Origin of the sequence: Rhizobium leguminosarum (assembly GCF_019798305.1) — a bacterium.
Classification (GTDB): Bacteria; Pseudomonadota; Alphaproteobacteria; order Rhizobiales; family Rhizobiaceae; genus Rhizobium; species Rhizobium leguminosarum_U.
Window position 1 is genome coordinate 56,183 of the sequence record NZ_JAAXDD010000001.1, and the last position, 115,343, is coordinate 171,525.

The window sequence follows — 115,343 nt, forward strand, 5'->3', positions numbered from 1 at the left end:
TTGCCATCCAGTTCCGCCTTCCGCCTCAGCACGAGTTTTGATGCCTCGGCAGGTGCCGGCCAATTCAGAAAAAATGTAAGCGCCTGATGGACGTCAGGGAAAGCCTGGGCATAAGCGAATGCCTTCTCCTCCGCCTCCAGATCGTCGAAATCCGGCAGTCGCTTGAGGAAGGCGCGGAGATGCTGGTCATGCAGCGACTGCTCGAAGCATGTCCATCTATAGGTCTGCGCCTCCTCTCGCCGCCCCAGGGCCTCGAGCGTCTCGACGCGTGCGAGCTGCCATTCGAATGGCATGCCGGCCTGGTCTGTCGCATCGACCTTATTCAACGCCGCAAGCGCTTCTTCCGCCCGGCCCGCCGAGACCAGACGATTGGCGATGTCGGCCGCAGTCATCGGCATCTTGCGCATTTTCTCGGGGTGCTGGGCGATGTAGGCATCAACATCGCCCTCAGCGTCGGCAATTTCCTGCAAGGCTATGCGCACCATCAGATCCCGCTGAGTGCCGTAGATCTCATCTTCGTAAAGGGGACCTGCGCTGCCCCAGCCGATGATCTCGCGTCTACCCTTCGCCGGCTTGTCTTTCGGCTCCTTGGACCATTGGACGAAGAGGGCTTTCAAGCGATCGAGACCATCCTTGCCGAGAGCTGGCGCCATTGCCGCAATCAGCTTGTCGTACTGGCCGTAGCCATCGTCTTGCACGGCTTTGAACACCTTGTCTGCCAGGACATCGGAGGCGATCTTGGCGGACGCGGCGATTGCGGCAGCATCCTCGCAAGCCTGATGAAAACTTTCGATGAGAGAACCGCTGCTGTCGCTGGATCTTTCAAAGATCGGATTCGCCAGTGCGAGGAACTGCCACATCAGTTCGAAAGCCTCCTGGGGATCCGCGGCGGCAAGGGTCTCTGCAATGGTCTTGCGCTGGGTTTCCAGATCGCTCTTCAGCGCCTTCACTTTGTGCCAGTTGATGACAGTGCGGGCGCGGGCAATGCTGGAAAGCCGCTTTCGCACTTCACGCGCCACCTCGGCGCTACCGTGATTGCCGGCAAGTTCCATTCGAAGCCGTCGCTTATGGGCAGCACTGCCCATACTGATCTCGATCAGCAGCTCGGCAAGGCGCTGGGCACCAAGGGATTCGAGATTCTTCGCATTGAGTGTGGTCTTGGCTGCCATCGGTCATCGCTGTCGTTTCTGTGGATGACCCTATCCTGCAGATGGTACGAGGCCAAGGTCCGGGAATGTGTGCCCCGAATAATCCCTCGGCACCTCGGATTAGCTAAAAACTAACGCTGCCTCGTAACGACTCCTAAAGCCGGTTTTGGCACCTTGTTGCCTGTCGAATATTGCTTCCAAATTTCTCGCTGGGGTTGATTATGAGTCATAATAGAGACGCCTGGGTTAGCCAGCGCGCTTATTCACTATGGGAATTGGAAGGCAGGCCGGACGGGCGTGGGGAAAGCCATTGGGCGCAGGCGCTGAGGGAGTTCGAGCAGCTGGAGCTGACGAGGGCTTCGCCTGATGGAAACGATCTCATCGAGAAACTGAAGGCAGCCGGGCGGCTGATGCGGATCTATGACGGGGCGGCTCCCGCCGTCGAGAACGACCGGGAGATCAAAGCGGCTCGGTAGACCGTATTGCCAAATTCCCGAGCTGCCGAAATATTCAGGCGCATTCCAGGCGGACCACCGGCCTTGCGGGCAGGCGTCTTGCCACTTCAACGAAACCCGCATCCAGAAACATCGAGAGCGTCCCCGGATAAAGCCCGACTCCGCTCGAAGCACGGGCAGCCTGGTCGACGGGGTACGCTTCGAGACATTCGGCGCCGTTTGCCCGCGCAAATTCGACCGCCTGTTTCAGCAATAATCGCGAAAATCCCTGCCGCCGGAACGGCTTGCGGACGATGAAGCAATTGATCGACCAGACCGGTCTGTCATCGACCGGCGCAAAGGGCTTTGAACGGCGCAGCCGGTCGAACACGACGCGCGGCGCGACGCCGCACCATCCGGCCGGCTCATTTTCCTGATAACCGAGAATGCCGGGCGGGCGCGGTTCGGCGAGCAGGCTTCGGAACCAGTTGCGATTCCCCTCGCCCCATCCTGCCTTGTAGTCGGCATTCGGACGATACCAGTAGGCGCAGCGACAATTCCGGCCGTCGGCGCAATCGTCGAAGACCGCTTCTATATCGGTCAGGCGGTCGGTGGTGGCGGGGAAGAAAGACAAGCGATCCTGCATTCGGCCAAATTATGGCGCAGGCGAACGATCGGCAAGCGGTCGACCGTGCCGGCCGATCACGCGCGGCTTCCCTCCAGCTTGAAAGCTCGTTCTTCAGCCGCCGACATCGTTTTGCTGTCGCCGCCGATCCTCGTTCGAGGGCGATCGTTCTGGCGCTACTGGCGTGCGGCCCAGCTCAGGCCCCGCCGCAGGATGAGGGGCATATAGGGATGGTCGAATTCGGCCGGGACATGGCCGAGGGCGGAATAGAAGATCCGGCCGGCACCGAAATGGCGCTTGAAGACGACGGGCATCACGACATTGCGGGCTGCCGGATCGTAGGCGCCGGTGAAGGTGGTGGTCGCAAGGATTTCGACTGTGGGATCATAGTGGAGATAGTATTGCTCCGATCGATAGTCGAAGTCCGGAATGCCCTCCATGACGGGATCGTCCTGGCGGGCGACGGCGACACGGAAGTCGATGATATTGCCGGGATGGGCGACCCAGGTGACGCCGGAGACATAGCGGAAAGGCGCGCTTTCCTTGAAGGACGTGGCGAGTGCGCCGTGATGGCCGGCAAGCCCGAGCCCGGCGCGTACCGCTTCGACCAGGGCAGCCGCATGAGGCTTTTCGAGCGTTTCGCCGGTGATGATGGGCACCAGCAGATCGGCCTTCGCCAGCGTCGGAGATCCGAACACGCCGAGATCGCCGGTCACCTCGACCGTAAAATCGTCCTCGCGCAGGAGATCGGCGACGATATGAGCGCATCGCTCCGGTTCGTGGCCTTGCCAGCCGCCCCAAACGACCAATGCCTTCTTCATTCGCGCTCTCCCTGCCTGATGGCCGCAGACCGTTGATTATCACATGGTGATGCAAGCCCCTTAGATCGGCCGGCAATGCAAATCACGCGAATAATTTATGTTTCTTCCCGATCCGGTACAATTTGCGCGAGTGGCGGATTGCACCCGATCAAGCCTGTCTTCGGCATTTGACGTATTGTCCGTTGACGCCGATCGCAGTTCCTTCTTTTTATTGACGTGTATCTCGTCTAGGTTTCTCCCATCTCTCGTGAACAATAAGGGTGGTGCATGGCAGGTGAAACGGTTCTTGTCGTCGGCGGCGCCGGCTATATCGGCTCGCATACGTGCCTCGACCTGGCGAACAAGGGCTATACGCCTGTCGTCTTTGATAATTTTTCGAACGGCCATCGCGAGTTCGTCAGATGGGGGCCGGCCGAAGAGGGCGATATTCGTGATCGCGCCCGGCTGGACGAGGTGCTGGCCAAACACCAACCGGCGGCGATCCTGCATTTCGCGGCGCTGATCGAGGTCGGCGAATCGGTCAAGGATCCGGTTTCCTTCTACGAGAACAATGTGATCGGCACTTTGACGCTGCTTTCGGCGGCACAGGCGGCCGGCATCAATGCCTTCGTCTTCTCCTCCACCTGCGCGACCTACGGCCTGCCGCAGAGCGTGCCGCTCGACGAGACGCACCGGCAGGTGCCGATCAATCCCTACGGGCGGACGAAATATATCGTCGAACAGGCGCTCGCCGACTACGATCAGTACAGGAGCCTGCGCTCGGTGGTGCTGCGCTATTTCAATGCGGCCGGCGCCGATTTCGAGGGCCGCATCGGCGAATGGCACCAGCCGGAAACGCATGCGATACCCCTCGCGATCGACGCGGCGCTCGGCCGCCGCCAGGGTTTCAAGGTGTTCGGCAGCGATTACGAGACACGCGACGGCACCTGCGTGCGCGACTATATCCATGTGCTGGATCTCGCCGATGCGCATGTGCGCGCTGTCGAATATCTGCTGAAGGGCGGCGATTCCGTCGCGCTCAACCTCGGCACCGGCACCGGCACGACAGTCAAGGAATTGCTCGGCGCCATTGAGGATGTGTCGAACCGGCCTTTCCCGGTCGAATATATCGGGCGTCGCGAAGGCGATTCGCATACGCTGGTCGCCAATAACGACAAGGCGCGCGACGTGCTCGGTTGGGTGCCGCAGTATGATCTGTCTCAGATCATCCGCTCCGCCTGGGACTGGCATGCAAAATCCAACCAGCATTGAGCCAACCAGCATTGAGAAAGCGCGCCGGCCGAACGTCCTGCTGATCACGGCGGATCAGTGGCGCGGCGATTGCCTGTCGGCTGTCGGTCATGCCTGCGTAAAGACGCCTGGTGTCGATGCGCTGGCGCGGGAAGGCACGCTCTTCCGGCGGCACTATGCCGGGGCGGCACCCTGCTCACCGGCGCGGGCCACACTCTATACCGGTCTCTATCAAATGAACCACCGGGTCTGCCGCAACGGTTCGCCGCTCGATGCCCGCTTCGACAATCTGGCGCTGGCGGCCCGGCGGGCGGGATACGACCCGACGCTGTTCGGCTACACCGATACGGCGCCCGATCCGCGCGGGATGGATGCCGGCGACCCGCATCTGACGAGTTATGAAGGCGTGCTGCCGGGCTTTACCGCCCGCCAGCTTCTGCCTGAGCATGAAAGACAATGGCTCTCCTGGCTCAGGTCCCGTGGCCACGCGGATGCCGTCAGCCGCGATATCCATATTCCGGTCGGTGCTGGAGCTGGAGACATTTCCGATGCGTCACCGGCCTATTCGCGCGAGGAGACCCAGACGGCTTTTCTGGCCGGCGAGTTCATCCGCTGGATGGGCGAACAGGACAGGCCGTGGTTTGCGCATGTCTCTTTCTTACGACCGCATCCGCCATTCTCCGTGCCGGAGCCGTTCAACCGAATGTTCATGCTGGGCGAGGGACCGGCTTTTGCGCGCGCGGCAAACCGCGAAGCGGAACAGAACAGTCACCCCTATCTCGCCTATGCCATGCCACGCTCCGACAAGGGCAACTTTATCCACGGTGCAACGGGGCCGCTCAGCGGCTGGAGCGCCGAAAATTTTGCCGCGATCCGGGCGACCTATTACGGCATGATATCAGAGGTCGATGCACAGCTCGGCCGCATCTGGCAGGCCATCAAGGATGCGGGCGCCTGGGACGACACGCTTCTTGTCTTCACCTCGGATCACGCCGAAATGGCGGGCGATCACTGGACGCTCGGCAAGGGCGGCTTCTTCGACGGCAGCTACCATATTCCGCTTGTCATTCGCGATCCCGCAAGCAGTGTTGCGGGTGGGGTCGTCGACAAATTCACCAGCGCTGCGGATATCTTTCCGACACTTTGCCAAAGGCTCGGCGTCGACGCGAAGAACGGGCTCGATGGCCGGTCGCTCCTGCCGTTTGTCAGGGGTGGGAGCGGACAGGGCTGGCGGGATGCGGCATTTTGGGAATTCGATTTTCGCGACATTGCGCATGGCGAGGCCGAGCAGCATTTTCGGCTGCGGTCCAACGAATGCAATCTCGCGGTGATCCGCGACGCGCGGTTCAAATATGTGCATTTCACCGCATTGCCGCCGCTGCTCTTCAATCTTGCCGACGATCCGATGGAGCTCGACAATGTTGCGGCGGATCCGGCCTATGCGGCGATACGGCTCGACTATGCCGAGAAGCTGCTGTCGCTCCGAGCGCGCCATCTCGATCAGACGCTCGCCTATACCGAGCTGACGGAAAGAGGGCCGGTGACGCACCGGCCCTGATGCTTATTTAGCCGAGATAATCGCGCTTGCCGATCGGAGCACCCTGGTTGCGCAGGATGGCGTGGGCCGTCGCGACGTGGAAATAGAAGTTCGGCAGGGCGAAGGTGGCGATATATTCGTCACCTGGCATTATGATACCGCTCTTTCCCGGCAGGGTGATCTGGCGGGTTTCTGTGCCTTCCAATGCTTCCGCCGAGAAGCCACCGAGATAGGCTTCGGTTTTTGCCAGGCGCTCGCGCAGGTCGTCGAACGTCGTTTCGTTATCCTCGAACTTCGGGGCGTCGGTCGCCGTCAGGCGGGCGAGCGCGAATTTGGCGGTGTCGCTGGCGCGCTGATACTGGCCGGAGAGCGGCAGCATGTCGGGCGCAAGGCGAGCGGCGATCAATATGGCAGGATCGATATTCTTTTCCTTCGCATAGGCTTCGGCCTTGTCGAGGTAGGTTTTCATGCTGGCGAGGCCGCGCTGGAACATCGGAACGGTGAGGCGATACATCGAAATAGACATTTGTCCTGTCTCCAAAATCTTCAAATAATCGGGTCGCGGCGAGAGGTCGAAGGCGCCTGCGGCCGTGAGCCTGTCTTCGACCCATCCCATAGATGGATGCTCGCCTGGTCTTTCACAACACAGGAATGCGGTGTCAGTCGTGAAGCCCACATAGCATTGCGCCTCTGTCCGTATCTCGTCGCCGTTAAAGATACTTGACGCCGTTCTCAGAAAATGGAATGAATATTCCGCAGAACAGATTTAACGGTTTGTTTGTTCCGTTTTGCGGAGCGCCGCGGGAGAGGTGGCGCAGGGGAATTGCGGCTTCAGAGCAAATGCCTGGAGCTCCGGCGTGAGGAGGGTGCAGCCGGGCACCGCTTTGTGGAGGAAGTGAAAATGAAAAAGTTTATCCTGGGCACTGCGATGGCGCTCGTCATGTCGACGGCCGCTCACGCAGAAACGGTCGGCGTCTCTATGGCGAAATTCGACGACAATTTCCTGACGGTTCTGCGCAACGGCATGACCGATTATGCAAAGACACTGAGCGGCGTGACGCTGCAGGTCGAAGACGCACAGAACGACGTTTCCAAGCAACAGAGCCAGATCCAGAATTTCATCGCCTCCAAGGTGGATGCAATCATCGTCAACCCTGTCGATACCGATGCGACCACGGCAATGTCGAAGCTCGCGGCCGATGCCGGCATTCCGCTGGTTTACGTCAACCGTCAGCCCGTCAACGTCGACACGCTGCCGGACAAGCAAGCCTTCGTCGCTTCCAACGAGCAGGAATCCGGCACGCTGGAAACCAAGGAAATCTGCCGCATTCTCGGCGGCAAGGGCAAAGCCGTCGTCATCATGGGCGAGCTCTCCAACCAGGCTGCGCGCATGCGCACCCAGGACGTTCACGACGTCATCAAGTCGGATGAATGCAAGGGCCTGGAAATCGTCGAGGAGCAGACGGCCAACTGGGACCGCACCCAAGGCGCCGACCTGATGACCAACTGGCTCTCCAGCGGCATCGAATTCGATGCCGTGATCGCCAACAACGACGAAATGGCCATCGGCGCCCTCCAGGCGCTGAAGGCAGCCGGCAAGGATATGAGCAAGGTTGTCGTCGGCGGTGTCGACGCCACGCAGGACGCGCTTGCCGCCATGCAGGCCGGTGATCTCGATGTCACGGTGTTTCAGGATGCCGCCGGTCAGGGCAAGGGCTCGCTCGATGCGGCGCTCAAGCTCGCCAAGGGCGAAAAGATCGACAAGAAGGTCTACATTCCCTTCCAGCTCGTGACGCCTGCCAACGTCAAGGACTTCGTCACCAAGAACTGAGGCGAATGCCACACAGGATGCGGGCTTTGCCCGCATCCCTTTCGTTTACCCCTATCCGGAGGAGATGATATGGCCGTCAGCCCGACAACCATGGCCGCCGTGCGCGCGAGCGGTGCAGTTCCGAATGCGGAATATCTCTTGAGCGCCGAGGGTGTCCGCAAGGAATTTCCTGGCGTCGTCGCACTTGACGACGTGCAGTTCCGGCTGAAGCGCGCCTCCGTGCATGCGTTGATGGGCGAAAACGGCGCCGGTAAATCGACGTTGATGAAGATCCTTGCCGGCATCTACACGCCCGACAAGGGCGATATTCGCCTGAAAGGGATCGAGATCCAGCTGAAATCTCCGCTCGACGCACTGGAAAACGGGATTGCCATGATCCATCAGGAACTCAACCTGATGCCATTCATGACGGTCGCCGAAAATATCTGGATTCGCCGCGAACCGAAGAACCGCTTCGGCTTCATCGATCACGGCGTAATGCACCGCATGACCGAGGAATTGTTTACTCGGCTCAATATATCAATCGATCCCGATATCGAGGTCCGGTTCCTATCGGTCGCCAACCGGCAGATGGTCGAGATCGCCAAAGCGGTTTCCTATAATTCCGACGTGCTGATCATGGACGAGCCGACTTCGGCGCTGACGGAGCGCGAGGTCGAGCATCTTTTCCGTATCATCCGCGATCTCAGGGCCCAGGGCATCGGCATCGTCTACATCACCCACAAGATGAACGAGCTTTTCGAGATCGCCGACGAGTTCTCCGTCTTCCGCGACGGCCGATATATCGGCACGCATGCCTCGACCGACGTCACCCGCGACGACATCATCCGCATGATGGTCGGGCGCGAGATCACCCAGATGTTTCCCAAGGAAGAGGTGCCGATCGGCGAGGTTGTGCTCTCCGTCAAGGATCTTTGTCTCAAGGGCGTCTTCACCAACGTCTCCTTCGAAGTGAGAGCCGGCGAAATCCTCGGCGTGGCCGGCCTCGTCGGATCCGGCCGGTCGAATGTCGCCGAAACGCTGTTCGGGGTTACACCGGCAAGCTCCGGCTCGATCGAGCTCTACGGCAAGCCGGTGACCATTTCTTCGCCGACCGAGGCCATCCGCAATCGGATGGCGTTCCTGACCGAAGACCGGAAAGATACCGGCTGCCTGCTGATCCTCGATATTCTCGAGAACATGCAGATCGCCGTTCTCCAGGACAAATACGTCAAGGGCGGCTTCGTGCAGCAGGGCGCAGTCGAGGCAACCTGCGAAGACATGGCAAAAAAGCTGCGCGTGAAAACGCCCAATCTTTACGAACGGGTAGAAAATCTTTCGGGCGGCAATCAGCAGAAGGTGCTGATCGGGCGCTGGCTGCTCACCGATCCGCGCATCCTCATTCTCGACGAGCCGACGCGCGGCATTGATGTCGGCGCCAAGGCGGAAATCCACCGGCTGGTCACGGAGATGGCGCGAAACGGCGTGGCGGTGGTGATGATCTCGTCCGAGATGCCCGAGGTTCTCGGGATGAGCGACCGCATCATGGTCATGCACGAGGGACGCGTGACCGGTTTCCTCAATCGCGACGAAGCAACACAGATCAAGGTGATGGAGCTGGCAGCGCAGTAATGCGTTGACGGCGATTGCCCAAGGGAGGTTTGACATGACTAGCAAGGCAGCAGAGGGCGCGGCTCCGCTCGCAACCCGGCAAAGGCGGCGGCGCATCCCGACGGAACTCAGCATTTTCCTCGTGCTCGTCGGCATCGCGCTTATCTACGAAGTGCTCGGCTGGATGTTCATCGGCCAAAGCTTCCTGATGAATTCGCAGCGTTTGACGATCATGATCCTGCAGGTCTCCGTCATCGGCATCATCGCCGTCGGCGTCACGCAGGTCATCATCACCGGCGGCATCGATCTTTCGTCGGGTTCGGTCGTCGGCATGACGGCGATGATCGCAACAAGCTTCGCGCAGTCGTCGACCTGGGGACGGGCCGTCTTTCCCTCGCTGACCGACCTGCCGGCTTTCGTGCCTATCGTCGTCGGTTTGCTGATCGGGGCGGCCGCCGGCCTCGCGAACGGCGCCCTCATCGCCTACACGAAGATCCCGCCGTTCATTGCAACGCTTGGCATGTTCGTTTCGGCCAGAGGCGTGGCGAAGTGGTATACGAAGGGTCAGCCGGTTTCCGGGGTCACCGAGCAGTTTCATTTCATCGGAACGAAAGCCTGGCCGGTTGTCGTCTTCCTGGTCGTCGCGCTGATCTTTCATATTGCGTTGCGCTATACCCGTTATGGAAAATTCACCTATGCCATCGGCGCGAACCCGCAGGCTGCGCGTGTCTCCGGCATCAACATCGAGGCGCATCTCGTCAAGGTCTATGTCATTGCCGGATTGCTTGCCGGCCTTGCCGGTATTGTCACGGCGGCGCGTGCGGAAACCGCACAGGCCAGCATGGGTGTCGGATATGAACTCGACGCGATCGCCGCGACCGTCATCGGCGGCACCTCGCTCACCGGCGGCGTCGGGCGCATCACCGGCACCGTCATCGGCACCATCATTCTCGGCGTCATGACCTCCGGCTTCACGTTCCTCAGGATCGACGCCTATTACCAGGAGATCGTCAAGGGTCTCATCATCATCGCGGCTGTTGTCATCGACGTCTACAGACAGAAGAAACGCCGCAAGCACTGATCTCTGGCATGCGATGGTTTTCTTGCGGGGGCTTCGGCCCCCGTTTCGTTTTCAGTGTTGACGAAATTCTAAAAAAGAACTGGCGAATTCCGTCAGCTTTTCTATTCTGCCGCTTCATTCGCCCTCCAATCGATTCCGATTTAAGGAATTGGGCAGTGGGGCAGCGCAGGAAGACAGATGCAATTCGTATTTGACGGTCACAACGACGTTCTCCTTCGACTCTGGACACATTCAAAAGACGGCAGTGACCCGATCGCGGAATTCGTAGACGGCACGACGGTCGGCCATATCGATGCGCGTCGGGCCAGAGAGGGCGGTCTTTCGGGCGGTCTTTGCGCCATCTACATTCCCTCAGGCGATCTCGTCTTCGCCGATCCGGATGCCAGCGGTCGCTATATCACGCCGATGGCGGCCCCTCTTGATTCGCTGCCGTCCCTTGCCATCGCCAATGAAATGGCGGCGATCGCGCTGCGGCTCGACCGCGCTGGCGCCTGGCGGCTTTGCCGGACGGTGAAGGATATCCGCGGTGCCATGGCGGATAACATTTTCGCCGCCGTCATGCATATGGAAGGCTGCGAGGCGATCGGCGCCGATCTTTCGGCGCTCGAGGTATTCTATGCGGCGGGGCTGCGGTCGCTCGGTCCGGTCTGGAGCCGGCACAATGTCTTCGGTCACGGCGTGCCCTTTGCCTTCCCAATGTCACCGGATACGGCGCCCGGCCTCACCGATGCCGGCTTCGCGCTGGTCAAGGAATGCAATCGCCTCGGCGTTCTGATCGACCTGGCCCATATCACCGAGAAGGGTTTCTGGGACGTGGCGAAGACGACGGACCAGCCGCTGGTCGCCAGCCATTCCAATGCCCACGCCCTGACGCCGGTCGCGCGCAACCTGACGGACAGGCAGCTTGATGCGATCCGCGAAAGCCGCGGGCTCGTCGGTATCAATTATGCGACCGCCATGCTGCGTGCCGACGGCCGCTCGGATAGCGACACGCCGCTCGCCGACATGGTCCGCCATATCGACTATCTCCTGAACCGCATCGGCATCGACTGCGTGGCGCTCGGATCGGACTTTGACGGGGCCACCATTCCTGAAGAAATCGGTGATGCCGCGGGCAATCAGAAGCTGATTGCCGCTCTCAGGGAGGTTGGTTATGCTGACGCCGACTTGGCAAAACTTGCCCGTGAAAACTGGCTTCGCATTCTGGCCCAAGCTTGGCGGGAGGACCACGCCTAAGCCTTTCGTATCCAAACAAAAAACAAGGGAACAGACCATGATGATGACCAAACTCAGCCGCAATTTTCGCATGCTTTCTGGGGGAGCCGCTCTTTCGCTCCTGATGATGGCGGCACCCTCCGCCTTCGCCGAGACGCCGAAGGATACGCTGGTCGAAGGAATTGCCATCGACGATATCATCACGATGGATCCGGGCGAGGCTTTCGAGCTTTCGACGGCTGAAATCACCACCAACAGCTACAGCCTGCTTGTTCGTCTCGACATGGACGATACGTCGAAGGTAAAGGGCGATCTGGCCGAGAGCTGGAGCGTTTCCGATGATGGTCTCACCTATACGTTCAAGCTGAAGTCAGGCCTGAAATTCGCCTCCGGCAACCCGGTCACCGCCGAAGACGTCGCCTGGTCGTTCGAGCGCGCCGTCAAGCTCGACAAGAGCCCGGCCTTCATCCTCACCCAGTTCGGCCTGACCGGCGACAACGTCACGGAAAAAGCCAAGGCGGCCGATGCCGGCACCTTCGTCTTCACGGTCGACAAGGCCTATGCGCCGAGCTTCGTGCTCAACTGCCTGACAGCAACTGTCGCTTCCGTTGTCGACAAGAAGCTGGTGCTGGAGCATGTGAAGGCGGTGACGCCGGATGCCGAGCACAAATACGACAACGACTTCGGCAATGAATGGCTGAAGACCGGCTATGCCGGCTCCGGCGCCTATAAGATGCGCGAATGGCGCGCCAACGAAGTCGTCGTGCTGGAGCGCAACGACAATTATTATGGCGACAAGGCAAAGCTCAACCGCGTCATCTACCGCTACATGAAGGAAAGTTCGGCCCAGCGGCTGGCGCTCGAAGCCGGCGATATCGATATCGCCCGCAACCTCGAGCCGGGTGACCTCGATGCCATTTCGAAGAATGCCGATCTGGCGACAACGAGTGCACCGAAGAGCACGATCTATTATGTCAGCCTGAACAACAAGAACGAGAACCTGAAGAAGCCGGAAGTCCAGGAAGCCTTCAAATACCTGGTCGACTACGATGCGATCGGCGCAACGCTGATCAAGGGGATTGGCGAAATCCACCAGACCTTCCTGCCGAAGGGCCAACTCGGGGAACTCGACGAGAATCCCTACAAGCTCGATGTCGCCAAGGCCAAGGAACTGCTCGCCAAGGCCGGTGTACCCGATGGTTTCTCGATCACCATGGATGTGCGCAACACGCAGCCGGTGACGGGTATTGCCGAATCCATGCAGCAGACGCTGGCCCAGGCCGGGGTGAAGATGGAAATCATCCCCGGCGACGGCAAGCAGACGTTGACCAAGTACCGCGCCCGTACCCACGACATGTATATCGGCAACTGGGGCTCCGATTATTTCGACCCGAATTCCAATGCCGATACATTTACCGGCAATCCTGACAATTCCGATGCCGGCACGGTGAAGACGCTCGCATGGCGCAACACCTGGGAAGCGCCGGAGCTCGACAAGCAAGCCAAGGCCGCTCTTCTGGAACGCGACGCCGCCAAGCGCGCCGCCATGTACCAGGATATCCAGAAGAAGTACCTGGCAAACAGCCCCTTCGTCTTCATCTTCCAGCAGATCGAGGTGGCCGGCTACCGCAAGAACCTGAAGGACTTCAAACTGGGTCCGAGCTTCGACACCAATTTCGTCGGTCCGATCGCCAAGGAATAGTCCGGCAGGATTGGTCGCTTGAGCACCGTCGAAACAATGCAGGAGGCGCGGCCCCGAAAGGGCCGTGCCAGGGCCTTCGTAAAGGCGTTAGGGCGATTTCTGTTTGCCGCCGTCACCACCTATCTCGGCCTGCTGGCCGTCACCTTCTTCATCGGCCGCGTCGTGCCGATCGATCCCGTGCTCGCCATTCTCGGCGATCGCGCGCCTCATCATGTCGTCGAGCGCGTTCGCCAGGAAATGGGCTTCAACCTGCCGCTCTACCAGCAGTTCTTCATCTATATCAAAGGCATCCTCTCCGGCGATTTCGGCAATTCGGTGCTGACGACCAATCCCGTAATGGTTGATATTCGCCGCGCTCTGCCGGCGACGGTCGAGCTGGCAACGCTTGGAACGATCATCGGCGCCGTGGTCGGCGTGCCGCTTGGCGTTCTCGCCGCGGTGCGCCGCGGCAGTATCGTTGACCAGGTCGTGCGCGTCATCGGCCTTGTCGGTTATTCGGTACCGATCTTCTGGTTGGCGCTGATCTCGCTCGTCATCTTCTATGCGCAACTGCGCTGGGTGGCCTTTCCAGGCCGGATCGACATCGTCTTCGAATACACGTTCACGCCGATCACCGGCTTGTACCTCTTCGACAGCGCCTGGCAGGGGCAGTGGGATGTCTTCTACGACGTGTTCCGCCACATTATCTTGCCTGCATCCCTGCTCGGCTATTTCTCGCTCGCCTATATCAGCCGGATGACGCGCAGCTTCATGCTGAACGAGCTTTCCCAGGAATATATCGTCGCCGTGCGCGCCAAGGGGCTTTCGGAAACACGGGTGATCTGGGGCCACGCGCTGCGCAATGCCGCCGTGCCGCTCGTTACCGTGATTGCTCTTTCCTATGCCGGCCTGCTCGAAGGATCGGTGCTGACCGAGACGGTCTTTTCCTGGCCGGGCATCGGGCTCTACATCACCAATTCGCTGCAGAATGCCGACATGAACGCCGTTCTTGGCGGCACGATCGTCATCGGTACGATCTTCATCGGTATCAACCTTCTGTCCGATCTTCTCTACCGGACGCTCGACCCGAGGACGCGAAACCGATGACGGCCAATGCCAGCCCATCTCCTTCGATGAGCCGCCGCGAATGGCTGCTTTCCGACCGGCCGCAGTCGCGCCTGCAGGCCCGCCTCGGCCGGGCCTATGTCACATGGCGGCAGTTCACGGCCAACAGGCTCGCCGTCGTCGGCCTGCTGATCATCGTGGCGCTGCTTTTCATCGCCGCCTTTGCCGATGTGCTCGCAACGCATAATCCGGTGGTCGGCGATCTGCGCAATGCCCGCCTGCTGCCGCCCGGCACGGGGGAATTCTGGCTCGGCTCGGATGACCAGGGCCGTGATATCTATTCCCGGCTGATCTACGGATCGCGATTGACGCTGCTCGTCGTCGCGCTCGTCGCCGTCATCTCGGCGCCGATCGGGCTGATCGTCGGCACGGTCTCCGGTTATGCCGGAGGCTGGGTGGATGCGACGCTGATGCGGATTACCGATATCTTCCTCGCCTTTCCGAAGCTGGTGCTGGCGCTCGCCTTCGTCGCGGCGCTCGGGCCTGGCATCCAGAATGCGATCATCGCAATTGCGATCACGTCCTGGCCGCCCTATGCCCGTATCGCGCGCGCCGAGACGCTGACGGTCCGGCGTTCCGACTATATTTCGGCGGTGAAGCTGATGGGAGCCTCGCCGCTTCGCATTGTCGTGCGCCATGTCATGCCGCTCTGTATTTCCTCGCTGATCGTGCGTGTGACGCTCGACATGGCGGGCATCATCCTGACGGCAGCCGGTCTCGGTTTCCTCGGTCTGGGGGCGCAGCCGCCGCTACCGGAATGGGGTGCGATGATCGCCTCGGGACGGCGTTTCATCCTCGATCAATGGTGGGTCGCGGCGATGCCCGGCATCGCCATCCTCATCGTCAGCCTCGGCTTCAATCTCCTCGGCGACGGCCTGCGCGACGCGCTCGACCCCAAGGAGAGCGGCCAATGACAACACTTCTGACGGTGGACAAGCTCAAGGTCAGCTACCCCACGCGCACCGGCGTGATCGAGGCCGTGCGCGGCGTCTCCTTCACGCTCGGCAAGGAAAGACTCGGCATCGTCGGTGAATCCGGTTCCGGCAAGTCGCAGACCGGCCGGGCAATCATGGGCCTGACGCCGAAACACGGCATCGTCACGGCCGACAGGCTTAATTTCAACGGCATCGATCTGATCAATGCGTCTGCCGGCGAAAGGCGCAGGCTGCGCGGCAAGCGCATCGCCATGATCCTGCAGGATCCGAAGTACTCGCTCGACCCCGTCATGTCGATCGGACGGCAGATCTGCGAAACGCTGCGCACGCATGAGAAGGTCGGCAAGGCGGAGGCGCGCGAGCGCGCGCTCGCCATGCTGGAAGCGGTGCAGATCCGCGACCCGAAACGTGTCTTCGACCTGCATCCGCACGAGGTTTCGGGCGGCATGGGGCAGCGTGCGATGATCGCCATGATGCTGATTGCCGGGCCTGAGCTGCTGATTGCCGACGAGCCGACCTCGGCGCTCGACGTGACGGTGCAGCTCGACGTGCTGCGGATCATGGACAAGCTGGTGTCCGAGCGCGGCATGGGGCTGATCTTCGTCTCCCACGATCTGAGGCTGGTTTCCTCCTTCTGCGACCGCGTCATCGTCATGTATGCCGGAAAGATCGTCGAGGAGCTGGCGGCCGCCGATCTCAAACATGCGCGGCATCCCTATACGCAGGGGCTGCTGAACTGCATGCCCGAGATCGGCGCGAACCGCCACCCGCTGCCGGTGCTCGACCGCAAGCCGGAGTGGGCGGCATGACTGCAGCTCTCGAGATCGACAATCTGAGCGTCGTCTACGACCATTTTCATGCGTTGAAGGATGTCAGCATCGCCGTCGAACGCGGCGAATCCTTTGGTCTTGTCGGCGAATCCGGCTCGGGAAAATCGACCTTGTTGCGGGCCGTTGCCGGACTTGCGCCGGTGAGCGGCGGCGCGATCAACATCGACGGTGAGGCGTTGAAAGGTTCGAAGCGAAGCAAAATCTTCTACCGGCGCGTACAAATGGTCTTCCAGGATCCCTATGGTTCGCTGCATCCGCGCCAGACGATCGACCGGCTTCTGCTCGAACCGCTTGCCATCCACGGCATCGCCGACGGCGAGAAGCGCATCGCCCGGGCGCTCGACGAGGTTGGCCTCGGCAATGGTTTCCGTTTCCGCTACCCGCACCAGCTCTCCGGCGGCCAGCGACAGCGCGTGGCGATCGCCCGGGCGCTGATCGTCGAACCGTCGATCCTGCTGCTCGACGAGCCGACATCGGCGCTCGACGCCTCGGTGCAGGCCGAGGTGCTGAACCTGCTGGAAGAGATCCGACGCGACCGCAAGCTCACCTTCGTGATGGTGAGCCATGATCTTGGTGTCGTCACCCATATGTGCGAACGGCTCGCGGTGATGCGCAACGGCGCCGTCGTCGAGCGGCTAAGCTCGCAAGAGCTGGCTGGAGGTGCGGTTCATGAGGACTATACGAGAAATTTGATGATCGCGAGCAAGGGTTTCGTCAAGGCCTGAAAGCCAACCTTTTCAAACCTTTGAAAAGAAAGATCGGCGGCAGCGTTAAGGATAATGCTTTCCTAAAAGACGACCATTCGACTAGACTATTGACAGCCGCCTTGCTTCTGTCATGATCCTGTTAACGTTTGTTAGCTTTCGTGATCGATGGAGGTTGAAGCATGTTCTTTCTCGGTGGGATGACCATGGGCTACCTTGATCCTCCCCTGAAAACCGATCGCCGGGAACAGATTTCGGTATCCCTTCCCTCGGAAAAGGACCGTCGGCTGATCGAGACGTCCTCCAACCCGCCTGAGAATGAGAGTGCCGTCGAGCGCTCGTTGATCTGGGCATGGCGCACGCTCTGCTAAAAGGGCTGGTTGAATTTTCTCTTCCGTTCGCTCTGGACGGAAATTTATCTCTACCTACTTGATAGAGAAAATACGAATATAAGCGCGAGCCGCACAACCGGCCGCACGAGAACAACGGAGGCGACATATGGCAGATCTGGGTATTTCGCATGCTCACGTGAACCAGTATGGTTCCGTACCGACCAAGAAGCCGCTCACGACGCGCCACAGGCTTCAGACGGTGCTCCATGGCGCGATCTTCACCGCGGCGTTCCTGTTCGTCGTCGCCATGGTTTGCGGCGTCGTCGGGTAATCCGGCGGATGAAGCGTCGGCCGATGCCGACGCTGCGGCGGTTTCCGCCTCTATTGAATTCCGGACCATTCAATTTGTCTCGGCATTCTCCCGGCACTCGAATGTCAAAAGGAGAGTGGTCACGAGAGGCCTTTTATTATGGTTGATCGGCATTCCGATCCCCATCATCATTCTTCTCTATTTTTTCACGCCATCTGAAGCGTCCCGCGGAGGCCTTGATCTCGAGCGCAAACGGCGTGGGCCGCCGGCCGCCCAAACTGCCGCCAGGCGGATGGTCAGGCAATCATGCGTCTTTCGTTTTTCCGAAATCGAACAGCTCTTGCATTGCCGGAACCAGGTGCCGGCATTTTCGTCATTTCCCACCGCCCAGACAAGCTCGCCGGGCGGCGGCGCATGCCTCCCGACTTGAATTTTCCCAAGGATGTCCAAATTTTCGACATGGCTTTCCCGGAGAGGTTATCGATGGTCTCGATCACCCGGCGAGCCGCGTCCTGACCAGGGCTTAGCCCGTTTGCATCGCTTGCCAAGTGTCGTTCACCCCGGCTTCATCGATCTTTGAAGAATAGGGCTCCGTTCATGTAGCAGTCATGATAAGCAGTGCAAAAGGCTGAGCAAAACAGCCATAACTTCGTTTGGATCCAGAACCGAACCCATGTCTATTTCAAATCTTTCTCCGAGCCTTTCGCGCGAACCCGAAACGAAGCAGATCGATCATAACGATTCGATCCGCTCGACCTATCTTTCTATCGAGGACATCAAGGCGATGGGCGATGCGGTCGCCCGCAACGGCGTCGACAAGCTGCCGGCTTTCGCCCCCTTCGATTTCTTTGCGCGTCATAAGGAAAACGAGAAGGAAATCCTGCGCGTCTACCGGACCACGGCGACCGATGTCGAGGCCGGCGATACCATCACGCCGGCGGCAGAATGGCTGCTGGATAATCACTATATCGTCGAAGAGGCGATCCAGGAGGTGCGGCGCGACTTCCCCCGCCGCTTCTATCGCGAATTGCCGACCATGGTCGTCGGCGGCGTCGAAGTACCGCGCACCCTCGTGCTTGCTTGGCTCTATGTCGCCCATACCCACAGCACGATCTCGCAGGAAAGTCTGACGGCGCTGGTCGATGGCTTCCAGGCCAGCGAGACGCTCAGGATAGGCGAACTCTGGGCGTTGCCCTCCCTCGTGCGCTACGTGCTCGTGGAAAACCTTCGCCGTATTTCGAGCCGCGTCGAAGCCAGCCGCCGCCTGCGCCGCCGCGCCAACGAGGCGGCCGACGAATTGGTGCGCCTGACCGACCCAGCCGGGGCGGCCGCCTATCTGAAGACGCTGGAACCGCTTGCCGAGGACAATACCTTCTCGACGCAGTTCCTCTATCGCCTGCGCGACGGCTCGCAGACGTCGAGCCTGGCGATCACCTGGCTCGACGAGCGGCTGGAAGAGCTCGGCCGCAACACCGAAGAGGCGACGACGGCCGAACACAGCCGGCTCTCTTCCGGCAACGTGACGATGGGCAACATCATCCGAAGCCTTCGCGAGATCGATGATGCCGAATGGTCGGTCTGGGTCGAGCAGGTCAGCCATGTCGACAAGCTCCTCTGGGAGCATTCGGATTACGGCATTCTCGATTCCGGCTCGCGCAACAAATATCGCAAACAGATCGAGAAGCTGGCCAAGCGCTCGCCGCTGTCGGAAATGGAAATCGCCCAGCTGGCGCTCGACATGACCGCTGCCGCCAAGGCCTCCGGCGAGCCACAGCCGCATGAACCGAATGTTGGTGGCTTCCTGTCGGGCGCGCAGCGGCCGAAACTCGAGGCGCGGGCGAACTATCGCCCGACGGTCATCCAGCATTTCGTGCGTGCCGTTCGTCGGTTCAACTGGCTGGCGATTGCCGTGCCCGTCATGCTGCTGACGGTCATCGCCATGGCGATCGTCGGCAAATTCATGGCGAATGCCGGAATGGGTGCGATCGAAATCGCCCTGCTGCTGATCATGTTCTCAGTGCCGGCATCGGAGGGGGCGACAGGTCTCTTCAACACCTTGCTGTCCTTCTTCGTGACGCCGGCGCGCCTCGTCGGCTACGAGTTCAAGGAAGGCATTCCGGAGGATGCGCGCACGCTGCTCGTCGTGCCCTGCCTGATCTCGAACCGCGACAGCGTCGACGACCACGTGCGCAATCTCGAGGTTCATTATCTCGCCAATCCGCGCGGCGAGATCTATTTCGCGATGCTCAGCGACTGGCCGGATAGCGAGGCCGAGGAAACGCCCGCCGATCTCGAGGTTCTCGATTATGCCAGGCGCGAGATCGCCAATCTCTCCGCCCGCTATGCCTATGATGGCAAGACGCGTTTCTATCTGTTGCATCGCCGCCGCCTCTATAATCCCTCGGAAGGCGTCTGGATGGGCTGGGAGCGCAAGCGCGGCAAGCTGCACGAGCTGAACATGCTTCTGCGCGGCGACCGCGACACGACCTATCTGCCGGGCGCCAATGCCGTGCCGGCCAATGTGCAATATGTCATGACGCTCGATGCCGATACGCGCCTGATGCGCGATGCCGTCACCAAGCTCGTCGGCAAGCTCTATCATCCGATCAACCGCCCGGTCATCAACCCGAAAACCGGCCGCGTCGAAAGCGGCTATGGCGTACTGCAGCCGCGGGTCACGCCGTCGCTGACGACGGGCAAGGACGCGTCGGTCTTCCAGCGCGTCTTTTCGATCAACCGCGGCCTCGATCCTTATGTCTTCACCGTTTCCGACGTCTATCAGGATCTCGCCGGCGAAGGCACATTCACCGGCAAGGGCCTTTATCATGTCGATGCCTTCGAAGCGTCGCTGAAGGGCCGGATCGACGAGAACTCCGTGCTCAGCCACGATCTTCTCGAAGGCTCGATGGCGCGTTGCGCGCTCGTCACCGATCTCGAGCTGGTGGAGGATTTCCCGATCCGCTACGAGGTGGAAACCTCGCGCCAGCATCGCTGGGCGCGCGGCGACTGGCAGCTTCTCCCCTACATGTTCAATCCGACATACGGCGTCACGGCACTCGGCCGCTGGAAGATGTTCGACAATCTGCGCCGTTCGCTGACGCCGATCGCCTGGTTCTTCGCCTCCGTGCTCGGCTGGTATTTCATGGGTCCGCTCGGCGCGCTTATCTGGCAGATTCTGCTGATCTTCTGCCTCTTCGTTGCGCCGACGCTGTCGCTCATCAACGGCATCATCCCGCGCACCAGCGATATCATCGCCCGCGCCCATCTCTATACGGTCTGGTCCGATATCACGGCCGCCAATGCGCAGGTTGCGTTGCGCGTCGTCTTCATCGCCGATTCGGCTTGCATGATGGCGGATGCGATCGGCCGTTCGCTCTATCGCCTGTTCGTCAGCCGCAAGCTAATGCTGCAGTGGCGGACTGCCGCCAGCGTTCAGGCCGGCGGCCAGGGCACGTTGGTTTCCTACTACAAGGCGATGTGGCATGCGCCGGCGTTGGCGCTGCTGGCGCTCGGTTTTGCAGCCCTTCCCGGCGACAACGCCTTCCTCGTCGGCATTCCCTTCGCGCTGCTGTGGATGTTCTCGCCGGTGGTGGCCTGGTATGTCAGCCAGTCGGCAGAAACCGAGGATCGGCTCGAGGTTGCCGATTCGGTGTCGAGCGAACTGCGCAAGATCGCCCGGCGCACCTGGCGCTATTTCGAAACCTTCACGACGGCCGAGCAGAATTATCTGCCGCCGGACAACATCCAGGAAACGCCGCATGTGATCGTTGCGGCGCGCACCTCGCCGACCAATATCGGCGTCTATCTGCTTTCCGTCGTATCCGGCCGGCATTTCGGCTGGTTCTCCTTCGAGGAGACGCTCGAGCGGCTGGAGCAGACGATCGCGACGATCGACAGAATGGAGAAATTCCGCGGCCATTTGTTCAACTGGTATCACACCGATACGCTGCAGACGCTTGGGCCCCGTTATGTCTCGGCCGTCGACAGCGGCAATCTCGCCGGTCATCTGATCGCGATTTCGTCGGCCTGTCGCAACTGGGCGGAGGCGCCGTCCGCCCATATGCAGGGCAATCTCGACGGCGTCGGCGACACGGCCGGCATCCTCGGCGAAGTGCTGGCGGACCTGCCCGATGACCGCAAGACCGTGCGCCCGCTGCGCCGGCGCCTGGAGGAGCGCATCGTCGGCTTCCAGAACGCGCTTGCCGCCGTCAAGCGCGAGCACGAATTCGCCTCGATCCGCATCATCAACCTCGCCGTTCTCGCGCGCGACATCGAGAAGCTCGCCGCAAATCTCGACCATGAGGTCAAGTCGAAGCAGAGCGAAGAGGTCACCCTGTGGGCGGCATCGCTGGTGAAGGTCTGCGAGGCGCATATTTCCGACAGCACCTTCGATCTTTCCAAAGTCGATGCGCTGAGGCCGCGGCTGGTGGCGCTGCGCGACAAGGCCCGCGATCTTGCCTTCTCGATGGATTTCGGCTTCCTGTTCCGGCCGGAGCGGCGCCTGCTGTCGATCGGCTACCGGGTCGAAAGCGGCGAACTCGACCAGGCCTGCTACGACCTTCTCGCCTCGGAATGCCGCTTGACCAGCCTCTTCGGCATCGCCAAGGGTGATCTGCCGACGGAACACTGGTATCGCCTTGGCCGCCAGGTCGTACCTGTGGGGTCGCGCGGTGCGCTGGTCTCCTGGTCCGGCTCGATGTTCGAATATCTGATGCCGCCGCTCGTCATGCAGGAGCGCGGCGGGGGTATTCTCAACCAGACCAACAATCTGGTCGTCATCGAACAGATGAACTATGCCCGCAAGCTTGGCATTCCCTGGGGCATTTCGGAAGCGGCCTTCAATGCCCGCGACCACAACCTCAATTATCAGTACACGAATTTCGGCGTGCCGACGCTCGGCCTGAAGCGCGGCCTCGGCCACAATGCCGTCATCGCGCCTTACGCATCGTTGCTTGCCAGCCAGTACGACCCGCCGGCCGCGCTCGAAAACCTGCAGAGGCTGCGCAAGGTCGGGGCGCTCGGCAAGTTCGGCTTCCACGACGCCGTCGACTTCACGCCGACGCGCGTGCCGGAAGGCAAGAAATGCGCGGTGGTTTACAACTATTATGCCCACCACCACGGCATGTCGATCGCGGCGGTCGCCAACGTCGCCTTCAACGGTCATCTGCGCGAGCTCTTCCACTCCGATCCCGTCATCGAGGCAGCGGAGCTGCTGCTGCAGGAAAAGGCGCCGCGCGACATTCCCGTCATGAGCGGCAAGCATGAATCCGACACGCCGGCCAGCATCCAGGACGATCTCCTGCGGCCGGAGCTCAGGAAGATCAGCGATCCGGCTTCGCGCGACCGCGAGCTCGTGTTCCTGTCGAACGGTCATTATTCGCTGATGCTGACGGCGACGGGTGCTGGTTATTCCCGCTGGAACGGCCTTTCCGTTTCTCGCTGGAAAGCCGATCCGACCGAAGACCGCTGGGGCAGCTTCATCTTCCTGCGCGATACCGCCACCAACGAATGGTGGTCGACGACATCAGAGCCGAAGGGTGTCGAAGGCGAAAAAATCAAGGTCGAATTCGCCGATGAGAAGGCGCAGTTCACCAAGACGGTCGGTGACCTCACAAGCGAGGTGGAATGCATCATCGCGACCGAGCATGATGCCGAGGCCCGACGCGTCACCCTGCTCAACATGGGCACGGAGGACCGTTTCATCGAGGTCACCTCCTATCTCGAACCGGTGATAACCACCGACGATACCGACAACGCGCATCCGGCGTTCGCCCGCATGTTCGTCAAAACCGAGATCGGCAAGCGCGGCGACGTCATCCGCGCCGAACGCAACAAGCGCGACCCGAACGAGCCGAACATCAGCATCGCACATCTGATCGTCGACAATGCCGGCGACACCCGCCATACCGAATTCGAGACCGACCGGCGCAAGTTCATCGGCCGTGGCCGCAGCCTTGCCGATGCGGCGGCCTTCGATCCGGGCGCTACGCTTTCCGGCAGCGACGGTTTCATGCTCGATGCCGTCATGTCGCTGCGTCGCACCGTCCGCGTGCCGGCCGGCAAGAAAGTCAGCGTGATCTTCTGGACGATTGCGGCGCCGAGCCGCGACGAAGTCGACAAGGCAGTCAATCGCTACCGTCATCCCGACGCCTTCACCCACGAACTCGTTCAGGCCTGGACACGCACGCAGGTGCAGATGCGCCATGTCGGCGTCACCTCGCAGCAGGCGGCGGCCTTCCAGCATCTCGGACGCTATCTCGTCTATCCCGATATGCAACTGCGCAAGGACGAGGCGACCGTCGAGGCCGGCTTGCAGTCGCAATCGGCACTCTGGCCGCTGGCAATCTCCGGCGACTTCCCGATCTTCACGCTGCGCATCAACGACGACATGGATCTCGAGATCGCCCGCGAGGCGCTGCTGGCGCAGGAATATCTGCGCTCGCGCGGCGTCACCGCCGATCTCGTCATCATGAACGAACGCGCCTCTTCCTATGCGCAGGACATGCAGCATGCAGTCGACGCCATGTGCGAGAACGTCCGTCGCATGGGCCAGGCCGACGGATTGCGCCAGCATATCTTTGCGGTTCGCAAGGACTTGATGGAGGAGAGCACCTATCACGCGCTGATCGCGGCTTCGCGTGTCACGCTGCATACCAAGAACGGCAAGGTGGTCGACCAGATCAACCGCGCCGTGGCGCTGTTTGCACCCTCCAAGGAGGAACTGCAGGAGATCGAACGGGCCGAGCGCAACAAGCCGCCCGTCAAGCGTGTTGCACCTGTGCCACCGCCTGTCGTGCCCGCTGTCGTCATCGAGGAGGAAGGCGATCTCGACTTCTGGAACGGCATCGGCGGCTTTGCCCGCGATGGGCGTGAATATGTCGTTCGCCTGCCCGGAGGTCAAGCGACGCCGCAGCCCTGGATCAATGTCATTTCCAACGACAGCTTCGGCTTCCACGTGTCGGCCGAGGGCTCGGGTTTCACCTGGAGCGTCAATTCGCGCGACTATCAACTGACCTCCTGGTCGAACGATGCGGTAGTCAACCGTTCGGGCGAGGCGTTCTATCTCACCGATCTGGACAGCGGTGCCGTCATGACGCCGTTCGCAGCGCTTTCCGGCCGGCCGGACATCCGTTTCGAAGCCCGCCACGGGCTCGGCTATTCCGTCTTTTCCAGCGTTCAGCACGAGATCGCACTCGAGTTGACGCAGACGGTCGATCGCGAAAAGCCGGTGAAGCTGCAGCGCCTGCGCCTGCGCAATACCGGTTCGGCCAGCCGTAAGCTGCGTCTCTATGGTTATGTGGAATGGGTCCTCGGCAGCAATCCTGCACGCACGGTGCCTTTCATCCTGTCGCAGCATGACGAGGAGACGGGGGCGCTGTTTGCCACCAATCCGTACAGCATCGACTTTTCCAACCGCACCGCCTTCTTCGCGGCGAGCGAGACGCTTTCGAGCTTCTCGGCAAGCCGGCGCGAATTCATCGGCAAGGCGGGGACGATTCAGGCACCGCAGACCGTCACCTCCGCCGCCGCCCTTTCCGGCTCGACGGAACTCGATGGTGATCCGGCCGCGGCGCTTGCAATCGACATCGAGCTCGGCACCGGCGAGGAGCGCGACTTCACCTTCTTCCTCGGCGATACGCCGACGGAAGAAGACGCGCGCACTGTTATCGCCGATATCCGCAAGGCTTCGTTCGACGAGACCGTCGAGGCAAACCGCGCCTTCTGGCGAGACTTCACCGGCAGGCTGCAGATATCGACTCCGGATCGCGGGATGAACAATCTCGTCAATACCTGGCTGCCCTACCAGAGCCTCGGTTGCCGTATCATGGCCCGCACCGCCTTCTACCAGGCAAGCGGCGCCTTCGGCTTCCGCGACCAGTTGCAGGACACGCTGGCCTTCGTGCTGCACGAGCCCTCGCTTGCCCGCCGCCAGATCTTGAATGCCGCCTCGCGGCAATTCGGCGAAGGCGATGTGCAACATTGGTGGCTGCCGGGAACGGGTGCGGGCGTGCGCACGCTGATCTCGGACGACGTGGTCTGGCTCGCTTACGCGATCCATCACTATTGCAACGTCACCGGCGACAAAAACGTCCTCGACGAGGAGATCGCCTTCCTGGAAGGGCCGGCACTGCTCGAAGGCCAGCACGACTCGTTCTACAGGCCGGAGATTTCCGAGGACAAGGCGAGCGTCTACGAACACGCGGCATTGGCGCTCGATCTCGCCATCGCTCGCAAGGGGGCTAACGGCCTGCCGCTATTTCTTGGCGGCGACTGGAACGACGGCATGAACCGCGTCGGCATCGGTGGGCGCGGCACCAGCGTCTGGCTCGGCTGGTTCCTGGCGGGCGCATTGCGCTCCTTCATTCCCTATGCCGAAGAGCGCGGCGACACGGTCCGGGCAGAGCGCTGGTCGGCGCATCTCACCGAGCTGAAGAAGGCGCTCGAAACAGCTGCCTGGGATGGCGGCTACTATCGCCGCGGCACGTTCGACGACGGTGCACTGCTCGGCTCCAGGGAAAGTCCGGAATGCCGGATCGATTCGATCGCGCAGTCCTGGAGCGTGCTGTCGGGCGAGGGCGATCCGGCCCGCGCCGTTACGGCGATGGAAGCCGTGCTCGATCAGCTGGTCGACGAGGATGCCCGGATCATCCGGCTGTTCACGCCACCTTTCATCAATTCCGCCAGGGATCCCGGCTATATAAAGGCCTATCCGCCGGGTGTGCGCGAAAACGGTGGGCAATATACCCATGCCGCGACCTGGGTGGTGATGGCGCTGGCGGAGCTGAAGCGGGGCGACGATGCCTTCCGCTGCTTCCAGATCCTCAACCCGATCACCCATGCGCTCGACAAGGCTTCAGCGGAGCAATACCGCGTCGAACCCTATGTCGTGGCGGCCGACGTCTACGGAAACGAGCCTTATACGTCGCGCGGCGGCTGGACCTGGTATACCGGGTCAGCCGGCTGGCTCTACCGCGCCGCCGTCGAGGGCATCCTCGGTATCCGACTGAAAGACGGTCGGCTCTACGTGCGCCCGTCGCTCCCTTCGGAATGGGACGGTTTTGCGGCAGAGGTGGAGCAAGGCGGCGGCAAATACCGCATTTCGGTCTCAAAAGCGTCCAATGACAGCGGCTACACTCTGTCGATAAACGGCTGCGAAGTCACCGATCCCGAAGAGGGATATCCGCTCGGATAACAGCGTTCTCCACGCTGAAAAACACGGCGATTCGCGACGGCCAAAAGGGAACCCTTTTGGCCGTCGTCGCGTTTGCAAATCGGATAATTAGGAGAGACCAATGGCAAGCACGCCGACCCAAGCTATCGTCACGGGGCGCAGTTCCCTATCCGCAGCTGCGCCAGTGCGCGATACAAGGCTCGATGTCTTGCGCGGCGTGGCGCTGATCATGATCTTCATCAATCATGTTCCCGGACAGATCTTCGAATATGTGACGACGAAGAATTTCGGCTTCTCCGATGCCGCCGAGGCCTTCGTGCTGATCTCGGGCATTGCCGTCGGCCTTGCCTATGGGGGCCGCTTCCAGCCGGGCAACCGGCTCACGGTGGCGATCAAGGCGGCAAAGCGCGCCTTCACGCTCTATCTCGCCCATATGATCACCACCTTCATGACGCTGGCGCTCTTCATCTGCGGTGCCTGGCTCTTCCATCGGCCAGGATTGCTGGTCGAAATCAATATCCTGGCGGTTCTGATGAACCTGAAGGAAGGCATTCCGGCGCTGCTCTTGCTCGGCCACCAGATCGGCTACAACAATATCCTGCCGATGTACGGGGCGCTGATGCTGATGGTGCCGATCATCCTGCTGTTGAATGCGCGCAGCCCATGGCTGGCGCTCGGCGTCTCGGGCACGGTCTGGCTGCTTGCGGGCATCTACGAAGTGGCGCCGCACAACATGCTGATCGAGGGCTACTGGTTCCTCAGTCCGCTCTCCTGGCAGTTCCTGTTTTCGATCGGCATCGTCTCGATGCTGCATATCAGGCGCGGCGGCACGATCCCGCAGCATCCGCTGCTGCTGACGGCCGCTGCCGGTTACGTCATCTTGTCCTTCGTCTGGGTGACCGGCCATCTCTGGATTTTCGGCAACTCGCTGGCAGCCCTTGGCCTGCCGCCTGTCATCACAGGTTTCGACAAGACCTTCCTGTCGCTGCCGCGGCTGCTGCATGTGCTGGCGCTGACCTATCTCGTTATCAGCATCCCGGCACTCTCGCGTATCCTGCGCCGTCCTGCGGACCATCCGCTGACGATCCTCGGCCGCCATTCGCTGAACATTTTCGTTGCCGGCACCATCCTTGCCATGATCGGCCAGGTGGTGCTCTACATCACCAACAAGGACCAACTGGTCGGTCCGCTCTTCGTGATCGCTGGAGTCGCGACACAATTCGCCTATGCCTATTATCTCGAGCGCAAGCGCCAGCAGGGAAAGGTCAAGGGGAAACTTGTCGCCGAAACCATCCCCGTTCCCGTCCGCATTGGAGGGACGGCAAATGCCTATCGCCGGAACGATGGGAAATAGGGCCCGGATTTGCCCAACAGAAATGAGCCGGCGGCCGATGGCCGCCGGCTGCTTGCCGAAGGGATCTCGGACGTAAAAGCGTCTGACGCCCCAAGGCTCGTCGGTCGGGCCGTACTCGATCGGGAAGCCTGAGGCCGCCATTGCCTCGAAGGCGGCATCGAGGTCGTCGACCTCGATCGAGAGGGCGGGCACCTCAGTTCCCGAACCGCCTTGACTGGCGATACTCAGCTGAACGTTCATCGAGCGCGCGGCGCCGAACGTCGTGATCCAGCCGTGATCCATGATGACGTCAAGACCGAGGATATCCTGATAGAAGCGCCGGGCCGGGGTGATATCCGGTGCCTGGATATTAGCGACGATGCGCAGGACCTTCATGGCTTCGCTCCCCGTTGCTCTTTGACTAGGTTAGGGAGGATCGGCGATGTAATCAATCGTCCAAGTCCTGCGGAGAGATACCCCTCGGCCATGCCGGGCATCTCCCCAACGGCCCTGATACATAGCCGGCAGATGTTCGCAGACATGCCTGACACTTCCGTGATGATTTCTCGGGAGGTCGGCATGGTCTGGTCTGGCGGAGATATGCCCGGCAGGTATGACATTGTCTGTAGATTTTCGGGTAGGGTTTGAGGGTATGACCGCCTCAGCCTCCATCTTCGCGATCGTTGCGCGCAAGGCATTGCTGTCATAGGCTTTATAGCCCAGAACGGCCTGACCTGTCTGGTCATGAAGAAGAGCGGGAGCTTGCGTGATGTCGCCGACCTGGCCGGCCGTCACGATAAAGCGCAAGGGACGCCCGAGCGCATCGGCCGGCATATGGATCTTGGTCGTCAGTCCACCTCTGGAACGCCCCAGCGCCTGATCCTTGGCCCCCCTTTTCCGCTTGGGCACGCACGATGGTGCTGTCGATCATCAGGTACTGATTGTCCCGGTCAGCAGTGAGGGCATCAAAGACCCGCTCCCATACGCCGGCATGGCACCAGCGACTGAACCGGCGGTGGACCGTCTTCCACTTGCCGTAGCGCTCCGGCAGGTCCTGCCAGTGTGCGCCCGAGCGCAGTATCCACAAACACCCGTTCACAAACAACCGGTTATCTACCCCCGTCCGACCTGGATCGCCGGCCTTGCCTGGCAACAAAGGCGCAATTCTCGACCATTGCGCCTCGTTCAACTCGTATCGCTTCACTCCCATCAAAGGCCTCCGTGCTGTACACGATACCCCATGAATCAGTGATCAGCCGATTTGGGTATCCTGAATGTCGATTGGTCCTCAGTCCCAGAGCAAACAAAAAAGGCCGGAAGGAGTTACCTTCCGGCCTTTATCTTGAAACCCGAACCGATCAGGCGGCTTCGGTGGTGTGGGACTTCCGGACCTCTTCGTCCGTCAGGATGCCGCTGGCGCGCAGCAGGGCGGCGAAGCGGCCGTTGCTGTGGCTGAGTTCGTCGAAACTGCCCTGTTCGACGACGCGGCCGTCATCCAGGAAGAGCACCATATCGGCTTCGCGGACCGTCGACAGGCGGTGGGCGATGATGAAGGTGGTGCGATTCTCACGCAGATTGTCGATCGCGGCCTTGACGCGGGCTTCGGTTTCGACGTCGAGCGCCGAGGTCGCCTCGTCGAGCACCAGGATCGGCGCGTCCTTGAGGATGGCGCGGGCGATCGCGATGCGCTGGCGCTCGCCGCCGGAGAGCTTGTTGCCGCGTTCACCGACATGCGTATCGTAGCGATCCTCACGCGTCTCGATGAAATCGGCAGCGGCGGCGGCTTCGGCCGCACGGCGCATTTCCTCTTCACTGGCGCCTTCGCGGCCAAGGCGGATATTGTCGCTGATCGAACGGTTCAGCAGGCCCGCATCCTGGAAGACGGTGGCGATGTGGCGACGCAGCGACTTGCGGGTCACCTTGGTGATATCGGTGCCATCGACGAGGATCTTACCGCCCTGGGCATCGTAGACACGCTGCAGCAGGTTGACGAGCGTCGTCTTGCCGGCGCCGGTCGGGCCGACGATCGCGACCGTCTGGCCTGCCTTCACCGAGAAGGAGACATTGTGCAGGCCCTGTGAGCTGTTGCCGAAGCCGAAGGAGACGTCGCGGAATTCGATCGCACCCTTGACGTCCTTGATCTCGCCGTTGCCGGCAGGCTCTTCACGTTCACGCACCGAGTCTTCCAGCGTATAGAATTCCTCGAGTTTGGAACGGGCCTCGAAAATCTGCGTCGCGAACTGGCGCATCAGGTCGAGACGGCCGATCAGCAGGTTGGCAAAGCCGATGAAGGCGATGACGTCGCCGACGCGCAACTGGCCGGCCTGGACGAGCATGGTGCCGATGATCAGGACCACCATCATCGCGATGGTCGACGCCATGCGGTTCAGTGCGCTGGCGATCGCCCACCAGTCGAGCACCGGATACTGGGCTTCGAGCAGACGGTCGGCAAAGGATTTCAGCGCCCTGGTTTCGGCCTCGATGCGGTTATAGCTGTGCAGGACCGAAACGTTGCTGATCGAGTCGCTGACATGCGAGAAGACGGTATGATAATGGTTCTCGACCGAAGCCTGGCCGTCCTTGGTGCGGCTCATGACGACGCGGCCGATCAGCCAGTAGGCGATGGCGAGCACCATGAGCACGGCGGAAAGGCGCAGGTCCATCGACATCGCTGTCGGCACCAGAAGCGTAAGCGCGATGACCGTCGACAGGTGGTTGCGCATGAATTCCAGCCAGAGGCCGAACAGCGTTTCGCAGGCGCGCAGCAATGTATGCAGCGCGTTGGAGGTGCCGCGCTGATGGTGCCAGCCAAGCGGCATGGAAATGATGCGGCCAAAGGCTTCCGTCAACAGCGTCGCCCGCCGGCCATGGGCCAGCCGGTCGGCCTCGCGGGCCACCAGGACGAAGGCAATAGTGTTGAAGACGGCGAAAGTCGCCCACATGAAGAGGATGGGCTTGACCTCGCCCTTGCCCGAAATCGCATCGATAATGCGACCGAACAGGATCGGCTCCGCGATGGTGATCGTCGCAAGAACAATGTTTGCGACAACGACCAGGGATACGCGCAGCTTGTAGGCGCCAAGATAGCGCAGAGCCCTTGCATAGACCTTAAATAGCGTCACGTCGAACCTCTTGTGCATCTGCGAAAACGGGATGATGCGATGCTACAAAAGGCTACCTGAACGGGCGATTAACGGAGTATTCAGGGATCAATCGATGTGATGACTGACACGATGGTACTGTCGCAGCACACGACGGGATGGCCGTGGCGTCGAAATTGCTATCGGGCTACATCTCGCAACAATTTGCACTTGCATTTTATTCAATGTTTTAGCACAGCATTAAATTACAGACTGCATTTATTGAAGACCGTTTCGCGACCAGTTTGACCAGCCGCCGACGGCCTCAGGCGGGCATCAGGCCCGGGCAAGGGGCATTTTTGTGAATATTAATTTGTTAATTCAATTACTTGTAATTCTGGAAGAATGCCCAAACCCTGAAGCTGTCGTCACCGAAGTGGAGCAGATCCTCCACGGTTGCGGCTTCGAATATTACGGTCTTCTGCGCCATGTGCCGCGGAATCCGGTGCAGCACGATCCAGAGCTCTGGGCCGTGGCGCTTGCGGGCCGCTGGCCGGAACAATGGCCGGAGATATATGCCGCGAAAAAATATGCCCTCATCGATCCGATGGTGCGCTATCTCGCTCATGCGCAGCGGCCTTTCCGCTGGCGCGAGGCGATGGTGGCCTTCCACAAGGATGCGCATCAGCGCCGCATGGAGCAGATGATGGTCGATGCCTTCGGGCATGGAATGGAGGATGGCTACATCTTTCCGATCCACGGACGCAACGGCATTCTCGCTAGCCTCAGTCTCGCCGGCAAGCCGATCGAGTTGTCGCCGGTGGAGATAGCACTGTTGGAGGCGGTGGCGCGCAAAGCCTTCTGGCGGTTGCTCGATCTGAAAGGCGAGGCGCCGGCGCTGGAAACCGTGGTGCCGGCCGATACGCCGCTGACGCGGCGCGAGATGGAAATCCTGCATTATCTCGCCGAAGGCATGACGTCGATGGAGATCAGCAAGCTGCTGAAGATCTCAAACCACACCGTCGACTGGTATATGAACGGTCTGCAAGGCAAGCTAAAGGCGAAAAACAGGCAGCAGGCGGTGGCGCTTGCCTTCCGTCATCGACTGATAAGTTAGAACAATTCCGCTTCTCATCGAAGCGGAATTGCTCTGGTTTTTTATTTTGATGCAACTCCGGACGGAAAACCGCTTCGCACTTTTTCTGGAGTTGTTCCGGAATGTCGAAAAATTGCATTTCGCAGTCGCAAGATAAATTGAACTTTCTGTGACAAGAAGTTAAGAATTTCCTTCGCGGGTGCAGCATGCCCGCGTCTGAACGTCTGAGGAGACCGTTTTGCCCATTTCCAAGATTCTCGTTGCCAATCGCTCTGAAATTGCCATTCGCGTGTTCCGTGCGGCTAACGAACTTGGAATAAAGACGGTGGCGATCTGGGCGGAAGAGGACAAGCTGGCGCTGCACCGCTTCAAGGCGGACGAGAGCTACCAGGTCGGCCGCGGCCCGCATCTTTCCAAGGACATGGGTCCGATCGAGAGCTATCTGTCGATCGAGGAGGTGATCCGCGTTGCGAAACTCTCCGGCGCCGATGCCATTCATCCCGGCTATGGCCTGCTGTCGGAAAGCCCCGAATTCGTCGATGCCTGCGACAAGGCGGGTATCATCTTCATCGGCCCAAGGGCTGATACGATGCGCCAACTCGGCAACAAGGTCGCGGCGCGCAACTTGGCGATCTCGGTCGGCGTTCCTGTGGTGCCGGCCACCGGGCCTTTGCCGGAGGACATGGCCGAAGTGGCGAAGATGGCGGAAGGCATCGGTTATCCCGTCATGCTGAAGGCCTCGTGGGGCGGCGGCGGGCGCGGCATGCGCGCGATCCGCGATCCGAAGGATCTCGCCCGCGAGGTGACGGAAGCCAAACGCGAGGCGATGGCCGCCTTCGGCAAGGACGAGGTTTATCTGGAAAAGCTCGTCGAGCGTGCCCGCCATGTCGAAAGCCAGGTTCTCGGCGATACGCACGGCAATGTCGTGCATCTCTTCGAGCGTGACTGCTCGATCCAGCGCCGCAACCAGAAGGTCGTCGAGCGCGCCCCGGCGCCCTATCTCTCGGAGGCGCAGCGCCAGGAACTTGCCGCCTATTCGCTAAAGATCGCGGCTGCGACCAATTATATCGGCGCCGGTACCGTCGAATATCTGATGGATGCCGATACCGGAAAATTCTACTTCATCGAGGTCAATCCGCGCATCCAGGTCGAGCATACGGTGACCGAAGTCGTCACCGGCATCGATATCGTCAAGGCGCAGATCCACATCCTCGACGGCTTTGCGATCGGCACGCCGGAATCGGGCGTGCCGCGTCAGGAAGATATCCGCCTCAACGGCCATGCGCTGCAATGCCGCATCACCACGGAAGATCCGGAGCATAACTTCATTCCGGATTACGGCCGTATCACTGCCTATCGCTCAGCGTCCGGTTTCGGTATCCGCCTCGATGGCGGCACTTCCTATTCGGGCGCCATCATCACCCGCTTTTATGATCCGCTTCTCGTCAAGGTCACGGCATGGGCGCCCAATCCCTCCGAAGCGATCGCCCGCATGGACCGGGCGCTGCGCGAATTCCGTATTCGCGGCGTGGCAACCAACCTGACCTTCCTCGAAGCGATCATCGGCCATCCAAAGTTCAGGGACAACAGCTACACGACACGCTTCATCGACACGACGCCGGAACTCTTCCAGCAGGTGAAGCGCCAGGATCGCGCCACGAAGCTCCTGACCTATCTCGCCGACGTCACCGTCAATGGTCACCCCGAAGCCAAGGACAGGCCGAGGCCGCTTGATAACGCGGCCGAGCCGGTGGTTCCCTATGCCAACGGCAACACGGTCAAGGACGGCACGAAGCAGCTCCTCGACACGCTCGGCCCGAAGAAATTCGGCGAATGGATGCGCAACGAGAAGCGCGTGCTTTTGACCGACACGACGATGCGTGACGGCCACCAGTCGCTGCTCGCCACCCGCATGCGCACCTATGACATCGCCCGCATCGCCGGAACCTATGCGCATGCGCTGCCGAACCTGCTGTCGCTCGAATGCTGGGGCGGCGCGACCTTCGACGTCTCCATGCGCTTTCTGACCGAGGACCCGTGGGAGCGCCTGGCGCTGATCCGCGAGGGTGCGCCGAACCTTCTGCTGCAGATGCTGCTGCGCGGCGCCAACGGCGTCGGCTACACCAATTATCCCGACAATGTCGTCAAATATTTCGTCCGCCAGGCGGCCAGGGGCGGCATCGATCTCTTCCGGGTGTTCGATTGTCTGAACTGGGTCGAGAACATGCGCGTCTCAATGGATGCCATTGCCGAGGAGAACAAGCTCTGCGAGGCGGCGATCTGCTATACCGGCGACATCCTGAACTCGGCCCGTCCGAAATACGATCTGAAATACTATACCGAGCTTGCGGTCGAGCTCGAGAAGGCCGGCGCGCATATCATCGCGCTCAAGGATATGGCAGGCCTCCTCAAGCCTGCGGCTGCGAAGGTTCTGTTCAAGGCATTGCGCGAGGCGACCAGTCTGCCGATCCATTTCCACACGCATGATACCTCAGGGATTGCGGCCGCGACCGTTCTTGCCGCTGTCGATGCCGGCGTCGATGCCGTCGATGCCGCCATGGATGCGCTTTCCGGCAATACCTCGCAACCCTGTCTCGGTTCGATCGTCGAGGCGTTGCGCGGTACGGAGCGCGATCCTGGCCTCGATCCGCAATGGATCCGCCGCGTTTCCTTCTATTGGGAAGCGGTGCGCAATCAGTATGCCGCCTTCGAAAGCGATCTGAAGGGTCCGGCATCCGAAGTCTATCTGCATGAAATGCCGGGCGGCCAGTTCACCAACCTCAAGGAACAGGCCCGTTCGCTCGGCCTCGAGACCCGCTGGCATCAGGTGGCGCAGGCCTATGCCGACGCCAACCAGATGTTCGGCGATATCGTCAAGGTGACACCGTCTTCCAAGGTCGTCGGCGACATGGCGCTGATGATGGTGTCCCAGGACTTGACGGTTGCCGATGTCGTCAGCCCCGACAAGGAAGTCTCCTTGCCGGAATCGGTGGTCTCGATGCTGAAAGGCGATCTCGGCCAGCCGCCGTCAGGATGGCCTGAAGCGCTGCAGAAGAAGGCGCTGAAGGGCGACAAGCCCTATACCGTGCGTCCCGGCTCGCTGCTCAAGGAGGCCGATCTCGATGCGGAGCGTAAGGTCATCGAGACGAAGCTCGAGCGCGAGATCAGCGACTTCGAATTCGCGTCCTACCTGATGTATCCGAAGGTCTTCACCGACTTCGCGCTCGCCTCCGATACCTACGGCCCGGTCTCGGTGCTGCCGACACCCGCCTATTTCTACGGTCTCAAGGACGGCGAGGAACTGTTTGCCGACATCGAGCGCGGCAAGACGCTCGTCATCGTCAACCAGGCGATGAGCGCGACCGATAGCCAGGGCATGGTGACTATCTTCTTCGAGCTCAACGGCCAGCCGCGCCGCATCAAGGTGCCGGACCGGGCCCATGGGGCGACAGGGGCCGCCGTCCGCCGCAAGGCCGAACCGGGCAATGCCGTTCACGTCGGTGCGCCGATGCCGGGTGTCATCAGCCGCGTCTTCGTCTCGCCCGGCCAGGCCGTCAATGCCGGCGACGTGCTCGTCTCCATCGAAGCGATGAAGATGGAAACGGCGCTGCATGCGGAAAAGGACGGCACGATTTCCGAAGTGCTGGTGCGGGCCGGCGATCAGATCGATGCCAAGGACCTGCTCGTCGTCTACGCAGGTTGAACAGCAAGTGTCCGTCGTTGAACAGCGCCCTTGAGCGCCTTTGCGAACCGGCTTCATTCACCCGATCGTGTACGATCCGCCTGTTAAAAAGCTGATAGCTAGCAGCCTTCGCGCCTTGCCCGGCGCGGAGGCTTTCTCATAGACTTGGCCATCCGCCCCTAAGACCAATCCAGGAAACAATATCCATGAGCAAGTTGAAGATTGCCGTCATCGTCGGCAGCACGCGTATCGGCCGTTTTGCCGAGCATCCGGCCAAGTGGATTGCCTCTATCGCCGCCGAGCGGCAGGACATCGAGGTCGAGGTTCTCGACCTGCTCGACTACCCCATGCATTTTTTCGGTGAGCAGCGCGCGACGACCGCTGAAAGCGAGACGGCGGAGCGCTGGAAAAAGAAGCTGCGTGAATTCGATGGCTTCATTTTCACCGTCGCCGAGTACAATCACGGTCCGACGGCGGTTCTGAAGAACGCCATCGATCTCGGTGAGTTCATCCAGAAGCCGGTCGGTTTCGTCGGTTACGGCGGCGTCGGCGGCGCACGTGCGGTCGAGCATCTTCGCCTGATCTTCGTGGAAATGGGGGCGGCCTCGGTGAAAACCGGCGTGCATATCGCGCTTGGCGAATATCTCGGCGTCCTCAAGGAAGGAAAGAGTCTCAGCGATTACGCGCATCTCAACGAAGCGGCGAAGAACCAGCTCGACCAGCTCACCTGGTGGGGCAATGCGCTGAAGGCGGCGCGGGCCGTCGTCACCGCCTCCTGATTGGAATTCCAGCAATGCCGGGATGTTCGCATCCCGGCATTAGATCCGGATGATTTGAGGCGAGGTCAAAGCATGATGTCGTCCGAAAACCGCTCACACTTTTCGGCATCATGCTCTAGCTCAGATATCGTAAGTATGGGCGGCGTTGATCGTCGAGATGAAACGTTTGGTGCGCTCGCGCTCCGGCGCACTGAAGATCGCCTTGGCGCTGCCCGTTTCCACCACGCTGCCGGCTTCCAGGAAAACCACGTCATTGGCGATCTTGGAGGCGAGCCGGAGATCGTGGGTCGCCATCACCATCGTCGTGCCTTCGCTGGCAAGTCGGCCCAGCACATCGACCACTTCGGCCGAAAGCTCGGGATCGAGGGCGGATGTTGGCTCGTCACAGAGAAGCACGCGCGGCGACGGCGCCAGTGCGCGGGCGATCGCGACGCGCTGCTGCTGGCCGCCCGACAGCGTCGAAGGCCAGGCATCGGCCTTGTGCGTCATACCAACCTTAGTCAGCAATTCCATCGCACGCTCGCGGGCCTTTTCCCTCGGCCATCTCAACACCGTCACCAGGCCTTCCATGACGTTCTCGATCGCGGTCTGATGCGGGAATAGCTGGAAGTTCTGGAAGACCATGCCGGTCTGGCGGCGGATCTTCTGGATCGCCTGCCAGCTCGTTCGTTTGCCTGGCGCAAAGGTCAGCTTCTCCTCTCCGAGACGGATCGAGCCGGCGGTCGGAATTTCGAGCAGGTTGATGCAGCGCAGCAGCGTGCTCTTGCCGCCGCCGGAAGGCCCGACCAGCGCGGTGACGCTGCCTTCGGGGATGCGGATACTGATATCCTTGAGGATGATGGCGTCGCCGAAGCGCTTTTCAATGTTGGAAAGCTCGATCATGCATTTGCCTCCAGCATGCCGCCATAACGCGCGAAGCGGCGTTCCAGCCGCACCTGCAGCTGCGAGAGAACGGAGCTCAGGACGAGATAGATCAGCGCCGCCTCGATATAGAGGATCAGTGGCTCATAGGTGGTGGCGACGATGCGCTGCGCCGCCTGGAATAGCTCGGGCACGGTGATGGCCGCGGCAAGCGAGGTATCTTTGACCAGGGAGATGAAGGTGTTCGACAAAGGCGGCACGGCGACGCGAGCGGCCTGCGGCAGGATGGTGCGGCTCATCGCCTGGCGCCAGCTCATGCCGATCGAATAGGCGGCCTCCCATTGGCCCTTCGGCACCGAGGAAATGACAGCACGGATGATCTCGGAGCTGTAGGCGCCGATATTCAGCGTGAAGCCGATGAGGGCGGCCGGGAAGGCATCGAGCAGGATGCCGAGGCTCGGCAGGCCGTAGAAGATGACGAAGAGCTGTACAAGCAGCGGCGTGCCGCGGATGGCCCAGACATAGAAGCGCGCGATGGCGGAGAGCGGCATCGGCCCGAAGAGCCGGGCGATTGCGGTGGCGAGCCCGAGGGCCAGGCCGAAGACGAAGGATAGCAGGGTCAGCGGAATGGTGAAGATCAGCCCCGCCCACAGGAGCGAGGGCAGCGATTCCGCCATCAGTTGCAGCCAGTGCGCCAAGGGGGTTCTCTCTCGTCGGTTGGGTCGTGATACTCGAAATACCCCTCCGCAACCCCTCCCCACAAGGGGGAGGGACTTATCTAAGTCCCGCCTCGCAAGAAATAACGACCGAGCGGCAGGCCGAAACGATTATCTGGAGATGAGGCGGTCCGCCGGCTAAGCCCCTCCCTCCTGTGGGGAGGGGTAGGGACTTTTCTTCAGTTGAACTTACTTTGAAACGTCCTGGCCGAAATACTTGTCGGCGATCTTCTTGTAAGTGCCGTCAGCCTTGATGTCGGCAAGCGCCTTGTTGATTTCTGCGAGAAGCTCCGGCTCGTTCTTGCGGATGATGATGCCGGAGTAATCGGCGTTTTCCTGCTCGGCGGCGATCTTCACCGGCGCGTCCGGCTTGTGCTTCTTGAAATCGAGGAAGGAAAGGCTGTCGTTGATCGTGGCGTCGGCGCGTTTGGTGAGCACGAGCTGGATCGACTGATCGAAACCGTCAGTGCCGACGAGCTCGGCGCCGGCTTCGGTTGCGAGCTTGCCGAAATTGCTGGTCAGCGACTGGGCGGCCTTCTTGCCCTTCAGGTCGGCGAAGGTCTTGATGCTGTCGTCGCCGTCGCGGGCGATCAACACGGCCTTGGAGGCGATATAGGGCTCGGAGAAATCATACTTCTGCTTGCGGGCTTCGGTGATGCCGACCTGGTTGATGACCGTGTCGTAGCGCTTGGCGTCGAGACCGGCGATCAGGCCATCCCACTTGCCTTCGACGAATTCGGCCTTCACGCCGAGCTTGGCGGCGATCGCTTCGCCGATCTCGACATCGAAGCCGACGAGCTTGCCGCTTTCGTCATGATAGGTGAAGGGCGCATAGGTGCCTTCGGTGCCGATCTTGAAGACGCCGGCCGATTTGATGGCGGCGAGGTTTTCACCGGCATGGGCAGGCAGGAGAGCCGCAGCCTGAATGAGGGCAGCGGCGGCGACGGTTTTCAACCAGTTCATTGTTTTATCCATCCTTGGGAGGTTGTCATCGGGTGAGGATAATTTGCAGAAAATTAGGACGCTGGAAGCGTAGAAAACTGCGAATAAAAGCAGCAACTGCAAATATTTTTCTCAAAAGGCCGCTCGAACCATGAATCCTGTTGAAACAGGCATCAGGCCGCGATGCGGCGGCGCAGCTTCTCGCTGAGGATGATGATCAATCCGGCGCCGAGGATCATGGCTGCGCCGACGACCACATTCTGTGTCGGGATGCCAGCCCAGATCAGATAACCCAGGAGGAAAGCCCAGACGAGAGAGCTATATTCGAATGGCGCAAGTACGGAGCGGGCGCCGACGTATGCCTTCGAAAAATCGGAATGACCCAATCGATTTTCCCGCCTCGGTCATAGGGCATGTTCGCTCTTTTAGTGCAGCTTTGTTTCCGAACGTCAGAAAACGTGTGATCGTGCATATTGCCTGCATGATCATAAGCGTTTATGCACGTTCTTGGTTTATAAAGATTTCGATCCGGTAGGAACATGCAGGATTTTCTATTGCGAGAGCGCCAAGGCGTGATTTCCGAGAGGCTGCGGCTGAATGGCCGCGTGCTCGCGACGGAGCTTGCGCTCGAATTCGGTGTCTCCGAGGACACTGTACGGCGGGACCTGCGCGAGATGGCGGCAGCAGGGCTCTGCGAGCGGGTATATGGCGGCGCATTGCCGATCTCACCGGCGCATGGAAGCCTGTCGCAGCGCATCGGCTTTGCGCCTGACCGGAAACAGGCGCTGGGGCGCGCTGCGGCAAATCAGATTACCGCCGGCTCGACAGTGTTCTTCGACGCGGGCAGCACCAATCTGGCGATTGCCAATGCGTTGCCGGCCGACCTAGCACTGACGGCTGCGACGAATGCGCCGGCGATTGCCACGGCGCTGATCGACAAGCCGGCCGTCAACGTCATCCTGATCGGCGGAATGGTCGACCGGCAGACGGGCGGTTCGCTCGGCGCCAAGGCCTTGCGGGATATGGAGCAGATCTCGCCCGATCTCTGCATTCTCGGCGCCTGCGGCGTCGATCTCGAGGCCGGCATCACGGTGTTCGGCTTCGAGGATGCGGAGTTCAAGCGGTTTGCGACATCCAGGAGCAAAAGGGTGCTGGTGGCCGCAACCTCGGAGAAATTCAGCACGGCTGCCCCCCATAGCATCCTGCCGGTTGCGCATTGCGAATGCCTGGTCGTCGAGCACGATGCCGATCCGGCCGTTCTCGTCGGTTACCGCGAGCGCGGATGCAGGACTGTTCTCGCCGAGAAAGCGAACTGAGGCGCCGTCACAGAGTTTTGGGAAACCGGGCCAAGCAAGCCCGGCAATGAGGAAAGACCGGAAATGGATAGTCACGTGAGTACGCCGGGAGCCCGGAGCGGCTTCATTACCAGGAGCAGGGCGGCGGTTTCCCTGCTCTTTCTCATGAACGGTTTTGTCGTCGGCTGCTGGGCGCCGAAGATCCCGGATTTTGCCGAGCGTCTGGCGCTGACCAAGTTCGAGCTTGGGCTGATGATCCTCGTTTTCGGCGTCGGCTCGCTGGTCATGATGCCGATCGCCGGTGCGCAGATCGCCAAACACGGCTCGCGTGTCGTCGTTCAGGTATTGGCCGTCTGTCTGCTGCCGTTGCTGCTGGCATTGACACTCGTGCCAAATGTGCTGACCGGGGCAATTTCGCTCTTCCTGTTCGGCGGCTTCATCGGCGCAATGGATGTGGCGATGAATGCCAATGCGGTCTCGGTCGAGAAATCCATGCGCCGCGCCATCATGTCGTCCTGCCACGCTTTCTGGAGCCTTGGCGGACTTATCGGCTCCGGTCTCGGCGGCATCGTGATCTCCAGATTCGGCATTCTCGGCCATGCGCAACTAGCGACCGTGCTGGCGGCAATCTTCCTTGCTCTGGCATGGCCGATGATCCTTGCGGATTCGCCGCATCCCGACACCAAGAAGGAAAAGACGAAGCTGCCGATGGTGCCACTGCCGTGGCTGCTCGGATTGATGGCGCTGTTCTCGATGGTGCCGGAAGGTGCGGTGCTCGACTGGGGCGCGCTCTATCTCCGGCAGGAAATGGATGCATCCGTGGCACTATCCGGTCTTGGCTTCGCGGCCTTTTCGGCGACCATGGCTATCATGCGCTTTGGCGGCGACCTGGTGCGCGACCGTCTCGGCGGCGTCAAGACGTTGCGCATCTGTACGCTGTTTGCCATTGTCGGTATGCTGCTTGCAGGCTTGGCGCCCAATGCCGAGCTTGCCATCCTGGGCTTTGCCTGTTGCGGTATCGGCATTTCCAACATGGTGCCGATCGCCTTCTCGGCGGCGGGCAACATACCCGGCCTCAAGCCTGGCATCGCCATCTCGGTGGTCACGACCATAGGCTATTCCGGCATGCTGGTTGCGCCATCGTTGATCGGCTTCGTCGCCGAGCATATCGGCTTTGCCGTCGTTTTCATGGCGCTGCCGGTGCTGCTCATCGTCGTTCTCCTGCTCTCCAAGCTAGCCCATTATGCCGATGGCACGACTGGAGGCGGTCACTGAGCCGCCTCCCAACAAAAGTGATATCAGGGGCGGTTGACAAGAAAGCGGTCATGATCCACCTGAAAGGCACTGTTTCTAGAGCGCGTCGCAATCTTTCAGATTTGCTCCTCGCGCTTTAGGTCTTTATTTTTCGCATGTCGTTATCGCAAAACCGCTGCACACTTTTGCGCGACATGCTTTAGGGGTGCAAGAACTCTTCATGTTGTCAGCCGCCGATTTTGATCCGAAACCACGCCGCGCTTCCGTTGCCGTCGATGTCGGCGGCGTCATCGTCGGCGGCGGCGCGCCGGTCGTCGTGCAATCCATGACGAACACCGATACGGCCGACGTCGATTCGACCGTCGCGCAGGTCGCCGCTCTCCACCGGGCGGGTTCGGAGCTGGTGCGCATCACCGTCGACCGCGACGAGAGTGCGGCCGCCGTGCCGAAGATCCGCGAGCGGCTGCTGCGCCTCGGCCTGGACGTCCCTTTGATTGGCGACTTCCATTATATCGGCCACAAGCTGCTCGCCGATCATCCTGATTGTGCCGCGGCGCTGGCGAAGTACCGCATCAACCCCGGCAATGTCGGCTTCAAGGACAAGAAGGACAAACAGTTCGCCGAGATCATCGAGATGGCGATCCGCTATGACAAGCCGGTGCGCATCGGCGTCAACTGGGGCTCGCTCGATCAGGATCTGCTGACGGCGCTGATGGACCAGAATGCCGAAGCTGGATCGCCGCTTTCGGCCCGGCAGGTGACGCGCGAGGCGATCGTGCAGTCGGCGCTGCTTTCGGCGGCCCTTGCCGAAGAGATCGGCCTGCCGCGCAACCGAATCATCCTGTCGGCCAAGGTCAGCCAGGTGCAGGACCTGATCGCCGTCAATTCCATGCTCGCCGCACGCTCCAATCATGCGCTGCATCTCGGTCTGACGGAAGCCGGCATGGGCACCAAGGGCATCGTCGCCTCGTCGGCGGCGATGGGCTTCGTGCTGCAGCACGGCATCGGCGATACGATCCGCGTGTCGCTGACGCCGGAGCCGAACGGCGACCGCACGCGCGAAGTCCAGGTGGCGCAGGAAATCCTGCAGGTCATGGGCTTCCGCCAGTTCATACCCGTCGTTGCGGCCTGTCCGGGCTGCGGACGTACGACGTCGACGGTGTTCCAGGAGCTTGCCCAGAACATCCAGAACGACATCCGCAAGAACATGCCGGTCTGGCGCGAGAAATATCCCGGCGTCGAGGCACTGAACGTCGCGGTCATGGGCTGTATCGTCAACGGGCCGGGCGAAAGCAAACATGCCGATATCGGCATTTCGCTTCCGGGCACCGGCGAGACGCCGGCTGCCCCCGTCTTCATCGACGGCCGGAAGGCGCTGACGCTGCGCGGTCCCAATATCGCCGCCGACTTCGAAGCGCTTGTCGTCGACTATATCGAGAAGCGTTTCGGCCAGCGGACGGCGGCGGAATGAGCGCCCGCACGTTCGCATGAGCCGGTTCTGGTCGCCCATCGTCAGCAAGCTTCGGCCCTATGTCGCGGGCGAGCAGCCGCGTATCGCGAACATGGTCAAGCTCAATACCAACGAGAGCCCCTACGGGCCGTCTCCGAAGGCGCTCGAGGCGATCAGGGAAGCGGCGGACGATCGTCTGCGGCTCTATCCCGACCCCACTGCTACGGAATTGCGCGAGACGATCGCGGCCCGTTTCGGGCTGACGGCGGAAGAAGTATTCGTCGGCAACGGCTCCGACGAGGTTCTTGCGCATGCGTTCCAGGCGCTGCTGAAACATGAGCGGCCGCTTCTCTATCCCGATGTGACCTACGCCTTCTACTCGACCTATAGCCTGCTATACGGCGTCGAAGCCATCGAGGTACCTGTTGATGATGGGTTCCGGATCCGGCTGAAAGATTACAACAGATCATGCGGCGCGATCATCATCCCCAATCCGAATGCACCGACTGGCATCGGCCTGCCGCTTGCCGGCATCGAAGCACTTCTTGCCGCCCATCCGGATGCAGTCGTCGTCATAGACGAGGCCTATATCGATTTCGGCGGCGAAAGCGCCATCCCGCTGATATCCACGCATCCCAATCTGCTGGTAATCCAGACCCTGTCGAAATCCCGTTCGCTTGCAGGTCTGCGCGTCGGCTTCGCGTTAGGACAGCGGCCGCTGATCGAGGCGCTGGAGCGGGTCAAGGACAGTTTCAATTCCTATCCGCTCGATCGTCTGGCGCAGCTTGCTGCGACGGCGGCGATCAAGGACGAGGCGTGGTTCGAGACATGCCGTGGGAAAATCATCGCCAGCCGGGAAAGCCTCGGTTCTGAACTTGAAGCTTTGGGTTTCGAGGTCTTGCCGTCGCAGGCCAATTTCATTTTCGCAAGGCACCAAAGCCGTTCGGGGGCAGCGCTTCAAGCCGCCCTGCGGGAGCGCGGCATTCTCGTCCGGCATTTTGTCAAGCCGCGTATTTCGGACTTCCTGCGTATCAGCATCGGCACGGACGAGGAGTGTGCCCGTCTGGTTTCCGCCCTCGAGGAGATATTAGCCGCCTGACCTGCGGGTTCAGTTCTTCCGGTCGGCGATGAACTGCGCCGCAGCGGTGAGGATCGAGGCGCGGGCACCATAGGGTGCCAGCAGCGCCTCTGCATCGCGGACATGCTCACGGAGCTGGGCCTCGGCCCATTCCAGGCCGCGCAGGGCCACAAGCGTTCCCTTGCCGCGGGCCGCATCCTTGCCGGTTGCCTTGCCCATGGTCGCCGCATCCGAGGTCAGGTCGAGAATGTCGTCGGCCAACTGGAAGGCAAGGCCGATCTTTTCGCCGAAGGTGCGCAGGCGGCGGCGATCTTCCGGCGGGCTTGCCGAGATGACGGCGCCGGCTTCGCAGGCGAAGCGGATCAGCGCGCCTGTTTTCATCGCCTGCAGGCGGATGATGCCGGCCTCGCCAGGGACCTGCCTTTCCGCCGCGAGATCGAGCGCCTGGCCGCCGGCCATACCGCCGAGACCGGCTGCGCGGGCAAGGGCCAGCACCAGCGATGCCTTGCTCGAATCGGGAAGGGTCGTTTCCGGCGCGGCAATGATATCGAAGGCATAGGTCAGCAGGCTGTCACCCGCGAGGATTGCCGTCGCTTCGTCGAACTTTATGTGCACCGTCGGTTTACCGCGGCGCAGGTCGTCATCGTCCATGGCCGGCAAGTCGTCATGCACGAGAGAATAGCAGTGGACACATTCGAGTGCGGCGCCGACGCGAAGTGCCGCCTCAGCGTCGCCGCCGAGAAGGGCTGCACTTTCGACGACGAGAAACGGGCGCAGCCGCTTGCCGCCGTTCAGCACGGCATAGTGCATGGCATCGCGCAGCGTCTCGGGCCTGGCGATTTCATCGGAAAGAGCATTTGGTGAAAGCAATACGTCGAGCAGCGCCTCGATCTCGCGGGCGTTGTTCTTCAGCCTCGTCTCGAAAGTGTCCCGGTTCGCGTCCATGAGCGCTGTTTGGCATGAGCGCCCCCGGGCTTGCAACGGAATTGTCGATGGCGGCAGCAAGATTTGCCACGCACTCTGGCATAAGCCCTGCACAGGCGTTATGAGAACGATAGGAGCGAAATCGGACTGGGGACATTGGATATAGCGCCGGAGAGAGAGGACAGCGTCGAGATGCCGGCTCGTCGGCGATGGTTCGAAGACCGGCGTGTGTTGAAACGCATTGTTGTTGTCGTGCTGATCGTGCTGATCCTTCCCTATGCGCTGATCTTTTTCTATCTGCTGCCCTTCATTCACCCCGTCTCGACGCTGATGCTGCGCGATCTCGTGTTGTTGCGTGGTTACGACAGGCAATGGGTGTCGCTTGATAACATCGCCCCGGTTGTGGTCCAGTCGGTGATGATGTCGGAGGACGGGCAGTATTGCTTTCACGGCGGCGTCGACTGGGCGGAAATGCGCATGCTGGTCGAGGATACGCTGAAAGGTCAGGCGACGCGCGGCGGCAGTACCATCCCGATGCAGACGGCGAAGAACCTCTTCCTCTGGAACGGCCGCTCCTTCGTGCGCAAGGGGCTGGAACTTCCGCTCGCGGTGACCACGGATTTCGTCTTGTCGAAACGGCGGCTGATGGAAATCTATCTCAACATTGCCGAATGGGGTCCCGGCATCTACGGCATCGAGGCGGCGGCCCAGCATCATTTCAAGGTGCCCGCCTCGAAGCTGACGCGGCGCCAGGCAGCGCTGCTTGCCGTCTCGCTGCCAAACCCAATCGACCGCAATGCCGGCAAGCCCGGACGAGGCCTTCGCCGGCTCGCGGGCGTCATCGAGAGACGCGCGCAAGGTTCGGGCGATTACATCAGATGCATCTATGATTGACATCAGTACTTGTCGTTGGAAGCGGCAAGTGTCATCTGACATTCTTGGTTCTGCCATATGGGCGAATGCAGTCCAACCAGAGCCCGAGTCGCCCATGACCATCACGACATTTTCGTCCGAACTTCTCTCCTATTCGAAGACGCATAATCCGACTCCGCCCACCCATCTCGGCAGCCGCTATGGCAAGGTCGGCGGCTTTCTGCCGGAAGCCGGCAACACTATCGTCTGCCATCTCGAGAAGGGCTCGCAGACGCAGACGGCGCTGATCGAGGCGCGTCAGAAATATCTGGCGATGCCCGAGGCCCGGCAGTTCCTATTCACGCCGATATCAAGCATTCACATGACGCTTTTCGAAGGTGTCATCGAGACCCGGCGCCGGCAGGATTGCTGGCCGGGCGATCTCCCTCTCGATACGCCGATCGAAGACATGACCGAGCTGATGGCGGCTCGGCTCGAAGGTTTCTCGGTGTTCGATCCCTTCAAGGTCGCCATCGTCGAAGCACGTCCGTCGGGCCTGCTCGTCGACGGGGCGACGGCGAACGACCGCAAGGTCATGCGCGCCTGGCGCAGCGCACTGGCCGATCTTCTCGGCTATCGCCAGCCGAACCATGAGGACTATAAGTTCCACATAACCTTCGCCTATGCGATCGAACGGCTGGAGGACGAAGCCTTGCCGCACTGGCAGGCGATGCTCGATGACGTGGCCGACGATATCCGCCGCAAGGCCGCTGTTTTCGAGCTGACACCGCCGGCATTCTGCGTATTCGAGGATATGAACCATTTCCACGAATTGCTGATCTTCGATTTCGAAGCTTGAACGGGAGAGGCCCATGGACAAACCGACGCTTTACATCGCCAACAAGAACTATTCCTCCTGGTCGTTCCGGCCGTGGATGGCGCTGACGGCTGCCGGAATCGATTTCGAGGAAGTCCTGATCCCCTTCGACGATGCGGGTGGCAATCCCAATATCAAGGCGGTTTCGCCGACCGGGCGGGTACCGCTTCTCAAGCACGGCGCATTGAAGATCTGGGAATCGCTGGCGATCATCGAATATGTCGCCGAACTTTATCCGGACGCTGGCCTTCTGCCGAGGGATCGGGCCGAGCGGGCGCTCGCCCGTTCGGTTTCGATGGAAATGCTCTCGAGCTTCCGGGCGCTGCGCAGCGCCTGCCCGATGAATATCCGCCGGCCGCAGGGCAAGATCGCGTTGCCAGATGGTGTCGACGCCGACATCATCCGCATCGAGACGATCTGGCGCGACCTCCTGCAGCAATCCGGCGGACCGTTTCTGTTTGGCGCGTTCAGCGGGGCGGATGCGATGTTTGCACCTGTCGTCAACCGGTTCGACATCTATGATCTCGTCAGCCGAAACGACATCCTGGCCTATATGGAGACCATGAAGGCGCATCCGGCCTGGCGAAAATGGGAAGAGGCGGCCCGCGCCGAGCCGTGGATCGTACCGGAGGACGAAGTCTGAGCCCGGAATCATCGGCTTCGCAAAAAATACGCATGGGGACTGGTCAACGCCACCCCTTGCATGTATAAGCGCGCCAAATTCCGAAATCGCGACATGTCCGTTTCGGCCGCCAGTCTGGCCGTGGGAATGTTTTGCCCGCAAGTGGAGTAAGAGAAATGGCTGTACCGAAGAGAAAAACAAGCCCGTCCAAGCGCGGTATGCGCCGTTCGGCAGACGCCCTGAAGGCTCCGACCTACGTCGAAGACAAGAACTCCGGCGAACTGCGTCGCCCGCATCATATCGACCTGAAGACCGGTATGTATCGCGGCCGCCAGGTTCTGACGCCGAAGGAAAGCGCATAATTTCCCGATCCGGCTTGTCCGATCGAAGTTTCAAGGCCGGCGTCACGCCGGCCTTTTGCAAATCGACGATATAATATTTGCAATGACTTGCAGTCAGGCAACGGTTTGCGGCAGTATTCTTCCACGATGCGCTGGGAGATTGCAGATGATAGCCGTCATGCCCCTAATGATTATCCCGTTTATTCTTTACAATCTTGCGATGCTGGGCCTGATGGGCGATGGCGGCATTCCGGCACTGCAACATGATATCATCGTGCTGTCGATGATCTCGGGCGCCATCTGGAGCATGGCGCTCGGCGATCTTTTCATCGTCATCGCACTTGTCGTGCTGTTCTTCGAAATCCTCAAAGCCACCAGAACCGGTCCCGGCAATCTCGTCAACCACATGCTGTCGATGCTGGTGTTCATCGCCTTCCTGGTTGAGTTTTTGCTCGTCCGGGATGCTGCGACGCAGGTGTTCTTCATTTTGATGACGATCGCTCTGATCGATGTCATCGGCGGTTTTGCCGTGTCGATCCGGAGCGCCGGGCGGGATGTCTCGATCGGATTATAGGTTGTCGAGCTTGTTCTGAAGAGCGCGGAGCTGTTCCTTCAGCTCGTCGATATCCTTGGCCTCGGCCTTGCGGCTTTCCTTGGCGGGCGGCGTCATGAAGGGCGAGAACATCTGCATCGCCTGCTGAAACAGCTCGGTGTTGCGGCGAACATGGTCCTCGACCATCTGCATCGGCAACTGCAGGTTCTTGCCGAGCGGCGTTTCGCCGAAGGCGCGGGTCACCTGCTCGCGCATCTGGGCCTGCTGTTCGGTGAAGGAGCGCATCGAATGTTCGAGAAAGCTCGGCACGACCATCTGCATCTGGTCGCCGTAATAGGTGATGAGCTGGCGCAGGAAGGAGATCGGGAGCAACGTGTTGCCGGTCTTCGATTCCTGTTCAAAGATGATCTGGGTCAGCACCGAGTGGGTGATGTCATCTCCGCTTTTTGCATCCTGTACGGTAAATTCTTCGCCCTTCTTCACCATCTCCGCCAGGTCTTCCAGCGTCACGTAGGTGCTGGTGCCCGTGTTGTATAGGCGGCGATTGGCGTATTTCTTGATAACGATCTGACCCTCATGCTTCGCCATATCAGTCTCCCGAACCCCCGTCTGATTTATGGATAGTCCTCCATTTGAGACTGTAAACGCAAAAGAAGGCCGGTGACAATCTCTTTGTGCGATGCGGCAAACCTTTCACAGAGCAGATGAATCGGGCTTTGACGGGCTTTGCCTAAAAATGACGGCGGCCGGTCTTCGCGTTTGACTTGTGCTCCAAGCTTTGCCAGTTTCCACTTATGTAAGTGAGACGAAAACGAGGAGCGTCCCCATGAGCAATCCATCCATCGTCATCGCCAGCGCAGGGCGAACAGCAGTCGGCGCCTTCAACGGCGCTTTCGCGACGGTCGTCGCGCATGAGCTCGGGGCGGCCGTCGTCAAGGGCGCTCTCGAGCGCGCCGGCGTCGATCCCGGCGAGGTAGATGAGGTGATCCTCGGCCAAGTGCTTGCCGCCGGCGAGGGTCAGAACCCGGCCCGCCAGGCGGCGATGAAGGCCGGCATTCCGCAGGAAGCGACGGCCTGGGGCGTCAACCAGCTCTGCGGCTCGGGCCTGCGCGCGGTCGCGCTCGGCATGCAGCAGATCGCCACCGGGGACGCCAAGATCATCGTTGCCGGCGGCCAGGAATCCATGTCGATGGCGCCGCATGCCGCGCACTTACGCGGCGGCGTCAAGATGGGCGACATGAAGATGATCGACACGATGATCAAGGATGGCTTGATCGACGCCTTCCACGGCTACCACATGGGAATCACCGCCGAGAATGTTGCGCGCCAGTGGCAGCTTTCGCGCGACGACCAGGATCAGTTCGCGGTCAGCTCGCAGAACAAGGCGGAGGCGGCGCAGAAGGCCGGTCGCTTCGTCGACGAGATCATCCCTTACGTCATCAAGACACGTAAGGGCGACGTTACGGTCGATGCCGACGAATATATCCGTCACGGCGCGACGATAGAGGCGATGGGGAAGCTGCGCCCGGCCTTCGACAAGGACGGCACGGTCACGGCCGCGAACGCGTCCGGCCTCAACGATGGTGCCGCTGCGGCGGTGCTGATGAGCGAGGCGGAGGCAGTTCGGCGCGGCATCCAGCCGCTCGCCCGCATCGTTTCCTGGGCAACGGCGGGTGTCGATCCGCAGATCATGGGTACTGGACCAATCCCGGCTTCGCGCAAGGCGCTCGAGAAGGCCGGCTGGTCGGTCAACGATCTCGATCTCGTCGAAGCCAACGAGGCCTTCGCGGCGCAAGCCTGCGCCGTCACCAAGGATCTCGGGTGGGATCCGTCGATCGTCAACGTCAATGGCGGGGCGATTGCGATCGGCCATCCGATCGGCGCCTCTGGCGCGCGCGTTCTCAACACGCTGCTGTTCGAAATGAAACGCCGCGGCGCGAAGAAAGGTCTCGCCACGCTTTGCATCGGCGGTGGCATGGGTGTGGCCATGTGCTTTGAAGCGCTTTAAATAGCATACGATCCATGTTTGATTGAAGATCCCGCCAAGCGGCGGGGCGAAAAACAATAGGGGAGCGGAACATGAGCAGAGTGGCTTTGGTCACCGGGGGCACACGTGGCATCGGCGCGGCAATATCCATGGCACTGAAAAATGCCGGATACAGGGTCGCTGCCAGCTATGCCGGCAACGACGAGAAGGCCAAAGCCTTCCACGACGTTACCGGCGTTCCGGTTTTCAAATGGGATGTTTCGGATTACCTCGCCTGCGGCGAGGGAATTGCCAGGATCGAAAGCGAGATCGGCCCAGTCGAAATCCTCGTCAACAATGCCGGCATTACCCGCGACGCGATGTTCCACAAGATGACGCAGCAGCAATGGCACGAGGTGATCAATACCAACCTCACCGGCCTGTTCAACATGACGCATCAGGTCTGGATCGGCATGCGTGACCGCAGCTTCGGCCGTATCGTCAATATCTCGTCGATCAACGGGCAGAAGGGCCAGATGGGCCAGGTGAACTATTCGGCGGCCAAGGCGGGCGATCTCGGCTTCACCAAGGCGCTGGCCCAGGAAGGGGCGAACAAGAACATCACTGTCAACGCCATTTGCCCCGGTTACATCGGAACGGAAATGGTGCTTGCCGTGCCGGAGAAGGTGCTGAACGAACGCATCATTCCGCAGATCCCCGTCGGCCGTCTCGGCGAACCGGAAGAGATCGCGCGCTGCGTTACCTTTCTCGTCTCGGACGACGCCGGCTTCATCACCGGTTCGACGCTGACGGCCAATGGCGGACAGTTCTTCGCCTAGGCATTTCTGTCTTGGAGTCGACAGTAGAGATCAGATTCAAAGCAATTGGCGCGTCCCGCTGAACGCGCCAATCTCTGTTTATGGACGTCGCTGTGGCCGAACTCTGGTCGGCACCTTGCGCAGCGAGCGATCGTCGCTGCTGAGGACTGATATCGCGGTCGCCAGGAAAGCCGACGCGATGAGAACGGCGACGAGGGAATTCAGCAAAGTGTGAATCATGGAAACGTTTCCTTTCCGGTGCGCCGGGCGGCTTTGCCTGTCCGTTGCGCTCGTAAAGGAAATGTGTGCCTGGCCGTTTGGCGGCGGTAGATTTGACTTTCGCAACCGATTGTCAACGTCTCGTTGACGGATGCGACCGGCAAAGAAAACGGGCGCCGAAGCGCCCGTTGGGAGTCCGATATGCATTTGCCAATCAGCAACGGGCCTCGTAGCGGCGGCCGTAGCGGTCGCGGTAGACGCAGTAGCCGCGTCGTTCTACAGAGTGGCCGATGAGTGCACCGGTCAGACCGCCGGCAACGGCGCCGACAGCAGCGCCGCCCCAGCTGTTGGTGACGACACCGCCGATAACAGCGCCCGTGCCGGCGCCGATCGCCGTGCCTTGCTCGGTCGCCGTGCAGGATGCCAAGGCGCCGACGAGGGCACCAATAAGAACAATCTTCTTCATCATGTCGTAACTCCCCAGGTTAGTTGGGCTTTAGATGCGGCCCATTAGTACAAGGATAATGATAATCACGAGAACTAGCCCCAAACCGCCGGAAGGTCCATAGCCCCAACCACGGCTATAACCCCAATTCGGCAAGGCTCCGATCAAGAGCAGAATGAGGATAATAAGAAGTATCGTGCCAAGCATGGTGTGTTTCCTTCATTTCATCCGCAATTTGGATGGACGAGAAACACACATTGGCGATTTTTGTTCCCGGTTAAGCTCCGGAAATGTGACGGCGCCTGATTCACGGTTTAAGTTCCGTTATTTCCGGAAATTGCCACTATGGTTAAAAAGTCATGTAAATACAATATGTTGCGGTGAACAAAACGGGAAAATCGCGATGTCGCCGATTCGTCAGCGATTCGTTCCGTGTTTGATCGGAACCCCGATATTGGCGCCTTGACTTAACGCCGTCTGAATCCGGCTCCTGAAAGATTAATGCCGATGCGGCGAGGCGGCGCGAAAGGATCTGCCACCGATCCGCATCTAGCACCCGGATCTGAGACCGCTACCAGATATTGTCGTGAACGAAGGGCGAAAACGGCGGAGTCAGCGATTCGTCTCCGATTCGTTCCGGCTTTGGTCGAGAGGTTAATTTCGGGCGGATTTTCGCCCGTTCAACAGGGGGCGGGAATCGTCACCCGCGACCTCGAAAATGCAAACGGGGGAGAGTCTCGCGATTCAGCATCTAGTGGGAAAAAGTGATTCAAAATCAATACTTAGCCGTGAACAAAAGCTGAATCAGCCGGAGTCAGCGATTCGTCGCTGATTCGTTCTCACGCTGTTCCGAATCGTGAATTCGAGTGTTCCGCGAGACTCGCAAAGGTCGTAATCGCCGGTGCATTTTGAAATCTGCCCTTGCGTTTGCGGCGGCAGCTGTCCATGTGTTGTCCAGCTTCCACCGAGGAGCCGAGATTTTCCTGGGGCCACCCGCCTCATTTGCATGGACCCATGACTCTGACTTCGCAGCCGATGATTCTGAGTGGGCGCGGTGTGACCGCGGTGCTCGGGCCGACCAATACCGGCAAGACCCATTATGCCATCGAGCGCATGGTCGCGCACGGGACCGGCGTGATCGGCCTGCCGCTCCGGCTGCTGGCGCGCGAGGTCTATACGCGGGTGGTCGAGAAGGTTGGCGCGCACAATGTGGCGCTGGTGACCGGCGAGGAAAAGATTTCGCCGCCCAATGCCCGTTTTTCCGTCTGCACCGTCGAGGCGATGCCGCGCGAAACCAGGGCCGCCTTCGTCGCGATCGACGAGGTGCAGCTCGCCGGCGATCTCGAACGCGGCCATATCTTCACCGACCGCATCCTGCATCTGCGCGGCCGCGAGGAAACGCTGCTGCTCGGTGCGGCGACGATGCGGCCGATCCTGCAGCAGCTCCTGCCCGGCATCACTATCGTCGAGCGGCCACGGCTTTCGCATCTTTTCTATGCTGGGCAGAAGAAGATCACACGGCTGCCGCAGCGCTCGGCCATCGTCGCCTTCTCCGCCGACGAGGTCTATGCCATCGCCGAGCTCATCCGCCGGCAGCGCGGTGGCGCGGCGGTCGTGCTCGGCGCGCTTAGCCCGCGCACCCGCAATGCCCAGGTGGCGCTTTATCAGGCGGGCGACGTCGAATATCTGGTGGCGACCGATGCGATCGGCATGGGCCTCAACCTCGATGTCGATCACGTCGCCTTTGCCCAGGACCGGAAATTCGACGGTTACCAGTTTCGCAATCTCAATCCGGGCGAACTCGGCCAGGTCGCCGGGCGCGCCGGGCGGCATGTGCGGGACGGGACCTTCGGCGTCACCGGGCAAGTCTCGCCCTTCGACGAGGAGCTGGTGCAGCGCATCGAAGGACACGAGTTCGACAACGTCAAGGTTTTGCAGTGGCGGACGACGGAGATGGACTTCTCCTCAATCGCGTCGCTGCGCGCCAGCCTCGAGGCGGGTCCGCGCGTGCCGGGGCTGACGCGGGCGCTGCCTGCGGTCGACCAGCAGGCGCTGGAGCAGCTTTCGCGTTATCCCGAGGTCATCGATCTCGCCGACAGGCCGGCGCGCGTCGAAAAACTCTGGGAGGCTTGCGCGCTTCCCGACTATCGGCGTATCACCCCAGCACAACATGCCGATCTTATCTCGACCCTCTTTTCCGATCTCGTCCGCTATGGCACGGTGAATGAGCAGTTTCTTGCGGAGCAGGTTCATCGCTCCGATCGAACAGATGGCGAAATTGACACGCTTTCGGCGCGAATCGCGCAGATAAGGACCTGGACCTACGTTTCGAATCGGCCCGGTTGGCTTGCCGATCCGACACACTGGCAGGAAAAGACGCGGGAAATCGAAGATCGATTGTCCGACGCGTTACATGAAAGGTTGACGAAACGCTTTGTTGATCGCAGGACATCTGTGCTCATGAAGCGCCTGAGAGAGAATGCGATGCTGGAAGCTGAAATCAGTGTGAATGGCGATGTCTTCGTTGAAGGACATCATGTAGGGCAATTGAGCGGATTCCGCTTCACGCCGGTGGCGGGAACCGACGGACCGGATGCCAAGGCGGTTCAGGCTGCGTCGCAGAAGGCGCTCGGGCTCGAATTCGAAGCCCGCGCGGCCCGGATGCATGCCGCCGGCAACAGCGATCTGGTGATCGGTTCGGATGGGTTGATCCGTTGGCTGGGCGACCCGGTGGCGCGGCTTTCGGGCAGCGATCACATCATGCGTCCGCGCGTGATCCTGCTGGCCGACGAGCAACTGACGGGCAATGCCCGCGATCACGTTGCCGCCCGCATCGAGCGCTTCGTCAATCATCATATCAGCACGGTGCTGAAGCCGCTCGATGATCTGTCGCGCGCCGAGGACCTGCAGGGTCTCGCCAAGGGGCTTGCCTTCCAGCTCGTCGAGAATCTCGGGGTGCTGTTCCGCCGCGACGTGACCGAGGAGGTGAAGTCGCTGGACCAAGAGGCCCGCGCCTCCATGCGCCGCTACGGCGTGCGTTTCGGCGCCTACCATATCTTCGTTCCGGCACTTCTGAAGCCGGCGCCGGCCGAACTCATCACGCTGCTCTGGGCGCTGAAGAACGACGGTCTCGACAAGCCGGGCTACGGCGATCTCATTCCCGTGCTTGCCGCCGGTCGCACCTCCGTCGTCACCGACCCGAGCTTCGAGCGGATGTTCTACAAGCTCGCCGGCTTCCGTTTCCTCGGCAAGCGTGCCGTGCGTATCGACATCCTGGAACGGCTTGCCGATATCATCCGTCCGCTGCTGCAATGGAAGCCCGGTCAGAACAACCGTCCGGAGGGCGCCTATGACGGCCGTCGCTTCACGACGACGACGGCGATGCTGTCGATCCTCGGTGCGACGCTCGAGGATATGGAAGAGATCCTCAAGGGTCTCGGCTATCGCGCCGATGCGGTGAAAGCGGAAGAGGCGTCGGCACATCTTGCAACGCAGGATACGGCCTCGGTGCCTACCGCCAGCGCGCAAACGCCTGCGGAAGAGACAGCCGAGAAGGCCGATCACGACGATGCCGATGGCGCCGCGGAAGAGACTGCTACCGAGCCATCCACCACCGAGGCGGCTTCGGCGGTCGCCGACGCGCCGGTGACGGAAGCGGTCGAAAGCCCCGCTCCGGCCGAAGCGATCGAGGTATCTGCTCCGGCGGAAGCCTCTGCTGCCGGGGAAACCTCCGCTCCTGCGGAAGCGGTATTGGCTTCCGATGAAGCAGTACCTGCTTCTGGGGAAGCCGGCGAGCCGGCGGAACCGAAGCCGGTTCTTCTGTGGCGTCTTGGCGGTCGCAACGACAATCAGCGCCAGGCGCGCGGCGGGCATGGCGAACGCCGTGGCGGCCAGGGCCAGGAGCGCGGTCAAAACCAGGAACGTGGCGACCGCAATCGCCGGCCGGGCGGCGGTGAAGGCGGCGAGGGCAATCGCGGTGGCGACAGCCGCGACAACAATCGCCAGAACCGTGGCAAGGACGGCGCCGGGCGCGATGGCGGCCGACCACAGCAGGCAAGAGGCGATCGCAATAACCAACCACGGGGCGACCAGCCGCGCGGTGACCGGCAGGACCGTGGCGATCGCAAGGATCGCGGCGAGCGTAACGATCGTAACGACCGCAATAACAATCGTGGTGGCTCACAGCCGCTGCGCTTCGAGGCCAAGCCGCCGCGCAAGGAGAAGCCGATCGATCCGGATTCGCCTTTCGCCAAGCTCGCAGCTCTCAAGGAGCAGATGAAGAAGTAATCATGAGCGGGGAGACACAGCCGACAAGCGGTTCGCGCCAGCGCATCGACAAGTGGCTGTTCTTCGCGCGCATGGTGAAGTCGCGCTCGTTGGCGCAGAGCCATATCCAATCGGGCCATGTGCGCGTCAACGGCGAGCGTTGCAACCATCCGAGCCAGATGGTCAAACCGGGCGACCGTATCGAGCTGACGCTGGAGCGGCGCTATGTCGTTCTCGTCGTGCGCGTTGCCGGCGAGCGGCGGGGGCCTTACGAGGAGGCGCGCCTGCTCTACGACGACCAATCCCCACCGCCCGATGAGGCAAAACGTCTCACACCCTACGAGCAGGCGATCCGGGCGACCGGCGCCGGCCGTCCGACCAAAAAGGAAAGACGTGCAATCGACAGGCTGATGTCGGACGAGGATTAGAAAACTCTGTCTGCGGCGGCGGTTTTTGCAGATCGTTTATCCTTGAAATCCGGCGCTAAAGCCGATACGTCACTGACAACCTGCCGGAAGCGTGCTTGCCTCCCAAGCCTGCTCACGCTTTTCCTCCGGCACGGGGATAGGCGCGACGTTCCAGGTTGCCCGGCCCCATCCGCATGGAAATCCTGGAGTTCTTCATGACCTATGTCGTGACCGACAATTGCATCAAGTGCAAATACACCGATTGCGTGGAAGTCTGCCCTGTCGACTGCTTTTATGAGGGCGAGAATTTCCTCGTCATCCATCCCGACGAATGCATCGATTGCGGCGTCTGCGAACCGGAATGTCCCGCCGAGGCGATCAAGCCCGATACCGAGCCGGGCCTCGACAAATGGCTGAAGATCAACACCGAATATGCCACGATCTGGCCGAATATCACGGTCAAGAAGGACCCATTGCCTGAGGCCAAGGAAATGGATGGCGAGACCGGAAAATTCGAGAAATATTTCTCCGACAAGCCCGGTTCCGGCGATTGAGACAGCGCCCACATTCGGTCTCCGGATTCGGGCGACCGTAGCGCAAAACGTTTTAAAAGCTGCGTGAGGCATATGGGTGACATGTGTTGCCCGCATGACTCAAGCGAAGCAAATTATTGATTTCCTCATATTTTTATGATAGGTTTCGTCTACTGTTCCATTTGTGGCATGACGTATGCCCAAAACCATCACGAAAGCAAAACAAATCCGTACACGGTTTCCGTGACATATCAACGCTTTGAGCGCCGAGTCCCAAGATCGAGCGCAAGAAGTCTTTGCTTTTGCCCGATGGGACCAGAGTGAAGTCACCCGACGGATACTACCGTCTCACCCGGGCCTGACTGACCCGGCTCCGGCCGCCGCCGGAAGCGTAACAGGGAGTTTTTGAATAGAATGACGACTCAGCAGAAAAAGCCTTCTACAGCACGTCACGGCTTCAAGACCGGTGAATCGATCGTCTACCCCGCTCATGGCGTCGGTACCATCACCGCTATCGAAGAGCAAGAAGTTGCCGGCATGAAGCTCGAACTTTTCGTTATCGATTTCGAGAAGGACAAGATGCGTCTCAAGGTTCCGGTCGCCAAGGCCATGAGCATCGGTATGCGCAAGCTTTCGGAAACGGATTTCGTCGAGCGTGCTTTGAAGGTTGTGCAGGGCAAGGCGCGCGTCAAGCGCACCATGTGGTCCCGTCGCGCCCAGGAATATGATGCCAAGATCAATTCCGGCGACCTGATTTCCATCGCCGAAGTCGTGCGCGATCTCTATCGTGCCGAGAACCAGCCCGAGCAGTCCTATTCCGAGCGCCAGCTTTATGAGGCTGCCCTCGATCGCATGGCGCGCGAAATCGCCGCCGTCAACAAGATGTCGGAAACAGAAGCCGTCCGCCTCGTCGAGACCAATCTCAACAAGGGTCCGAAACGCGGCAAGGCGATCGAAGAAGACGATTCACAGGATGAAGCCGCATAAAGCGACCCTGTATTTCTATCAAAAAACCCGGCCTCGCGCCGGGTTTTTTTATTGGAACTTTTTTCCGACTGCCGCGTTTAACACACGTAATTGCGGACTGCTCGTCGGGTAATGCCTCAGCGAGCCAACTGCTATTCCGTCAATGTTCAATGAGGAGCGGATCATGCCTTTTCTATATTGCCCATCCGGCAAGGTGAAGAAACAGGTCCAGCCCAGCCGTCTTACCGGCACATGATGAGAAATAGGGCCTCCCCCTGAAAAGTCCAGGGGCGAGGCTTTTATGCATTCAGAACACCATTCAATCCGGACAGCAATATTCCGGAAGATGAGTTTTATTGTTCATTTCAGGGCGAGAGGCCTGTTTCGGGAGATCGAAATGAAGAACATGTCTGCAGATCGGCGCATGATCAAAATCGCGATGGCCGCCCCTTATCTCGCCCGTCAGGAAGAGCACGATCTCGCCACCCGCTGGAAGGATCACGACGACCGCGGCGCGCGCAACCAGATCGCCATGGCCCACATGCGCCTTGTCATATCCATGGCCGGCAAATTCCGCAATTTCGGCCTGCCGATGAGCGATCTGGTGCAGGAGGGCTATGTTGGCCTGCTGGAAGCCGCCGCTCGCTTCGAGCCGGAGCGCGACGTGCGCTTTTCGACTTATGCAAGCTGGTGGATCAGGGCTTCGATCCAGGACTATATTCTGCGCAACTGGTCGATCGTGCGCGGCGGTACGAGTTCGGCGCAGAAGGCGCTGTTCTTCAATCTGCGTCGTCTTCGCGCCAAGCTCGCCAAGGGTGACACGCAGCTGACGCTGCAATCCATTCACCAGGAAATCGCCGCTGCCCTCGGCGTCAGCCTCTCAGATGTGCAAACGATGGATGCCAGGCTTTCCGGCAACGACGCTTCGCTGCAGGCGCCTTCGGTCTCCGGCGATGCCGAGAGCGCGGAGAAGATGGACTTTCTCGTCAGCGACGATCCCCTGCCGGACGAACAGGTGTCCAACATGATCGACGGCGAGCGCCGCCGCGTGTGGCTCGCCTCGGCGCTGAAGCATCTTAACGAACGCGAGATGAAGATCATCAGCGCCCGGCGTCTTGCGGAAGACGGTGCCACGCTTGAAGAACTCGGTGCCGATCTCGGTATTTCCAAAGAACGTGTGCGTCAGATCGAAAGCCGGGCGATGGAGAAGCTTCGCAGCGCGCTCGTCAGCGCCGATCCGCATATGGCGGCCTACGCCTGACGTAAAGCGCGTCGTTATCGCAGTTTTGCGCGACATATCCCCTCCAGCAGCACAGACTGGCCCGGCGCAAGCCGGGCCTTTTTTATTCGGCGATGATCTTGACGCGATCGCCTGTAGAAACGGCTGCACCCGTCGGCAGGGCGTTGATGAGCTTGAAGAGATCGAGCTTGCGGTCTGTGCCCATCATGCGGGCGGCGAGCGTCGAGATGTTCTCACCCGGCCGGACGGTGACAACGCGGATGCGCAGCGGCTTCAGCGAGGCTGCCTCTGCCGGAGTCATGCGGCGGAAACTCGCGCGCAAGACACTGGCCGTTGGCTCAAGGGCGTCGCTGCCTTTCGGCACGGCGGTCAGGAAACGGAAGATCTGCGAATTGTTGCGGATCACGGTGACATCGAAATCCCAGCGGTCGGCGCTGGCGCGCGCGGTGGCTGCTTCCATGCCGTTGATGGTGATCGGCTGGATGGTCGACGGGTCGAGGCCGGTCACCCAGCCGCTGGAGATATAGTTGGTGAGGCTCTGGTTCTGATTGTCGGCGACGCCGTCGAAGCGGACGGCGATGTCGTTCGGGCCGGTGACCATTACGGCCTCGACCTTGTTGTCGATGTGGAAATCCGGCGGCACGTCGAAGCGGATGCCGAGGCCGCCATGCAGGAAGGTCTGGCCGCGCACATAGCCTTCTTCGGGGCTGTCGCCGTAGAGCAGTCCGTCTATGCCGTCGAGATAATAATTACGGCCCTTGTCGCCGACCGCCCCTTCCTGGCCGAAGGCGCGGGCGTGCGTGCGGGCAAGCTCTATGCGTTGCGCCGAATTCGGATGGCTCGACAGGAAGTCGAGGCTCTGGTCGGCTTCGGGATCAACCGACATGAAGCGACTGTAAGCGGCCATCGAATCGAGGAAACGGGCAGCGGCATAGGGGTCGTAGCCGGCTTCGCCGAGCATGCGCACCCCAATGACATCGGCCTGCAGCTCCTGCTGGCGGGAGAAGGCGGCGAGCCGCAGCTTGCCGCGGGCAAGCGCCTGCTTGCCGGCGATGTCGCTGGAAAGGACTTCGGCGACGACGCGGCTGGCGATGACCTCAGCTTCTTCGCGCTTCTGCCGCTCGATGCCGTGGTTTGCGGTCACGTGGCCCATTTCGTGCGACAGCACGGCGGCGACTTCCGAGGCGTCGTTGGCAAGGGCGAGCAGGCCGCGGGTGACGTAGAGATAACCGCCCGGCAGCGCGAAGGCGTTGATCGCCGGCGAATTCAGGATGGTGATGCGGTAGGACTGGCTCGGATTTTCCGACACCGCCGTCAGCGCGCCGGCGATGCGGGCGACGAGACGCTCGGTCTTGGCGTCCTTGTATTCGCCGCCGTAGCTTGCCACGATGCGCGGATGCTCACGAGCGCCCATCGCCGCGCGCGGATCGTTCTTCTGCACCTCGTCGACGATCTGCGGATTCGAAGAAGGCGAAACACTCGGCTGATAGGATTGGTCGATCAGCGTTTGGCAGCCGTTCAGCGCCATTGCGACGGCCGAAAGCAACATCAGGCGACGGGCGAAACGCTGCGGCGCGGAGATGCCATCACTGGAAAGCGCGGGCGATTTCCACGTCGTCAAGCTGTCCAGTCTGTTTCTCCGCATCGTGTCGTTGTTTTGCCGGTTTGCCGCAGATTCGGACCGACCATGGCAAAGGGAATTCAACAGGTGCGCACCCCTGATCTCGCACTGCACAATCGGCCGATACAAGTCCTTGCTGTAGCTGATTTACGCATCGGTTGCATAGCGAGACTCTGTTTAAATGTGGCGGCGTTGCATTTTGGCAAGCCTCAGGCATTAAGGCCCCCTTCGCTCGGATGAAATTATGGCGAAAGTTCCGTCACAAAGCGGAGATTCGTCGACGGCGCGGAAAAAGAACGGCTCGATTGAAGCAACCGGCTCGATAGCGACAATCCTGCGGGAAAATTGCAACCCCTGATATGTCAATCGAGAAGGAGCGCCTTCCGATGAAGGATTCTCTCGCTGTCGTGATTCGACTATTCCGCAGCTTCAGCCGCCGTCGGTTGCGGCTTCGTCGTCTCGCCGGCGCGGGGCAGTTGCACAGGCTTCAGCATGATGGCGGCCGCAAGGCCGATCAAAGCAATGGCGCAGGAGGTCATGAAGAGCGGCGAGAAAGCGGCGGCATAGGTATCGGCGACGGCCTGGCGGCTCGCTTCGGGAAGGGCCGCCATCATTTTCGGCGTCAACTGCTTGATATCGGCGACGCCGGGAATGGAGACGCCGAGCTCAGAGGCGATGATGGCGCCATAGATGGAAATGGCGATCGAGGCGCCGCCCATGCGCGACAGCGTCACCGAGCCGGTGGCGGCGCCGACGTCGCGAGTGGGTGCTGCATTCTGTACGCCAATAATGGGAACCTGCTGGGCAAGGCCGATGCCGATGCCGTGCAGCACCATGATCGCGCCGATGAAGGCGATCGGCGTTCCGGCGTGGATCTGCGACATCAGCGCAAAGGCGGTGGCGCTGCAGGTGAGGCTTGCGATGGCGAAGGGTTTGTAGCGCCCCGTCTTCGAGATGATGCGGTCTGCGGAAAGCGACCCGCAGACGAGGCCGCCGGTCAGAAGGATGAAGAGCAGGCCGGCGGCAGACGGCGAAAGGCCGGTCGTGGTCTGCAGGAAGAGAGCGAGATAATTGACCATGCCGATGGCGATGGCACCGCCCATGATCGAGATCACCAGGAGCAAGCTGAAGGTCGAATTGCGAAACAACTGGAGGGGAACGATCGGTTCCGGCGCGCGGCGCTCGACGAACACCCAGGTGATGGCGCAGACGACGCCGAAGGCGACGATGCCGATGCTCTCAGGCGAGATCAATGCGCCGAACAATTCGCTGCTGTCGGTGGCAAGCACGATGCTTGTCGTCGTCATGGCAAGCAGGAGCGCACCGGCATAATCGATCTGGGGGCGGCGATGCGCTTTGCGGTACGGCAGCATGAAGGCAAGGCCGATGAGCACGAGGAAGCCGATTGGCACGTTGACGAGGAAGATCGAGCGCCAGCCGAAGAGATCGCTCATCGTGCCGCCGAGCACGGGGCCGATCGCGCCCGATGCCATCAGCACGAGACTGGAATAGCTTTGGTAGCGCGCCCGCTCGCGCGGCTCGAACAGGTCGGCATTGACGGCGAAGATCGATACCATGATGCCGCCGCCGCCAAGGCCCTGCAGCACGCGGGCGGCGATCAGCGTGTCCATCGAGACCGCCAGGCCGCAGACTGTCGATCCGACGGTGAAGATCATGATCGCCGTCATCATCACGTATTTGCGGCCGAACAAATCGCCGAGCTTGCCGTAGACCGGCATGACGGCGCTCAGCGAGAGGAGATAGGCCGAGCCGATCCAGCCGAAGCGCTCGAGATGGCCGAATTCGCCGACGATCGTCGGCAGAGCCGTGGAGACGATCTGATTGTCGAGCGTCGCCATGAACATGGCGGTCATCAGGAAGAAGAAAAGAATAAGCCGCCGACGAGGATCCGTCACGAGCGGCGCAGGCGCGAGTTGCATGTCCATGGAAGGCATCGTTCCGGGTTGATGTGCTTTTATGTGCTAACAGCATATAGTTGTCAATGGCACATTAATGACATCGGCATATTCAATTTTTGAATCGGCTCTGTTATGGTCTTGTGATGAGCGAAATCCTGACCAAGACCCTTTCTGCGGAGCCGGCCGAGCCGGATCGTGAAAATGTGCCGCGTATCGGCCGGAGCATGGCGCGCATGCGGCTGATGACCGGGCGGCGGCTGATCGGCCGGCTGGCGATCCAGAGTGCCGCACCAGGCCTTGAGCTTTCGCATCTCGACGTGCTCGATGCCGTGCGCAGGGCGCAGCCTGCCGGCGAGGTCACCGTCGGCATGATCGCGGAGATGCTGCGCATCGATCCGTCACGGGCAAGCCGGGTGGTGGCCGACATGGTTGGGCGCAACGTGCTGCGTCGCGAGGCCTCGCAGGCCGATGCGCGGCGGATCGTCGTCGTCATGACCGAGGTCGGCCAGGACCTGCTTGCCGAGATCGTCGCGCAGAAGCTTGCGATCATTTCCGAGATCGTTTCCGACTGGCCGCAGGAAGATGTCGAGCGCTTCGCAGCGCTTTTCGAGCGCTTCATCGGCGGCTACGAGGCGGTCTTTCTGTCGCGCGACAAGGATACACCGGGCTAGGCGGCGGTTCAAAGTGATCGAGCGTCCTATTTGGTGTTGGACGCGTGGCGTTTTCAGGCAAGCGGCGCCCCTTCCCCTCGACCCCCCGTTTGCGCTAAGGGCAATGCCCATGAGCCAATCCACCTTCACCATTCTCCTTGGCGGCGAACTCAGCCTGACGGAGCGCCTGCGCCATGCCATCGCCGATAGCCGCTTCATTGCGGCCGATGGCGGCATGCGGCATGCGTCCGCACTCGGCATTACGCCGGAGCTCTGGGTCGGTGATTTCGATTCGACGCCGGCCGATCTCGCCGATGCATTTCCTAATGTGCCGAAACAGCCTTATCCGGCAGCGAAGGCGGCGACGGACGGCGAAATCGCAGTGGCGGAAGCAATCGCGCGGGGCGCTCGGCGGCTCATCCTCGCCGGGGCGCTCGGCGGTGAACGTTCCGACCACGCGCTTCAGCATCTGCTATCGGCCGTCAGCCTGGCGGAAGAGGGTTTCGACCTGCTGCTGACCTCGGGCAAGGAAGAGGCCGTGCCGCTGGTTGCCGGTACGGTCGAACTCGACCTTCCCAAGGGCAGCCTGTTTTCCGTGCCCGGATTCAGCGAGCTGATAGGGCTTTCCATCGAGAATGCGCGTTATCCGCTGGTGGATTTCCATCTGCCTTTCGGCTCGTCGCGCACCATTTCCAATGTTGCGGAAGGCACCGTTCGCTTTTCGCTCCGCAGCGGCCGGGCAATCGTGCTCGCCCGGCCCTATGATCTTTCCGGAGTCTGACTTTGGCCCCTCCCATTCTGAAACTCGACGATATCTTCCTGAGCTTCGGCGGCGCACCGCTTCTGGCGGGTGCTGGCCTGCAGATCGAGCCCGGTGACAAAATCTGTCTCGTCGGGCGCAACGGTTCGGGAAAATCGACACTGCTGAAGATTGCCGCCGGCCTGGTCGAGGCGCAGTCCGGCGAGGTCTTTCGCCATCCGTCCTCGACGGTGCGCTATCTCGAACAGGCGCCGGATTTTGCCGGCTTCAACACGGTGCAGGCCTATGCCGAGGCCGGCCTCGGCCCGGGCGATGACCCCTATCGTGTCACCTATCTGCTGTCGCATCTCGGGCTGAGCGGCGACGAAGACCCCAGAATGTTGTCCGGTGGCGAATCGCGGCGTGCAGCTCTTGCCCGGGTTATGGCACCGGAGCCGGACATTCTTCTGCTCGACGAACCGACCAACCATCTCGACCTGCCGACAATCGAATGGTTGGAAGGCGAGCTGCAAAAGACACGCAGCGCCTTGGTGCTGATCTCGCACGACCGGCGTTTCCTCGAAAAGGTCTCGACGGCAACCGTCTGGCTCGACCGCGGCACTTCGCGCCGGCTGGACAGAGGCTTTGCGCATTTCGAAGCCTGGCGCGACCAGGTGCTGGAGGCCGAGGAGCTGGAGCAGCACAAGCTCGGCAAGTCGATCGAGCGCGAGGAGCACTGGCTGCGCTATGGGGTGACGGCGCGGCGCAAGCGCAACATGCGCCGTCTCGGCGAGCTGCAGACGATGCGCTCGAACTATCGCGGCCACAAGGGGCCGCAGGGCACAGTGCAGGCGACGGTTTCGGACGCGCAGGAATCCGGCAAGCTTGTGATCGAGGCCGACAAGATCACCAAGAGCTTCGGCGAGCGGGCAATCGTCACGCCGTTTTCGATCCGCGTGCATCGCGGCGACTGCATTGGTCTCGTCGGACCGAACGGCGCCGGCAAGACGACGCTGCTGAAGATGATGACCGGGCAGCTTTCGCCGGATAGCGGCATCGTCAAGCTCGGCACCAATCTGGAGATCGCGACGCTCGACCAGAAACGCGAGGATCTCGACCCCGAGGATACGCTTGCCAACTATCTGACGGATGGGCGCGGCGAAAACCTGCTCGTCAACGGCGAGCAGCGCCATGTCACCGGCTACATGAAGGAATTTCTGTTCCAGCCGGAACAGGCGCGTACGCCGATCAGAAACCTCTCTGGTGGCGAACGCGCCCGGCTGATGCTGGCGCGCATCCTTTCGCGCCCGACAAACCTTTTGATCCTCGACGAACCGACCAACGATCTCGATATCGAAACGCTCGATCTCCTTCAGGAGATTGTCGCCGGCTTTCCCGGCACTGTCATTCTCGTCAGCCACGACCGCGATTTCCTCGACCGCACCGTGACCTCGACGATCGCACCCGCCGTGCCGGATGCGCCTGATGGCCGCTGGATCGAATATGCCGGCGGCTACTCGGACATGCTTGTACAGCGCAAGGGCGCGCTCGAGGAGCGTAAGAGGGCCGAGAGGGCGGCGGAGAAGCCGAGAACGCAGCAAGCAACAGCTTCAGGCAACTCGAAGGTCAAGCTCTCCTTCAAGCAGAAATTCGCACTGGAAAACCTGCCAAAGGAAATGGCGAAGGCCGAAGCCGAAATCGCCAAGCGCGAACAGGTGATGGCGGACCCCAATCTTTTCACGCGCGATCCCGCAGTCTTCAACCGGCTTGCCGGCGAGATGGAAAAACTGCGCGCCAGCCTGACTGACATGGAAGAGGAGTGGCTGGAGCTCGAAATGCTGCGGGAAGAGCTGGAAGGCTGAGATTTTTCTCGAGGCTGAAGGCTCACTTTTCCTTGATTCGTCAGTGTGTCGTCCTGCGGCATAAGGTGCCGTCCGGCAGCCGGGGATATTGCCGATCGCAATGGCGACAAGGAAAGTCATATGTCTCGCAAGCCTCATTCCCGTTTTCTCACAGCACTTACTACCGGCAGCCTCGTGGCGCTTGCCCTTTCGCAAGCCGCACAGGCGCAAGACGCCGAGCGCATTCGTGTTCGCGGCGCAATCGAAAGCCTCAGCGGCGATACGCTCGTCGTCAAGACGCGCGAGGGCAACGATGCGAAGGTCGCGCTGAAAGCCGGCTGGAAGGTCGGCGGTATCAAAAAAGCTTCCGTCGAGGATATCAAACCCGGCGATTTCGTCGGCGTCGCTTCGCTCCCGAAGGGCACGGGTCCGGACGGGGCGATCGAGGTACTGATCTTTCCAGCGTCGATGAAGGGAACCGGTGAGGGCAACCGTCCCTGGGATGCGCAGCCGAACAGCCAGATGACCAACGCGACTGTCAGCAACGCCGTTAAATCCGTCGACGGCCACACGATCACGTTGACCTATGAGGGCAAGGAAAAGACTATCTCGATTGCCGATGGCACCCCGATCGTGACGTTGGCGCCTGCGACCAAGGATGATCTGAAGGCCGGCGCCGGCGTTGTCGTCACCGGCGAGAAGGCGGCGGATGGCAGCATCTCGGCCAGCCAAATCGCCGTCGGCCTTAACGGCGTCATACCACCGATGTGACGGATGCGCTGCGAATCTTTATTTTACGCATCGCCGTTAGACCGAATCGCTAGATTCCCTGGTGCCGCACGTCTTTTCAGACGCGCAAAGGGCGCTGTAACGCCGGTAGCAGTGGGGTTTTACAGCGCCGGCGCAGGCACGGCGGCAGCACCGACACTGGCGCTGGCGCCGGTCTGGACAACAGGCGGCGGTTCCTCGGATTTCGACGGCAGCGCCTGCAGATGCAGCACGCGCGGCTTCAGTGCCTCGAGATAGGCCTCGGAGCGGCCGATATAGATCATGCTGCTTTCGGGCATGGAGGTGAGCAGTTTGGCCATCCTTTCCTGCCATTCCGGCTCCATGCCTTCCAGCACTTCGTCGAAGATGATCCAGCGCGGGCGTACGAGCAGCAGGCGGGCGAAGCCGATCGCCTTCTGTTCGTCGCTGTCGAGCAGCTTGTCCCAGCGGGCACGGGTATCGAGCCTTGCGATCAGCGAATGTAGGCCAGCCTTGTCGAGGGCCGCTTCGATGGCTGCTTTCTCGTATTTCTCCGGACTTTCGGGAAAGGCCAGCGCCTCGCGCAGCGACCCGCCGGGGACATAGGCAACCTGTGGAACGAAAACCATATCGTCGATCGGCGGCAGACCCATCGTGCCGCTGCCGCACGGCCAGAGGCCGGCCATCGCCTGGAACAGCAGCTTGCGGTTGACGCTGTGATCGCCGTTGATCATGATCTTGTCGCCGGCCTTGATCACGACATCGGTTTCAAGCAGGCGGAAACCGCCGCATTCATCGATGTCTTCGCCGATCTTGGCATTGATCACCACATCCTTCAGCGTCAGCGTGCCAGGCGCGGCGTTTTCATAGGCGATGCTGTCCTTCAGGTCGAAGTCCTCTTCCATCTCGACCAGCGCCTGGCGGAAATCGGTGACGCGCATCAGCGTGGCGCGCCATTCGGCGATCGGGCCGAAATTGGCAACGTACCAGCGCAGCGCCGTGTTCACCTGGTTGAAAGCGCCGACGGACATCATCAGCTGGCCGAGGGTGAGGCCGCCGGAGAAATAGGCGGGGGCGGCAACGATGATCGGGATGACGATCACTAGCCAGCCGTAGCCGGCCGAAACCCAGGTAAGGTTGGTATTGGCCATGGCGAGCCGCTTGACGACCCTCAGCACCGAGCTGATGTCGGTGTTGATGCGCCGGCGCTCGTTTTCCTCGCCGCGGGCAACGGTGATTGCCGGCATGTTTTCGTTGGCGTGCATCAGCGTGAAGCGAAGCTCGGCCTCTTTCGAAAAACGATCGGCATTGAGCTTCACCAGCTTGCGGCCGACGACCTGGCTGAGCACCGAGGCGGAAGCGGCATAGAAAATCGCCGCCCAGACCATGTAGCCCGGAATGGAGAAGCTGTGGCCGCTGATGTGGAAGATGAAGCCGCTCGAAAGCTCCCAGAGCACGCCGATGAAGCTCACCAGGAGAATGGTCGACTGCAGCAGGCCGAGAACCAGCCCTGTCGTGCTTTCGGCGAGGTTGCGGGAATCCTCGTGCAGACGCTGGTCCGGATTGACGCCAATCAGGCCGCTGGAAGCGAGCCGCAGCGCCCGCTTGCGCTTCAGCCACTGGTCGACGAGATCGCGCGACAAGCCTTCGCGCATATAGAGCGCCGTCATCTGGTTCAGCCAGGCCTGCAGCACGTTGAGAAGCAGCAGTGTGCCGGCGATCATCGCGAAGATTTCGAGCTGGTGGAAGAATTCGCCGAGGTCGCGGCGCTCCAGCGAATCATAGAAGGGAGCATTCCACTCGTTCAAAATCACCTGGCCGTAGGATGTCGCTAGGATGACGAGGATCAGCACGGTCGCCAGAAACAGCACCTTGCCACGCACTTCCGAATTCCAGAATGCTGAGAACATGACGCCGAGGCGATATGTCAGGCTGAGATCATACCCTACCCTATCCTGCCTTCGGATGCCCGGCCCCCTCTCGATTTTATCTGCCATTACGCTTTTCCACACCGCCCATGCTCCCATTAATAACATGGTGGCGTTACCGGTCTATCAACAGATTCTATCAGTCATTAAAGTGTGATGATGCTTGCATGGGTCACTCCTGCATGCATTCGCCAGTTGATTCGCAATTCGACAGGGTCTAATTAAGGCCTCTGTGGTGATTTGGCCGGCCGGCTTGCAGCCACGTTAAAAAAGTCGCTAAAGGGCCGCGTGCGGACCGGTAGCGATTTTTTTCGCCGCCGGTTTTTTGTTTTTGATCGAGTGACCGCAATGCCCATCAAGATCCCCGATACGCTGCCCGCCTTCGAAACCCTGGTTCAGGAGGGTGTGCGGGTGATGACCGAGACGTTGGCGATCCGTCAGGATATTCGACCGTTGCAGATCGGGCTGCTCAACCTTATGCCGAACAAGATCAAGACCGAGCTGCAGATGGCCCGCCTTGTCGGCGCCTCGCCGCTGCAGGTGGAGCTGTCGCTCATCCGCATCGGCGGCCACAAGGCGAAGAATACGTCCGAGGATCATCTGCTTGCCTTCTACCAGACCTGGGAGGAGGTAAAGCACCGCAAGTTCGACGGCTTCATCATCACCGGGGCGCCGATCGAGCTTTTGCCCTATGAGGACGTCACTTACTGGGCGGAAATGCAAGAGATTCTCGACTGGACGGAAACGAATGTCCATTCGACGATGAACGTCTGCTGGGGCGCGATGGCGGCGATCTATCATTTTCACGGCGTTCCGAAATACGAGCTGAAAGAGAAGGCCTTCGGCGTCTACCGCCACCGGAACCTGAAACCTTCCTCGATCTATCTCAACGGCTTTTCCGACAATTTCGAAGTGCCGGTGTCGCGCTGGACCGAAGTGCGCCGCGTCGATATCGAAAAATCCGAAAGCCTGGAGATCCTGATGGAATCAGCCGAGATGGGCGTGTGCCTCGTGCACGAGAAGAGAGGCCGGCGGCTCTACATGTTCAACCATGTCGAATATGATTCTACCTCGCTTTCCGACGAGTATTTCCGCGACGTCAACGCCGGCGTGCCGATCAAGATGCCGCATAATTACTTCCCGCATAACGATCCGGCGCTTGCGCCGCAGAACCGCTGGCGCAGCCATGCGCATCTCTTGTTCGGCAACTGGATCAACGAAATCTACCAGACGACGCCGTTTGATGTGGAAGAGATCGGCACGGATCTCTGACCGTCGCCGATCACGCCTCGAACCGGTGCCGCCGCATCGATGCTGCGGCTTTTCTTTCCGATCCATCGGTTGCGGATTGAAGCAAATGCGGGCAGGTTCCTGTCCTGAAGCCTACAGCACCGCGCGTCTTCGTTGGACGTGCAATTCACATGTTGAATCGCTGCAAATTCCTCAAATCGGTTCCGAATTGAGGAATTTGCGGCAGAGATAGAATGGACGGTCGATCATGTCGGATAAGTTGGAGCGGGATGTTTTCGGGCGAACGAAGGCGGGCGAGACCGTCTATCGAGTCGAGATCAAGGGCGGCGGGCTGACGGCCAAGATCATGAGCTGGGGCGCGGTCATCCAGGACCTGCGTCTCGAGGGACATGACGCGCCGCTGCAGCTCGGCTTCGACGATTTCGACAGCTACCCGCTCTATTCGTCCTACTTCGGCGCAACGCCCGGCCGCTGCGCCAACCGCGTCGGCGGCGGCAGGTTCACGCTTGACGGCAAGGACTATCAGCTCGAGCCGAATGAAAACGGCGTCACGCATCTACATGGCGGCAGCGACAATATCGCCAAACGCAATTGGACGATCGTCGAGCATGACGTCGACCGCGTGGTGCTGAAGATCGTCGATCCCGATGGCCGCGCCGGCTATCCCGGCAATTGCACCATCCAGGCGACTTTCCGGGTGCATGGCAACGGTGAACTGTCGATCATCTACGAATCGACCAGCGACCAGCCGACGCTCGCCAATATCTGCCAGCACGCCTATTTCAACCTCGACGGCCACGAAGATGCGCTTGGCCATGACATCATGATAGCCGCCGATCACTATCTGCCGACCGATGAAAAGCAGGTGCCGACCGGTGAGATCCGTCCCGTCGAGGGCACGGAATTCGATTTCCGCGAGATGGCGCCGATGAAGCGTTTCGTCGGCAGTGAGCAAGCGCTGTACGACCATAATTTCTGCCTGTCGGGCGAGCGTACCGGCAAGCGGAGCGTCGCGCTCGCCCGCAGCCTGTATTCCGGTGTGTCGCTGGAAGTGCGCAGCACGGAGCCAGGCGTGCAGTTCTATGCCGGCTTCAAGCTCGATGTCGCGGCTCCCGGCATCGGCGGGCGCAAATACGGCCCGTTCGCCGGCTTCTGCCTGGAGACGCAGATCTGGCCGGATGCCATCAATCACCAAGGTTTTCCGAATGCGGTCCTGCGCCCCGGCGAAGTGCTGCGCCAGGAGACGGATTATATCTTCACCAAGAACTGAGAATCCTCCAGCGCCGCGCGTTTCCAAACGCGCGGCGCTGCCTACGCACGACTGTCAAATTCGAGCGCTATGAAACCCTTGCTGGTCCGCCGGCGAGGGTTTTTTCGTTGCATGTTCGATTCTACCTTGCCGATTGGTTCTATATAGGTTCTATTGTGTGCCCATGGATAGAACCAGTCTGATAGCGGAACTGAACAGCCGCGGCCTGCGTGACGAGGCGCTGACCGGGCCGCTCTACAAGCGGCTGGCGCAGACCCTGACCGGCCTCATTCAGGAAGGGCTGCTGAAGCCCGGCACCGCACTCCCGGGCGAGCGCGAACTTGCCGAGGCTCTGAAGCTCGGCCGTGTCACCGTGCGTACCGCCTATCGCGACCTGATGGTATCCGGCGCGCTGGAATCGCGCCACGGAAGCGGTACTTTCGTATCGAGCAGGGTGGAGCGCATGGAACAGTCGCTGTGGCGGCTTTCCTCCTTCTCCGCCGACATGCGCTCGCGCGGGCGTCTGCCGGCCGCACGGATATTGTCGCGGGCGGTCAATACGCCGTCGCCGGAGGAATCCTTCCTGCTCGGCCTCGGCGGCGACGAGCCGGTGCTGAGGCTCGACCGCTTGCGCCTTGCCGATGGCCTGCCGCTGGCGATCGAACGCGCCGTGGTGCCGATCAAGTTCCTGGGGCACGATGCCGGCGGCGAGGGATCGCTTTACGATGCGTTGACGGCCAGCGGCCACAGGCCCGTGCGCGCGCTGCAGCGGCTGACCGCGGTCACGCTCGATCCGTCCTCCGCCGCGATCCTGAACGTCAAATCAGGCGCGCCGGCGCTTCTGATCGAACGGGTGTCGCGCCTGGAAGACCAGCGCGTCGTCGAATACACCCGCTCGCATTATCGCGGCGATGCCTATGATTTCGTTGCCGAATTGAGAATCGGAGATGACCTATGAATGACAACCAGTCACTGATGCTGCAAGAAGCCGGCCAATCGCCGGAGGTGGTGGCCACGCTGCTCGAAAAGGAAAAACCGGTCTTTGCCGAGATTGCCCGGCTGTTTTCGTCCGCGCGCCCGAGCGTGGTGACGACGGCGGCGCGCGGCTCCTCGGACCATGCCGCCACCTTCTTCAAATACCTCTTCGAGATCACCTGTGGCGTTCCGGTCGCCTCTGTCGGCCCGTCGATCGCTTCCATTTATGGTGCGGCGCTGCATCTGAAGGGCGGCGTGCATTTCACCGTCTCGCAGTCAGGTGCGAGCCCCGACATCGTCGCGCTGCAGGATGCGGCGAAGAAGGGTGGAGCCACGACGATCGCCGTCGTCAACGTCACCGACAGCCCGCTTGCGAAGCAGGCCGATATCGTTCTCGGCCTCAATGCCGGCGCGGAAAAGAGCGTCGCGGCGACAAAGTCCTTCATCGCCTCGGTCGCCGCCCTTGCCGGGGTGACGGCTGCGATCGGCGGTGGATCCGATCTGCAGGCCGCGCTCGGCAAGCTGCCGGAGGCACTGTCGGCGACCGCCGGGATCGACACGGCGGCAGCCGAAGAGGTGCTCTTTAACGCGACCTCGCTTTATACGGCCGGCCGCGGCCCAGCCTTCGCGATCGCGCTCGAAGCGGCGCTGAAGGCCAAGGAAACCTCCGGCCTGCATGCCGAAGCCTTTTCGCTGGCGGAACTGATGCATGGCCCCATGCGCCTGGTGCAGCCGGGCTTCCCGATCGTCGCCTTTGCGCCCGACGATGCGGCCTTCGCCAACAACGTCCAGGCGCTTGAACGCCTGCAGAAACTCGGCGCCACCACCGTCGGCTTCTCGACGCAGCCGCTTTCCGGTGTCCATCTGCGCGTACCGACGACGGGCAACGGCCTCGTCGATCCGCTGGTGTCGCTGCTTGTCTATTACCGACTGATCGAGTCGGTGACGCGCCGCAAGGGTTTCGATCCCGACAAGCCGGCAAACCTGCTCAAGGTGACGGAGACGGTCTGATGGGACGCAAGATCTTTCTCGGCGCCCGCATCTTCGATGGCGAGCGCTTCCATGACGACAAAGCCCTCATCGTTGCCGGCGGCCGCGTCGAAGCGATCTCTGCCAGAAATGACCTGCCGGACGGCGAGGTGGTGACGCTCGCCGGCGGTGTTCTGTCGGCCGGCTTCATCGATGCGCAGGTCAATGGCGGCGCCGGGCGGATGCTGAACGACCAGCCTTCCGTTGCCTCGATGGACATCATCGCCGGGGGGCACCGGCCCTATGGCACGACGTCGCTGCTGCCGACGCTGATCACCGATACATCAGAGGCCTCCATTGCCGCCATCGAGGCGGCCAAGGAGGCAGTGAAAATGAACCGCGGCGTCGCCGGCCTGCATCTCGAAGGCCCGCATCTGGCGCCTGCGCGCAAGGGCGCGCATCTGGCCGAACTGATGCGGCCGGTGGAGGACCGCGATGTCAAAGCCTTCATCCGGGCGCGCGAGGCGATCGGCACGCTGCTCGTCACCATGGCCGCCGAGCAGGTGACGGTTGCCCAGGTGCGCGAGCTTGCGGAGGCCGGCGTCACCGTCAGCATCGGCCATTCCGATTGTTCGAGCGAGGCGGCGGAGGAACGTTTCGATGCCGGCGCGCGGGGCGTCACGCATCTCTTCAACGCCATGAGCCAGTTGGGACACCGTGCGCCCGGTCTCGTCGGCGCGGCGATCGATCATCCCTCGACCTGGTGCGGCATTATCGCCGACGGCCATCATGTCGATCCGAAGGCCTTGCGCACGGCGCTGCGCGCCAAACGCGGCGAAGGCAAGCTGTTTTTCGTCACCGACGCGATGTCGCTCGTCGGGTCGGAGAAGGATTCGTTCACGCTGAATGGGCGCACCGTCCGGCGCGAAAGGGGCGGCTTCTGCTCGAAGCTGGTGCTCTCCGACGGCACGTTGGCCGGTTCCGATGTCGACATGATCTCGACGATCCGTTACGGCGTCACCTATCTGGACCTGACGCTCGCCGAGGCCTTGCGCATGGCGACCGTTTATCCCGCGCGGTTTCTCAGGTTTGCCGATCGTGGCCATCTCTCGCCGGGCGCGCGTGCCGATCTCGTGCATCTCACCGATGCACTTGGCGTCACCACCACCTGGCTCAGCGGCGAAGCGGCCTGAACGCTAAAGGCGCGTCGCGATCTTTCAGATTTGCTCTTCGCGTTTTAGATCTTTGTTTTACGCATGTCGTTATCGCAAAACCGCGGCACAGTTTTGCGCGACATGCTCTAGGAGAAGTGGGATGACCGACATTACCGATGCCTATTTCTCCAATCTGATCGGCCGCCTGGAAGAACTGAAGCAGACGCTTGCCCAGCCGATGGCGCAGGCAGCAGCCGTCATCCTCGATGCTGCCCGCGGCGACAAGCGTGTCTATGTCTTCGGCACCGGCCATTCGCATATGCTGGCGGAAGAGGTGCACTATCGTGCCGGCGGGCTCGCCTTCACCGTGCCGGTACTCGTCGGCTCGGCCATGCTGCATGAGGGCGCGGTCATCAGTTCGGTCTATGAGCGCACGCAGGGCCTGGTGCGGCCGATGCTGGAGCGTTACGGCATGCAGCCGGGCGATGTCATCATCATCGCCTCCAATTCGGGCGTGAACGCCGCGCCGATCGAGGCCGCCGATTATGCGCGCGAAATCGGCGCAAAGGTGATTGCCATCACTTCGATCGCCTATTCCTCAGCGATCGCCAATGGTCGCCGGCGGCTCGCCGACGTGGCCGATGTGGTCCTCGACAACGGGCTGCCACCGGGTGACGCCGTTGTCGATCTCGAAGGCACGGGGCTCCGGGTTGGGCCAGTCTCGACGGCGGTCGGGGTGACGGTCATCAATGCGATCTTCGCAGAGGTCGCCTCGGAGCTTTCGAAATCCGGCGATGCGCCAATTTATCTCAGCGCCAACATGCCGGGTGCCGCCGAGATCAACCAGAAACTCGTCAAGAAATACCGGCCGCGCAACCCGCATCTCTAGAGCAATTCCAGCAAAAGTGCGTAGCGGTTTTGCGTCCGGAATTGCGTGAAAACAAAGAGATAGCGCATGATGCCGAAAAGAGTGTGCGGTTTTCGGACGACATCATGGCTCTGATTATTTAATTGAGACGGCGGATACAAAAAAGGCCGGCGTGAGCCGGCCGCTTCGATAGGCTGAAACCAGGATCAGTCCTTGGCGCGTTCGACGTAGGAATTGTCTTCCGTGGCGATGACGACGCGGGTGCCGGCATTGATGTGCGGCGGCACCATGGCGCGCACGCCGTTCGACAAAATCGCCGGCTTGTAGGAGGACGATGCCGTCTGGCCCTTGACGACCGGTTCCGTCTCCATGATTTCGAGCGTGACGTGGCGCGGCAGTTGGAGCGCCAGCGCAATACCTTCATGCATCGAGAGGATGCAGGACATGCCTTCCTGCAGATAAGCCTTGTCGTCACCCATCGTGGCGACATCGACGACGACCTGATCGTAGCTCGCCGGGTTCATGAAGTGGAAGCCTTCGCCGTCTTCATAGAGAAACTGGAAGGAGACGTCTTCGACGAAGGCGCGCTCGACCTGTTCGGTGGTGCGCCAACGCTCGGAAACCTTCACGCCGTCGACGATGCGGCGCATGTCGACCTGGGTGACCGGCGTGCCCTTGCCCGGATGAAAGTTCTGGGCGGTGAGAACGACGTAGAGTTTGCCGTCGACATCGAGAACGTTGCCCTTGCGGACCGAAGAGGCGATGACCTTGACCATAAGACTTCCTTGTAACTCGGCTTTCGGCGTCGTAGATGACTGCCGAGACGCTCCGAAGACGCAAATGTTTTTCTTTGGGGCGCAACTAACCTAAAATCCGGGAAATAGCCACCCCCCATACCGGCCTCTCCGGCGAAGAAAGCTTGGAATGAACTCTTCGGCGAAAGCGTCCCCCTGGTGGACCCCGTCCGTGCATGCCGACCGCCGTCCGTTCCTGATCGGACGCAATGCGATCCAGGCGGCGTTGCGCGGGTTTTTCGCGCGCGAGGATTTCATCGAGGTGGATACGGCGGTGCTGCAGGTCTCTCCCGGCAACGAGGCGCATCTGCATGCCTTCGCGACGGAAGCGCTGACGACGGATGGGCAAAAGGCACCGTTCTACCTGCACACCTCGCCGGAATTCGCCTGCAAGAAGCTGCTTGCGGCGGGCGAGGAGCGCATCTCGTGTTTTGCCCATGTCTATCGCAATCGCGAGCGCGGGCCGCTGCATCATCCCGAATTCACCATGCTCGAATGGTATCGGGCCGGCGAAAGCTACGAGAGCCTGATGATGGATTGCGTGCGGATCCTGGCGCTGGCGACTGAGACGGTGAAGACCGGGAAGCTTGCCTATCGCGGCGCCGAGAGCGATCCCTTCGCCGGGCCGGAGCGGATCAGCGTTGCCGAAGCGTTCGAGCGTCATGCCGGCATCGATCTTCTCGCCTCGGTCGCCGCCGACGGTTCGACCGATCGCGACCATCTGGCCGCCGAGATGAAGCGCGCCGGCATGCGTGTTGCCGATGACGACGGCTGGGCCGATCTCTTCAGCCGGGTGCTTGTGGAAAAGATCGAACCGCATCTCGGCTTCGGCCGCATCACCATCCTCGATGGATACCCGGTTTCCGAGGCGGCGCTTGCGCGTCCCTCGGCACGCGACCCACGCGTTGCCGAACGTTTCGAACTCTATGCCTGCGGCGTCGAGCTTGCCAACGGCTTCGGCGAACTCACCAACGCTGCCGAACAGCGGCGACGGTTCGAGGTCGAGATGGCCGAGAAGGCGCGGGTCTACGGCGAGACCTATCCGATCGACGAGGATTTCCTCGCCGCGCTGCCGCTGATGCCTGAGGCAAGCGGTATCGCGCTCGGCTTCGACCGGTTGGTGATGCTGGCGACGGGAGCATCGCGCATCGACCAGGTGCTTTGGGCGCCGGTGGCGGAGGTTGGAAGATGAATGTCGTCAAACCGATCAAGAGCGTCGACGATCTTGTGAAGGCGGGGCTGGTCGCGCCTGCCGATCGCGTAGCGCTCGAGGAGGTGGCGGCGCGTTACGCGGTTGCGCTGACGCCTGCGATCAGCAAGCTCATTGATCGAGCCGATCCCGATGATCCGATCGCTCGGCAATTCGTGCCTGATGCGGCCGAACTCACGATTGCCTCGGAAGAACGCGCCGATCCGATCGGCGATCATGCCCACAGCCCCGTCGAAGGCATCGTTCACCGCTATCCCGATCGTGTGTTGCTCAAAGCCGTGCATGTCTGCCCAGTCTATTGCCGTTTCTGCTTCCGGCGCGAAATGGTGGGGCCGCAGGGCCTCGGCACGCTCGATGCGGCGGCGATGCAGGCCGCTTTCGATTATATCCGCGGTCATGAGGAGATCTGGGAGGTCATCCTCACCGGCGGCGATCCGCTGGTGCTTTCGCCGCGCCGGATTGGCGAGATCATGGAAGCGCTTGCCGGCATTGCGCATGTGAAGATCATCAGGTTCCACACGCGTGTTCCGGTCGTCGACCCCGAGAAGATCGATGCGGCGCTGATCGCCGCGCTGAAGGCGAGCGGCAAGACGGTGTATGTGGCGCTGCACGCCAATCATGTCAGCGAACTGACGCCGGAAGCGCGGGCGGCCTGCGGCCGCCTCGTCGATGCCGGCATCGCCATGGTCAGCCAGTCGGTGCTGCTCAAGGGTGTCAACGACGATCCCGACGTGCTGGCGAAGCTGATGAAGGCCTTTGTCGAAATCCGCGTCAAACCCTATTACCTCCATCATCCGGATCTGGCGCCCGGCACCAGTCATTTCAGAGTGACGATCGAGGAGGGGCAGGAGATCGTCGCGGCGCTGCGCGGGCGGATTTCCGGTCTCTGCCAGCCGGCCTATATCCTCGATATCCCAGGCGGTCACGGCAAGGCGGTCGTCAGTGGGAGCGCGATCCGGGCGACAGGCGACGGATGTTATTCCGTCACCGATTATCGCGGCAACGAGCATTCTTATCCGCCGGCCGATTGAGACAAAACGCGGCGTTTTGCGTGTCATTTCTGTACTCTCCACGGCACAAACCAGAGTGTGTCGCAGTATCGAAATTACCTTAAGTCATTGATATAAGGTGGTTGTTTACGGCGGTACGGGAATGATCGCTAAAATCCTAACTATGAGCCTAAGTCATATTTAACTCAATAAATTAGCGGAATGTTCTGTTTTCCGCACTAAAAGAACGCTCATGACAAGGCGATGAACGCCGGTTCGGGATCATGAGAATCTTGGAGTGATGGGATGAATAAGGCAATCCGCGACCTCGTAGCCAAATTCGGCAAGCTTCCTGGGTCGATCGACCAGGTCGCCGACGACGCCGATCTTTATGCGGCAGGTTTGACGTCCTTTGCTTCTGTGCAGTTGATGCTTGGCCTTGAAGAGGCCTTCGACATCGAATTTCCCGACAATCTCCTGAACCGCAAATCCTTCGCGAGCATCTCGGCGATCGCCAGGACCGTCGATCTCATCCGGGACAGCCGGAAGATCGCCTGATGAATTTCCCCGTCAAGATCATGCAGGACGGTCTTGTCACAAGGGTGGCCCGTGTCGCCGAAATCGCGGCGAAATACGCGGATACCGTTGATGCCGAAGCCCGCTTCCCTCGGGAAGCCGTCGATGCGATGAAGGCCGAAAGGCTGCTCGGCATCCAGGTGCCGCGCCATCTCGGCGGCGAATCCGCCTCGATCACCGAGATCGCCGAATTGTGCTCGATGCTCGGCCAGGCCTGCGCCGCAAGCGCCATGGTCTTCGCCATGCACCACATCAAGCTGTCGAGCCTCGTTGAACATGGCGTCGACAGCGAATGGCATCGCGGTTTCATGCGCCGCATCGCTGCCGACCAGCTGCTGATCGCATCCGCCACCACCGAAGGCGGTATCGGCGGAAATCTGCGCAACAGCATCTGCGCGGTCGAGGTCGATGGCGACACGTGCCGCCTCGAAAAGGATGCGACTGTCATTTCCTATGGCTCGCACGCCGACGCCATCCTTATCACCTCGCGTGCCCACGCGCAGGCGGCTTCCTCCGATCAGGTGCTGACGGCCTTCCTCAAGGACCAGTACACGCTCGAGAAAACGCATGTCTGGAATACGCTCGGCATGCGCGGCACTTGCTCCGACGGCTTCCTGTTCAAGGGCGAAGCGCCGGCTTGCCAGATCCTGCCGAAGCCTTTCGCGGAGATCGCGGCGCAGTCCATGCTTGCCTCCTCGCACCTCTTATGGAGCGGCGTCTGGTACGGCATCGCCGTCGACGCCGTTGTGCGCGCCCAGGCTTTCGTGCGTGCCGCAGCCCGCAAGGCGCCGGATGCCCAGCCGCCGGGCGCGCTGCGCCTCGCCGAGGTTTCGAACCTGCTGCAGATGGTGAAATCCAACGTGGTTGCCGGCCTCAAGGCCTATGAGGATGCCAAGGCTGATGCCGACAGGCTGTCTTCGATGGGATTTGCGGTGGCAATGAACAACGTCAAGATCGCCTCGTCCGAGATGATCCTGGAGATCGTCAACCATGCCATGCTGATCTGCGGCATCATGGGCTACAAGAACGGCACGCCCTTCAGCCTCGGACGCCATCTGCGCGACGCGCATTCCGCACAGCTCATGATTTCGAATGACCGCATCCTCGGCAACACGTCGAGCATGCTTCTTGTCCATAAGCAGGACACTAGCCTACTGGGGTGACAGTCATGGATATGCAGACCTCGTTTCTGGACCGGCTTTTCGAATCCGGTCTGCTGATCGATACCGGCATCGACGGGCTCTACGGCCGCAGCGGCCAGTTCGAAGACGTGATCGCTGCCTTCGAGCGCCTGATCGACACGTTCGGCGGCGCCGATGGTGCCGAAGCCATGCGCTTTCCGCCCGGCATGAACCGCGCCTTCTTCGAGAAAAGCGGCTACATGAAGAGCTTTCCGCAGCTCGCCGGCACGGTGCACAGCTTCTGCGGCAGCGAGCTCGATCATGTCAGCCTGCTGCAATGCATGGAAGTCGGGGAAGACTGGACCAAGGGACAGGAGGCGACCGACATCGTGCTGACGCCGGCTGCCTGCTATCCGCTCTATCCGACGATCGCCAAGCGCGGCAACCTGCCGAAGACCGGCGGCCTCTTCGACCTGCAATCCTATTGCTTCCGCCATGAGCCGTCGAAAGACCCTGCCCGCCAGCAGCTCTTCCGCATGCGTGAATATGTCTGCATGGGCACAGAGCTGCACGTTACCGACTTCCGCCAGCGCTGGATGGATCGCGGCGTCGAGATGATGAAGGCCGTCGGCCTCGAGGTGACGATCGACGTTGCCAATGATCCGTTCTTCGGCCGTGCCGGCAAGATGCTCGCCAATAATCAGCGCGACCAGAATCTGAAATTCGAGCTTCTGATCCCGATCACCTCGGCTGCCAACCCGACCGCCTGCATGAGCTTCAACTACCATCAGGATGCCTTCGGCACGAAATGGGGTCTCAATCTCGAAGACGGCAGTGTCGCGCACACCGCCTGCGTCGGCTTCGGACTGGAGCGCATCGCCCTTGCCCTCTTCCATCATCACGGGCTCGATGTGAAGCAATGGCCGGCCAGCGTACGGAAAGCGCTGTGGGGCTGAGCAAATCGATGACATCGGTCTTTTCGGGAATCGACCCGGAAACCTACCGGGCGCATGCGCTGCATTCCGGCGAGCGCGCCTGGCCGGAAACCAATTGTTATGTCGATCTCTGGATAGAGGTTCTGGCAACATCAGGCGTTGCGCCAGGGGCGATGCTGGGTTTTACCCTGACGCAGGATTTCGAGGGCGACCAGTTCACCTTCTTCAAGGTGCCGCTCGAGGATCTCGAAGCGCTCTACGATATTCGTGCGACCGAGCTTGCCATCTACGACCGTGTCGAACGCCATGTCGAGGTTCAGATCGCGCGGGCTCGTCTCTGCCTGATCGAAATGGATTCCTTCTACATGCCGGATACGCGCGGCACGGCCTACAGGCAGGAGCACGGCAAGACGACGGTTGCGATCAACCGGCTGGATGTTGCGGCCAAGCGCGTCGATTATTTCCACAATGCCGGTTATTTCCGTCTCGAAGGCGAGGATTTCGACGGGCTGTTTCAGCTGCATCTGACGGAAAACGACGCGCCGTTCCTGCCCTATACGGAATTTGCACGATTCCCGGAAAGGCCGGCAGACGAAGCGCATCTGCGCGCGACCGCGCGGCGGCTTGCCGGCTTTCATTTTGCCCGGCGTCCCCGAGAAAATCCGATCCGCGCCTTTGCCAGCGTCTTTCCGCAACAGGTCGAAGCGGTGGCGGAACGGCCGTTCGGCTTCTTCCACAAATACGCCTTCAACACGCTTCGCCAGGTGGGCGCCAATTTCGAGCTGGCGGCCGATTACCTCACCTGGCTTTCCCCTGGTGAATTCGCGGCTGCCGCCGAGCATGCCAGGCGTATTTCGGAGGTGGCGAAATCGGTGCAGTTCCAGCTTGCCCGCGCCGTCACCCGCAGGAAGTTCGAGCCGTTGCAGGCAGCACTTGATCCGGCCGCCGATGCATGGGATTCCATGATGGCGTCGCTTGCGGGGCGAATCTGAGGCCGGAGATCTGACCATGCGGGGGCGTTTGGCAAGCATCGGTGCCGAGGAAAGTCTACTTTCCGAAGGCTGGAACCTGATCCTGACGGAGCCGGGCGCCTGTGCCGTGCCGCACGACATCCCGCTCTCCGCACAGTTCATTCCAGCACCCGTTCCAGGCACCGTCGCAGCAGCGCTCGAAAAAGCCGGGCTCTTCGACCGTGAAAATCCCGAGCCACTCAACACGCGGGATGCCTGGTATCTCTGCCGGCTTTTCGATGCCGAGCCCGGCGACGCGATCCTGCGTTTGGAAGGACTGGCGACGCTCTGCCACGTCTTCCTGAACGGCCAGGAAATCCTGTTTTCCGAGAGCATGTTCACGGCGCACGAGATTCCGGTGACGCTTTCGGGCGGCGACGAACTGGCACTGTGCTTCCGGGCGCTCGGCCCCCGCTTGTCGGAGCCAGGTCCGCGCGCTCGCTGGCGGCCGCAGATGATCACGCCGGCGGGCTTGAAGAATTTCCGCACGACGCTGCTCGGCCATATGCCGGGCTGGTGCCCCGATATCCACGCCGTCGGCCCGTGGCGGCCGATTTCGATGGTGCAGCGTCATCCCGTCTCGATCGACAATGTCTCCATCCGCGCCGTATTGGAGGAGAGTGGCGTCGGCCGCCTCAGCGTTTCCCTGCATAGCAATGCTGAGAATCCGGCAATGCTGCTGCGCTGCGGTGGGATGGAGCAGCCCTTCGAAAAGGTCGGCGACAGTCATTACTCGGCTATCCTCAAGCTTTCCGACATCGAGCCCTGGTGGCCGCATACGCATGGCGCTCCGCGTCTCTACGCGCTGACGCTGGTTTCCGACGGGGTGGAATATCCGCTCGGCAGGACCGGCTTCCGGCGTATCGACGTCGACCGTCGTGCCGATGGCGATGACTTCGCGCTTCTCGTCAACGGCGAACGCATCTTCTGCCGCGGCGCCGTGTGGACGACGGCCGATATCGTGCGATTGCCGGGCGGGCGGGCGGATTATGAGCCGTTCCTGCGGCTTGCCGCTGCAGCCGGCATGAACATGATCCGCATCGGCGGCACCATGGCCTATGAAACGCCTGATTTCTTCACGCTCTGCGACGAACTCGGTCTGCTCGTCTGGCAGGACTTCATGTTCGCCAATTTTGATTATCCACGCAACGACAAGGCTTTTCTTGGTCACGTGCATGCGGAGGTCGAGGAATTCCTGCACGGCGTGCAGGCGTCGCCTTCGCTGGCTGTGCTCTGCGGCGGCAGCGAAGTCCACCAGCAGGCGGCAATGCTCGGCCTGCCGGCGGAATTCTGGAGCGGGCCGGTCACTGATGAAATCATCCCGGCGGTCGTCGCCCGCATGCGCCCCGACGTGCCCTATGTGCCGAACTCGCCCTATGGCGGAGCGATGCCCTTTTCGCCCAATGCCGGTATTGCGCATTATTACGGCGTCGGCGCCTATATGCGGCCGATTGCCGATGCGCGCCGCGCCGATGTGCGTTTTGCCTCGGAAAGCCTCGCCTTCGCGCATGTGCCGCAGCAAAGGACGCTGCAGCGTCATCTCGATGTGCCCGCCGTCCATAGCCCGCTGTGGAAGGCCCGCGTGCCCCGCGACCGCAGTGCATCGTGGGATTTCGAGGATGTTCGCGACTTTTACCTGCAGCTTCTCTACGGTTCCGATCCGGCTGAGCTGCGCCGCGAAGATCCGGAACGCTATCTCGATCTCTCCCGCGCCGTTACCGGCGAGGTGATCGAGGAGACTTTTGCTGAATGGCGGCGCAAGGGCTCCGCCTGCAATGGCGCGCTCGTCTGGACGCTGCAGGATCTGTTGCCCGGCCCCGGCTGGGGAGTGATCGACTCCACCGGAGAGCCGAAGCCGGTCTGGTATGCGATGCGCCGTGCATTCCGGCCGGTGCAAGTTGTCTTCACCGACGAGGGAACGAACGGTCTCGACGTGCATGTCATCAACGAGACGGATGCAGCGCTCGATGTCGAGCTCGAGGTCGTCTGCCTGCGCGGCGGAAAACAGCAGGTCGTCAGCGGCAGCAGGGCCTTCAAGCTGGCGGCAAGAGACACGGAGCGCCTTGCCTGCACCGCGCTGTTCGGCGCCTTCTTCGATACGACCTATGCCTTTCGTTTCGGGCCGCCGGCGCATGATGCAACTGTGGCGCGCCTGCGCTCGCTGGCGGACGGCGCCATTCTCGCCGAGAGCTTCCACTTCCCGTGCGGACGCGGGAAGGCGTTGCATGATGCAGGTATCGAAGCATCATTCACCAAAGACGGCGACGACTGGTTCGTTGACCTCAGGACCGACCGGCTGGCGCAATCTGTGCATATCGACGTCGAAGGCTATCGTGCCGACGACGACTGGTTCCACCTTGCCCCCGGCGCGATGCGGCGCGTGAAGCTCCACGCGCTGTCCGGCGTGGAAAGCGATATTCCGCCTGCGGGCGAAATCAGAAGTCTAGGCAGTTCGCATCGCGTCGCAATCGAGGGCTGACGCCGCTGCGAAGGATGATGCCGATCCATTGGGAAAGACCATGATTTGAGAACGATATACCGCTTTCTGCGCGCCCATGTTCTGCAGCGGCTGATCCCGCGGTCGCGTCTTGCCTTCAATCCGCGCCGGCCGGTGGAAATCGTCGGCTATCTCTCGATGGCGGTTGGCGTCGGTGAATCGGCAAGGCTCTGCGCCGGCGCATTGACGGAAGCCGGGCGGGCGATTTCGCTCTCCGACGTCAGCACGCATCCTGACGAGAATTCCTTCGCCGGATGGATGCCGTCGCATCTCTCCACCGAACCTGCGGGGAGCCGGATCTGGCATCTCAATCCGCCGATGCTGCCGCGCGCCATCCTGAAGAAGGGCGTTGCCAATTTCACCCGCGCCTTCAACATCGGCTATTTCGCCTGGGAGCTCGAAGTCGTGCCGGCCGAGTGGCGCAATGCGATGCATTACATGAATGCCGTCTTCGTGCCGTCGGAATTCACCAGGCGGGCGATTGCACCCCTCACTGCGGCACCGGTCATCGTCGTTCCGCATCCTGTCACCGAGAAGCCGGCGACGGAAGGCATGCGCCAAAAATTCGGCATCGAGGAAGACGCCTTTCTCGTCAGCTTCATCTTCAGCGCCGGCTCCTCGATCAACCGAAAGAATCCGCAGGGCGTCGTCGAGGCCTTTAGGATATTTGCCGCCGAATGCCCCAGCGCCTTCCTGTTGATGAAGGCCAGCGGCGATATCGGCAAGGATGAGGGCCTGCGCGAACTGATTAGTTCGGTCGCGGGCAATACCCGGATCAGGATCGTCACCGAAAGGATGTCGGACTCCGATATCAATGGCCTGCTCCGCTGTTCCGACGCCTATCTTTCACTGCATCGTTCCGAGGGTTTCGGGCTGACGGTGGCCGAGGCGATCATGCAGCGTACGCCGGTGGTTTCCACGGCTTGGTCGGGTACAACGGATTTCTGCGATCCCGGCAATAGCTGGCTGGTTGCCTCTTCCCTCATTCCGGTGGTCGATACCCATCCCGAATTTGCCGGGCTCGAAGGCGCCGTCTGGGCCGATCCCTCAGCCGAGGCGGCGGCCGCGCACCTGCAAGACATCTTCCGCACGCCCGAGCGTGCGCGAGAGAAGGCCGAGAAGGCACGGGAGTTCCTGCTGCGTTACCTCGCGGAAAACAGCTACGAGAAGGCGCTGCAGACGCTGGCGGCGATGCAGGCCAGCTAAGGTGCCGCTCCGTTTTATTTTAATATTTTCGCATTAGAGATGGCGGGTATGCGGCTGTAGGCCGATCCTGACGGATGGACAGATGTCGAAGGGTATTATCGCAAACTCGGTGATGAACGGGGCGGCAGGCATGCTGCTGCTTCTGACGGGCTTCGTTTCCTCGATCATAACCGCGCGGTTGCTCGGGCCGGAAGCCAACGGCATCGTCGCCTTTTCGCTCTGGCTGGTGGTGACCGGCGCCTCGATCGCCGAACTCGGCTCCAGCATCACGCTGCTGAAGACGTTGCCGCAACTTTCGGCGGAAGGCTTCGACGCGCGCCGCCGGAGGGGATTTGCCGCCATCCTCGTCAGCTTCATGATGTTCTCGACCGTCGCGCTGCTGGCGCTCTACGCGCTGTTCTTCCTGACCTCCGAAAAGATGCACTGGGCCGACACCGCGCCATCCGTCGCTCGGGTCACGGGGGTGCTGTTCTTCATCCAGGCGATCGGATCCTTCGTCAAATTCTACCTGATCGGCGAAAAGAAGCTGGGCGCGTTCTTTAAGCTGACGGTCGCCGTCTCGATCTTGCAGCTTGCCGGCGTTGCCGTCGGCGCCGTATTCTACGGCGTCGAGGGCGTTCTCGTCGGTTATGCGCTCGGCCAGCTCGTGCTGTTTTTCGCCACGCTGCCGATCCTTCTGGCGCGGCGCGACTGGTGCGGGGTCTCGCTAAAATATCTCGCCTCCTCCTCCGTCATCCTGTCGATCCAGTTCATCATCGATTCCATTTTTCTCAACCGGCTCGAGTTGCTCTTCCTGCAGCAGTTCTGGTCGGTGGAAATGGTCGGCTATTATGCCGTCGGCCTGTCGATCGCGAATATCGCGCTGCAACTGCCGATCCAGATGACCGGCAGCCTGCTGCCCTATTATTCCGAGCGGCGGCACAGCAGCGGCGATTCGACATTGCCGGTCGAGGTCTTTACCGCTGTTACCCGCAGCATGGCCTATATCGTGCTGCCGATGAGCCTCGGGCTTGCCGCGATCTCCAGCGAACTGGTGCTCGTCGTGTTCGGCGAAGCGTTCCGCCGCAGCGGGACGGTGGTGGCGCTGCTTGCGCTTGTTGCTCCCGCCTATACCTTCATGCAGATCCTCAGCCTCTATCTGCTGTCGATGGACAGGGCGCGCTCCCGCCTGAACATCAGTGTGATAGGTGGCCTACTGATGGTAGCGGGTTGTTTACTGATCGTACCTAGGCTTGCGGCCGAGGGTGCCGCACTCGTGCGCATCCTCGTATTCGTTGCGATGTCGGTGATGATGATCAGACAGACAGGATTCGGATCCCAGCTTTCGGGTCTCTACGCAAGCCTGACGAAGGTGACGCTCGCCTCCGTTCTCTGTGCTTGCGGAGCGACTTCCGTGCTGGAATTCGTCCAGGGTCCGGCCGGATTGGTCGGCGCGATCATCGCCGGCGCATTCGCCTATTTTGCAGCTCTCCGGGTGCTGCGCGCCGTGCCGGGCGAGGATGTCGAAGTCATGCGCTCCATTCTCGAGAAGATGCCGTCCCTGCTGCGGCGACCGATCGGCCAGGCGATCAATTTCATCGCGCCGCGGCTTCCCGGCGATCCCGATCGCGCCAAGGTCGCGCCCGGCGAATTCTCGCTGGAACCGGCCGAGGGCGCGGGACGCAGCGCCGCCCTGCCTGTGGTCTTCGACGGCACGATCGGGCTGTTCATGCCTGAAAATCCTCTCGCCAAGAAACGTTCGGCCGCCGTGCTTTTCGTCAGCCCGTGGGGTTTCGAGGAGATGTGCAGCCGCAAATTCTTCCGCGTCGCGGCCGAGCACTTCTCGGATATCGGCGTGCCGAGCCTGCGCTTCGACTATCGTGGCACCGGCGATGCGCTTAATTTCGACGCACTGCCGGCGAGGCTGGAAACCTGGGAAGATTCGATCCGTGCGGCCGCCGACAAGCTGAAGTCGCTGAGCGGCTGCGACCGCATCATCCTCATCGCACAGGGCCTTGGTGCGACACTTGCCCATCGCGTCGGTTCCTCGATCGAGGGCGTCGACAGCCTCGTCATGCTGGCACCGGTGCTGAGTGGCAGGGCCTATCTGCGCGAACTCACCATGTGGTCCAAGATCATCGATGCCGATCTTGGCCTCGGCAAGGAGCATATCCAGACCGCCAAGGTGCAGATTGCCGGGCTCGTCATGCCCGAAGAGATCGCTGCCGAACTCGGCAAGCTCAACATCACCTCGCCGCAGGGGCTCGCAGCCTCCCGCTATCTGATCCTCGAACGTCCTGCCAAGGCCGAGGATACCGGCTTTGCCGATGCGCTGAAGGCGCTTGGCGCCGATGTCGAGCAGAAGGCCTTCGAAGGCTATGACGAGCTCGCCACCAATCCGCTGTTTGCCAAGACGCCGATGGCTGTCGTGGCGCTGCTGACGACGTGGCTGGAGGCAACGACGACGGCGACATCCGCCGCCCATTCGTCGGCGGCGATCGACAACCCGCCGCTTGCCGGCGATGATTTTACCGAAACGCCGGTGCGTTTCGGAAGCCACAATCATCTGGTCGGCGTCGTCAGCCGGCCGCTCGGCGAGATCAAGGGCAATGCCGTGCTCTTCCTGTCGACAGCCTATGACCGGCATGCCGGCTGGGGACGGACGACGGTGGATATGGCGCGCGAGCTCGCCCGCCAGGGCGTCGTTTCGCTGCGTTTCGATTCCGCCAATGTCGGCGACAGCCCGCCGCGGCCGGATGCGCCGGAACAGGTGCTTTATTCGGATACGCAGACCGCGGATGCAGTCGCCGCGCTCGATCTGCTCGAAAGCGTCGTCGCCGGCCCCGTCATGATCGCGGGCCGATGCAGCGGCGGCTATGTCGCCTTCCGCGCCGGCGTCGCCGACGAACGGCTGAAGGCAGTCGTGTCGATCAATCCCTTCGTCTATTACTGGGATCCTGACATGCCGGTGCGCCGGGAGCATGTCGTCTCCGTTCCCCGTAGCCTCGATGATTACAGCCAGCGTCTGGCGCGGCTCGACACGCTGAAGCGGCTGCTGCGCGGCCAGGTGGATGTCGTTGCGGCGCTGCAGAACATCGTCATCGCCGCCGGCCGCCGGCTGTCGCCGTGGATCGCGCCGTTGCTCGAGCTGCTCCCTGACCGGCGCCATATTGCCCGCGAGGTCAGGCACTCATTCGCGCTGTTCGGCAAACGCAAGGTGCCGCTGACGCTGATCTACAGCGAAGGCGATGTCGGGCTCGACCACGTCTATTTCCACTTCGGACCGCGCGGCGCCAGGCTTTCCCGCTATCCGAACGTGCGGCTGCTGATGCTGCCGGATGCCGACCACAACCTGACGCCGCCGCAATCGCGCAAATTCGTGCTCGACGAGATCATCCGTCTGGCAAGAGCGTGACCGGGGATTTTACAGCGTTTCGCGTCTTTTCACGCGCGCAACGCTGTAGCGTCTATGCGGCAGAGAGACAGGATCAGATGCTTTCTGCGGCGACGATATCCAGCGATCTGTAGAGATCGATATAACGTCCGGCGACGATATCCCAGGAATAGCCGCGGGCGGCGTCGAGAAGCTCCGCTCGAACGGTGTCCGGTTGGCGCGAAAGAGTTTCATGCGCTGTTTCGATCGCCGTGGCGGCGGTCTCAGGATTCATGAAATCGGCAAGCATGAGAACGGGATGCCGGGCGGCAAGCGTTGCAAAAGCATCGTTGGCGTTCAGCACCGGCAGGAGGCCGGCGCTCATCGCCTCCAGCGCCACTAGGCCGAAACCTTCATATTCCGAGGCGGAGGCGAAAATTGAGGCTTCTGCGATGACGCGCCGGATGGTGTCGTTCTCGGGCGACACATGCAGGGTGACGCGGCCGGAAAGATGACGGCTTTCGATTGCGCCTTCGACGTCCGCTCGGTTCAGGTCGGATTCGGCACCGACGATGTCGAGATGCCATTCCGGGTCACGGGTCTTCAGCATGGCCATCGCATCGAGCAGGTGGTCCAGCCGCTTGTTCACCGAAAACCGGCCAATCGTGACGATGCGGCGCTTTGCCCGGCGCGAAGCGATGTCGGCGAACTTGCCGATATCGGCGCCGTTTTCGATCAGCAGGCTGTCGGGCACGATCTCGGAAAACTGCTTGAGGTCGGAGGCGCTGCAGCAGACGACGCGGCGGTAGGCCGTCGCCGAAGCGCGGGTTAGCGTCTGGAACCAGATCTTCTTGATCGTCGCGTATTTCCGCGTGTGGAAGAAGCCGCCATGGGTGGTGACGATCATCGGCTTGCCGTGCAGCAGCCGGCCCCAGGCGAGCGCATCGAAGAAGAAGTCGATGGCATGGACATGCACGAGATCGGCATCGGCGAGATGGCGGAAGACCTGTGGCGCCAGCGGATAGCGGCTGGTGCCGGACCAGGGAATGCGCACCACCTCGATGCCGTCGATATCTTCGCGAGGCGGCAGCTTATCCGCTGGCGCGGTGAAGAGCGAATCCAGCGTGACGACGCGCACGCGATAACCGCGGCGGACGGTCTGACGGGCGAGATTGGCGACCACTTCTTCCAGGCCGCCGCGATTGGGCAGGAACTGGCGCACGACATGGACGATCAGCGGGGCCGTTTCCAATTGCGGCTTCGCGCGCGCCCTATCTGCCTCGACGATCGACATTTTCCACCTATCGCTGCACGTGCCGGCCTGCGCTGACGCGGGCCCGTAATAGCAACGACCAGACATGCCCGGCGTTAAGGCGCGGTTTAGGCGAGGTCCTGCCAGGGGCAATCTTTGCGAAAAAGGTTAACCGTGTCTGACGGGAATTCAGAGCGTTTCCGTTTTTCTCGAATCACGGAAACGCTCCATCTCTTTTGTCTTCACGCAATTCCGGACGCAAAACCGCTGCGCAGTTTTGCTGGAATTGCTCTAGAATGCCTTGAAGGTCAGCGTCGTCAGCGATCGGACGATGCCGGGAATATTGGCGATATTGTCATTGATGAATTTGCCGATATCCTGGCCTTCCTCGATATAGACCTTCAGCAGCAGATCGTAGTCACCGCTTGTGGAATAGAGCTCCGAGACCAGTTCGGTCTGGTAGATGGCGTCGGCGACCTCATAGGTCTTCCCGGGTGCGCATTGGAGCTGGACGAAGATCGGCTTCATGGAGATTTCCTGCAAAGTTGTTTGGCTGATATAATGGTCGAAAGCGCCACGCCGATGCAAGCCGTTCGTCACGCAGCCGGATTGGCGGCCGCTTCCGCGACGATCCAGTCGTGAAAGGCGGCAAGCGGTGCATAGTCGGCGCGCTCGGGCGGAAAGGCGAGATAATAGCGCTCGCGGCTTTCCATTTCACGGTCGACAGCGGCGACGAGATCGCCGCGCCTGATCTCCTGCTGTATCAGGAATGTCGGCAGCAGGGCGACGCCAAGGCCGGCGATTGCCGCCTGCGCAGCGGTGGCGAACTGGTCGAAGAGCATGCCGTGCACGTTTTCGAAGGAAACGCCATTACCGGCGAACCATTGCTCCCAGGCGTCAGGGCGCGTTGTCAGATGCAGGAGCGGAACAGCGAGCAGATCCTCCGGCGCTTTGATTGCGTATCGTTGCAGAAAATCAGGACTGCAGGCCGGCACCGTGCGCTCCGACATCAGAAGCGCGAGCTCGGCGCCTGGCCAGTGCGGGTGGCCGAAATGGATGGCGGCGTCGATCGAATCGAGGCGGAAATCGAAGGGCGAAAGCCGAGTCACCAGATTAATGGTCACGCCGGGATTGGCGGCGAGGAAGCGTCCCAGGCGCGGCGCCAGCCAGCGCGTGCCGAAGGTCGGCAGGATGGCGAGATTGAGCGTGCCGCCATGCGGATTGGCGCGCAGGTTGAGCGAAGCGCTCGATATCCGCCGCAGCGCCTCGCGAATCTCGCGGGCATATCCGTCGCCGGCTAGCGTCAGCCGCATGGTCTGGCGTTCGCGCAGGAAGAGCTCGACGCCAAGCTGCTCTTCCAGCGCGCTCACCTGGCGGCTGACGGCGCTCTGCGTCAGATCGAGTTCGCGCGCCGCTGCCGTCACACTGCCGGTGCGGGCAACCGCCTCGAAGGCGGCGAGATGCGAAATCGATGGCAGAAAACGTCTAGACGTTTGCATGGTCATTCCGTTTCAGAATGGGCTATTTCCAAAATAGCGATATTTCCGGCTTTGTCGCGCGTGTAAAGAGGTTCATCCTGCAAAAACGGAATGAGCCGGAGTTTCCCGATGCCGCAAGCCTTCGTTTCCCCAGACCGCATCCGATCGCTGTTCACCGAGGCGATGTCGCAGATGTACCGGGCGGAGGTGCCGCAATACGGCACGCTGATCGAACTGGTGGCGGATGTGAATGCCGGCTGCCTCGAAAGGGATCCCGACCTGCGCGATCGCCTGGCCCGCGCCGGCGAGCTGGAGCGCATCGATGTCGAACGCCACGGCGCCATTAGGCTCGGTACGGCCGACGAACTCTTCACCATCCGTCGGCTGTTTGCGGTCATGGGCATGCAGCCGGTCGGCTATTACGATCTTTCGGTCGCCGGCGTGCCGGTTCATTCCACCAGCTTCCGGCCGATCGACGAGGCGGCGCTCAACGTCAATCCGTTCCGTGTCTTCACCTCGCTGCTGCGATTGGAACTGATCGAGGACGAAGGGCTGCGCGGCGAGGCCGAAGCCATTCTGGCGAAACGGCGGATCTACACGCCGCGCGCCGTCGCGTTGATCGAGCGCCACGAGCAGAAGGGCGGCCTGAGCGAGGCGGAGGCAACTGAATTCGTCGCCGAGGCGCTTGAAACCTTCCGCTGGCATGGCGAAGCGACAGTCAGCGCCGAAACCTACAAGCGGCTGCATGATGCCCATCGGCTGATCGCCGACGTCGTCAGCTTCAAGGGGCCGCACATCAACCATCTGACGCCGCGCACGCTCGACATCGATGCGGTCCAGGCCCGCATGCCGGAACGCGGCATCACGCCGAAGGCGGTCATCGAAGGGCCGCCGCGCCGTCATTGCGATATCCTGCTGCGACAGACGAGTTTCAAGGCGCTGGAGGAAACGATCGCCTTTTCCGATGATGACGGTGCGATTCAAGGGACGCATACCGCCCGCTTCGGGGAGATCGAACAGCGCGGCGTAGCGCTGACGGCGAAGGGCCGGGCGCTCTACGACCAACTGCTCGCCTCGGTTCGCGGCGAGGTGCAGGTGGGCGCCGGCGGCGCCAAGGCCGGTGCCTACGACGACGAACTCGCCGCGCGTTTCAAGGCACTGCCGGATAGCTGGGATGAGTTGCGCAGGGCGGATCTGGCCTTTTTCCGCTATTCCGCGACGCCTGCGGGCATTGCCGCCGCGGCCGGCAGCAGGCTGCCCGGCGATCCGGAGGCGCTGATCGCCAAGGGTTACCTCGCCTTCACCCCGATCGTCTACGAAGACTTCCTGCCCGTCAGCGCGGCCGGCATCTTCCAGTCGAACCTCGGCACCGACCAGCAGCAGAACTATGCGACCCGCTCGAACCGTGACGCGTTCGAGGCAGCACTCGGCGCTACCGTTCAGGACGAGCTGGCGCTTTACGCCGAACGCCAGGCCGCATCGCTGGATTCGGCGCTGGCTGCGCTCGGCCTTGCGGGCCTGCCGCTGAAGACCGTTGCGTGAAATGGCCGCTTCAACGCTTTCTTTTATGCACTTGTACGGTTCAGCTTTTCATGGAAGCGCAGACCGCTCTAAGCTTTTGTTTTTGCGCAATTCCCGGCAAAATCGCTTCCCGATTTGCCTGGGAAAACCGCTTCGCACTTTTCCTGGAATTGCTCTAGAGTACCCGCGATTTCGCTCTGATCGGACTGAGCCATGCTGAATGATCCGCGCTCCCACGGCCTCTGGGAAAAAACAGCGCCCGAAGCGCCGACGACCTCGCCTCTCGACGGCGCGGTATCGGCCGATGTCGTCATCGTCGGCGGCGGTTACACCGGTCTCTCTTCCGCCCTGCATCTTGCCGAAGCCGGGTCGAAGGTAGTGCTGCTGGAGGCCAAAGAGATCGGCTTCGGCGGCGCGGGGCGCAATGTCGGACTGATCAATGCCGGCATGTGGGTGATGCCGAACGATCTGCCCGGCGTGCTCGGCCCGGTGCATGGCGAACGTCTGCTCGATCTGCTCGGCAATGCGCCGAAGCTCGTCATGGAACTGATCGACAAACATCAGATTGCCTGCGAACTTGAACGGAACGGCACGCTGCATTGCGCGGTCGGGGCGGACGGGCTGAAGGAAATCGAGCATCGCGCGGCGCAATGGTCCGCCCGCGGCGCAGCCGTGACGCTGCTCGATGCCGCGGAAACGGCAAAACGCATCGGCAGCGATGCCTATACCGGTTCTCTGCTCGACAAACGCGCCGGCACGCTGCAGCCTCTTGCCTATGCGCGCGGCCTTGCCCATACCGCCGTCAAAGCCGGCGTCGCCATTCACACATCCAGCCCGGTCGTTTCAACGGAGCGCAATGGCAGCCGCTGGACCGTGAAGACATCAAGCGGCGAAGTCAGCGCCGAGTGGATCATTGTCGCGACAGATGCCTACAGCACCGGCCCGTGGGAGCAGGTGCGCAGCGAACAAGTGCATCTGCCCTATTTCAATTTTGCCACCGTGCCGCTGGGCCACAATCTGCGCCAGTCGATCCTGCCAGGACGGGAAGGCGCATGGGATACCAAGGAAATCCTCTCCTCCTTCCGCATGGACCAGGCCGGCCGTCTCGTTTTTGGCAGTGTTGGGGCGCTGCGCAATACCGGTCTTGCGGTGCACAAGGGCTGGGCCAAACGCGCCTTGAAGCGGCTCTTCCCAATTATCGGCGAGGTCGAATTCGAGTGCGAATGGTATGGCCAGATCGGCATGACCGACAATGCGCTGCCGCGCTTCCACAAATTCGCACCTGGTGTCGTCGGCTTTTCGGGCTACAATGGCCGCGGCATTGCCCCCGGTACGGTCTTCGGCCGCACGCTGGCGGAGCATATCCTCGGCCGGCTTGCGGAAGCCGATCTGCCGCTGCCGCTGACTTCGCCCACCGAGCCAAGCTTCCGTGCACTCAAGGAAATATGGTACGAAGCCGGCGCTCAGGTCGCCCATTTCGCCGATGCCCGCTTCTGAGAAGCGATACACGCTTCTGAGAATAATAAGATTGGAAACATGACAATGACCATCGCCGTCCTCGATCTCGCCACCGAAACCGCCAAACTGCTTGCCGAACTCGGCGTCGATGCCGGCCGCTATCACGGCGGCACGCTTTCTGTCACCTCGCCGGTTACCGGCAAGGAAATCGGCAAACTCAGGGAACATTCCGCTTCCGAGACGAAGGCGGCGATCGAAGCGGCGCACCAGGCCTTTCTCGAATGGCGTGCCGTGCCGGCGCCGAAGCGCGGCGAACTGGTCCGCCTGCTGGGCGAGGAACTGCGCGCCTCCAAGGCGGCGCTCGGCCGTCTCGTTTCGATCGAGGTTGGCAAGATCACTTCGGAAGGTCTGGGCGAAGTGCAGGAGATGATCGACATCTGCGATTTCGCGGTCGGCCTTTCCCGTCAGCTTTATGGCCTGACGATTGCCACCGAGCGCTCCGAGCACCGGATGATGGAAAGCTGGCATCCGCTCGGCGTGATCGGCATCATCTCCGCCTTCAACTTCCCGGTTGCCGTCTGGTCGTGGAATGCGGCGCTGGCGATGGTCTGCGGCAATTCCACCATCTGGAAGCCCTCGGAAAAGACGCCGTTGACGGCGCTTGCCGTGCAGGCGCTGTTCGAAAAGGCGCTGAAGCGTTTTGTCGCCGAGGGCGGTACCGCACCGGCCAATCTGTCGACGCTGATCATCGGCGGCCGCGAGGTCGGCGAAGTGCTGGTCGATCATCCGAAGATCCCGCTGGTTTCCGCCACCGGCTCGACGGCCATGGGCCGCGCCGTCGGTCCGCGCTTGTCGCAGCGTTTTGCCCGCGCCATTCTCGAACTCGGCGGCAACAATGCGGCGATCGTCTGCCCGTCGGCCGATCTCGACCTGACGCTGCGCGGCGTCGCCTTCTCCGCCATGGGCACGGCCGGCCAGCGCTGCACGACGCTGCGCCGTCTCTTCGTCCATGACAGCGTCTACGACCAGCTGGTGCCGCGCCTGCAGAAGGCCTATGGCTCCGTCACCATCGGCAATCCGCTCGAAAGCGGTACGCTTGTGGGACCGTTGATCGACGGCCAGGCTTTCGAGAGGATGCAGGCAGCGCTTGGCGAGGCGAAATCGGCCGGAGGCACGGTGACCGGCGGCGAACGCGTCGACAATGGCTCGGCTGAGGCCTTCTACGTTCGCCCGGCGCTTGTCGAAATGCCGGATCAGACCGGTCCCGTCGAGCACGAGACCTTCGCGCCGATCCTCTATGTGATGAAATACAGTGACTTCGACGAAGTGCTGGCGCTGCACAATGCCGTGCCGCAAGGGCTGTCGTCGTCGATCTTCACCAACGACATGCGCGAGGCCGAAACCTTCGTCTCCGCGCGCGGTTCGGATTGCGGCATCGCCAACGTCAACCTCGGACCGTCGGGCGCCGAGATCGGCGGCGCCTTCGGCGGAGAGAAGGAGACCGGCGGCGGCCGTGAATCCGGTTCGGATGCCTGGAAGGCCTATATGCGCCGCTCCACCAACACGATCAATTACGGCAGGACGCTGCCGCTGGCGCAGGGCGTCAAGTTCGACGTCGAATAAGCCGACTGAACAGAGGCGGCGTTCGGGGAGCGTCGCCTTTTTGGCCAAATCGAAATTTATTCCCCGGTAACATGAAATATTCAGTCAAGATATTGTGATGGCTTTTCCGGCTAGGCCAAACTTGAAATCAGCAGTCAGGAAAAATATACGCCTCTAATCGCCCTTGGGAGCTCGGGCGCCATTGCCACGGAGGCCATCATGAACATTGCTCTTAATCGTTTTTCCCTTGCGCTTGTCGCTTCTCTTCTCGCCGCCAGCGCCCATGCGCAGGACGAAAGTCTCGTCGTCTACAATGCCCAACACGAAAGCCTTGGCCGCGAATGGATCGATGCCTTCACCAAGGATACCGGCATCAAGGTCACCATGCGCCAAGGCAGCGACATGCAGTTCGCCAACCAGATCATCCAGGAAGGCGACGCCTCTCCAGCTGACGTATTCCTGACCGAAAATTCACCGGCGATGACGCTGGTCGATGGCGCGGGCCTCTTCGCCCCCATCGAAAAGGAAACGCTGGATCAGGTTCCGGAGCAGTATCGCCCGGCTGACGGCATGTGGACCGGCATTGCCGCCCGCACCACGGTCTTTGTCTATGACAAGACCAAGCTCACCGAGGACAAGCTGCCGAAGTCGATGCTCGACCTCGCAGATCCGGCATGGAAGGGCCGCTGGGGTGCGGCGCCCGCCGGCGCCGATTTCCAGGCGATCGTGGCCTCGCTGCTGCAGCTCAAGGGCGAAGGCGCCACCAAGGCATGGCTGAAAGGCCTCAAGGACAACGCCACCCCCTACAAGGGCAACAGCGTCGCCATGAAGGCCGTCAATGCTGGCGAAGTCGAAGGCGCGATCATCTATCATTACTACTGGTTCGGCGATCAGGCCAAAACCGGCGAGAACAGCAAGAATGTCGGCCTGCACTACTTCAAGAACCAGGATCCGGGTGCTTTCGTCAGCGTTTCGGGCGGCGGCGTCCTGAAGTCCACGCAGCACATGAAGGAAGCCCAGGCTTTCCTGAAGTTCCTCACCAGCAAGGCTGGCCAGGCAGTCCTCAAGGATGGCGATTCTTATGAATATGCCATCGGCAAGGATGCGCCTTCGAACGACAAGCTCACTCCGCTTGCCGATCTCAACGCGCCGAAGGTCGAAGCTTCGACTCTCGACAGCAAGAAGGTCGTCGAACTGATGACGGCCGCCGGCCTGATCTAAAGCGTGGCGCGCCACACTTTAGATCTTTGGTTTTCCGCATGCCGTCGTCGCAAAACCGCGGCACAGTTTTGCGCGACATGCTTTGACCTTTCTGCCGCAGGCGTCTTCCGGCCAAAACTATTGCATTTGGCTCAAGAAAACCTTAGGGCATGACGATATCCGGCAACCGCCCTTCAAAGGCGGTTGCCTTCCTTTTTCAGCGTGTAAAGGCATCGGCCTTGCTGCAGGACAACAGATTGCTCGTATCCGGCAACCAGGCGCCGGTCGCGCCGAGGGCCACGCGAATGGTTTTGCCGCGCGGACGCATGCCGCACGCTTCCGTGATCCTGCTTGCAACCGTCGTCGCGATCTTCAGTCTCGTGCCGCTCGGCTTCATCGGCTGGGTCACCTACGATGTCGGCTTTGAAACGGTGAAGGCCCTGGTCTTCCGGCCACGCGTCGGCGAACTTCTCGTCAATACGATTCTTCTGGAATCGATCACGATTCCGCTGTCGATCGCGCTTGCCGTGACGCTCGCCTGGCTGACGGAACGGACGGACATTCCTTTGGCGCGGCTCTGGGCCTGGCTGGCGATTGCTCCGCTCGCCGTGCCTGCCTTCGTGCACAGCTATGCCTGGGTCAGCCTTGTTCCCGGCATGCGTGGCCTGCAGAGTGGCGTCTTCGTCTCGGTCATCGCCTATTATCCGTTCCTCTACCTGCCGGTCGTCGCAGCGCTGCGCCGTCTCGATCCGGCCATCGAGGATGCCGCGGCCTCGCTTGGCCTTGATCCCTGGCGGGTCTTCTTCCGCGCCGTGCTGCCGCAGTTGAGGCTCGCCATCTGCGGCGGTTCGCTGCTGATCGCGCTGCATCTGCTTTCGGAGTACGGACTGTTCGTCATGATCCGGTTCGACACGTTCGCGACGGCGATCGTCGATCAGTTCCAGTCCTCCTACAACAGCCCGGCCTCGAACATGCTCGGCGGCGTGCTCGTCGCCTGCTGTCTTTTTCTGCTCGGCTTCGAGGTGCTGGTGCGCGGCAACGAACGTTATGCCCGCGTCGGCTCCGGCTCGCCTCGCCCGGCGGACCGCCGCCGGCTGGGCTGGTTCGTGGTGCCCGCGGTTTTGCTGCCTCTCATGCTGGCGGTGCTGACGCTCGGCGTGCCGCTGGTGACGCTTGGCCGTTGGCTCTATCTCGGCGGCACCGATATCTGGCGCATCGACGTCGGCAGCGCCTTCCTGCAGACGATCGTACTTGCCATTGTCGGCGGCGTGCTGGCGACGATTGCAGCAGCACCGATGGCCTGGCTTTCCGTGCGGGCGCCCGGCCGCCTCCAGCGCGTGCTCGAAGCCTGCCATTATTATGTCGGCTCGCTGCCGGGCGTCGTCGTGGCTCTGGCGCTGGTAACGATCACCGTGCGTCTCGTGTTGCCGCTCTATCAGACCTTCGCAACACTGCTCGTCGCCTATGTGATGCTTTTCCTGCCGCGCGCCATGGTCGGGCTGCGCGCCAGCATCGCCCAAGCCCCGGTAGAGCTGGAGCGCGCCGCGATGGGCCTCGGCCGCACCCCGGGCCAGGCGGTGCGGCAGATCACCATGCGGCTTGCAGCACCTGGAGCGGCCGCCAGCGTCGCGCTGGCCGCACTCGGCATCACCAATGAACTCACGGCGACACTGATGCTGTCGCCCAACGGCGTCGATACGCTGGCGACGAAATTCTGGTCGCTGACCAGCGAGATCGATTATGTCTCGGCCGCCCCTTACGCCTTCATGATGGTCGTGCTGTCGCTGCCGCTCACCCTTATGCTCTATATCCAATCGAAACGGACCACCGGCCAATGACGCTGCTCACGATCGAGAACATCAGCAAGCGCTATGGCCCCGTCCAGGCGTTGAAGGATATTTCGCTCGAGGTCTCGGCGGGCAGCCGCACCGCCGTTGTCGGCCCGTCCGGTTCGGGCAAGACGACGCTTCTGCGCATCATTGCCGGTTTCGAGCAACCCGATGTCGGCAGGGTGACGCTGGATGGCGAGGTGCTCGCGGATGGTCCGGCGACAGTACCGGCGCATAAACGCGGCATCGGCATCGTCTCGCAGGATGGCGCGTTGTTTCCGCACTTAAGCGTTGCCGAAAATATCGGCTTCGGCTTCGAACGAAGGGCGGCGGATCGCGAGAAGCGCGTGCTCGAGCTGCTCGATATGGTCGAACTCGACCGCGGCATGCTGGCGCGGCGCCCGCATCAGCTTTCCGGCGGGCAACAGCAGCGCGTGGCGCTCGCCCGCGCGCTCGGCCGCAAGCCGCGGCTGATGCTGCTCGACGAACCTTTTTCTGCACTCGATACCGGCCTGCGAGAGAATATGCGCAAGGCGGTTGCGCGTGTGCTGCAGGCGGCCGGAATCACCACCATTCTCGTCACCCATGACCAGGAAGAGGCGCTGACCTTTGCCGATCAGGTCGCGGTGCTCAGGGAAGGACGGCTGATCCAGGCCGGATCGCCGCAATCATTGTATCTGCATCCGCGCGATCGCGAGACGGCGCTGTTCCTCGGCGATGCCGTGCTGCTTCCCGCGATCATCCGGAACGGACTCGCAGACTGCGCCCTCGGCCGTGTCGCCGTCGAAGGCAGTCGTCAGGGCAAGGCGGAGATCATGCTGCGGCCCGAGCAGATTCGCGTCGTTGCCGATGTAAGCGATCGCGACTATGGCGGACGTGTCGTCGAGGTGGAATTCGGCGGCGCGGTCTGTACCGTTGCCGTTTCGCTGGACGGCGTTGCGCTGCCGCCAATCCTGATCAAGACCTCGAGCGTCGCCCTTCCGGCGCGAGGTGATCTCGTTCGCCTCGATATCGCCGGCAAGGCGCATGTCTTCGAGAGCTGACTTAGAGCGCCGCGCGTCTTTTTAGACGCGCTTTTGCTCGGATTGCTCAGCCGAACTTGCGCACCACGTCTTCCGGCTCGATGCCTTCGAGCCAGCCGCCGGTAAAGCCGGCGCGTTCGAGGCCGAGGCGGATGACCGGCGATTGCCGCATCAGCTTCCAAATGAAATCCGAACGGTCGTTCTCGATGGTCATGACGACAAGGCCCTGGTCGATGCCGACGGTACGGTCGTCGACCCAACCTTCCGGCCGCTTAGTCTTGACCGTCGGGTTGAAGCCACCTGGGAAGCCGCCTTCCAACAGCAGGTTCGGATAGGTGGTCAGAAGCGCCTTTGTGCCGTCGAGAGCTGCCTGCCGGTCGTAGGGCAGGCAGGCAAGGGCTGCCCAGGGTGCGATCGTGCCGTCATCGGGGCCGAGCGGTGCGCCGCGTGCGGCATAACCCAGAACCTTCGGCTGGCGGCCGCCGCGCATGCGCCGTGTCGGCGGCGGGCCGTCGGAGGCGGAAAGCCCCCAGATATTCCTGTTATAGCCGACGAACTGGCCGGGATTGCGCTCGGCATAGTCACGTTGGACGTTGATCATCACCTGAGTGTTGCGGAAATAGTCCCAGTTCCGTTCCGCCATCGGCTTGTCCTGAATGGTGCGGAAATCGATCCAGGCATGCGAGAACAGGTGGATAAAGAGCGGCCCGGCATAGAGATATGACTGCTCGCCGTGCAGCATCCAGGAATAGCTTGAGGTAAAGGCGTCGTAGCACGATTGCGGAATGGGATGCGTCGGCGAGGCGAGCGCCAGCGTGTAGAGGATGATCGCCTCGTCGAAGCCGTGATAGCGCCAACGCAGGAAGCCGGAAGCGGGCTTCCAACCCATGGCAATCGTGTCGCCTTTGTTCAGCGCCCACCGCCAGTCGACGCGCTCGTAGATGAAGGTCGCGAGTTCACGGATTTCAGTCTCCGTCTCGTCGTCTTGGCGATTGAAATACTGTGCGGCCGTGAGGATGCCGGCGACAAGCAGCGCCGTATCGATGGTCGAAAGCTCGCTGTTCCAGGCGCGATGGCCGGTATCCATGTGCAGGAAATGATAGAAGAAGCCGCGGTGGCCGGTCGGGTGGCGTTCCTCGCCCTGGCGCGCCTCGGCGAAGAACCGCAGCGTATTGACCGTGCGTTCGGCTGCCTCCTCGCGGCTGATCCATAAACGCTCGACACCAACAGGATAGGAGGAAAGAGCAAAGCCGACGGCTGCGATGCTGCACGGAACCCCGCCGATCGAGGTATCCGCCACAAGGCCGTTTTCGGGATTGGTATATTTCAGGAAGTAGTTGAACGCCGAATGCTGCAGCCTGTCGACGAGCGCTGCATCAATGTCTTCAATCCGTTGCAGCATAGGCTCCTACCCAACTGTTGCATCGCCCCATGCTTCAACATGGTGGCCGTCCCCGGGCAAATCAAACCTTTTTGATTCGCAAGGATAAGAGAACACAAAAGGGTGGAATCGGTCGTTAATAATTATCGGTAAAATAATATCTAGCAGAAGTCATATAAGCGGTGCAGCAAAAAAGACGGCCGGCGCGCCACCGACACGGGTTATTTTCCCGCAATACTTGTTTTCCTGATGCTCTACAAAGCGAGTTTTCCCGCTCAGGCGGCTTCATCGACGCGCACCAGATGGCCCGCCGTCACTTCCCAGTACCGGCGCGGCGGCGCGACGTAGCCGATCGGCCGGACAGGGCTCTTGAGCTCATCGATTCCGAGGTTGCGCTTGATGCCGCGCCGCGAGGGGTCGGGAACGGGCACGGCTGCCATCAGCTTCTTCGTGTAGGCATGCTGCGGATTGCTGAACAATTCCGCACGCGGGCCAATCTCGACGATCTCGCCGAGATACATCACCGCGACACGGTGGCTGACGCGCTCGACCACCGCCATATCGTGAGAAATGAACAGGAAGGCGAGGTTGAGGCTTTGCTGCAGGTCCATCAGCAGATTGCAGACCTGCGCCTTGATCGAGACATCGAGGGCTGAAACGCTTTCATCGGCGACGATCACCTTCGGATCGAGTGCGAGCGCGCGGGCGATGCAGATGCGCTGGCGCTGACCGCCGGAAAATTCGTGCGGATAGCGTTTCATCATGTCGGATTTCAGCCCGACGCGTTCGAGAAGATCGGCTGCCTTGTCGCGGGCCTGGGCGCCGGTGCCGAGGCCATGCTCCGTAATCGGTTCGGCGACGGCGGCGCCGACGGTCATGCGCGGGTTGAGGCTGGCGAAGGGATCCTGAAAGATCATTTGGATGCTGCGGCGCATCCGTCTGAGACTGGTCGCGTCAAGACTCAGCACGTCATAGCCGTCGAGGCTGACGCTGCCGCCGTTCGGCTGCACGAGGCGGGTGATCGAGCGGCCGGTGGTCGACTTGCCGCAACCGGATTCTCCGACGAGCGACAGTGTCTCGCCCTGGAAGAGATCGAAAGAGACGTCCTCGACCGCATGGATCGCGCCGGTCTTGCGGCCGAGCAGGCCGCCGCGGATGTCGAAACGGGTAACGAGGTTCTTGACTTCGAGGATCGGCGTCCGGCGGCGGTCGACGGTATCGGCCACCTCGATCGGCTCGCGGCGTTCGCCGGTCGTGGTATCGACGACCGGGAAACGCAGCGGCCATTTCCGGTCGGCCATCGAGCCGAGGCGCGGCACGGCCGAGAGCAAAGCGCGGGTATAGGGATGCCTGCCGCGATGGAAGATGTCGTCGGTCGTGCCGGTTTCCACCGCCTCGCCGCGATACATGACAATGGTGCGGTCGGCGATTTCGGCGACGACGCCCATGTCATGGGTGATGAAGAGCACGGACATGCCCTCTTCTTCCTGCAGCATCTTGATCAGATCGAGGATCTGGCCCTGGATCGTCACGTCGAGCGCCGTCGTCGGTTCGTCGGCGATCAACAGTTTCGGCCGACTGGCGAGCGCCATGGCGATCATCACGCGTTGGCGCATGCCGCCTGAGAACTGGTGCGGATATTCATCGAAGCGCGAGGCGGCGTTGGGGATGCGGACCTTCTCCAGCAGGCGCACGGTTTCAGCCCGCGCCTCGGCCTTGCCGATATTTCCGTGGCAGGTGAGCGCTTCGGAGATCTGGCGGCCGATGGTGAAGATCGGGTTGAGGGATGTCATCGGCTCCTGGAAGATCATGGCGGCGTCGTTGCCGCGTACCCGGCGCATCTCCTTTTCCGAAAGAGCGAGAACATCCTTGCCATTCAAGCTGATGGCGCCGTCGATGCGGCTCGATCCCTTGGCGAGAAGCCGCATGATCGAAAGGGAGGTGACGCTCTTGCCCGAGCCGCTTTCGCCGACAATTGCCACCGTCTCGCCTGGCATGACGTCGAAGGAGACGTCGCGCACCACCGGCTTCCAGTCGCCATCGACGAGGAAGGAGGTCGTCAGGTTCCGGACGGAAAGAACCGGGGAGGCGGGGGCCGAAGAAACATCAAGCATGTCGTTGCCTTGTTCTTGTCTGGGTTCACGTCTTCAAAGGTGTGGCAAAGGAGGCGGATTGCCTGCCTTCGGCGATGCGGGCCGCTTCCAGCGCCGCGATCTTTTCATCGATCTCGCGCCTGTCAGTCATGCCGTTCGGATTTTGCCGCGTCGCCATCGTCTCCGCGACATGCAGATAATGTTCACCCGCCACCGCATGCAGGCGGACAAGATCGGCGAGCGGATCGGGATGATCGTCGGCGCGGATGCTCAGCCACGGATAATCCTGATCGCGGTGGATGACGAGGGCGGCGGACTGCCTGCCGCGCTTGTCACCGCCGGCATCCTCTCCTGCCTGCATCGCCAGCAGCAGGCGTTCGGCCAGCGGCTTGTCCATTGCCTTGTTGTAGGTGGCAAGTGTTTGGGCGACGACGTCGGGACCCGCGAGCATGTTGCCGGCGACCGAGACGTTTTCGTCGATCAGATGTCCCGCCCAGTCGATGCATGCGGGACCGGTGAAGGCGGCGTTGTGCCCCTTCGCATCGATGAGGTGCAGCTGCCGCTGATTGCGGCCGGCGTCACGCGCGGTCAGCTCGGCGATGATCTCCTCCGGTGCCCTGCCTGCAGCCAGCAGCGACAGGCCGTCGACGCCGTAAAGCGGGCTGACGAAGGCCTGGGTGGCGACGGCGCCGATGCCGCCGCGAATATGCGGCACAAGAGCGCCGACGGCGAAGAAGCGGCTCGCGACGGCGATGCCGAGATGACCGCTCAAGGGATCACGGGCGACGATAGACCAGGTCATGACTATCTCCCGATCGCATAGGCCTGCATCAGGCGCGGGGTGGCTGCGGCGCGCAACAGTCCGTCGGCATCGCGTCTCGCGGCGGTCAGCCGGCCGATCGTCCAGGGATCGGCGACCGTCAGCTTGTGGCCCTTGCGGCGCAGGGCATCGAGGACTTCAGGGCCGAAATTCGCTTCCGCCATCAGGCTGCCGGGCTCGCGGGTGCGCGGATAGAAGGAGCCCGGAAAATGCGAAGTGTGGAACAGCGGCTGGTCGATCGCCGCCTGCAGGTTCAGCTTGTGGTGCGCATATCGCAGGAAGAAGGAAAGCTGCCACTGTTCCTGCTGGTCGCCGCCAGGCGTGCCGAAGGCGAGCGTCGGGCGGCCCTCATAGAGCCCGAGCGACGGTGTCAGCGTCGTGCGCGGCCGCTTGCCGGGAGCAAGCGACGTCGGCAGGCCTGGTTTCAGCCAGAACATCTGGGCGCGGGAATTGAGGCAGAAGCCGAGGCCGGGCACGGTCGGCGAGGATTGCAGCCAGCCGCCTGATGGCGTGACGGAGACCATGTTGCCGTCGCGGTCGATGACGTCGATATGCACGGTGTCGCCACGCTTTTCGGAAAGGTGCGCCATGGTCGGCTCGTAGACGGCGCCGGTCTTCGAATCCGCGCCGAGCATTTTCATCGTCAGATCGTGCTGCGCTTCGAAGCCAGGCACGATGCCCGGGCGAAGATCGAAGGAGGCGTCTGCGCCGACCAGCTTGCGGCGCTCGGCGGCATAGGTTTCCGACAGCAGATGCGCGATGGGAATCTCCGAAAAATTCGGATCGCCGTAATAGACTTCGCGGTCGGCGAAGGCGAGCTTCATCGCCTCGACGACGGTGTGGACGAAATCGGCACCAGTGGGGTTCATCGCGGCGAGATCGAAGCCTTTGAGGATCGACAGGGTCTGCAGGAAGACCGGACCCTGGCCCCAAGGGCCGATCTTGGCGATCGTCCAGCCATGATAATCATAGGTCAGCGGCTCCTCGATCGTTGCCGACCAGTTCGCCATGTCGGTGGCAGTCAGGACGCCCTTGTGGCGGTTGCCGCTCGCATCCATCACCTCGGCAGTCTTCAGATAATCGTCGATCTTTTCGGCGACGAAGCCGCGATAGAAGGCGTCGCGGGCCGCCTCGACCTGCGCTTCCCGGCCGCTTTTCACTTCCGCCTCGGCGATGACGCGCTTCCAGGTTTCGGCGAGCACCGGATTCCTGAAATTCGCATGCGCTTCGGGGGCGCTGCCGCCTGGCAGCCAAGTTTCGTAGGAGGTCGGCCATTCCTTCTCGAAGAAGGCGGCGAGCGCCTTGATCGTGGCGGAGACGCGCGGCAGCATCGGATGGCCGTGCTCGGCGTAATAGATCGCCGGTTCCAGCACATCGCGCACGCTCATCGAGCCGTAGTCGCGCAGCATCAGCATCCAGCCATCGAAGGAGCCGGGGATGACGGTCGCAAGCAGCCCGTCGCCGGGGATCAGGCTCAGGCCCTCCGCCGTATAGTGTTCGATCGTCGCGCCGGCGGGGGCGGGTCCCTGCGCGCAGATGACCTCGACCTTGTCCTTCTTCTTCGAATAGATCACCGCCGGCATATCGCCGCCCGGACCGCAAAGATGCGGCTCGACGATCTGCAGCACGAAGCCCGTCGCCACTGCCGCGTCGAAAGCGTTGCCGCCCTTTTCGAGAATGCTCATACCGACAGCCGAGGCGATCCAGTGCGTGGAAGTGACGACGCCGAAGGTGCCGAGGATTTCTGGACGGGTCGTGAAAGCGGTCATGTCAAATGTCCTTTCGAGAAATCATGCTTCGCGCGGATCGAGCGCATCGCGCAGGCCGTCGCCTAGGAGATTGAAACCGATGACGACGAGGAAGATCGCGGCACCCGGCCACATCGCCATCCATGGCGCCTGGGAGAGGAAATTCTTGGCGACGTTCAGCATCGAGCCCCAGCTCGGGGCCGGCGGCTGTTGGCCGAGGCCGAGGAAGGAGAGGCTCGCCTCGGCGATGATCGCCGTTGCGATGGTCAGTGTCGCCTGCACGAGGATCGGCGCAAAGACATTCGGCAGGATATAGCGGGTGATGATGCTCGAGGACCGGAGGCCGATCGAGCGGGCGCCCTCGACATATTCCTCGGTCTTGACCGAGAGCACTTGGCCGCGCGTCAGCCGCACGAAGACGGGCATGGCCGAAAGGCCGATCGCAACCATCGCATTGGTCAGGCTCGGGCCGAGAAAGGCTGCGAGCGCGATGGCGGTGATGAGGAAAGGCATGGCCAGAAAGGCTTCGGTGATGCGGGAGATCACCATGTCGATCCAGCCGCCGAAATAACCGGAGACGAGGCCGAAGGGGACGCCGATGATAACGGCAATGGCGACCGAGAAGACGCCGGCCATCAGCGATGCCTGCGCCCCCCAGATCATCCGGGAAAGAATGTCGCGGCCGATGTCGTCGGTGCCGAGCCAATGGACGGCAGACGGCGCCTTGCGGATCGCCGACCAGCTTGTGGCGTTCGGATCGGGAATCGGAAGAAGGGGGGCGGCAACCGCGAGGATCGCGAAGAAAGCGATGATCGCAAGGCCGACGAGGGCGCCCTTGTTGGCCTTCAGCTTGCGCCAGGCGCGGCTCGGCGTGCGGTCGATCGCAGAGGGAATGCCGGTCTCACCGATTGCGGTCATAGGGCGGCCCTCATGCGTGGATTGAGCAGGACATAGAGAATATCGGCCAAGAGGTTCATCAGGATGAAACCGATCGCGGTGCAGATCACCACGCCCTGGACGACGGCGTAGTCTCGGTTGAAGACGGCGTCGACGATGAGCTTTCCAAAACCCGGAATGGTGAAAATCTGCTCGGTCAGCACGGCGCCGGCAAGCAGTTCGCCAAAGAGCAGCGCGGTCAGCGTCACGATCGGCAGCATCGCGTTGCGGAAGCTGTGCTCGAGCACGACAGTGCTTTCCGGCAATCCCTTGGCGCGGGCGGTGCGGATGTAATCGGTGCTGAGGACGCTCAGCATCGCCGAGCGGGTATGCCGCATCAGGGTCGCCGCCAGCGCGTTGCCGAGCACGAAGGAGGGCATCAGCATGGTTTCCAGCGAACGCATCGGATCGCTGAAGAAGGGTTCGTAGCCGGACGCCGGCAACCAGCCGAGATTGACCGAAACCAGCAGGATCAGCATGATGCCGAGCCAGAAATTCGGGATCGACAGGCCGGTCAGCGCGATGATGTTGGCGAGATAGTCGATCATCGTGTTCTTCTTGACGGCCGCCAGGATGCCCATCGGCACGCCGATGACAAAGGCGAAGATCATCGACATGATGGCAAGCTGGATTGTGACCGGCAGCTTTTCGCCGATGAGCTGCAGAACCGGCTGGTTGGTGCGCAGCGAGATGCCGAGGTCGCCCTGCAGTGCCGCACCCAGCCAGCGGACATATTGATAGGGCACGGGATCGTTCAACCGGTACTTCTCGCGCAGGAATTCGAGAACCTGCGGGTCGCGTTCCTCGCCGGCCATGGCAAGGATCGGGTCGCCGGGCAGCAGCTTCTGCAGCGAGAAGACGAAGACTGAAATGATCAAAAGCGTCGGTATGGCGACCAAGAGCCGTTTGGCGATGTAGGTGTACATGGGCGATCCTGACACGACTAAAGCATGTCGCGCAAAAGTGTGCAGCGGTTTTGCGATAACGACATGCGTAAAACAAAAAGCTAAAGCGCGTGAAGCGAATCTGAAAGATTGCGACGCGCTTTAGAATCATGCGGCGGAGGGTTTCCGCCGCATGATTTGCTGGATCAAAAAGTAGAGCATGATGTCGTCCGAAAACCGCTCACACTTTTCGGCATCATGCTCTAGCGATCAGCCGGCTTTCTTGACGCCGACGAGGCGGATCATGCCATCCGGCGACGGAACGAAGCCGGTGATGTTCTTGTGCAGCGCCCAGATCCAGGACTGATGGCCGAGATAGATGATCGGCAGATCGTCGTTCAGGATGACGGCGGCGGCATCATACTTCTGCTTGCGCACGGCCTCGTCGGTCGACGCACGGGCTTCGTTCAGCAGCTTGTCCACCTCGGCGTTGCAGTATTTCGTGTCGTTGATGCCGCCCTTGCAGGTGATGAACTGATGGATGTTGCCATCGGGATCGACGCGGCCAGACCAGTCCGAACGGCTGAGCTGATAGTTGCCGGCGGTCTGTTCGCTCAGCAGCGTGGCGAATTCCGTCGATTTCAGGCTGACGTCGAAGCCGGCTTCGCCGACCATCGACTGGATGATCTGCATCATCTGCATGGCAACGGGATTGTTGGGGATCTGCAGCTCGATCGGCACGCGGTCGAAGCCGGCTTCCTTGATCAGCGCCTTAGCCTTGTCGAGATCGCGGGCGGGGACGGGAATATCCTTGTCGAACCACGGGCTGCTCGGCGGGAAGGGCTGGTTGCCGGAAACCGCCGTGCCTTCATAGACGATCTGGTTGACGGCATCGCGGTCGATCGCCAGCGAGAAGGCCTGGCGCAGGCGCTTGTCCTTGCCGAACGGATTGTCGGCGCGCGCACCATTGCCGATATTGGTATAGAGCGCCATGTAGCCGGTGCCGACGGCGTCGGCATAGACGAGGCTCGAATCCGCCTTCACCGCCTCAGCATCGGTCGCGGCCAGACGCTCGATCATGTCGAGATCGCCGGACCGCAGATTGGCGAGACGCACCGTCGTATCCGGGATCGGCAGATAGGTGAGCTTGTCGATGAAAATCTTGTCCTTGTTCCAGTAGTCCTGGAACTTTTCGAGCACGATGCGGTCCTGCTGGACGCGCTCGACAAACTTGAATGGACCGGCGCAGACCGGGTGATCGCCGAACTTGGCGCCGAGTTCCTTGGCGGCCTTCAGCGAGACGATCATGCCGGCGCGGTCGGAAAGCTGGGCAAGAAGGGTGACGTCAGGCGCCTTGAGGGTAAACTTGACCTCGTATTCGCTTGTCGCCTCGACCTTTGCGACCGAGGTCAGTTCGCTCTTGCGGCGTGATTCCGGCAGGGTGATGTTGCGCTCGATAGTGGCGACGACGGCTTCGGCGTTGAACGCGGTCTCGTCATGGAACTTGACGCCTTGGCGCAGCTTCATGGTGAGTTCTTTGCCATCGGCCGACCAGCTCCATTCGGTGGCAAGCTGCGGCACGATCTTCAGATCGGGTGAGACGTCGACCAGCTTGTCGCACATCGCAGTATAGACGATACGGCCGACGAAGGTGCGCGACTGCGCGGGATCGAGCACGTCGGCATCGTCCTGCAGGCCGATCTTCAGGTCGACGGCGAAGGCAGGAAGGGCAAACAGTGCGCCGGCAACGGCGGTGGTCAGCAATTTGGCGATCTTCATTCCATTCTCCTCTGTCTCTTTTTGTTTGGTTTTTGCTTCCATTCCGGCGGTTATGGCCCGCCTGTATTTTTCTCCCGGCTCACCTCCCCTGTTCAGGCGAGGGTCTTGTTGGCCTCCGTTTCGCTGTGGTCGAGCGAGGTGATGCGGACGAGGCTTTCCTGCAGCGTCAGCAGATGCTGGCGCATCGCTTCGCCTGCCCTGGCCGGATCACGAGCGGCGATCGCATCGACGATTGCCGTGTGCTGGTTAAAGGTAACGGGCCGCGTCCGGCTGGCGCTGCGGGCGCGCTCGCGGATCGTCTGCCAAGCCTCGTCCTGGCGCACCCGGTTGATGACATCAAAGATGGTGAGGAAGAAACCGTTGCCGGCGCATTGGGCGATCTGCCGGTGCAGTGCGCCGTCCCAGAGTTCGCGCCCGTCGGCATCGGTGCTTTCGTAGATCTTCTTCACCAGATCGTACATGCGCTCGATATCGGCGGCCTTGGCGCGCATGGCGGCAAGCTGGGCGAGCTGCGGCTCGATGCGCAGGCGCACTTCCATGACTTCCATGAGATCGGTGCCGGCAACGAGCGAGCCGACATGATCGCTCCAGCCGTCGGGGCGCGGGCCGGCATAGGTGCCGGAGCCCTGGCGGCGCCAGACGCGGCCCTCGGCCTCCAGCACTTCGAGGGCGCGGCGGACGGCACGGCGGCCGACGCCAAGCATTTCCGAAAGGGTGCGCTCGGTCGGCAGCTTGCCGTCGGCGTCGAAACTGCCGGACCGCAAGAGAGCCCTCAGCCTCTCCAGCGCATAATTCGAATTGCCCTGCGTCTCATCCATCGGCGTTCGCTTAAATGGTCCGAACCAATTTTCTATTGGTTCAGTGCAAACCAAATCGCAGCGACCGTCAAGCGCTTTTTTGTGCAAATTCAAATCTGCCCGTTTTTTGCTCAATCCCTGGCGTTGCCGCGATACGGGGAACCGGTCGATCGCGCCGAAGGGAGGCGGCACGATCGGCATAATCATCCAGAAAAACGCAATTGGTTCAGGTGAACCTCAGCCTGGCGTCGAGCGTGCGGAGAGAAAGACCTGCGGCTCGAAGGCAAAATCCTTGTCGAAGGGGTAGGTCGGATGCTGCTTGCGCAGCCGCGGGAGGCGTTCGACGAACTGGTCGACGACACCTGTTGATAGCGCCATCAGGTTCGGATTGGCAATCGGCGCCAGTTCCGGCGAGAGATAGCCCGATTTGACGACGATGATCTTCGCTTGGTGCGGGTCGAGGCCAAGCCGGGTGAAATCGGCGATATTGTGATAGGGCCGGCGCTTGGCGGAAAGCACGAGATCGATGCCGCCGGTCGAAATCACCGCCTGGCGGTCGGTCGGATCAGAAGTTTCGTGCAGGAATTTGACGATGAATCGGGCGGAGACCGGCTTGCTGCCTTTGGTATCGAGCGAGGCGCCGACGCTGAGCTCCAGCGCGGCGCCGATGCCTGCGGCATAACAAGCCTCGGTCGCGGCCTTGTCGGCGATGCCGGCAAAGACGACGCCGGTGGCGCCCCTGGCGATCAGCTCTGCCAGCACATCAGCCCGATCTCCGACCCCGCCGCCGGTCGGGTTGTCGCCGGATTCGGCAAGCACCACCGGGGCGGTCGGGCTCGTGATCGCCCTTTCGACGCATTCCTCAAGCGAGCCGGTCTCGCAGCCGAAGACGAAGTCTTCGCGCGCATCCCAATAAGCCCTCGCGAGACGTTTGGCCTCGCGTTCCAGCACGGCGCGGTCGGTGCCGGTCATGATGGCGGCGGCCGTGGCGCGCGGTTCGTCGGCCCAGACGTAACCCACCATCAGCGATGCATCCCAGACGCCATCAAGCGCATCGATCCCGGGCAGCATATCATAGAGGCTCTTTGCCGGCTCATCGACGGTGCTGGTGCGCTCGCCGGGCAGCACGACCGGAATCGGTGCCCAGAGAACGACCGGCCTCTCGCCGGTTTTCAAGCTCCTTACCAGCATGGAGACGGAGCGGCGCATCGTCTCCTCGACATCGATATGCGGCGCGGTGCGATAGGTGGAATAGATATCGAGCGCATCGATGATGCGCTGGGTGACGTTGCCGTGCAGGTCGTAGCTTGCCGAGACCGTGCAATCCTCGCCGACCAGCGCTCGGGCCGCGCTGATCCAGTCACCCTCGGCATCCTCCATGCCCTCGACATACACGGCGCCGTGCATGGCGAGGTAGAGACCGTCGAGCGGCAGCATCGGCTTCAGCCGCTCGAGGAATTCGCCCTTGAAGGCCTCGTAGGTGGCGCGCGAAACCGGGCCGCCCGCAATGGCCCGCGCATGGATCGTCGGCAGGAACTCGGCATCATAATCCCTGAGGAAGGCGAAATAGGGCGCGGCCAGCAGCGCTTCGCCGCGTAATACTCGAAAATCCTTCTCCTCGTTCAGGACGGGATTGTATGTGCTGCACTCGGTATGAATGCCACCGACGGCGATGCGCATGGGAAACCTCAGTTGATGTTGGGAGCAATCAGGAAGTTATGGGCGGCGATGCTGGCAACCCGGCTCGCGCCGGGTGTGGATCTGTGTCGGTCGACGGAGTTTGTGCGGCGATAAACTGAACATTCGGGCTTCGATCCGAAGACGCGTCCTTTTGCCTCGACAATAAGTTTACAAACGAACCAATCAACCAAAATAAATTGCAATCTTGATGTTCTAAGCCGGAATCGAGGTGGAAGGTGCCGTAATCGGTGAGCCCCGACCGACTCGGTTTTTTCCGTCGGATGCCGCGGGCCGATTGCTGCCGACAAACGCCGTCGCGTCGATATAAGAAAAAGTCCCACTTCGGGATCCCGAAATTCCACCGCTTCGGGATTCCGAAATTTGTCGCGTTTCTGGCGGTGTCGCCGCGGAGATACGTCCAATGATTTCAATACCGCAACCAATTTCGGGATTCCGAAGTGCTATATAGATTATGGTGGGGGTCTGGCTGGCTGATGAATTCAGCGAAGCGCTCGACAGGTTCGCCCAACAGAAAGTCGATGTGCCTGCCCACTCCACATGAGTTTCGGAACCCATACGATCCCTGCCGTGCGTTGGCGCAAGGGCGTCAATCGTGGCGCTATGCAAACATCTAATTTTATCGGTTAAGAACGAGGTCCGGTGGCGAAGGCAACCTATCCTCGAGAATAGGTTTTTGCCCTCGAAAGTTTTTGATATTTACCCTGCATCACACAACGCGACTAATCAAAAGCACGGCGAAATCGCTCGCGACATTGAGGGATGTCATGGGTAGTAGGACTGACAACGTCGGCCATCATAGGCGGATGCTCAATGAGCCCGCGATAGTTGTCGGGATCGCACATAGGCAGCGCCTGTCAACGAGCGCGCAACCATGAGCTTGCCTGGCTCCAGTGATCCTCTCGAGAGCTCGCCGGATGAGGCAATCGAGGCCCGCCGGGACGAAATGCCTGCTGCTGACCACAATCCTGCAAACGAGATGTCGCGCGTTCTGAGGACTGCGCCAATTCATCTAGCGGCAGACCCCTCCGGCGGTGCAATCGCCCACTGGAATCACGGCCCCTTGCATGATGTCGTCGAGCCGATGACCGACCACGTCATTATGGCTTACAACGGCGCGATACAGCGCATGGAACGGCGGTCCGGAAGGTCGATCGAGAGCGGAACGTTTCGTCGCGGAGTTGTGATCATCATCCCCGCTGGATCAAGCTCCCGATGGGATATTCCAAAACCGGTTGATGTCGTTCAGCTCTATCTTCCCCGCTCGACACTGACGCGCATCGCCGACGAAACCGATACTTTGACGCCGACCGATCTCTTGGAGCGAACGGCGCATCCGGACCTCATTACATCCCGATTGCTTCTGAGCGCAGCCGATGTCCTGGAAGGCAATACGGCACTGGATACACTGTTTAGGCAGCAGTTGACCGACCTTCTGGCCACGCGCCTGCTGGCTGCGCACACAGGCAAGGCACCGAGCTATCAGCCGGCGCTCGGCGGCCTCGCGCCGAGCGTGCTGCGCCGGGCCATCGAACGATTGCGGTCGGACGCCGACGCGGACGTCTCCCTCGGCGCTCTCGCTGCCGATTCCGGGCTGTCGCGTTTTCATTTCTGTCGCGCTTTCAAGGAAAGCACGGGGCTTTCACCTCACAACTGGCTGCGTCAATATCGGCTTGAGCAGGCCATAAACATGCTGCGCGATCCTCAAAATTCGATTGCGCTGGTCGCAGCCTCTCTCGGTTATGCCTCGCAAACAGCATTTGCAGCCGCATTCCGAAAATTGACCGGTGAAACACCGACTGATTGGCGCCGCCGCCACGGCTGACTGTCCCGTTCTTCGCTTCCACGCCATCGGCGCGACTACGCGACGACCATGCGGCGCAATCCCCATGGCATGGCCTTAGTCGCAGCCTCACTCGACTGCGCCTCGCAAACAGCCTTGGCCGCCACATTTCGAAAGCTGACCGGTAAAACGCCGGGCGATAAACTGCGGCAGCACCCGCTAAACCGCAATTGCTCTGCAATGGCACCAATCCCTCTGGCGCAGCCGTAGACGTGTTTCGCTAAACCACCATTGCGCCCATACCAATGGATCCTGCGGAGACAAAGGATGGTCTGGGACACCGATTACGGGTCGGTCGCAACGAAGCGACCCGTAGCGGCTTGCATATCCGATTTTAGCAACTGTCCGTCCGGCGAGGACGGGCGCCCGAAACAAATATTCTCCAAAGGATCAGCACAATGACTTCCATTACAACCAGCGACGGTGTTCAGCTTTTTTACAAGGACTGGGGACCGAAGTCCGCTCAGCCGATCGTCTTTCACCATGGCTGGCCCCTCAGTTCCGACGATTGGGATAATCAAATGCTCTTCCTCCTCGGCAAAGGCTTTCGCGTGATCGCTCATGATCGCCGCGGCCACGGCCAATCGAGCCAGGTGAGCGACGGTCATGACATGGATCACTACGCCTCCGATGTTGCCACAATGATCGACTACCTCGATCTTCGCAACGCGATCCATGTCGGCCACTCTACCGGCGGCGGTGAAGCCGCGCGGTATGTCGCGCGGTACGGCAAGGGTCGCGTTACCAAACTGATCCTGATTGCGGCCGTGCCGCCATTGATGTTGAAGACCGGCGCCAATCCCGGCGGTTTGCCGATCGAAGCATTCGACGGATTGCGCAACCAGCTTGCCGCCAACCGTTCGCAGTTCTATCGCGATTTTCCGAGTGGCCCCTTCTACGGCTACAACCACCCGGGTGCCGAGCCCTCGCAGGCGATCATCTCAAATTGGTGGCGTCAGGGCATGATGGGCGGCGCGAAAGCGCATTACGATGGCATTAAGGCATTCTCGGAGACGGATTTCACCGAGGACCTGAAGAGCATCACCGTGCCGACGCTGGTGTTGCATGGCGATGACGACCAGATCGGTCCCATCGGTGCTGCCGCTCCATTGTCGGCGAAGCTCCTGCAGGCCGGCACGCTGAAAATCTACGAGAAACTGCCGCATGGTCTGTGCACGACCCATGCAGATGTCGTCAATGCCGAC

91 protein-coding genes, 3 pseudogenes and 1 riboswitch (2 of these 95 running past the window's edge) are annotated in these 115,343 nt (G+C 61.3%); of the genes and pseudogenes, 62 read left to right on the plus strand and 32 right to left on the minus strand.

The genetic code is table 11. The annotated features are described in order from the left end of the window. A protein-coding gene (locus HFO99_RS00270) for a DUF6880 family protein (RefSeq protein ID WP_222358324.1) crosses the window boundary here: on the minus strand, nucleotides 1-1,169 show its 5' portion. It extends 268 nt beyond the left edge of the window; 1,169 of the gene's 1,437 nt are visible here — the first part of the coding sequence; the start codon lies at nucleotides 1,167-1,169; the stop codon falls past the left edge of the window. Nucleotides 1,170-1,369: 200 nt separating this feature from the next. Between HFO99_RS00270 and HFO99_RS00275 the strand changes: the two genes are divergently transcribed. Continuing rightward, the gene (locus HFO99_RS00275) at nucleotides 1,370-1,624 is read left to right on the plus strand and encodes a DUF2934 domain-containing protein (RefSeq protein WP_222249187.1); all 255 of its coding nucleotides are present in this window, start codon (nucleotides 1,370-1,372) and stop codon (nucleotides 1,622-1,624) included. Nucleotides 1,625-1,658: 34 nt separating this feature from the next. Here HFO99_RS00275 and HFO99_RS00280 read toward each other — a convergent pair whose 3' ends face one another. After that, nucleotides 1,659-2,228 carry a GNAT family N-acetyltransferase gene (locus HFO99_RS00280; RefSeq protein ID WP_222358327.1) on the minus strand — a complete coding sequence of 190 codons (570 nt, stop codon included), beginning with the start codon at nucleotides 2,226-2,228 and terminating at the stop codon, nucleotides 1,659-1,661. A gap of 155 nt (nucleotides 2,229-2,383) precedes the next feature. Next, a complete protein-coding gene (locus HFO99_RS00285) occupies nucleotides 2,384-3,028 on the minus strand; it encodes a ThuA domain-containing protein (RefSeq protein WP_222358330.1) in 645 nt (214 codons plus the stop codon). Between the two features lie 267 nt (nucleotides 3,029-3,295). Here HFO99_RS00285 and galE point away from each other — a divergent pair, with 267 nt between their 5' ends. After that, a complete protein-coding gene (gene galE / locus HFO99_RS00290; protein WP_222358333.1) occupies nucleotides 3,296-4,279 on the plus strand; it encodes a UDP-glucose 4-epimerase GalE in 984 nt (327 codons plus the stop codon). Further along, entirely contained in the window at nucleotides 4,257-5,816 is a 1,560-nt protein-coding gene (locus tag HFO99_RS00295) for an alkaline phosphatase family protein (RefSeq protein ID WP_222358336.1), read from the plus strand. Before galE ends, HFO99_RS00295 begins: the two co-directional genes overlap by 23 nt. A gap of 7 nt (nucleotides 5,817-5,823) precedes the next feature. Here the strand turns inward: HFO99_RS00295 and HFO99_RS00300 are convergent, their stop codons facing one another. Continuing rightward, on the minus strand, nucleotides 5,824-6,321 hold the full coding sequence (locus HFO99_RS00300; protein WP_222334787.1) for a DUF1993 family protein: 498 nt from the start codon (nucleotides 6,319-6,321) through the stop codon (nucleotides 5,824-5,826). Nucleotides 6,322-6,696: 375 nt separating this feature from the next. On the opposite strand from HFO99_RS00300, the gene HFO99_RS00305 reads away from it, so the two are divergent. The 13 genes from HFO99_RS00305 (at nucleotide 6,697) to HFO99_RS00365 (ending at nucleotide 27,955) form a co-directional block, all read left to right on the plus strand. Continuing rightward, nucleotides 6,697-7,626, plus strand: a complete 930-nt coding sequence (locus HFO99_RS00305; RefSeq protein ID WP_222334786.1) for a sugar ABC transporter substrate-binding protein — start codon at nucleotides 6,697-6,699, stop codon at nucleotides 7,624-7,626. Between the two features lie 69 nt (nucleotides 7,627-7,695). Then, nucleotides 7,696-9,237, plus strand: a complete 1,542-nt coding sequence (locus tag HFO99_RS00310; protein WP_222249177.1) for a sugar ABC transporter ATP-binding protein — start codon at nucleotides 7,696-7,698, stop codon at nucleotides 9,235-9,237. A gap of 34 nt (nucleotides 9,238-9,271) precedes the next feature. Further along, entirely contained in the window at nucleotides 9,272-10,297 is a 1,026-nt protein-coding gene (locus tag HFO99_RS00315) for an ABC transporter permease (protein WP_222358339.1), read from the plus strand. 177 nt (nucleotides 10,298-10,474) lie between these two features. Continuing rightward, a complete protein-coding gene (locus HFO99_RS00320) occupies nucleotides 10,475-11,533 on the plus strand; it encodes a dipeptidase (protein WP_222358342.1) in 1,059 nt (352 codons plus the stop codon). Nucleotides 11,534-11,570: 37 nt separating this feature from the next. Continuing rightward, on the plus strand, nucleotides 11,571-13,214 hold the full coding sequence (locus tag HFO99_RS00325; RefSeq protein WP_222334783.1) for an ABC transporter substrate-binding protein: 1,644 nt from the start codon (nucleotides 11,571-11,573) through the stop codon (nucleotides 13,212-13,214). Between the two features lie 18 nt (nucleotides 13,215-13,232). Continuing rightward, complete coding sequence (locus tag HFO99_RS00330; protein ID WP_222358345.1) at nucleotides 13,233-14,300, plus strand: ABC transporter permease; 1,068 nt, start codon at nucleotides 13,233-13,235, stop codon at nucleotides 14,298-14,300. Beyond that, nucleotides 14,297-15,232 carry an ABC transporter permease gene (locus HFO99_RS00335; RefSeq protein WP_222358348.1) on the plus strand — a complete coding sequence of 312 codons (936 nt, stop codon included), beginning with the start codon at nucleotides 14,297-14,299 and terminating at the stop codon, nucleotides 15,230-15,232. The genes HFO99_RS00330 and HFO99_RS00335 overlap by 4 nt, the downstream gene beginning before the upstream one ends. Beyond that, nucleotides 15,229-16,062 (plus strand): ABC transporter ATP-binding protein, encoded by an 834-nt coding sequence (locus tag HFO99_RS00340; RefSeq protein WP_222358352.1) that lies wholly within the window; start codon nucleotides 15,229-15,231, stop codon nucleotides 16,060-16,062. The genes HFO99_RS00335 and HFO99_RS00340 overlap by 4 nt, the downstream gene beginning before the upstream one ends. Continuing rightward, a complete protein-coding gene (locus HFO99_RS00345; protein WP_222334779.1) occupies nucleotides 16,059-16,808 on the plus strand; it encodes an ABC transporter ATP-binding protein in 750 nt (249 codons plus the stop codon). Before HFO99_RS00340 ends, HFO99_RS00345 begins: the two co-directional genes overlap by 4 nt. A gap of 161 nt (nucleotides 16,809-16,969) precedes the next feature. After that, nucleotides 16,970-17,158, plus strand: coding sequence for a hypothetical protein (locus HFO99_RS00350; protein ID WP_164578691.1), 189 nt, complete (start codon nucleotides 16,970-16,972; stop codon nucleotides 17,156-17,158). A 127-nt stretch (nucleotides 17,159-17,285) separates the two neighbouring features. Then, nucleotides 17,286-17,450: a hypothetical protein gene (locus HFO99_RS00355; protein WP_018244083.1), complete on the plus strand. Its 165-nt coding sequence runs from the start codon at nucleotides 17,286-17,288 to the stop codon at nucleotides 17,448-17,450. Nucleotides 17,451-18,102: 652 nt separating this feature from the next. Then, nucleotides 18,103-26,622 carry a GH36-type glycosyl hydrolase domain-containing protein gene (locus HFO99_RS00360; protein ID WP_222358355.1) on the plus strand — a complete coding sequence of 2,840 codons (8,520 nt, stop codon included), beginning with the start codon at nucleotides 18,103-18,105 and terminating at the stop codon, nucleotides 26,620-26,622. A 100-nt stretch (nucleotides 26,623-26,722) separates the two neighbouring features. Beyond that, the gene (locus HFO99_RS00365) at nucleotides 26,723-27,955 is read left to right on the plus strand and encodes an OpgC family protein (RefSeq protein WP_222358357.1); all 1,233 of its coding nucleotides are present in this window, start codon (nucleotides 26,723-26,725) and stop codon (nucleotides 27,953-27,955) included. 51 nt (nucleotides 27,956-28,006) lie between these two features. On the opposite strand, the pseudogene HFO99_RS00370 reads toward HFO99_RS00365, so the two are convergent. The 3 genes and pseudogenes from HFO99_RS00370 to HFO99_RS00385 all read right to left on the minus strand — a co-directional run. Continuing rightward, nucleotides 28,007-28,330, minus strand: a pseudogene (locus HFO99_RS00370) (VOC family protein); the annotation flags it as partial. A gap of 234 nt (nucleotides 28,331-28,564) precedes the next feature. Further along, nucleotides 28,565-29,138, minus strand: a pseudogene (locus HFO99_RS00380) (IS5 family transposase); the annotation flags it as partial. Nucleotides 29,139-29,292: 154 nt separating this feature from the next. Further along, nucleotides 29,293-31,056: a glucan ABC transporter ATP-binding protein/ permease gene (locus HFO99_RS00385; protein ID WP_222249164.1), complete on the minus strand. Its 1,764-nt coding sequence runs from the start codon at nucleotides 31,054-31,056 to the stop codon at nucleotides 29,293-29,295. A 319-nt stretch (nucleotides 31,057-31,375) separates the two neighbouring features. Between HFO99_RS00385 and HFO99_RS00390 the strand changes: the two genes are divergently transcribed. The 3 genes from HFO99_RS00390 to HFO99_RS00400 all read left to right on the plus strand — a co-directional run bounded on the left by HFO99_RS00390 (nucleotide 31,376) and on the right by HFO99_RS00400 (nucleotide 36,571). Further along, nucleotides 31,376-32,131: a LuxR family transcriptional regulator gene (locus tag HFO99_RS00390; protein ID WP_222249162.1), complete on the plus strand. Its 756-nt coding sequence runs from the start codon at nucleotides 31,376-31,378 to the stop codon at nucleotides 32,129-32,131. Nucleotides 32,132-32,348: 217 nt separating this feature from the next. Continuing rightward, nucleotides 32,349-35,813: a pyruvate carboxylase gene (gene pyc / locus HFO99_RS00395; RefSeq protein WP_222358363.1), complete on the plus strand. Its 3,465-nt coding sequence runs from the start codon at nucleotides 32,349-32,351 to the stop codon at nucleotides 35,811-35,813. Between the two features lie 185 nt (nucleotides 35,814-35,998). Further along, nucleotides 35,999-36,571, plus strand: a complete 573-nt coding sequence (locus HFO99_RS00400) for an NADPH-dependent FMN reductase (RefSeq protein WP_222358366.1) — start codon at nucleotides 35,999-36,001, stop codon at nucleotides 36,569-36,571. A 120-nt stretch (nucleotides 36,572-36,691) separates the two neighbouring features. Here the strand turns inward: HFO99_RS00400 and HFO99_RS00405 are convergent, their stop codons facing one another. From HFO99_RS00405 to HFO99_RS00420, 4 genes and pseudogenes are all read right to left on the minus strand, one after another. Next, a complete protein-coding gene (locus HFO99_RS00405; RefSeq protein WP_222334774.1) occupies nucleotides 36,692-37,453 on the minus strand; it encodes an amino acid ABC transporter ATP-binding protein in 762 nt (253 codons plus the stop codon). Beyond that, nucleotides 37,450-38,130: an amino acid ABC transporter permease gene (locus HFO99_RS00410; protein ID WP_017966098.1), complete on the minus strand. Its 681-nt coding sequence runs from the start codon at nucleotides 38,128-38,130 to the stop codon at nucleotides 37,450-37,452. The genes HFO99_RS00405 and HFO99_RS00410 overlap by 4 nt, the downstream gene beginning before the upstream one ends. A gap of 207 nt (nucleotides 38,131-38,337) precedes the next feature. Further along, nucleotides 38,338-39,111 carry an amino acid ABC transporter substrate-binding protein gene (locus HFO99_RS00415; protein ID WP_222358369.1) on the minus strand — a complete coding sequence of 258 codons (774 nt, stop codon included), beginning with the start codon at nucleotides 39,109-39,111 and terminating at the stop codon, nucleotides 38,338-38,340. A 152-nt stretch (nucleotides 39,112-39,263) separates the two neighbouring features. Then, a pseudogene (locus HFO99_RS00420) lies at nucleotides 39,264-39,468 on the minus strand (EamA/RhaT family transporter); the annotation flags it as partial. Between the two features lie 161 nt (nucleotides 39,469-39,629). Here HFO99_RS00420 and HFO99_RS00425 point away from each other — a divergent pair. The 4 genes from HFO99_RS00425 (at nucleotide 39,630) to hisC (ending at nucleotide 44,188) form a co-directional block, all read left to right on the plus strand. After that, nucleotides 39,630-40,406: a DeoR/GlpR family DNA-binding transcription regulator gene (locus tag HFO99_RS00425; RefSeq protein WP_222358372.1), complete on the plus strand. Its 777-nt coding sequence runs from the start codon at nucleotides 39,630-39,632 to the stop codon at nucleotides 40,404-40,406. Nucleotides 40,407-40,469: 63 nt separating this feature from the next. Next, nucleotides 40,470-41,660, plus strand: a complete 1,191-nt coding sequence (locus HFO99_RS00430) for an MFS transporter (RefSeq protein WP_222358375.1) — start codon at nucleotides 40,470-40,472, stop codon at nucleotides 41,658-41,660. A gap of 199 nt (nucleotides 41,661-41,859) precedes the next feature. Continuing rightward, nucleotides 41,860-43,110 carry a flavodoxin-dependent (E)-4-hydroxy-3-methylbut-2-enyl-diphosphate synthase gene (gene ispG, locus HFO99_RS00435; protein ID WP_222358378.1) on the plus strand — a complete coding sequence of 417 codons (1,251 nt, stop codon included), beginning with the start codon at nucleotides 41,860-41,862 and terminating at the stop codon, nucleotides 43,108-43,110. A 16-nt stretch (nucleotides 43,111-43,126) separates the two neighbouring features. Further along, nucleotides 43,127-44,188, plus strand: a complete 1,062-nt coding sequence (gene hisC, locus HFO99_RS00440; protein WP_222358381.1) for a histidinol-phosphate transaminase — start codon at nucleotides 43,127-43,129, stop codon at nucleotides 44,186-44,188. A gap of 9 nt (nucleotides 44,189-44,197) precedes the next feature. Here hisC and HFO99_RS00445 read toward each other — a convergent pair whose 3' ends face one another. Then, nucleotides 44,198-45,112: a polyprenyl synthetase family protein gene (locus HFO99_RS00445; protein ID WP_222358384.1), complete on the minus strand. Its 915-nt coding sequence runs from the start codon at nucleotides 45,110-45,112 to the stop codon at nucleotides 44,198-44,200. A gap of 135 nt (nucleotides 45,113-45,247) precedes the next feature. Between HFO99_RS00445 and mtgA the strand changes: the two genes are divergently transcribed. From mtgA to HFO99_RS00470, 5 genes are all read left to right on the plus strand, one after another. Then, on the plus strand, nucleotides 45,248-45,985 hold the full coding sequence (gene mtgA / locus HFO99_RS00450) for a monofunctional biosynthetic peptidoglycan transglycosylase (RefSeq protein ID WP_222358387.1): 738 nt from the start codon (nucleotides 45,248-45,250) through the stop codon (nucleotides 45,983-45,985). Between the two features lie 94 nt (nucleotides 45,986-46,079). After that, nucleotides 46,080-46,802 carry a DUF1868 domain-containing protein gene (locus HFO99_RS00455; protein WP_222358389.1) on the plus strand — a complete coding sequence of 241 codons (723 nt, stop codon included), beginning with the start codon at nucleotides 46,080-46,082 and terminating at the stop codon, nucleotides 46,800-46,802. 13 nt (nucleotides 46,803-46,815) lie between these two features. After that, nucleotides 46,816-47,463, plus strand: coding sequence for a glutathione S-transferase family protein (locus HFO99_RS00460; protein WP_222358392.1), 648 nt, complete (start codon nucleotides 46,816-46,818; stop codon nucleotides 47,461-47,463). A 155-nt stretch (nucleotides 47,464-47,618) separates the two neighbouring features. Continuing rightward, nucleotides 47,619-47,804 (plus strand): 50S ribosomal protein L32, encoded by a 186-nt coding sequence (gene rpmF / locus HFO99_RS00465; protein ID WP_003543812.1) that lies wholly within the window; start codon nucleotides 47,619-47,621, stop codon nucleotides 47,802-47,804. A gap of 145 nt (nucleotides 47,805-47,949) precedes the next feature. After that, nucleotides 47,950-48,357, plus strand: coding sequence for a hypothetical protein (locus tag HFO99_RS00470; RefSeq protein ID WP_222358396.1), 408 nt, complete (start codon nucleotides 47,950-47,952; stop codon nucleotides 48,355-48,357). Here the strand turns inward: HFO99_RS00470 and phaR are convergent. Continuing rightward, on the minus strand, nucleotides 48,352-48,924 hold the full coding sequence (phaR, locus tag HFO99_RS00475) for a polyhydroxyalkanoate synthesis repressor PhaR (RefSeq protein ID WP_003543798.1): 573 nt from the start codon (nucleotides 48,922-48,924) through the stop codon (nucleotides 48,352-48,354). The genes HFO99_RS00470 and phaR overlap by 6 nt on opposite strands. A 238-nt stretch (nucleotides 48,925-49,162) precedes the next feature. Between phaR and HFO99_RS00480 the strand changes: the two genes are divergently transcribed. Both HFO99_RS00480 and HFO99_RS00485 read left to right on the plus strand, forming a co-directional pair. Further along, nucleotides 49,163-50,344 (plus strand): acetyl-CoA C-acetyltransferase, encoded by a 1,182-nt coding sequence (locus HFO99_RS00480; RefSeq protein ID WP_222358400.1) that lies wholly within the window; start codon nucleotides 49,163-49,165, stop codon nucleotides 50,342-50,344. Nucleotides 50,345-50,415: 71 nt separating this feature from the next. Beyond that, nucleotides 50,416-51,141, plus strand: coding sequence for a beta-ketoacyl-ACP reductase (locus HFO99_RS00485; protein WP_222358403.1), 726 nt, complete (start codon nucleotides 50,416-50,418; stop codon nucleotides 51,139-51,141). Nucleotides 51,142-51,219: 78 nt separating this feature from the next. On the opposite strand, the gene HFO99_RS00490 is transcribed toward HFO99_RS00485, so the two are convergent. From HFO99_RS00490 to HFO99_RS00500, 3 genes are all read right to left on the minus strand, one after another. Beyond that, nucleotides 51,220-51,360, minus strand: a complete 141-nt coding sequence (locus HFO99_RS00490) for a hypothetical protein (RefSeq protein ID WP_222358405.1) — start codon at nucleotides 51,358-51,360, stop codon at nucleotides 51,220-51,222. Nucleotides 51,361-51,553: 193 nt separating this feature from the next. Further along, nucleotides 51,554-51,808: a YMGG-like glycine zipper-containing protein gene (locus tag HFO99_RS00495; protein ID WP_018071981.1), complete on the minus strand. Its 255-nt coding sequence runs from the start codon at nucleotides 51,806-51,808 to the stop codon at nucleotides 51,554-51,556. A 27-nt stretch (nucleotides 51,809-51,835) separates the two neighbouring features. After that, complete coding sequence (locus HFO99_RS00500; protein ID WP_017962528.1) at nucleotides 51,836-51,991, minus strand: DUF3309 family protein; 156 nt, start codon at nucleotides 51,989-51,991, stop codon at nucleotides 51,836-51,838. Between the two features lie 807 nt (nucleotides 51,992-52,798). Between HFO99_RS00500 and HFO99_RS00505 the strand changes: the two genes are divergently transcribed. The 5 genes from HFO99_RS00505 to HFO99_RS00525 all read left to right on the plus strand — a co-directional run bounded on the left by HFO99_RS00505 (nucleotide 52,799) and on the right by HFO99_RS00525 (nucleotide 59,217). Continuing rightward, nucleotides 52,799-56,071, plus strand: a complete 3,273-nt coding sequence (locus HFO99_RS00505; RefSeq protein WP_222358408.1) for a helicase-related protein — start codon at nucleotides 52,799-52,801, stop codon at nucleotides 56,069-56,071. Between the two features lie 2 nt (nucleotides 56,072-56,073). Then, entirely contained in the window at nucleotides 56,074-56,478 is a 405-nt protein-coding gene (locus tag HFO99_RS00510; protein ID WP_222334761.1) for an RNA-binding S4 domain-containing protein, read from the plus strand. 194 nt (nucleotides 56,479-56,672) lie between these two features. After that, nucleotides 56,673-57,011, plus strand: coding sequence for a ferredoxin FdxA (gene fdxA, locus HFO99_RS00515; protein WP_024320484.1), 339 nt, complete (start codon nucleotides 56,673-56,675; stop codon nucleotides 57,009-57,011). A gap of 393 nt (nucleotides 57,012-57,404) precedes the next feature. After that, nucleotides 57,405-57,977, plus strand: coding sequence for a CarD family transcriptional regulator (locus tag HFO99_RS00520; RefSeq protein ID WP_003543775.1), 573 nt, complete (start codon nucleotides 57,405-57,407; stop codon nucleotides 57,975-57,977). A gap of 376 nt (nucleotides 57,978-58,353) precedes the next feature. Continuing rightward, nucleotides 58,354-59,217: an RNA polymerase factor sigma-32 gene (locus HFO99_RS00525; RefSeq protein WP_012759432.1), complete on the plus strand. Its 864-nt coding sequence runs from the start codon at nucleotides 58,354-58,356 to the stop codon at nucleotides 59,215-59,217. Nucleotides 59,218-59,299: 82 nt separating this feature from the next. Here HFO99_RS00525 and HFO99_RS00530 read toward each other — a convergent pair whose 3' ends face one another. Both HFO99_RS00530 and HFO99_RS00535 read right to left on the minus strand, forming a co-directional pair. After that, nucleotides 59,300-60,841 (minus strand): M48 family metalloprotease, encoded by a 1,542-nt coding sequence (locus tag HFO99_RS00530; protein ID WP_222358411.1) that lies wholly within the window; start codon nucleotides 60,839-60,841, stop codon nucleotides 59,300-59,302. Between the two features lie 392 nt (nucleotides 60,842-61,233). Continuing rightward, nucleotides 61,234-62,763, minus strand: coding sequence for an MDR family MFS transporter (locus HFO99_RS00535; RefSeq protein WP_222358414.1), 1,530 nt, complete (start codon nucleotides 62,761-62,763; stop codon nucleotides 61,234-61,236). A 116-nt stretch (nucleotides 62,764-62,879) separates the two neighbouring features. On the opposite strand from HFO99_RS00535, the gene HFO99_RS00540 reads away from it, so the two are divergent. The 4 genes from HFO99_RS00540 (at nucleotide 62,880) to HFO99_RS00555 (ending at nucleotide 66,737) form a co-directional block, all read left to right on the plus strand. Then, on the plus strand, nucleotides 62,880-63,407 hold the full coding sequence (locus tag HFO99_RS00540) for a MarR family winged helix-turn-helix transcriptional regulator (RefSeq protein WP_024320481.1): 528 nt from the start codon (nucleotides 62,880-62,882) through the stop codon (nucleotides 63,405-63,407). Between the two features lie 103 nt (nucleotides 63,408-63,510). Next, nucleotides 63,511-64,167, plus strand: coding sequence for a thiamine diphosphokinase (locus HFO99_RS00545; RefSeq protein ID WP_222358417.1), 657 nt, complete (start codon nucleotides 63,511-63,513; stop codon nucleotides 64,165-64,167). 2 nt (nucleotides 64,168-64,169) lie between these two features. Continuing rightward, nucleotides 64,170-65,987, plus strand: coding sequence for an ABC-F family ATP-binding cassette domain-containing protein (locus HFO99_RS00550; protein WP_222334757.1), 1,818 nt, complete (start codon nucleotides 64,170-64,172; stop codon nucleotides 65,985-65,987). Nucleotides 65,988-66,107: 120 nt separating this feature from the next. Continuing rightward, nucleotides 66,108-66,737 (plus strand): hypothetical protein, encoded by a 630-nt coding sequence (locus HFO99_RS00555; protein ID WP_222334756.1) that lies wholly within the window; start codon nucleotides 66,108-66,110, stop codon nucleotides 66,735-66,737. 119 nt (nucleotides 66,738-66,856) lie between these two features. Here the strand turns inward: HFO99_RS00555 and HFO99_RS00560 are convergent, their stop codons facing one another. After that, the gene (locus HFO99_RS00560) at nucleotides 66,857-68,749 is read right to left on the minus strand and encodes an ABC transporter ATP-binding protein/permease (RefSeq protein ID WP_222334755.1); all 1,893 of its coding nucleotides are present in this window, start codon (nucleotides 68,747-68,749) and stop codon (nucleotides 66,857-66,859) included. 114 nt (nucleotides 68,750-68,863) lie between these two features. Then, nucleotides 68,864-68,941: riboswitch (SAM riboswitch) on the plus strand. A 48-nt stretch (nucleotides 68,942-68,989) separates the two neighbouring features. Between HFO99_RS00560 and metA the strand changes: the two genes are divergently transcribed. From metA to HFO99_RS00590, 6 genes are all read left to right on the plus strand, one after another. Further along, nucleotides 68,990-69,913 carry a homoserine O-succinyltransferase gene (gene metA / locus HFO99_RS00565; protein ID WP_064249641.1) on the plus strand — a complete coding sequence of 308 codons (924 nt, stop codon included), beginning with the start codon at nucleotides 68,990-68,992 and terminating at the stop codon, nucleotides 69,911-69,913. A gap of 226 nt (nucleotides 69,914-70,139) precedes the next feature. Continuing rightward, on the plus strand, nucleotides 70,140-71,162 hold the full coding sequence (locus HFO99_RS00570) for an aldose epimerase family protein (RefSeq protein WP_222358420.1): 1,023 nt from the start codon (nucleotides 70,140-70,142) through the stop codon (nucleotides 71,160-71,162). Nucleotides 71,163-71,325: 163 nt separating this feature from the next. Beyond that, nucleotides 71,326-72,099 carry a GntR family transcriptional regulator gene (locus HFO99_RS00575; RefSeq protein WP_222334753.1) on the plus strand — a complete coding sequence of 258 codons (774 nt, stop codon included), beginning with the start codon at nucleotides 71,326-71,328 and terminating at the stop codon, nucleotides 72,097-72,099. Further along, complete coding sequence (locus HFO99_RS00580) at nucleotides 72,096-73,127, plus strand: SIS domain-containing protein (protein ID WP_222334752.1); 1,032 nt, start codon at nucleotides 72,096-72,098, stop codon at nucleotides 73,125-73,127. The genes HFO99_RS00575 and HFO99_RS00580 overlap by 4 nt, the downstream gene beginning before the upstream one ends. Continuing rightward, on the plus strand, nucleotides 73,127-74,278 hold the full coding sequence (gene nagA / locus HFO99_RS00585) for an N-acetylglucosamine-6-phosphate deacetylase (RefSeq protein WP_222334751.1): 1,152 nt from the start codon (nucleotides 73,127-73,129) through the stop codon (nucleotides 74,276-74,278). Before HFO99_RS00580 ends, nagA begins: the two co-directional genes overlap by 1 nt. Before the next feature lie 121 nt (nucleotides 74,279-74,399). Further along, nucleotides 74,400-75,128, plus strand: a complete 729-nt coding sequence (locus tag HFO99_RS00590; RefSeq protein ID WP_012759421.1) for an SIS domain-containing protein — start codon at nucleotides 74,400-74,402, stop codon at nucleotides 75,126-75,128. Between the two features lie 185 nt (nucleotides 75,129-75,313). Here HFO99_RS00590 and efp read toward each other — a convergent pair whose 3' ends face one another. Further along, a complete protein-coding gene (gene efp / locus HFO99_RS00595) occupies nucleotides 75,314-75,883 on the minus strand; it encodes an elongation factor P (RefSeq protein WP_012759420.1) in 570 nt (189 codons plus the stop codon). 148 nt (nucleotides 75,884-76,031) lie between these two features. Between efp and epmA the strand changes: the two genes are divergently transcribed. The 9 genes from epmA (at nucleotide 76,032) to HFO99_RS00640 (ending at nucleotide 88,839) form a co-directional block, all read left to right on the plus strand. Continuing rightward, nucleotides 76,032-77,093 (plus strand): EF-P lysine aminoacylase EpmA, encoded by a 1,062-nt coding sequence (gene epmA, locus HFO99_RS00600; RefSeq protein ID WP_222358423.1) that lies wholly within the window; start codon nucleotides 76,032-76,034, stop codon nucleotides 77,091-77,093. Beyond that, nucleotides 77,090-78,142 carry a lysine-2,3-aminomutase-like protein gene (locus tag HFO99_RS00605; RefSeq protein ID WP_222358426.1) on the plus strand — a complete coding sequence of 351 codons (1,053 nt, stop codon included), beginning with the start codon at nucleotides 77,090-77,092 and terminating at the stop codon, nucleotides 78,140-78,142. The genes epmA and HFO99_RS00605 overlap by 4 nt, the downstream gene beginning before the upstream one ends. Before the next feature lie 264 nt (nucleotides 78,143-78,406). Continuing rightward, on the plus strand, nucleotides 78,407-78,658 hold the full coding sequence (locus tag HFO99_RS00610; RefSeq protein WP_222358429.1) for an acyl carrier protein: 252 nt from the start codon (nucleotides 78,407-78,409) through the stop codon (nucleotides 78,656-78,658). After that, a complete protein-coding gene (locus tag HFO99_RS00615) occupies nucleotides 78,658-79,839 on the plus strand; it encodes an acyl-CoA dehydrogenase family protein (RefSeq protein ID WP_222358431.1) in 1,182 nt (393 codons plus the stop codon). The genes HFO99_RS00610 and HFO99_RS00615 overlap by 1 nt, the downstream gene beginning before the upstream one ends. 5 nt (nucleotides 79,840-79,844) lie before the next feature. Beyond that, nucleotides 79,845-80,753 (plus strand): amino acid--[acyl-carrier-protein] ligase, encoded by a 909-nt coding sequence (locus HFO99_RS00620; RefSeq protein WP_012759415.1) that lies wholly within the window; start codon nucleotides 79,845-79,847, stop codon nucleotides 80,751-80,753. An 8-nt stretch (nucleotides 80,754-80,761) separates the two neighbouring features. Continuing rightward, nucleotides 80,762-81,724 (plus strand): DUF1839 family protein, encoded by a 963-nt coding sequence (locus HFO99_RS00625; RefSeq protein WP_261322939.1) that lies wholly within the window; start codon nucleotides 80,762-80,764, stop codon nucleotides 81,722-81,724. Between the two features lie 16 nt (nucleotides 81,725-81,740). Beyond that, on the plus strand, nucleotides 81,741-84,221 hold the full coding sequence (locus HFO99_RS00630) for a glycoside hydrolase family 2 protein (protein ID WP_222358437.1): 2,481 nt from the start codon (nucleotides 81,741-81,743) through the stop codon (nucleotides 84,219-84,221). A gap of 45 nt (nucleotides 84,222-84,266) precedes the next feature. Further along, nucleotides 84,267-85,445, plus strand: coding sequence for a glycosyltransferase family 4 protein (locus tag HFO99_RS00635; RefSeq protein WP_222358440.1), 1,179 nt, complete (start codon nucleotides 84,267-84,269; stop codon nucleotides 85,443-85,445). Between the two features lie 82 nt (nucleotides 85,446-85,527). Continuing rightward, complete coding sequence (locus HFO99_RS00640) at nucleotides 85,528-88,839, plus strand: oligosaccharide flippase family protein (RefSeq protein ID WP_222358443.1); 3,312 nt, start codon at nucleotides 85,528-85,530, stop codon at nucleotides 88,837-88,839. Nucleotides 88,840-88,912: 73 nt separating this feature from the next. Here HFO99_RS00640 and HFO99_RS00645 read toward each other — a convergent pair whose 3' ends face one another. From HFO99_RS00645 to HFO99_RS00655, 3 genes are all read right to left on the minus strand, one after another. Then, nucleotides 88,913-90,091 (minus strand): glycosyltransferase family 4 protein, encoded by a 1,179-nt coding sequence (locus HFO99_RS00645; protein WP_222358446.1) that lies wholly within the window; start codon nucleotides 90,089-90,091, stop codon nucleotides 88,913-88,915. A gap of 249 nt (nucleotides 90,092-90,340) precedes the next feature. Further along, nucleotides 90,341-90,577 (minus strand): Lrp/AsnC ligand binding domain-containing protein, encoded by a 237-nt coding sequence (locus HFO99_RS00650; RefSeq protein ID WP_003567502.1) that lies wholly within the window; start codon nucleotides 90,575-90,577, stop codon nucleotides 90,341-90,343. Nucleotides 90,578-90,645: 68 nt separating this feature from the next. Continuing rightward, on the minus strand, nucleotides 90,646-91,554 hold the full coding sequence (locus HFO99_RS00655) for a LysR family transcriptional regulator (protein ID WP_222249100.1): 909 nt from the start codon (nucleotides 91,552-91,554) through the stop codon (nucleotides 90,646-90,648). Nucleotides 91,555-91,638: 84 nt separating this feature from the next. On the opposite strand from HFO99_RS00655, the gene HFO99_RS00660 reads away from it, so the two are divergent. From HFO99_RS00660 to HFO99_RS00685, 6 genes are all read left to right on the plus strand, one after another. After that, a complete protein-coding gene (locus tag HFO99_RS00660) occupies nucleotides 91,639-93,069 on the plus strand; it encodes a VOC family protein (RefSeq protein WP_222358449.1) in 1,431 nt (476 codons plus the stop codon). Between the two features lie 192 nt (nucleotides 93,070-93,261). Next, nucleotides 93,262-94,545: an NAD(P)/FAD-dependent oxidoreductase gene (locus HFO99_RS00665; RefSeq protein WP_222358452.1), complete on the plus strand. Its 1,284-nt coding sequence runs from the start codon at nucleotides 93,262-93,264 to the stop codon at nucleotides 94,543-94,545. Between the two features lie 45 nt (nucleotides 94,546-94,590). After that, nucleotides 94,591-96,129: an aldehyde dehydrogenase family protein gene (locus HFO99_RS00670; protein ID WP_222334740.1), complete on the plus strand. Its 1,539-nt coding sequence runs from the start codon at nucleotides 94,591-94,593 to the stop codon at nucleotides 96,127-96,129. Nucleotides 96,130-96,327: 198 nt separating this feature from the next. Continuing rightward, entirely contained in the window at nucleotides 96,328-97,329 is a 1,002-nt protein-coding gene (locus HFO99_RS00675) for an iron ABC transporter substrate-binding protein (protein ID WP_222358456.1), read from the plus strand. A gap of 149 nt (nucleotides 97,330-97,478) precedes the next feature. Continuing rightward, nucleotides 97,479-99,146 carry an ABC transporter permease gene (locus HFO99_RS00680; protein WP_222334738.1) on the plus strand — a complete coding sequence of 556 codons (1,668 nt, stop codon included), beginning with the start codon at nucleotides 97,479-97,481 and terminating at the stop codon, nucleotides 99,144-99,146. Further along, complete coding sequence (locus tag HFO99_RS00685; RefSeq protein WP_222249091.1) at nucleotides 99,143-100,180, plus strand: ABC transporter ATP-binding protein; 1,038 nt, start codon at nucleotides 99,143-99,145, stop codon at nucleotides 100,178-100,180. The genes HFO99_RS00680 and HFO99_RS00685 overlap by 4 nt, the downstream gene beginning before the upstream one ends. A 46-nt stretch (nucleotides 100,181-100,226) precedes the next feature. Here the strand turns inward: HFO99_RS00685 and HFO99_RS00690 are convergent, their stop codons facing one another. From HFO99_RS00690 to HFO99_RS00730, 9 genes are all read right to left on the minus strand, one after another. Continuing rightward, the gene (locus HFO99_RS00690) at nucleotides 100,227-101,561 is read right to left on the minus strand and encodes a glucoamylase family protein (protein WP_222358458.1); all 1,335 of its coding nucleotides are present in this window, start codon (nucleotides 101,559-101,561) and stop codon (nucleotides 100,227-100,229) included. A 254-nt stretch (nucleotides 101,562-101,815) separates the two neighbouring features. Further along, the gene (locus HFO99_RS00695; RefSeq protein ID WP_222334735.1) at nucleotides 101,816-103,654 is read right to left on the minus strand and encodes an ABC transporter ATP-binding protein; all 1,839 of its coding nucleotides are present in this window, start codon (nucleotides 103,652-103,654) and stop codon (nucleotides 101,816-101,818) included. Nucleotides 103,655-103,679: 25 nt separating this feature from the next. Further along, entirely contained in the window at nucleotides 103,680-104,435 is a 756-nt protein-coding gene (locus HFO99_RS00700; RefSeq protein WP_222358461.1) for a DUF1028 domain-containing protein, read from the minus strand. A 2-nt stretch (nucleotides 104,436-104,437) separates the two neighbouring features. After that, nucleotides 104,438-106,222: a gamma-glutamyltransferase family protein gene (locus tag HFO99_RS00705; protein ID WP_222358464.1), complete on the minus strand. Its 1,785-nt coding sequence runs from the start codon at nucleotides 106,220-106,222 to the stop codon at nucleotides 104,438-104,440. Between the two features lie 21 nt (nucleotides 106,223-106,243). Next, nucleotides 106,244-107,119 carry an ABC transporter permease gene (locus HFO99_RS00710; RefSeq protein WP_222358467.1) on the minus strand — a complete coding sequence of 292 codons (876 nt, stop codon included), beginning with the start codon at nucleotides 107,117-107,119 and terminating at the stop codon, nucleotides 106,244-106,246. Next, complete coding sequence (locus HFO99_RS00715) at nucleotides 107,116-108,063, minus strand: ABC transporter permease (protein WP_222358470.1); 948 nt, start codon at nucleotides 108,061-108,063, stop codon at nucleotides 107,116-107,118. The genes HFO99_RS00710 and HFO99_RS00715 overlap by 4 nt, the downstream gene beginning before the upstream one ends. Nucleotides 108,064-108,291: 228 nt before the next feature. Beyond that, nucleotides 108,292-109,800, minus strand: a complete 1,509-nt coding sequence (locus tag HFO99_RS00720) for an ABC transporter substrate-binding protein (protein ID WP_222358473.1) — start codon at nucleotides 109,798-109,800, stop codon at nucleotides 108,292-108,294. 92 nt (nucleotides 109,801-109,892) lie between these two features. Beyond that, nucleotides 109,893-110,618, minus strand: coding sequence for a FadR/GntR family transcriptional regulator (locus tag HFO99_RS00725; protein ID WP_222358475.1), 726 nt, complete (start codon nucleotides 110,616-110,618; stop codon nucleotides 109,893-109,895). A 216-nt stretch (nucleotides 110,619-110,834) separates the two neighbouring features. Further along, nucleotides 110,835-112,277, minus strand: coding sequence for a M81 family metallopeptidase (locus tag HFO99_RS00730; protein WP_222358477.1), 1,443 nt, complete (start codon nucleotides 112,275-112,277; stop codon nucleotides 110,835-110,837). Nucleotides 112,278-113,169: 892 nt separating this feature from the next. Here HFO99_RS00730 and HFO99_RS00735 point away from each other — a divergent pair. Then, nucleotides 113,170-114,120: a helix-turn-helix domain-containing protein gene (locus HFO99_RS00735; protein ID WP_222358479.1), complete on the plus strand. Its 951-nt coding sequence runs from the start codon at nucleotides 113,170-113,172 to the stop codon at nucleotides 114,118-114,120. A 416-nt stretch (nucleotides 114,121-114,536) separates the two neighbouring features. Next, nucleotides 114,537-115,343 carry the 5' portion of an alpha/beta fold hydrolase gene (locus HFO99_RS00740; protein WP_222358481.1) on the plus strand. The gene runs 24 nt beyond the window's last position, so the window shows 807 of its 831 coding nt (coding positions 1-807); its start codon is at nucleotides 114,537-114,539; its stop codon lies beyond the right edge, outside the window.

Bases quoted from the DNA above. Each gene is read 5' to 3' on its own strand.
- HFO99_RS00345 (WP_222334779.1), top strand. From the start codon at position 16,059: ATGACTGCAGCTCTCGAGATCGACAATCTGAGCGTCGTCTACGACCAT.
- HFO99_RS00630 (WP_222358437.1), top strand. From the start codon at position 81,741: ATGCGGGGGCGTTTGGCAAGCATCGGTGCCGAGGAAAGTCTACTTTCC.
- HFO99_RS00325 (WP_222334783.1), top strand. From the start codon at position 11,571: ATGATGATGACCAAACTCAGCCGCAATTTTCGCATGCTTTCTGGGGGA.
- HFO99_RS00320 (WP_222358342.1), top strand. From the start codon at position 10,475: ATGCAATTCGTATTTGACGGTCACAACGACGTTCTCCTTCGACTCTGG.
- efp (WP_012759420.1), bottom strand. From the start codon at position 75,883: ATGGTCAAGGTCATCGCCTCTTCGGTCCGCAAGGGCAACGTTCTCGAT.
- HFO99_RS00355 (WP_018244083.1), top strand. From the start codon at position 17,286: ATGGCAGATCTGGGTATTTCGCATGCTCACGTGAACCAGTATGGTTCC.
- HFO99_RS00655 (WP_222249100.1), bottom strand. From the start codon at position 91,554: ATGACCATGCAAACGTCTAGACGTTTTCTGCCATCGATTTCGCATCTC.
- HFO99_RS00660 (WP_222358449.1), top strand. From the start codon at position 91,639: ATGAGCCGGAGTTTCCCGATGCCGCAAGCCTTCGTTTCCCCAGACCGC.
- HFO99_RS00350 (WP_164578691.1), top strand. From the start codon at position 16,970: ATGTTCTTTCTCGGTGGGATGACCATGGGCTACCTTGATCCTCCCCTG.
- HFO99_RS00490 (WP_222358405.1), bottom strand. From the start codon at position 51,360: ATGATTCACACTTTGCTGAATTCCCTCGTCGCCGTTCTCATCGCGTCG.
- HFO99_RS00500 (WP_017962528.1), bottom strand. From the start codon at position 51,991: ATGCTTGGCACGATACTTCTTATTATCCTCATTCTGCTCTTGATCGGA.
- HFO99_RS00535 (WP_222358414.1), bottom strand. From the start codon at position 62,763: ATGGACATGCAACTCGCGCCTGCGCCGCTCGTGACGGATCCTCGTCGG.
- HFO99_RS00605 (WP_222358426.1), top strand. From the start codon at position 77,090: ATGAATGTCGTCAAACCGATCAAGAGCGTCGACGATCTTGTGAAGGCG.
- HFO99_RS00300 (WP_222334787.1), bottom strand. From the start codon at position 6,321: ATGTCTATTTCGATGTATCGCCTCACCGTTCCGATGTTCCAGCGCGGC.
- HFO99_RS00730 (WP_222358477.1), bottom strand. From the start codon at position 112,277: ATGCGCATCGCCGTCGGTGGCATTCATACCGAGTGCAGCACATACAAT.
- hisC (WP_222358381.1), top strand. From the start codon at position 43,127: ATGAGCCGGTTCTGGTCGCCCATCGTCAGCAAGCTTCGGCCCTATGTC.
- HFO99_RS00360 (WP_222358355.1), top strand. From the start codon at position 18,103: ATGTCTATTTCAAATCTTTCTCCGAGCCTTTCGCGCGAACCCGAAACG.
- HFO99_RS00620 (WP_012759415.1), top strand. From the start codon at position 79,845: ATGGATATGCAGACCTCGTTTCTGGACCGGCTTTTCGAATCCGGTCTG.
- HFO99_RS00425 (WP_222358372.1), top strand. From the start codon at position 39,630: ATGCAGGATTTTCTATTGCGAGAGCGCCAAGGCGTGATTTCCGAGAGG.
- HFO99_RS00720 (WP_222358473.1), bottom strand. From the start codon at position 109,800: ATGAAGATCGCCAAATTGCTGACCACCGCCGTTGCCGGCGCACTGTTT.
- HFO99_RS00640 (WP_222358443.1), top strand. From the start codon at position 85,528: ATGTCGAAGGGTATTATCGCAAACTCGGTGATGAACGGGGCGGCAGGC.
- HFO99_RS00455 (WP_222358389.1), top strand. From the start codon at position 46,080: ATGACCATCACGACATTTTCGTCCGAACTTCTCTCCTATTCGAAGACG.
- HFO99_RS00305 (WP_222334786.1), top strand. From the start codon at position 6,697: ATGAAAAAGTTTATCCTGGGCACTGCGATGGCGCTCGTCATGTCGACG.
- HFO99_RS00310 (WP_222249177.1), top strand. From the start codon at position 7,696: ATGGCCGTCAGCCCGACAACCATGGCCGCCGTGCGCGCGAGCGGTGCA.
- HFO99_RS00690 (WP_222358458.1), bottom strand. From the start codon at position 101,561: ATGCTGCAACGGATTGAAGACATTGATGCAGCGCTCGTCGACAGGCTG.
- HFO99_RS00505 (WP_222358408.1), top strand. From the start codon at position 52,799: ATGACTCTGACTTCGCAGCCGATGATTCTGAGTGGGCGCGGTGTGACC.
- HFO99_RS00725 (WP_222358475.1), bottom strand. From the start codon at position 110,618: ATGGATGAGACGCAGGGCAATTCGAATTATGCGCTGGAGAGGCTGAGG.
- HFO99_RS00710 (WP_222358467.1), bottom strand. From the start codon at position 107,119: ATGACCGCAATCGGTGAGACCGGCATTCCCTCTGCGATCGACCGCACG.
- HFO99_RS00335 (WP_222358348.1), top strand. From the start codon at position 14,297: ATGACGGCCAATGCCAGCCCATCTCCTTCGATGAGCCGCCGCGAATGG.
- rpmF (WP_003543812.1), top strand. From the start codon at position 47,619: ATGGCTGTACCGAAGAGAAAAACAAGCCCGTCCAAGCGCGGTATGCGC.
- HFO99_RS00575 (WP_222334753.1), top strand. From the start codon at position 71,326: ATGGATAGAACCAGTCTGATAGCGGAACTGAACAGCCGCGGCCTGCGT.
- HFO99_RS00445 (WP_222358384.1), bottom strand. From the start codon at position 45,112: ATGGACGCGAACCGGGACACTTTCGAGACGAGGCTGAAGAACAACGCC.
- HFO99_RS00555 (WP_222334756.1), top strand. From the start codon at position 66,108: ATGTCTCGCAAGCCTCATTCCCGTTTTCTCACAGCACTTACTACCGGC.
- HFO99_RS00415 (WP_222358369.1), bottom strand. From the start codon at position 39,111: ATGAACTGGTTGAAAACCGTCGCCGCCGCTGCCCTCATTCAGGCTGCG.
- HFO99_RS00430 (WP_222358375.1), top strand. From the start codon at position 40,470: ATGGATAGTCACGTGAGTACGCCGGGAGCCCGGAGCGGCTTCATTACC.
- HFO99_RS00340 (WP_222358352.1), top strand. From the start codon at position 15,229: ATGACAACACTTCTGACGGTGGACAAGCTCAAGGTCAGCTACCCCACG.
- phaR (WP_003543798.1), bottom strand. From the start codon at position 48,924: ATGGCGAAGCATGAGGGTCAGATCGTTATCAAGAAATACGCCAATCGC.
- nagA (WP_222334751.1), top strand. From the start codon at position 73,127: ATGGGACGCAAGATCTTTCTCGGCGCCCGCATCTTCGATGGCGAGCGC.
- HFO99_RS00570 (WP_222358420.1), top strand. From the start codon at position 70,140: ATGTCGGATAAGTTGGAGCGGGATGTTTTCGGGCGAACGAAGGCGGGC.
- HFO99_RS00280 (WP_222358327.1), bottom strand. From the start codon at position 2,228: ATGCAGGATCGCTTGTCTTTCTTCCCCGCCACCACCGACCGCCTGACC.
- HFO99_RS00700 (WP_222358461.1), bottom strand. From the start codon at position 104,435: ATGACCTGGTCTATCGTCGCCCGTGATCCCTTGAGCGGTCATCTCGGC.
- HFO99_RS00665 (WP_222358452.1), top strand. From the start codon at position 93,262: ATGCTGAATGATCCGCGCTCCCACGGCCTCTGGGAAAAAACAGCGCCC.
- HFO99_RS00610 (WP_222358429.1), top strand. From the start codon at position 78,407: ATGAATAAGGCAATCCGCGACCTCGTAGCCAAATTCGGCAAGCTTCCT.
- HFO99_RS00510 (WP_222334761.1), top strand. From the start codon at position 56,074: ATGAGCGGGGAGACACAGCCGACAAGCGGTTCGCGCCAGCGCATCGAC.
- HFO99_RS00525 (WP_012759432.1), top strand. From the start codon at position 58,354: ATGAAGAACATGTCTGCAGATCGGCGCATGATCAAAATCGCGATGGCC.
- HFO99_RS00580 (WP_222334752.1), top strand. From the start codon at position 72,096: ATGAATGACAACCAGTCACTGATGCTGCAAGAAGCCGGCCAATCGCCG.
- HFO99_RS00560 (WP_222334755.1), bottom strand. From the start codon at position 68,749: ATGTTATTAATGGGAGCATGGGCGGTGTGGAAAAGCGTAATGGCAGAT.
- HFO99_RS00670 (WP_222334740.1), top strand. From the start codon at position 94,591: ATGACCATCGCCGTCCTCGATCTCGCCACCGAAACCGCCAAACTGCTT.
- HFO99_RS00400 (WP_222358366.1), top strand. From the start codon at position 35,999: ATGAGCAAGTTGAAGATTGCCGTCATCGTCGGCAGCACGCGTATCGGC.
- HFO99_RS00315 (WP_222358339.1), top strand. From the start codon at position 9,272: ATGACTAGCAAGGCAGCAGAGGGCGCGGCTCCGCTCGCAACCCGGCAA.
- HFO99_RS00295 (WP_222358336.1), top strand. From the start codon at position 4,257: ATGCAAAATCCAACCAGCATTGAGCCAACCAGCATTGAGAAAGCGCGC.
- HFO99_RS00680 (WP_222334738.1), top strand. From the start codon at position 97,479: ATGACGATATCCGGCAACCGCCCTTCAAAGGCGGTTGCCTTCCTTTTT.
- HFO99_RS00480 (WP_222358400.1), top strand. From the start codon at position 49,163: ATGAGCAATCCATCCATCGTCATCGCCAGCGCAGGGCGAACAGCAGTC.
- HFO99_RS00590 (WP_012759421.1), top strand. From the start codon at position 74,400: ATGACCGACATTACCGATGCCTATTTCTCCAATCTGATCGGCCGCCTG.
- HFO99_RS00520 (WP_003543775.1), top strand. From the start codon at position 57,405: ATGACGACTCAGCAGAAAAAGCCTTCTACAGCACGTCACGGCTTCAAG.
- HFO99_RS00715 (WP_222358470.1), bottom strand. From the start codon at position 108,063: ATGTACACCTACATCGCCAAACGGCTCTTGGTCGCCATACCGACGCTT.
- HFO99_RS00405 (WP_222334774.1), bottom strand. From the start codon at position 37,453: ATGATCGAGCTTTCCAACATTGAAAAGCGCTTCGGCGACGCCATCATC.
- HFO99_RS00615 (WP_222358431.1), top strand. From the start codon at position 78,658: ATGAATTTCCCCGTCAAGATCATGCAGGACGGTCTTGTCACAAGGGTG.
- HFO99_RS00485 (WP_222358403.1), top strand. From the start codon at position 50,416: ATGAGCAGAGTGGCTTTGGTCACCGGGGGCACACGTGGCATCGGCGCG.
- HFO99_RS00675 (WP_222358456.1), top strand. From the start codon at position 96,328: ATGAACATTGCTCTTAATCGTTTTTCCCTTGCGCTTGTCGCTTCTCTT.
- HFO99_RS00695 (WP_222334735.1), bottom strand. From the start codon at position 103,654: ATGCTTGATGTTTCTTCGGCCCCCGCCTCCCCGGTTCTTTCCGTCCGG.
- ispG (WP_222358378.1), top strand. From the start codon at position 41,860: ATGTTGTCAGCCGCCGATTTTGATCCGAAACCACGCCGCGCTTCCGTT.
- HFO99_RS00735 (WP_222358479.1), top strand. From the start codon at position 113,170: ATGAGCTTGCCTGGCTCCAGTGATCCTCTCGAGAGCTCGCCGGATGAG.
- HFO99_RS00365 (WP_222358357.1), top strand. From the start codon at position 26,723: ATGGCAAGCACGCCGACCCAAGCTATCGTCACGGGGCGCAGTTCCCTA.
- galE (WP_222358333.1), top strand. From the start codon at position 3,296: ATGGCAGGTGAAACGGTTCTTGTCGTCGGCGGCGCCGGCTATATCGGC.
- HFO99_RS00530 (WP_222358411.1), bottom strand. From the start codon at position 60,841: ATGCGGAGAAACAGACTGGACAGCTTGACGACGTGGAAATCGCCCGCG.
- HFO99_RS00650 (WP_003567502.1), bottom strand. From the start codon at position 90,577: ATGAAGCCGATCTTCGTCCAGCTCCAATGCGCACCCGGGAAGACCTAT.
- HFO99_RS00275 (WP_222249187.1), top strand. From the start codon at position 1,370: ATGAGTCATAATAGAGACGCCTGGGTTAGCCAGCGCGCTTATTCACTA.
- HFO99_RS00685 (WP_222249091.1), top strand. From the start codon at position 99,143: ATGACGCTGCTCACGATCGAGAACATCAGCAAGCGCTATGGCCCCGTC.
- HFO99_RS00545 (WP_222358417.1), top strand. From the start codon at position 63,511: ATGCCCATGAGCCAATCCACCTTCACCATTCTCCTTGGCGGCGAACTC.
- HFO99_RS00285 (WP_222358330.1), bottom strand. From the start codon at position 3,028: ATGAAGAAGGCATTGGTCGTTTGGGGCGGCTGGCAAGGCCACGAACCG.
- HFO99_RS00470 (WP_222358396.1), top strand. From the start codon at position 47,950: ATGATAGCCGTCATGCCCCTAATGATTATCCCGTTTATTCTTTACAAT.
- HFO99_RS00460 (WP_222358392.1), top strand. From the start codon at position 46,816: ATGGACAAACCGACGCTTTACATCGCCAACAAGAACTATTCCTCCTGG.
- HFO99_RS00625 (WP_261322939.1), top strand. From the start codon at position 80,762: ATGACATCGGTCTTTTCGGGAATCGACCCGGAAACCTACCGGGCGCAT.
- fdxA (WP_024320484.1), top strand. From the start codon at position 56,673: ATGACCTATGTCGTGACCGACAATTGCATCAAGTGCAAATACACCGAT.
- metA (WP_064249641.1), top strand. From the start codon at position 68,990: ATGCCCATCAAGATCCCCGATACGCTGCCCGCCTTCGAAACCCTGGTT.
- HFO99_RS00705 (WP_222358464.1), bottom strand. From the start codon at position 106,222: ATGACCGCTTTCACGACCCGTCCAGAAATCCTCGGCACCTTCGGCGTC.
- HFO99_RS00540 (WP_024320481.1), top strand. From the start codon at position 62,880: ATGAGCGAAATCCTGACCAAGACCCTTTCTGCGGAGCCGGCCGAGCCG.
- epmA (WP_222358423.1), top strand. From the start codon at position 76,032: ATGAACTCTTCGGCGAAAGCGTCCCCCTGGTGGACCCCGTCCGTGCAT.
- HFO99_RS00495 (WP_018071981.1), bottom strand. From the start codon at position 51,808: ATGATGAAGAAGATTGTTCTTATTGGTGCCCTCGTCGGCGCCTTGGCA.
- HFO99_RS00645 (WP_222358446.1), bottom strand. From the start codon at position 90,091: ATGTCGATCGTCGAGGCAGATAGGGCGCGCGCGAAGCCGCAATTGGAA.